This window comes from Streptomyces antnestii (assembly GCF_004005495.1).
Taxonomy (GTDB): domain Bacteria; phylum Actinomycetota; class Actinomycetes; order Streptomycetales; family Streptomycetaceae; genus Streptomyces; species Streptomyces antnestii.
In genome coordinates, this window is the sequence record NZ_RZYA01000002.1 from 111685 (window position 1) to 225610 (window position 113926).

Consider the following 113926-nt stretch of genomic DNA (forward strand, 5'->3'; position numbering starts at 1 on the left):
CGACGGTGGGGCGCGGCAGATAGGGCGCCAGGGCCTCCGTGACCCCGCACGCGCCGGCCGCAGGACCGCCGCACGCGTGGGGCGTCGAGAACGTCTTGTGCAGGTTGAAGTGGCACAGGTCGAAGCCCGCGTCCCGGGCCCGGGTGATGCCCAGGATGCCGTTCGCGTTGGCCTGGTCGTACGAGCACAGGCCACCCGCCTCGTGCACGATCCGCACGAACTCCTCGATGCGCGGGTTGTAGATGCCCGTGTCCTCGGGGTTGGTGATGAGGAGGGCGGCCGTGCGCGGGCCGACCGCCGCCTTGAGCGCCTCGATGTCGGGGTAGCCGTCGGCGTCCGGGTGGAGGGTGATGACCTTGAAGCCGGCCGTCTTCGCGCAGGCCGCGTTCGACGGGTGGGAGAAGATCGTCGTGATGACCTCGTCGCGCTGCTCCAGCTCACCGCGGGCGGCGAAGTAGGCGCGGATCATGGCGACGTTGGTGTAGATCGCGGCGGAGCCCGCGCCCGGCTGGAGCGAGACCCGGTCCATGCCGGAGATCTCCTTGAGGAGCTGCTCCAGGCCGTGGATGATGCCGAGGACGCCCTGCACGGTGTCCTCGTCCTGGAGCGGGTGCAGCGCGGCGATCCTGGGGTCGCGCACGAACTGGTCGTTGACCTTGGGGCTGTACTTCATGGTGCAGGTGCCCTGGCCGACGTCGATGTTGAGGTCGGCGCCGAGGTTCTCCTGCGACAGGCGCAAGTAGTGCCGCAGGACCTGCTGTTGGGACATCTCGGGGAGCGCGGGCGGGGTCGCACGGCGCAGTGCGGCGGGTATCTCGACCTGGCCGACCGATGGGTCCGCCGTTGGTACGAGGACGCCCCGCTCGCCGGGCGAACCCAGCTCGAAGATCAGCTTCTCGTCCCAGGACGCCTGCTGGAAACGGCGCAGGCGCGGCTTGTCGGCGACGCGTGCCTCCTCGGGGGAGACGGACACGGGCGTGTGCGGGGCGCTCACTTGACGATCTCCTGAAGGGTCTCGGCGAGCCGGTCGATGTCGGCCTTGGTGTGGACTTCGGTGACGCAGTACGCGGCCTCGTGCGTGCCGGTCGGTGTGCCGCCGAAGATGCCCCGTTCCTTGAGGTCGGCGCGGATCTCGGCGGCGGTCCTGCCGCCCGTGTAGCGGACCGTGAAGTCGGCGAAGTGCAGGGCGTCGCCGTACGGGACCTCGATGCCGGGCACCTCGGCGAGGCGGGTGCGGGCGTACGCGGTGAGGTTGAGGATCGTCTCGCCGATCTCGCGCATGCCCTGCGGGCCCATCAGGGCGAGGTAGACCCCGGCGCCGATGCCGTGCAGGGCGGCGGCGGTGCCGACCCACTCCTTGCCCTCCTCGCGCAGTGCGAACGAGGTCCGCTCGTAGGCGACGTCACCGAACCCGTACTCGCCCTCGACGCTCGTGGGCACGAGGCCGAACAGGCGCGACGGGTACTCGGCGACCAACGTCTCGTCGTCCCGCGTGGCGATGAAGCCCGCGTTGCCGCCGCCGAAGCTCTGGTGCAGGCCGAGCGGCTGGATGTCGCCGCACGCGATGTCCGCGCCGTACGAGGAGGGCGGGGCGAGGACGCCGAGCGTGAGCGGGTTGCAGCCCACGACGTACAACGCGCCCGCCTCGTGGGCGAGTTCGGCGAGCCGGGGCAGTGCCTCGTCGACGATGCCGAGAGCGGAGGGCGCGTCGGCGTACACGGCGGCCGTGTCACCGGCCGCCAGTGTTTCGCGGACCGCGTCGAGGTCGGCGCGTCCGGTGGCCGGGTCGACCGGGATGACGGTCACGTCGTGGTCGGGCCGCACGTAGTCGACGATCCGGGAGAGCTTGTCGGCGTCGATCGCGCTGGCGACGACCAGGCGGCGGCGTCCGGTGATGCGGCCGGCCATGCGCAGGGCGGTGCCGGAGGCCTGGAAGCCGTCGTACACCGGGACGTTGACGACCTCGACGTCGAGCAGCTCGGCCATCATCGACTGGTACTCCCACAGCGCCTGGAAGCGGCCGTGGTCCTCGTAGGGCTCGCCCGCGTACGCCGTGAGGAACTCGCTGCGGTTGACCACCTCGTCCACGACGGCGGGCACGTGGTGCTGGTAGCAGCCGGAGCCGAGGAAGCTGAGCGCCTGCCGTGTTGAAGTGTTGCGGCTGAGCAGCTGCTCCATATGGCGGGTGAGTTCGGCCTCCGAACGGAGCGGGGCCGGCAGGTCGAGCGGCCGGTGCAGCCGGACGGCGTCCGGGATGTCGGCGTAGAAGTCCTCGACGCTCGCCGCGCCGATCTCGTCGAGCATCGCCTGCCGCACGGCGGGGACCGCGTTCGGTATGTAGGGGTGGACGTAGGACGGGGCGGAGCCCTGGGGTGACGTCATGCCGCGCCTTTCGCGTGAGCCGACGGAAGTCTGAAGCAGCAAAAGTCTTTGTGTGTACACCTCTTGACGGCGAGCTCCGTCATTCAGTGTTCTGAATACAGCATTAGGCATTCAGGCTCCAGGAGGCAAGAGTGTCAACAAGACCCACCCGACGGGTTGTTCTGGCCACAGGTCTCGCGGCCGCGGCATCGTCCCTGGTCAGCGGATGCGCCATGGGAGGCGCGGGCGGCGGGGGCACCCGCGACATCGACGGCAACAAGGCTGACAAAAAGGGCAAGGTCAGCGGAAAGATCACCGTCTGGTCGTGGGACGTGGCCGCCAAGGCGATGAAACGCCTGGCCCGCACCTTCGAGCAGCGCCACCCCGGCACCACCGTCGACGTCGTCGACATCGGCTACGACAACGCCTACGACAAGCTCACCGTCGGCCTGCGCGCCGGCTCGGGCCTCGCCGACGTCCTCACCGTCGAGGGCGACCACATGCCGCGCTACACGGCCAACTTCCCGAGCGCCTTCTACGACCTGACGAACCTCGGCGGCCGCTACGGCGGCGACTTCGACCGCGCCGCATGGAGCACCGTCACCGGCAGGAAGAGCGCCGTACTCGCCCTGCCCTGGGACATCGGCCCCTGCGCGCTCTACTACCGCACGGACCACTTCCGCGCCGCCGGAGTCGACCCCAAGTCCCTGCTGACCTGGGACGACTACGTGACGGCCGGCGTACGGATCAAGAAGGCCACCGGCCACAGACTGCTCATCCAGGACTCCACCGACGCGGGCATCCTGCCGATGCTGCTCCAGCAGCAGGGCCAGTCCTACTTCAAGGGCGGCCGCGTCGCCGTCGACACCCCCGAGGCCGTACGGGCCATGACGCTGATGAAGACCCTGCACGACAAGGGACTCGTCGACTACGAGAACGGCTGGGACGGGTTCGTCACCGGCACCAAGGAGGGCAAGGCCGCCACCACACCCACCGCCGCCTGGTGGACGGGCACGCTCACCGACGAGATGCCCGAGCTGAAGGGGAGGTTCGGTGTGACACCCCTGCCGGGCTTCACCGCCGACGGCACCCGCACGTCGAACATCGGAGGCTCCACCCTCTGCGTCCCCGCACAGAGCAAGAACCCGCGCCTGGCCTGGGCGTTCATCGAGTTCCTGCTCACCAGCAAGGCGAACCAGGTCTCCATGCTCAAGCACGAGGGCCTGTTCCCGGCCTATCTGCCCGCGCTCGACGACCCGTATCTGAGCGCGAAACAGGAGTACTTCGGCGGACAGGCGGCCCTCGACGTGTTCGCCCGGCTCGCCCGCAACATCCCGCCCGTCGAGTACACCAAGGACGACGCCAAGGCCTCCGACATCATGATCTCGACCGTCAACGGCGTGATGCTGCGCGGCAAGGACCCGCGCACCGCACTCGACGCGGCGGCACGCCAGATCGCCGCGGCCACCGGACGCGAGCGGGTGAAGTAGCCCGATGGCCGTCGACACCACCTACGACCGCCCGGCCGCACCGGCCCGCGCCCCCGCCGCACCTCGCCGCCGGCGCAGCCCGCGCCGCGTCGCCTGGATCTTCGCGGGCCCCGCCGCCGCCCTCTTCGCGCTGTTCTTCGCCTATCCGCTCGGCGCGAGCCTCCTGCAGAGCTTCACCACCGAGGACGCGGGCGCCACCCGCTGGGTCGGCCTCGACCAGTACCGGCGCATGATCCACGACCCCGCCTTCGTCGAGTCCCTGGTCAACACCGGGATCATCCTCGTCGTCCAGGTCCCGGTGATGATCGGCCTCGCCCTCGTCCTCGCCGTCCTCCTCAACCAGTCCTGGCTGCGTCTGCGCGGCACCTGGCGCGCCGTCCACTTCCTGCCCGCCGTCACCACGCTCGTCGCCTACGCCGTCGTCTTCCAGGTCCTCCTCAAGACCGACGGCGGCCTCGTCAACCAGATCCTCGGCGCCGTCGGCATCGGACCCGTCGACTGGCTCAACAGCCCCACCTGGGCCCGCATTTCACTCATCGCGTCCCTCACCTGGCGCTGGACCGGCTACAACGCCGTCATCCTCCTCGCCGGACTCCAGGCCATCGGCAATGAGCAGTACGAGGCCGCCGCCATCGACGGCTCCGGCACCCTGTCCACCTACGCGCGCGTCATCCTGCCGCAACTGCGCCCCGTCGTCCTGTTCTGCGTGGTCACCTCCACCATCGGCACGCTCCAGCTCTTCGACGAGAACTACGTCCTCACGCGCGGCGGCCCCGACGACGCGACCCTCACCCCCGTCGTCTACCTCTACAAAGTCGGCTTCCAGCAGCTCGACTTCGGGTACGCCGCCGCGATCGCCTGGGTCGTCGTGGCCCTCATCGCCGCGATCTCCGCCCTCCAGTACGCCGCCTTCGGAAGGGAGCGCCGCCGGTGACCGCCGTCCAGCACGCCTCCGTACGCGCCCACCCGGCCCGGCGTCTCGGCCGCGTCGCCGTGTGGCTGTTCCTCGCGTGCGGCGCCGTCGTCAGCCTCGTCCCGTTCCTCTGGATGGCGATCGCCGCGACGCACTCCACGTCCGACCTGTTCCACTCGCCGCCGCCGTTCCTGCCCGGCGGCCGGCTCCTCGACAACCTCGCGCGGCTCCAGGACACCATCGGCTTCGGCCGCGTCCTCCTGAACAGCCTCGGCATCGCCGTCGTCCACACCGCGCTCAGCTCACTGATCTCCGCCATGTGCGGCTACGGACTCGCCAAGTACCGCTTCCGCGGCCGGGGTCTGCTGCTCGGCGCCGTGCTCGCCACGATGATGATCCCGTTCCAGGTGCTGCTCGTCCCGCTGTTCCAGATGATGGCGAGCGTCGGCTGGATCGACTCCTACCAAGCCGTCATCCTGCCGTTCCTCGCCAACTCCTTCGGCATCCTGCTGATGCGGCAGGGCTTCGTCGACTTCCCCGACGAGATCCTCGAATCGGCCCGCATCGACGGCTCCGGCGAGCTGCGCACCTTCTACCAGGTCGTCCTGCCGTGCGTACGCCCCCAGCTCGGCGCCCTCGTCATCTTCACGTTCATGACCCAGTGGAACAGCTTCATCTGGCCCCTGCTCATGCTCAACTCGGAGGACAAGTACACCGTGCCCGTCGCGCTCAACACCCTCACGGGGCTCTCCCGTGTCGACTACTCCGGCCTGATGCTCGGCTCGCTGCTCGCCACGCTGCCCCTCATGGCCCTCTTCCTGCTCTTCCAGCGGCAGTTCGTCGCCGGCCTGCTCGGCGGGGCGGTGAAGGGATGACGCCGGCGGAGCAGGGGACGAGCCGTCTGACGCGGGTTCCGGGCGTTCTCTACGGCGGCGACTACAACCCCGAGCAGTGGCCCGAGGACGTCTGGGCCGAGGACGCCAAGCTGATGCGCGAGGCCGGCGTCACCATGGTGACCGTCGGCGTCTTCTCCTGGGCCAGGCTCCAACCCGGCCCGGACACCTGGGACTTCCCCTGGTTCGACCGGCTCCTTGACCTGCTCCACGCCCACGGCGTCGCCGTCGACCTGGCCACCGCCACCGCGTCACCGCCGGCCTGGCTCGTGCGCGCCCACCCGGAGATCCTGCCGGTCACCGCGGACGGCGTACGCCTCGAATTCGGCTCCCGCCAGCACTACTGCCCGTCCTCGCCCGCATACCGCGCCGCCGCCCTGCGCCTGACCCGCACCCTCGCCGCACGCTACGCGGATCACCCCGCCCTCGCCCTGTGGCACATCCACAACGAGTACGGCGACCACGTCACCGAGTGCTTCTGCCCCCGTTCCGCCGACCACTTCCGCATCTGGCTCACCCACCGCTACGAGACGATCGACGCCCTCAACCACGCCTGGGGAACGGCCTTCTGGTCCCAGCGGTACGGGACGTACGACGAGATCGAACCCCCGCGCACCGTGCCCGGACCCGTCAACCCGACCCAGCTCCTCGACTGGCGGCGCTTCTGCTCCGACGTCCTCCTGGAGTGCCACCGCGCCGAACGAGAAGTGCTCAAGGAGCTGAGCCCGGACATCCCGGCCACCACCAACTTCATGTCGATGTTCAAGGCGCTCGACTACTGGAAGTGGGCGGAACACGAGGACCTGGTCTCCGACGACGCCTACCCCGACCCCGCCGACCCGCGGGCCCACGTCAACGCCGCCCTCAACTACGACCTGATGCGCTCCCTCAAGGGCGGGCGGCCCTGGCTGCTCCTCGAACAGGCGCCGTCCGCCGTGAGCTGGCGCCCGGTCAACGTCCCCAAGAAGCCCGGTGTGCAACGCCTTTGGTCCCTCCAGGCTCTGGCCCGCGGCGCCGACGGCATCATGTACTTCCAGTGGCGCGCCTCCCGCGCCGGCGCCGAGAAGTACCACAGCGCCCTGCTCCCGCACCGCGGCACCGCGTCCCGCGGCTGGCAGGAGACGGTCCGCTTCGGCGCCGAACTCGCCCGGCTCGGCGAGGTGACCGGCACCACCACCCCGGCCGACGTGGCGATCGTCCTCGACTGGGACTCCTGGTGGGCCCTCGAATCCGACGACCACCCCTCGGCCCGCATGCGCTGGCGCGACCTGCTGCACCCCTGGTACGCGGCGCTCCACGCCCGGGGCGTCACGACCGACTTCGTGCCCCCGCACGCCGACCTCACCGGCTACCGGGCCGTCCTCGCCCCGAACCTCCACCTCCTGCGCCCCGAACACGCCGCCCGCATCACCGCCTACGTCCAGGGCGGCGGTCACCTCGTGTGCGGCCCCTTCAGCGGCGTCGTCGACGGTCACGACCACATCCACGACGGGGGCGCGCCGGGGCCCCTGAGGGACGTACTCGGCGTCGGCGTCGACGAGTTCTGGCCGGTCCCCGACGGCCAGGCCGTCCGCCTCACCTCCGGCGCCGAGGCCACCCTGTGGACCGAGTGGACCGAGACGGAGGGCCCGGAGACCGAGATCGTCGACACGTACGCGAGCGGAGAGCTCACCGGCCGCCCCGCCGTCACCCGCCACCCCCACGGCACCGGCACCGCGTGGTACGTGAGCGCCCACCTCGGCGACGGCATCGGCCCGGTCCTCGACGACGCGCTGCGGGCGGCCGGCGTACGGCCCGTGCTCGACGTCCCCGAGGGCGTCGAGGCCACCGTCAGGACCGGCGAGCCCGGCACGTACCTCTTCGTCCTCAACCACAGCGACCACGACACGCGGACGCCCCTGACCGGCGCCTTCGCCGCGGGCGGCACCGATCTGCTCACCGGCGCCGCCGTCCACGGTCACCTCGCGCTCGGCCCGCTCGGCGCGGCCGTCCTGCGCATCGCCACCGACTCCCCGGGAGAGAACCAGAAGTGACCAGACACCGGCACCTGAGCGCACTCACCGCCCTCCTTCTCGCCGGCGGCGCACTCGCCGTACCGCAGACGGCCGCCGCACGCGAGCACCCGGCGCCGCCGGCCCCGTACGCCGACGTCCTCGACCTGCACGGCACCCCGGCCGCCGCCCTGCCCGGCGACGACGAGGACAACAACCCCGTCACCGTCTTCGCCGACCGGGGCGCCTGGCACGCGTACGCCCTGCCGAAGGCCGGTGACAAGGACGCGTACGGCGGATTCTCCGGGCCCCTCTACATCGCCCAGGAATACCCCTGGTGGCTCAGCAAGTCCTTCAGCCGCATCCGCCTCACCGAACACGGCCGCACCCTCGACCTCGCCGGCGGCGGCACACCGCGCTTCACGTCCCTGCCCGGTCGCCTCCTCCAGACGTACGACCTCGGTCGCGGACTGCGCCTCACCCTCGAACTCCGCTTCGCCACAGACCGCAGCGCCCTGGTGCGCGCCGAGGTCCGCAACACCGGCACGGTGCCCCGCACCCTCGGCGCCGACTGGACGGGCAGCCTGCTGCGGCCCGCCGACAAGCCGATGCGGGACGCGCCCTCGCTCACCGCGACACGGTCGGGCGTCGGCGTCGACTTCGCCAGGGTCCGCGAGACGTGGGACTACCTCACCGACGGTACGGAACGGTTCGAGGTCACCCACAAGGATCCCGTCCGCACCACGGTGGACGGCGACACGTACCGCACCGAGGCCGCTCAGCCGGTGACCCTAGCGCCCGGCGGCTCGCACAGCTTCGACTGGACCGAGTCCTACACCTTCACCGCCGCCGAGCGGACCCGTGAGCAGACGAGGACCCGGGACGTCCTCGCCCACCCCGCCTCCGCCGTCGCCTCGTCCGACGCCCGCTGGCGCGGCTACGTCGCCGGGGTGACCCGGGGCGTGCCCGCCGACCGGCGCCGAACCGCCGTGAAGTCCCTGGAGACCCTGGTCACCAACTGGCGTGGTGCGGCAGGGCAGATCAAGCACGACGGGATCACCCCGTCGATCTCCTACAAGTGGTTCACCGGCGGCATCTGGGCCTGGGACACCTGGAAGCAGGCCGTCGGCACCGCACGCTTCGCCCCCGGCCTGGCCGAGTCGCAGATCCGCTCCATGTTCGACTGGCAGATACGTCCTGGCTCCACGACCCGGCCGCAGGACGCCGGGATGATCCCCGACGTCATCTTCTACAACGACCCCGCGCGCGGCGGCGGCAACTGGAACGAGCGCAACTCCAAGCCCCCGCTGGCCGCCTGGGCCGTCTGGAAGGTGTACGAGAAGTCGGGCGACACGGCGTTCCTGCGCGAGCTGTACCCGAAGCTCGCCGCCTACCAGGCCTGGTGGTACCGCAACCGCGACCACGACCACAACGGCCTCGCCGAGTACGGCGCCACCGTCGACCCCGCCAACGACTCGCCCGAACAGCGGCGCCTCGCCGCGGCCTGGGAGAGCGGCATGGACAACGCGCCCCGCTTCGACGCCTCCCTCGGCACGGACGTCGTCGCCAATCGCGCGGCCGACGGGACCCTCCTCGGCTACTCGCTCAACCAGGAGTCCGTCGACCTCAACTCCTATCTCGCCGCCGACCAGGGCTACTTGGCGCGCATCGCGGACGCGCTCGGCCGCGGCGCCGACGCCAGGAAGTGGCAGCAACGCTCCGCCGCGACGTCCGCCGCCGTACGGAAGACCATGTACGACCCGGCGGACGGCTGGTTCCACGACACCGCGCTCGGGACCGGCGCGCCGCTCACCGCACGAGGGCGCGGGATCGAGGGCGCGGTCCCGCTGTGGACCGGCACGGCGTCGAAGGAGCAGGCCCGCGCCGTGCGGGACAAGCTGACGGATCCGGCGGAGTTCGCCACGACCGTGCCCTTCCCGACGGTCGCGAAGAGCTCCCCCTACTTCGCCCCGACGAAGTACTGGCGCGGCCCCGTCTGGTTCGACCAGGCCTACTTCGCCCTCGGCGGCCTGCGCCGCTACGGATACGACAAGGAGGCGAACGCCCTCACGGACCAGCTCCTCACCCACGCCTCGGGCCTCACCGGCGACGGCCCGATCATGGAGAACTACGACCCGACGACGGGTGCCCCGCTCAACTCGCCCCACTTCAGCTGGTCGGCGGCCCTGCTCCTGCCGATGCTGACGCGGGACGAGTAGCGCGTAGGGAGTTACCAGGTAGGGGTGTGCGGAGATCTGCCCGGCTTACCCGGTTTAGCCGGCTCACCCGAGGCAGGTCTCCGCCGACGTCAGGATCTCCGTGACCCGCAGCGCGAACCCGGCGTCGCAGGCATGCGGCCGGCCCGAGCGGACCGACTCCAGGAGCGCCCCTATCGCCCCGCCGTACGCGTCGACCGAGGCGCCGCCCGACGGGATCGACACGACGCCCGACGTGCCCCGCAGCTCCACGAAGATGCCCGCGGCCCGCGCGGGAGTGGTCAGGCTCAGCGTCGCCGTGGCGGACGCCCCCGACGCGTGCGAGAGGACCAGGTGCACGGTGTCCGCCGGGCCGCGCGCGGCCGTCACGGACGTGACGTCCCCGAGCACCGGGAGCAGCACCGACAACGCGTGCGGGCCGACGTCCCACAGCGCCCCGCGCCCGACCCGCCACGGTGACGTGACCTGCTCCGAGGCGTCGCCGGGGGAGTAGAGCGCCCCGTACCAGTCAGCACGGGCCGTGAACCAGCCCCCTTCGGCGGCCTGCCGGTCCAGCCAGTGGGACGTGGCGCCGGCGAAGCGCAGCGTGAAGAACACGACAGACGCAACCCCGGCCTTCCGCGTCGCCTCCACGACCTCGCGGGCCGCCTCCACCGACGTGGCCAGGGGCTTGTCGAGGAGCAGATGGCAGCCCGCGGCGGCGGCCCGCGCGGCGAGCGGAGCCTGCACGTCCGGCGGCACCGCGAACGCCACCGCGTCGCACGCGGCGAACAGCTCGTCCACGTCCTCGTACACCCGGGTCCCGTGCCGGCCGGCGATCTCGGCGGCGGCCTCGGGCCTGCGCCCCCAGACCCCCACGAGGTCCGTGCCGGGATGGGCGCACAGGGCGGCGGCGTGCGTGTCGGAGGCCCAGGCGCCGGTGCCGACGAGCCCGACGCGAAGGGTGGTGGCAGCAGAAGTCATGGTCGGCAGTATGGCCGGGGGACCGGCGCGGCGGCGATGGGACGACGCGGGTAGGTATGGCGTCATGTCGGCTATGTCGTCCGATGTGCTCTGGCCAGGCGTGCGGCCCGTGGTGAATACTGATTCACCACGTAGGTGAATAGAAATTCACCTCGCCTCCCGCCCTCGCCCTCGTGGCGTCCACCGGAGCGCCCATGGAGCCCGCGATACACCCCGACATACGCCCCGACGCGAACCCCCTGCCCGGCCTGCGCGGCCGGCTGACGATCCCGGTCCTCGCCTTCGGCGGCATCCTCATGGCCGTCATGCAGACCGTCGTGGTCCCGCTGCTGCCCGACCTGCCCCGGCTCACCGGGGCCTCGCCCGGCGCGGTCTCCTGGACGGTCACCGCCACCCTCCTCTCCGGCGCCGTGCTCACTCCCGTCCTCGGCAGGGCGGGCGACATGTACGGCAAGCGCCGCGTGCTGCTGCTCGCCCTCGGTCTGATGACCGGCGGCTCGGTGCTGTGCGCGCTCACCTCCGACATCCGCGTCCTCATCGCGGCCCGCGCGCTCCAGGGCGCCGCCGCAGCGGTCGTCCCGCTCTCCATCAGCATCCTGCGCGACGAACTCCCGCCCCGGCGCACGGGATCCGCGGTCGCCCTCATGAGCTCGACCGTCGGGATCGGGGCCGCGCTCGGCCTGCCCCTTGCGGCCCTGATCGTCCAGTACGCGAACTGGCACGTCATGTTCTGGGCGACCAGCGCCCTCGGCGCGGCCGGCCTCGCGCTCGCCTGGTGGGCCGTGCGCGAGTCGCCCGTCCGCGCACCGGGCAGGTTCGACACGCTCGGCGCGGCGGGACTGGCCGGCGGCCTCGTCTGTCTGCTGCTCGCCGTGTCGCAGGGCGGCCAGTGGGGCTGGGGCAGCGCCCGCGTCGTCGGCCTGTTCGCCGGGGCCGTGGTGATCCTGGCGCTGTGGTCGTGGCAGCAGTTGCGCGCCGACCGTCCGCTGGTGGACCTCCGGCTCGCCGCGGGCCGCCGCGTCGGCCTGCCGCACCTCGCCGCCCTCCTCGCCGGATTCGCCTTCTACGCCAACTCGCTCGTCACGGCGCAGCTCGTCCAGGCCCCCGAGGCGAGCGGCTACGGACTCGGCCTCACCATCGTGCAGACCGGCCTGTGCCTGCTGCCCAACGGCGTGATCATGCTCCTGCTCTCCCCGGTGTCGGCCCGGATCTCCACCGCCCGCGGCCCTCGCGTGAGTCTCGCGATCGGTGGAGCCGCGATGGCCCTCGGTTATGTCGTCCGCGTCGCCGACAGCCGTGACCTCTGGGCGATCGTCCTGGGTGCCGCCGTCGTGTCGACCGGCACGACCTTCGCGTACTCGGCGCTGCCCACCCTCATCCTGCGGGCCGTACCCGCGGGCCAGACCGCGTCCGCGAACGGCGTCAACGTCCTGATGCGGACCATCGGCCAGGCCGTCTCCAGCGCCGCCGTCGCCGCGGTCCTCGTCCACCACGCGACCGGCGCCGGATTCCCCTCGCTGCGCGGCTATCAGCTCGCGTTCGTCATGGCGGGTACCGTCGCCCTCGTGGTGATCGCGGCGGCGTTCGCCGTCCCCGCCGACGCGGCGAACAACGACGGGCGCAGGTCCCTCTCCGGCACGACCGGGCGGACGGGCAAGGCCCTCGAAGGAGCGTGACCCCGTGATGAGCCCGGCCCCGACCGCATCCGCGGCCCCCGACGAGGCGTCCGCCGCCTCGGACGACTCCCGGCCGGGGCGGGCGCGCCGCGACGCCGAGGCGACCAAGGCGGCGATCATCCGCGCCTGTCGTTACCTTCTCGCCCGGCACGCGCACACCGACATCACCCTCAAGGACGTCGCCGAGCGCGCCGGCGTCAGCGCCCCGCTGATCCTCAAGTACTTCGGCAACAAGGACGCCCTGTTCTCCCAGGTCATGAACTTCGAGGCGGACGTGGAGACCCTCCTCGACGCGCCCCTGGAGGACCTCGGCCGGCACATGGTGCGCCACCTCCTCACCGGCCAGTCCGAACGCGGCACCGACCCCATCCTGCGCATCGTGTTCGCCCCGCTCCACGGCGAACAGGGCGACATCCTGCGCGCCAACTTCCGTGCCCAGGTCAGCGACCGCCTCGCCGAACGCCTGCGGGGACCGGACTCCGGACTGCGCGCCGAGCTGGCCGTCTCACTGCTCCTCGGCCTCGGCGTCATGTACGGGATCGCGCGCGGCCCGCATGTGCGCTCCGCACCGGTCGAAGACGTCGTCGAACGCTACGGACCCGCCGTACAGGAGCAGTTGACCCCTGGCACACTGGCCGGATGACCACAGCCGAGAAACATCCGGCGGACACCTCCGACCTGCTGTGCGGCTTTCTGGCCGGGCTGCGCGAAGCGCTCACCGCGCCGTTCTCCCTGTGGGCGCATGGCTCGCTCGCCGGCGGGGACTACCAGGAGGGGCGCAGCGACCTCGACCTCATCGCCGTCGTGGCGCGCCCGCTGACATCCGACGACGAGGCACGGCTCACGGCGCTGCACGAAGGGCTCGACGCCGCGCTGCCGCTGGCCGCGCACCTGCACTGCAGCTATCTCGCGCTCGGCGACCTCGACGACCCGGCCCGCCCCCACTTCACCTGGGCCCACCGGGAGCCCTTCACCCGCACGGTCACCCCGATCACCCGGCGCGAACTGCACGCCTTCGGCCTCGTCCTCCACGGCGACCCGGTCGAGGGCACCCTGCCGCCGGTGGACGACCGCACCCTCAAGCAGTACATCCTCGCCGACCTGGCCGAGTACTGGCGGCCCGCGACGCAGCGCCGCGAGCTGTGGCTGGAGGACATCTGGGTCGATCTGGGCCTGATGGTGCTGGCCCGTTCCACGGTCACCCTGCGCGAAGGCACCCTGCCCAGCAAGGCCGAGGCCCTGACCGTCCTCGCGGAACTGGACGCACCCGCCGAGGTCGTCGCGGACGTCCGACGACGCCGGTACGACGCCGCCCCGGCCACCGTCGCCGATCCCGGGTGGCCCGAGCGCCGGGCCGCGCTGACGCTCGACTGGCTCGTCCCCGCCCTCGACCGCACGGTCGCCGGGCACTCGGCCGACGGGTGAGGGGCGACGGCTCCCCGGCCGGGGAGCCGCGCGTTGCCCGTGTGCGGGCGGACGCCCGCGGAGTCACCGGTTCACGACCACACGTGCCCCCACCGTTCCCTCCCGCGGGCACCCCCCCCACGATCACGTATGGACGCGGGACTCCGGCCCCATGTCGTACAGCTTCTCCAGCAGCCAGGCCTCGTTCCCCGCGAGTCCCGCGCGGGACAGGGCCTCGTCGGCCTCCGCGATCGGCAGGGCGAGCAGCGAGGCGGCGGTCGCGGGCTCGCATCCCGTCAGTGCGGCGCGTGCGGTGTGCAGCAGGCGATGGCAGGCCTGGGCCGCGGCGAGTTCGGCATTCCTGGTCGCGTTCATGTCGATGGACCCCTCAGCTCGGCTTCGTAGTAAAGACATGTGTCTCCACTCTTGCGCACGGGTCTGACAATTCGTCCGCGACGCGGGGACCGGGCGTGTTCAGTCCGCCGTGCGGACCCGCGCGCGGCGCCCCAGGTTGAGCCGCAGGCCCTCGGGCATCAGCGTGAGGCGTTCCACGACGCGCAGCCGGTAGCCGGGTTCGGGGTGCAGGTCGTAGCGGCGCAGCAGCAGACCGAGGACCAACGTCGCCTCGTGCAGGGCGAATTGGCGGCCGATGCAGGCACGCGCCCCGGTGCCGAACGGCTTGAACACGTGCGGGGCGCGCGAGCGGACCGCCGCCGGAGCGAAGCGGTCGGGGTCGAAGGCCTCCGGGTCCTCGCCCCACGCCTCGGGGTCGCGGTGCAGGAGCGAGGTGAGCACCAGCGCCCACGCGCCCCTGCGCATCGGGTGCGTCCCGCCGAGCGTCGTGTCGACCGTGGCCTCGCGGGCGAACGCCGGAGCCGTCGGCCAAAGGCGCAGCGCCTCGTCGAGAACGCGCCGCAGATAACGGAGCTTGGCGACCTGCTCGTACGCGGGCTCGTCCGTGTCGCCCCACACCCGCTCCACCTCCTCGCGCGCCTTCGCGAGGACGTCGGGGTGGTGTGCCAGATAGTGCAGCGCGAACGACAGCGCGCCCGACGTCGTCTCGTGCCCGGCCACCAGGAACGTGATGACCTGGCGCCGGATGTTCTCGGGGGACAGGCGCTCCCCGGTGTCGGGGTGGGCGACCTCCAGCATGCGGTCGAGCAGGTCGCCCTGCGCGCCGGTGGGCCGGCCGGCCCCGGCCCGGCGCGCCGCGACGACCTCGTCCACGGTCCGGTTGAGGTAGGCCATGTCCGCGGCGTTGCGCCGCTCCGCGCCCCGCAGCAGGAGGGGAGCGAGCGCCGGCGGCACGACGTTGCGGCGCTGCGCGAACGACAGCGTCCCGACCATCGCGCTCACGAAGGGATGCGGACGCTCCCGCTCGAACGACCCGAAGTCATGGCCGAACCCGGTCCTCGCGATCGTCTCCAGGGTCAGCTTCGTCATGTCGCCGGGCACGTCGACGGCCTCGCCCGCCGCCTCCCGGGCGTCCCACGCCGCCATGAGGCGCCCGGCCACGTCGAGCATCAGCGGGTGGTACCCGGCCATGGCGTCACGGCCGAAGCCGGGCGCGAGCACGTCGTGCGCCAGCTGCCAGTTGGGCTCGTGGTTGTACGCGGTGAACAGCCCGTCACCGGCGACCGGCCGCAGGTTGGCCACTCCCAGGCCGACGTGCTTGGCGAAGCGCGACTCGTCGGCCAGGTCGGCGGCGTACCGGGCACCCCACACGAAGACGATCTCGTTGCCGAACGCCTTGCGCCGGAAGACGGGACCGAGCTGCCTGCCGATCCTCATCGAGTCCTGGACCGGTGTGCGCACGTTCGCGCCGAGGACGTCGCCGATGAGGGGGAGGCGTCGCGGCGGGTGCGGGATCCGGTCGAGCTCCGGCCAGCCGAGCTCGGCGCTGCGAAACCCCTTCGCCGGTGTCGAGTCCGTCGCCGGCCGCGTCAACTGAGCCATGATCCCCACCTGTTGGACGTAGAGAGTGCCTGAACCGAGTGCCTGTACCGAGTGCCCGTACCCGACCGTTGTTATACGTGGGTTCAATACCGCTCCCAGTGTGGTCCCGCTATTGAATTCGCGTCAAGTAAGCCGGGAGAGGTCGCGTAGGGTGCTGCCATGTCCGCCAGGGAGCCTCGTCGGGGGCAGGAGCGCACGCGCCGTCGGCTGAGCACCGAGGAGCGCCGCGAACAGCTGCTCTGCGTGGGTGCGCGGCTCTTCGCGCAGAGCACGTACGACGACGTCTGGATCGAGCAGGTCGCCGAGATCGCCGGCGTCTCCCGGGGCCTGCTCTACCACTACTTCCCGACGAAACGGGACTTCTTCGCCGCCGTCGTGCGGCGCGAGAGCGAGCGGATGCTGCGCCTGACCGCGGCCGTTCCCGGCGTGCCGGTGCGGGAGCAGCTCGCGGTCGGCCTCGACACGTTCCTCGGCTATGTGGCGGACCATGCCGAGGGCTTCCGCGCCTTCCACCGGGCCGAGGCCGCGGGCGACCCGGTCGTACGGGAGGTGTACCGGCAGGGCCTGGCCGCGCAGGAACGCCAGATCGCCGCGGCCCTCGCCGCCGACCCCGGCAGCGCCCACATCGACGGCGACGCCCCGGCGCTCCGGCTCGCCGTCCGGGGCTGGCTGGCCTTCATGGTTGCCGTGTGCCTGGAGTGGCTCGACGAGCCGGAGTTGTCACGGGATCAGGTACGCGACCTGTGCGCACGGGCCCTGCTCGGGGCGATCACGCCGTAGGGCACCGCGCGGGCCGGGCTCGGCCTCCTGGAGTGGCCTGGCCGGATTGCGGCGGTGGACCGACGGTGTTGAGGGAACAGCCGTCAGGCAAGCACCTCGTACAGCGCCTTGATCAGGGTCATCTTGCGTGGATCGTCGGCGATGTGAGGGCCCATCCGGTTCATGACGTACCCCAGCGACACTCCCGCCTCGGGGTCGGCCAGTCCGCAGGAGCCGCCGAAGCCGTCGTGGCCGACCGCGCGCGGGTTCGGCCCGTACGAGCCGTTCGGTCCGCTCAGCCACAGGCCGAGGCCCAGCTCCGTATCGTGCGCGAACCCGGCGCCGAGGACCAGGTCGCGGCAGCTGCCCTGTCCCTCGCGGATCCGCTCGGCGCCCTGCGGGGAGAGGACCTGGCGGTCGCCGAACCGGCCGCGGCCCGCGACGATGCCGTAGAGCGCGGCGACGGCGCGCGCCGTGCCGTGGCCGTTGGCCGCCGGGATCTCGGCGGCGCGCCATGCCGCGGTGTTCGCCTCGGCCGCGCCCGCGAGCGGATTGGTGAGCGCGGCCAGGGCGGCGGGCGCCAACTGGGCGAAGACCGCGGCCTGTTCACTGGTGACCTCGGTCCGCGGATGCACCAGCTCGGCCGCGCGCCCCGCCTCCTTCTCCGGCAGCCCGATCGTGAAGTCGATGCCGAGCGGCCCGGTCACTTCCCGCTCCAGGAACGCGCCCGGGAGCAGCCCGCTGACGCGCCGGACGACCTCGCCGACCAGGAACCCGTACGTCAGCGCGTGATACCCGGAGACCGAACCGGGCTCCCACCAGGGCTCCTGCGCCGCGAGCCGGGAGGTGGTCAGCTCCCAGTCGTAGAGCTGGTCCAGGGAGTGCGGCTCGCGCAGCCCGGCGAGTCCGGCCCGGTGCGACAGCAGATGCCGTACGAGGACGCCTTCCTTGCCCGCGGCGGCGAACTCCGGCCAGTACGCGGCGACCGGCGCGTCCGGGTCGAGCAGACTGCGGTCGATGAGGATGTGGGCGCACAGGGCGGTCGGGCCCTTCGTCGTGGACCACACGTTGACGACGGTGTCGCGCTCCCACGCGCGCGTGCGGGCCGCATCGGCCCAGCCGCCCCACAGGTCGACCACGGGTGCGCCGTCGACCAGGACGGTGACGGCGGCGCCCAGCTCGCCGCGGTCGTCGAAGTTCTCCTCGAACGCGGCGCGGACGGCGCCGAAGCGCGCGTCGCAGTGTCCCTGGATGCCGGGCGCGTGCTGGGTCATGGCGTCTCCGTAGGCCGAGGCGATGAGTCCGGGGGAATCCGTAGGAGGAACATACCGACTGGTCGGAGTGGCGGGAAGGTGTCGGCGCCGGGGTGTTCGCCCATGGCGACTCGCCAGGGAAACTTGTAAGGTTACCTGTCTATCTCTACGGTGGAAGCATGCAGCGAGAACCCGCGGACGAGCAGCTCGCCGGACAGGTGGCCGCCGACCTCTCAGCCGTCGTCGGACGGCTCCTGAGGCGGCTGCGCAGCGCGTCGCCCGACAGCCTCCTCACCCCCACGCAGCGGACCGTGCTGGCCCGCCTCGACGGCGAGGGCCCCGCCACGACGGCCGCGCTCGCCCGCGCCGAGTACGTGCGGCCCCAGTCGATGCGGCTCACCCTCGGCGCCCTGGAGGAGCGGGGCTTCGTGGCGCGCACGCCCGACCCGGACGACGGCCGCCAGTCCGTCGTCGCCATCACGGACAGCGGCCGGAGCACCCTCGCCTCGGTCCGCGCCGCCAAGCACGGCTGGCTCGTCCAGGCCATGACCGGCGAACTCGACGACGCGGAACTGCGCACCCTCGCCGAGGCCACCAGGCTCATCGAGCGACTGGTGGAGAAGTGAGCCGCACGGAGACGGGACGCACCGGCGCGATATCCGGCGCCGGCCGCGGTGAACGGGGCTTCGCCGCCCGGCTCACCGCGCCGCTGCTCCTCGGCTCCGTGCTCAACCCCCTGAACACCACCATGATCTCCACCGGCCTGGTGGCGATCGGGCACCACTTCGGGATCGGCGCCGCCGACACCGTGTGGCTCATCTCCGTTCTCTACCTGGCCAGCGCCGTCGCCCAGCCCGTCCTGGGCAAGCTCGCCGACGCGCTCGGACCGCGCCGCGTCTTCCTCGCCGGACTCGTCGTCGTCCTCGCCTCAGGACTCGTCGGCACCCTCGCCCCGACGTTCGCCTGGCTCGTCGTCTCCCGCCTGCTGCTCGGCATCGGCACCTCGGCCGCCTACCCGGCGGCGATGGCCGTGCTGCGCGACGAGTCCCGCCGGGTGGGACGTGCCGTCCCGCGCCCCGTCCTCGCCCGCCTCTCCTTCGCCGCGCTCGGCAGCGCGGCCGTCGGACCCACGCTCGGCGGTTTCCTCGTCACGGTCGTCGGCTGGCGCGGCATCTTCGCGGTGAACGTCCCCGTGTCGGTGGTCGCCTTCGTGACCACCCTGCTCTGGATCCCCGCCGACCCCCGGCGCACCGCCACGGACACCCGCGGCAAGGCCCCCCGCCTCGCCCTCGACCCGCTCGGCATCGGCCTGTTCTCGACGGCCCTGACCGCCCTGGTCTTCTTCCTCCTCGACCTCACCCACCCGATGTGGTGGCTCCTCGCCCCGTTCGCCGCCCTGACCACCGCCCTCGTGTGGTGGCAACTGCGCTGCGCGACCCCGTTCATCGACCTGCGGATGCTCGCGGGCAACGGCCCCCTCGCCCGCACGTACCTGCGCCACGGACTCAGCTATCTGCTCATCTACTGCGTCATGTACGGCTACACGCAATGGCTCGAAGAGGGACGCGGATACTCCTCCGGACACACCGGACTCCTCATGCTGCCGATGTCCGTGGCCGCCCTCGTGTGCTCGCTCGTCGGAGCCCGCACCAAGGGAATCCGCGCCCCGCTGACCGTCGCCTGTCTCCTGCTCACCGCCGGCGCGGGCGTCCTGACCCTCGTCTCCGGTGACACGCCGCTCGCCGTACTGCTCCTGGCCGGCGCCTGCTTCGGCGTCCCGCAGGGCCTCATCGGCACCAGCAACCAGGCCGCCGTCGCCCGGCACGCCCCGGCCGACGGCATCGGCTCCGCCGCGGGCCTGCAGCGCACCGCCCAGTACATCGGCGCGATCACCGCATCCAGCCTCATCGCCGTGGCCTACGGGCAGCGGGCCGACGACGGCGGACTCCACGTGATGGCGAGTGCGTCCGTCGTCCTCGGCCTGCTCCTGATCGTCCTCACGGTCAGCGACAGGGCGCTGCGCGGGCGGGCGTGAGGGTCACTTGGAGGCGGCGGCGGAAACCGAGCGCGCCGACTCCGGTTCCTGCGCCGGTTCGGCGAGGTGGTCCACGGTGCCGTCCGGGTCGGCGAGCCGGTTCAGGCGGCCCGGCACGTCGAAGCAGACGAGCAGCACCACGATCACCGTTCCGGCGAAGGTCAGCACGGCCAGGGACCGCCCCAGGTCCATGCCCGCCGCGAGATGCGCCCCGAGCACCGGCGCGACGGCCCCGCCGAGCGCGCCCACGTTGTACGTGAAGCCCAGCGCCGCGGCCCGGCTCTCCGTCGGGAAATGCCCGCCGATGTAGCGCGGCAGCAGACCGGAGATGCCGAACTCGTCGCCTGGAGCACGAAGAGCAGGGTGCCGAGCAGCGGCAGGTTGTCCCGCACCGCGAACACCGGGAACACGAAGACCAGCGACGCGAGCAGCGTCAGCGCGTAGGCCTTCTTCGTGCCTGTCCAGTCCCCGGCGAAGCCCGCGAGCCAGCAGCCCGCCATCGTGCCGAAGCCCGCGAAGTACAGCGCGTCGGTCACCTGGCCCGGCGAGTAACCCAGCTCGGTCTTGAGGTACGTCGGCAGGAGGGCCTGGATCGGCCACGAGTACAGGAACGCGAAGAAGATCGTGACGATCATCGACACGTACAGCAGCCAGCTTCTGCGCCCGCCCAGCTGTACGGCGAACGCGACCAGTGCCAGCGCGGCCACGACCGAGAGGAGCGGCACGAGACCGTCGCCCACCGGCGTGAAGATGACGAACAGGGACACGGTGGCCGCCACGGCCAGGACGAGGTTCACCGTCGACCTGACGGGCGTGGCGAACAGCGGGCGGAACGGGTTCGGGCGTTCGGCCCGCGCCTGCCTGCCGACCGACGCGTTCCAGTCCGCTCCCCATCTCGTCACCACCTGGGCCCGCTGGCCGGGCCGCCCCTACGCCACCAAGGCGTCGGACATCAGATGTCCGGGGTGGGTAGGTCCAAAGAGGCCGGGCGGGCGGAGAGGTGCGTCAGGAGCGCGGTGGCGACGGCGCGCGGCTGCTCGTCCGCGAGATGTCCCGTGCGGACGGTCGTGAGCGTGGCGTGCGGAATGCCGGCCGCGAGCTCCTCGGCGTGGTCCAGGGGGGTGGCGAGATCCTGCGTGCCGCCGATCACGAGCGTGGGCGTGGTGATCTCGCGGAGCCGGGCCCGGACGTCGTACGAGGCGAGGGCGTCACAGCACGCGGCGTAGCCTTCCGGGTCGCACGTCGCGAGCCCGTCGAGGAGCCGGGCCTGTCGATCGGTCGCCGGGCCCCGGTCCGAGGCGAACCAGCGGCCCGGAGTGGCGGCGAGCAGCGGTCCCGTGCCCCCGTCCCGTACGAGCGCGGCCCGCTCCCACCACGGCCCCGGCCCGCCGAAGTGGGCCGAGGAGCACACGAGTGCCAGGGTGGCGACCCGTTCGGGCGCGGTCAGGGCGAGGTGCGCGCCGATCGCGCCGCCGAGCGAGATGCCCGCATAGTGGAAGCGGGAGAGCGAGAGGTCGCCCGCGAGGCGGAGGACGAGCGTCGCGAGGTCGTCGACGGTCGTCGCCCCGGCGGCGGCTCCCGGCAGCAGATGCGTGGGGGAGCCGCCGTGCCCGGGCAGGTCGAACCGGATCACTCTGAAGTGCCGTGAGAGTGACGCCAGTTGGGGATCCCAGACCACCGTCGACGTGCCGAGCGAGGGGCCGAGGAGCAGCGGTGGGGCATCGCTCGGACCGGTGACGACGTGGTGGAGCGACGGCGTCACGGCAGTGCGTCCGGGATCGTCCATGCCGGTCAGACCTCCTGGGCCGCGAGATCGGACGGGTGCTGGGCCAGGGGCGTCACGTCGATCCTCATGTACGGGAAGAGCGGCAGCCGCCACAGCACGTCGTGCAGCGCGTCGTTGCTCTCCACATCGAAGACGCTGAGGTTCGCGTACCGCCCCACATGACGCCAGATGTGCCGCCATACACCGGACTTCTGCAGCTCCTGGCAGTAGGCCTTCTCGCGCGCGACGAGGTCGGCGCGGACGTCGGGGTCGAGCCCCGCGGGGATGTCGACGTCCATCTTCACGGCGAACAGCATGGTTCTCCCTCAGATCCGCGGGTCGAGGACGAAGTCGTACGTGACCTCGTTGCCGTCCGCGCCGCCGGCGGCCGGGACCGGGGCGAGGATCAGCTCCGGCTTCACCGCGGAGGCGATGTCGTCCTCCACGTGGTTGCCGCCCTTGAAGTACAGCTGGGTGGTGACGAGCCGGTGGCCGGCCGCCGACACCTTGAGGTGCAGGTGCGCGGGCCGCCACGCGTGCCACCCCGCGGCCGAGATCAGCCGGCCGCAGGAGCCGTCCGTCGGGATCTGGTACGGCGCGGGCTGCACGGTGTGGATCCCGAAGCGCCCCTCGTCGTCGGCGACGACCGTGCCGCGCAGGTTCCACTCCGGGAGGCCGGGCGCGTACTGCGAGTAGAAGCCGTCGTCGTCCGCGTGCCACATCTCGATCTCGGCGCCCGCGAGCGGTGTGCCGTCGACCGAGGTGACCCGGCCCTGGAACAGCAGCGGTGTGCCGCCCTCGTCGTCGCGCATGGGGAGGGTCGCCTCGGCGGGCAGCTTCGGCGAGCCGGGCACGTAGTACGGGCCCTCGATCGTGCCCTTCGAACCGTCACGGTCCTCGTTGGCTACCTCCTCGACGACGTGCTCGATCCACACGTCGAGGAAGAGCGGCCACTCGCCGTCGAGGCCGACCTGGATCAGCCACGCCTTGAGCGCGTCGTACTCGGCGTACGTGACCTTGTGGCGGCGGATGACGTCGTGCACCGCGGTGATGAGTTCGGTGGCGAGCGTGTCGACCCGCTTCGTGCCGGCGGCTCCCGGGGTGGCTGCCGCGTCCTCGCGCTGCTTGCTACGGAAACGCTCGGTGGCGGCGGCGCCGGACGCGGCGGCGGTGGCGGTCTCCGCGATGGCCTCCGCGACAGCCTCTGTGGTGGCCTCTGTGGTGGTGATGTCCGTCATTTCGTGACTCCGATTCCAGAAGAAGGTATGCGTGTGCAACGCAGTGGTGCGTCAAAAGGGTTGGTCGGCTCAGCCGTCCTGGCGGTAGCGCGCCAGCTTGACCGGGTCGATCTCGATGCCCAGGCCCGCGCTCTCACGGACCCGGAGCATGCCCTGCTGGATGGTGAGCGGCTCGGCCAGCAGGTCGTCGCTCATGTCGAGGTAGTTGGAGAGTTCCGCCGCGCGGGCGGAGGTGGAGCGCTGCGAGGCGCCGAACACGGCCGTGCACAACGTGCCTATCTGGCCGTCGATCTGATTGCCCATCACGACCTCGACGCCAAGTCCCTCGCACAGGTGCGCCACGCGCTGCGAGTACGAGAAGCCCGTGCGGGCCGTCTTGATGCTGATGGCCGTCGCCGAACCCCCGAGGATCTCCCGGGTCACCTCGGCCGGCCGCGTCGCGGACTCGTCGGCGATGAACGGCACCCTGGACTGCGCCACGAGCCAGCGCCGCCCCAGCACGTCGTCGGCCGGACACAGCTCCTCGGCGAAGGTGATCCCGACGTCCTCCAACTCCCGTAGTGCACGGGCGGATTCGGAGGCGGTCCAGCCGCGGTTGCCGTCGACGTACAGCTCCACGTCGGGCCCGAGAGCCTGCCGCAGCGACCGGCAGGCCTCGACGTCGTCGCCGTAGGGGCGTCGGCCCACCTTCACCTTGAACGTCGTGATGCCGTAGGTGTCCCTGACCCGCTCGGCCTCCGTGACCATCTCGGCGGCCGGGGCGAAGCCCACCATGTGGCTGACGCGCAGCCGGTCGGTGAATCCGCCGAGCAGCTCGCCGACCGGCAGGCCCACGCTCTGCCCGATGATGTCCCAAAGGGCCATGTCGAGCGCCGACTTGGCGGTCGGATTGCCGACCGTGCGGTCGAGACGGGCGTGCACGGTCTCCCGGCGCGTGGGGGAGAGCCCGAGGAGCTGCGGGGCGAAGAGCTTGTCCACGACCGCGACGATCGACTCCTGCGTCTCGCCGTAGGTGAACGGGCGGGGCGGTGCCTCCGCCGTACCGACGAGCCCGTCGTCGGTGTGCACCCGCACGAGGACGTGCTCGGCGGTGTGCACCTCGCCGCTCGCGAACCGCAGCGGCTTCTTGTAGGGGATGGCGAAGGGGATCGCCTCGACCCTGGTGATCTTCAAGGGGTTTCCTCCAGGAGCTGTTCCCCGAATATCCGGTGGGCCGCCATGACGTCGAGGAAGGTCCTCAGGAGCGGGGAGGTGTCCCGCTCGCGCCAGGCAAGCGCGAGTTCGACGAACACCCCGTGCACGGGGGAGCCGGGGTGTTCGAGCGGCACGCACACGACGCCCTCGCGGGCCGCCGAGCGCACCGAGTCGGGCATCACGGTGATGCCGAGACCCGCCGAGACAAGCGCGAGCGCCGTCGACGTCTCGTGCACCTCGTGCGCTACGTGGGGATAGAACCCGGCCGTCAGGCAGGCCCGGGATACCGCGTCGTTGACGACGGAGCGCGACGACGCCGCGTACAGGACGAAGTCCTCACCGCGCAGGCACTCGACGGGTACGGCGTCGCGCTCGCCCAGCCAGTGGCCCTCGGGGACGACCACGACCAGGGGTTCACGCACGATGACGCGGTGGGCGATGCCCTCGGTGCGGGTCGGTGGCCGCAGCACACCGACGTCGAGCCGACCCTCGTCAAGGGCCGATTCCTGCGCCGGGGTGAGCAGTTCGGTGTGGATCTCCAGGTCCACGCCCGGCATCGTCTCCTTCACGAGGCGGGCCATCCGCGGGAGCTGGCGGTACGCGGCCGAGCCGGTGAGCCCGATCCGCAGCACGCCCTCGGCGCCCTGCGCGAACCGCCGCACCCGGGCGACCGACTCGTCGACCGAGGCGAGGATCCGCCGCACGTCGGCGTGGAACACGCTGCCCGCGTCGGTCAGGGCGACCTGCCGCGTGGTCCGGGTGAGGAGCTCCACGCCCAGCTCCGACTCCAGCTGCCGGATGGCCTGCGAGAGGGGGGGCTGCGCCATGTGCAGCTGCTCCGCGGCCCGGCCGAAATGGCAGGTGCCGGCCACGGCGGCGAAATAGCGAAGATGCCTGAGTTCCACGGAACCTCCCTCGGGCCGCGTCGGCTGCGCTCATCGTAGGGAGCGAATCTCAGACGCAACAAATATCCAATCCAGAGTGATTCATATGGGCTGGATATGAAAGAGACCCTGGGTCAACCCTGGGAAATGCCCTGGGGCCCCGAATTCACGCCCCTGTCACGGTGTCGCAAAGAAGCCGTCACCAGGGAGGTAGCCGATGGCCGAGGCCCGGAGCAATGCGCGCACCCTCGTAGAGGGGGCTCTCGAGGAGGACCCGGAGCGCGGTGTGTACCGCGTCCGCCGGTCCGTCTTCACCGACGAAGAGCTTTTCGAGCTGGAAATGAGGCACATTTTCGAGGGCAACTGGATCTATCTCGCCCACGAGAGCCAGATTCCGGAAACCGGCGATTACTTCACCACGTACATCGGTCGCCAGCCCGTCGTGATCTCCCGCGACAAACAGGGCGCACTGCACGCCCACATCAACGCGTGCTCCCACCGCGGCGCCATGCTCTGCCGCCGGAAGACCGACAACCGGACCACCTTCACGTGCCCCTTCCACGGCTGGACGTTCAGCAACACCGGGCGCCTGCTGAAGGTGAAGGACCCGCGCGGGGCGGGCTATCCGGAGCAGTTCAACACCGACGGCTCCCACGACCTGACCAGGGTCGCCCGCTTCGAGAGCTACCGCGGCTTCCTCTTCGGCAGCCTCAACGCCGGAGTCAAGCCGCTCACCGAGCACCTCGGCGACGCGGCCACCGTCATCGACATGGTCGTCGACCAGTCACCGCAGGGCCTCGAAGTGCTGCGCGGATCGTCGACGTACACCTTCGACGGCAACTGGAAGCTCCAGGCCGAGAACGGCGCGGACGGCTATCACGTCTCCGCGACCCACTGGAACTACGCGGCGACCACCGCGCGCCGCACCTCGGGCGAGTCCCGCAACGACACGAAGAACATGGACGCCGGCGGCTGGTCCAAGCAGCGCGGCGGCTTCTACTCCTTCGCCCACGGCCATCTGCTGCTGTGGACCAAGTGGCTCGACCCGGCCAACCGGCCCCTGAACGAGCGCCGCGACGAACTGGTCGCCGAGTTCGGCGAGGCCAAGGCCGACTGGATGATCGGCGTCTCCCGCAATCTGTGCCTCTACCCGAACGTCTACCTGATGGACCAGTTCAGCTCCCAGATACGGCACTTGAGGCCCGTGTCCGTCGACAAGACCGAGGTCACCATCTACTGCATCGCGCCCAAGGGCGAGTCGGCGCAGGCGCGTGCCCAGCGCATCCGCCAGTACGAGGACTTCTTCAACGCCACCGGCATGGCCACCCCCGACGACCTGGAGGAGTTCCGCTCCTGCCAGAAGACGTACCAGGCGGTCGCCGCGCCCTGGAACGACCTCAGCCGCGGCGCGGTGCACCAGATCACCGGGCCCGACGAGGACGCCAAGGCCATCGGCCTCGACCCGGTCGCCAGCGGCTCGCGCACCGAGGACGAAGGTCTCTACCCCATCCAGCACGGCTACTGGCTGGAGACCATGCGCCGCGCCCTCGACGCCGAGACGAACACCGGAGCCGCGTCATGAGCACCCCGACGAGCACCGAGACGCCCAGGACCGTCACCCTCGACCACGTCGTGCCGTTCCTGTACCGCGAGGCCCGCCACCTGGACGACCGCGAGTTCGAGCAGTGGCTCGACTGCTACCACCCCGACGTCGAGTACTGGATGCCGGCCTGGGCCGACGACGACGCGCTGACCCGCGACCCGCACAGCGAGATCTCGCTGATCTACTACGCCAACCGCGGCGGCCTGGAAGACCGCGTCTTCCGCATCCGCACCGACCGCTCCAGCGCCACGAGCCTGCCCGAGCCGCGCACCGGCCACAACATCACCAACGTGGAGATCACCGGCCAGCACGGCGCCGTGGCCGACGTCCGCTTCAACTGGTTCACGCTCTACTACCGCTACCAGACCGTCGACACGTACTTCGGCACCTCGTACTACCGCATCGACTTCACCGGTGAGACCCCCCTGATCACCCGCAAGAAGGTGGTCCTCAAGAACGACTACGTGCACCACGTCGTCGACATCTACCACGTGTGAGCCGGACCGGTCCCCGTTCACTCACTCACCGATCCCCTGTCCGAAATGAGCATCACCATGGCATTCCAGGTCGCCCTGAGCTTCGAGGACGGCATCACCCGGTTCGTCGACTGCGCCCCCGACGAGACCGTGGCCGACGCCTCGTACAAGGCCCGCATCAACATCCCCCTCGACTGCCGCGACGGCGCGTGCGGCACGTGCAAAGTCCTCTGCGAGTCCGGCAGTTACGACGGCGGTGACTACATCGACGAGGCGCTCACCGACGACGAGGCCGCGCTCGGCTACGCGCTGCCCTGCCAGATGACGCCACGCAGCGACCTCGTCCTGCGCCTGCCCACCACCTCCGCGACGGCCAAGACGGGCCCCGGCACCCACACCGCCACCGTCACCGCCGTCGAACGCCACTCGGCGACGACGGTCGGCTTCACCGTCGACGTCGACGACCGCGCGGCACTCGACTTCCTGCCGGGCCAGTACGTCAACATCACCGTGCCCGGTACGGAGTCGGTCCGCTCGTACTCGTTCAGCTCTGGGCCGAGCCGGCGGCAGGCCTCGTTCCTCGTGCGCCTCACCGACGGCGGCGCCATGTCGGAGTACCTGCGCGAACGGGCCGCCGTCGGCGACCGCCTCGACCTCACCGGCCCCATCGGCAGCTTCTTCCTGCGCGACGTGAAGCGCCCCGCCCTGCTCCTCGCCGGCGGCACCGGCCTCGCACCCCTGCTCTCCATGCTGGAGAAACTCGCCCAGGAACCGCCCGCACACCCCCTCCACCTCCTGTACGGCGTCACCACCGACGCCGACCTCGTCCACCTCGACACCCTCGACGACTACGCGCGCGTCATCCCCGGCTTCACCTACGACCACTGCGTGGCCGACCCCGCGAGCACCGCCCGCAACAAGGGATACGTCACCTCGCTCATCGACGCCGCGGCCCTCCACGACGGCGACGCCGACGTGTACCTGTGCGGTCCGCCCGCGATGGTCGAGGCCGTGCGCGCGCACATCGCCTCCCTCCGCGTGACCCCGGCGAGCTTCCACTACGAGAAGTTCGCGACGGCCGCCACCACGACTGTCGTGACGGCGGAGGCGGCGTGATGACCGTGCCGCCCCACCCCGACCGGTTCGGCGGCCGCACCGTCGTCGTCACCGGCGCCGCCCAGGGCATCGGCCACGCCGTCGCCCGCAGGCTCGCCGCCGAGGGAGCCACGCTCGCGCTCGTCGACCGCTCCGACCTCGTCCACGAAGTGGCCGCCGACCTCGCAGGCGCGCACGCCGTCACCGCCGACCTGGAGGAGTTCGCGGGCGCCGAGCACGCGATCACCGAGGCGCACCGCCTGCTCGGCGGCCGGATCGACGTACTGATCAACAACGTCGGCGGCACGATCTGGGCCAAGCCCTACGAGCACTACGCACCCGACGAGATCCTCGCCGAGGTGCGGCGTTCGCTCCTGCCGACGCTGTGGACCTGCCGCGCCGTCCTGCCCCTGCTCATCGCCCAGCGAGCGGGCACCATCGTGAACGTCTCGTCCGTGGCCACGCGCGGTGTCAACCGTGTCCCGTACGCGGCGGCCAAGGGCGGCGTCAACGCCGTCACGGCCTCGCTCGCGCTGGAGGCGGCCCCGTACGGCATCCGTGTCGTCGCCACCGCCCCCGGCGGCACCGACGCGCCCGCACGCCGCGTCCCGCGCGGCCCCGGCGCGGACAGCCCGCAGGAGAAGGCCTGGTACACGCAGATCGTCGACCAGACCGTCGACTCCTCCCTGATGAAGCGCTACGGGACCCTCGACGAACAGGCGGCCGCGATCACGTTCCTCGCCTCCGACGAGGCGTCCTACATCACCGGGACCGTCCTGCCCGTCGCGGGCGGTGACCTGGGATGACCTGGGGTTGCCGAGGCTCTTGGCGCCGTCATTAGGGTGGGGGCATGGACGACACGGCCGGGCGGGACAGCGGTGGCACGCTCGTCGGGCGCACCGCCGAGCTGGCCGCGCTGACCCGCCTCCTCGACGCGGCCGCCACCGGGCACCCCGCCCTGGCCGCCGTCACCGGGCCGTCCGGCATCGGCAAGACGGCCCTGATCGACCACGCGCTCACCCTCCGCGAGAACCTGGACGTCGTACGGGTACGCGGGGTGCGCTGGGAGTCGGAGATACCCCTCGGGGTCGCCCGGCAGCTCGACCCGCGGTGCGCCGGGGAACTTGACGCCACCGCGGTCGTCGCCGGCGAGCGGCTGCACGCCACCTGGGCGGCACGGTCCGCCCGCGACTCGCACCCGGTGGTCGTCGTCGTGGACGACGCCCACTGGGCCGACACCGAGTCGCTCCAGGCCCTGCGCACCGCCGTGCGCCGCATGACGGACGAACGCGTCCTCGTGCTGCTCGCGGCGGTCGACGACCGTCCCGGCGACCTCACGGCCGAGGCGCTGGACTTCTGGGAGAGCTGCCGCGACGACGTGCTGCCCGTCGGCCCGCTGAACGCCGAGGACCTCCGCGCGTTCGCGGCCCGGGCCCACGGCACCGCGCTCTCCCGGCCCGCCGCCCGTCACCTCGCCGCCCACACGGGCGGCAACCCGCTGCACACCGGCCGCCTCCTGCGGGAACTGCCCGCCAAGACCTGGCAGGACTGGCAGCCGGAACTCCCCGCGCCGGCCCGCTTCGCCGCCGCCGTACGCACCCGCCTCGACCGGTGCGGCCCCGAGGCCAGGACCCTCGTCGAGGCGAGCAGTGTCCTGGACGACGGCACATCGCTGGAGACGGCGTGGGCGCTGGCCTGCCCCTGCGCGGAGGCGGCCCCGGGCGAGGAAGACTCCCAGGCCCACCCCCACCCCCTGCCGCTCCCCGCCCTCGACGAGGCCTGCGCCGCCGGGCTGCTCGTCGTCAGCGCGGGGCCGGGGCGGGCCCTGCTGTCGTTCCCCGACCCCCTGACGCGGGCGGCCGTGCGCGACGCCGTGCCGCTCACCCGCCGCACCGACCTCCACCGCCGCGCGGCACACCTGGTCGCCGACCGGGGCCGCGCCCTGCGCCACCGGATCTTCGCCGCCTCCGTAGCGGACGCCCAACTCGCCGACGAACTGGAGGAGTTCGCCGCCGAAGAGGCGGCGGCCGGTGCCTGGTCGAGCGTGGCCGACACCCTCATCAAGGCGAGCCGCCTCACTCCCGAGTCCGCCCTGCGCCAGGACCGCATGCTGCGCGCCACGGACGCGCTCGTCGGCGCGGGCGAGGTCGCCCACGCCGCCACGTTCGCACCGGAACTGAGCAGCTTCCCGCCCCGCCCGCTGCGCGACGCCGTCCTCGGCTACCTCGCCATCATGCGCGGCCGTGCGGGGGAGGCCGAGACGCTCCTCGCCCAGGCCTGGGACCACTGCGACCCGGCCCGGGAGCCGGACCTCGCGGGCGTCATCTCCCAGCGGCGCGTCCTGCACGCCCTCGGCCGCTGGGACCCGGCCGACATCGTCACCTGGGCCCGCCGCGCCCTCGGCCTCGCCGCCGCCGACAGCCCCTCCGGCATCGAGGCGGAAGCCGTCCTCGGACTCGGGCTCGCCGCCATGGGCCGCACCGCGGAGGCCGTCGCCGTCTACGAGGCCGCCGCCGTCGAACTCCCCACCGGCGCCCAGATCCAGCGCTTCCAGCTGGGCCGGGGCTGGGTCGACCTCGCCGCGCTCGACGCCCCGGAGTCCGCCCTGCGGCGCCTGGAGGCGGCCGTGCCCACCGGGTTCCGCATGGGCTCCGTACGGATCTCCCTGTGGGCGCAGGGCTGGCTGGCCCGCACCCAGTTCACGATGGGCGCCTGGGACGACGCGCTGGAGACCGTCGAACGCGCGGCGGCCCAACTCGCCGAGGTCCGCATGGAGATCATGCGCCCGCTCGTCCACTGGACCGGCGCCCAGATCAACGCGCTGCGCGGTGACTGGCCCGCCGCCGAACGGCACCTCGGGCGCGCCGCGGGCCTGCACCACTACGAGGCGATGCGCATCCCCGCGTGCCTCGCCGCCGCCCAGGTCGCCGAGGCCCGCGGCGCCTACGACCGTGTCCTGGACGCACTCGCCCCCGTCGCCCGCGCCGACCGCCGCGAAGGCCTCGACGAACCCGGCTTCTGGCCCTGGCAGGACATCTACGCCAACGCCCTCGTCATGGTGGGCCGGGCCTCCGACGCCGACGCGTTCCTGCGCCCCCACGAGGAACTCGCCGCCGCCCGCGGCCACCGCTCCACCCAGGCCCGCCTCGGTCTCGCGCGCGGCCGCGTCGCCGGAACCGACGGTGACATCGGCGCGGCCCGCGCCCACTTCGAGGAAGCCCTCGCCCATCTCGCCCCGCTGCCTCTGCCCTACGACACGGCCCGCGTGAGCTACGCGTACGGGCAGACGCTGCGCAGGGCCGGGAAGCGGCGCGAGGCGGACGCCGTGCTGCGCAGGGCGCGCGACGGCTACGCGCAGCTCGGTGCCCACACGTACGTCGCCCGCTGCGACCGCGAGCTGCACGCCGGCGGCCTCAACTCCCGCAGGGCGGAACCCGGTTCACAGGACCGGCTCACGGCGCAGGAGCAGGCGGTGGCCCGGCTCGTCGCGGGCGGGCTCAGCAACCAGGAGACGGCGGCGGAGCTGTTCATCTCCGTGAAGACCGTCCAGTACCACCTGACGCACATCTACACGAAGCTCGGGATCCGCTCGCGCAGCGAACTGGCCGCGCTGTCCCGGGACTGACCCCGCGTCACCGGGTCACTCCCCGGTGTCGTCGTGCGTGCCCTCCTCGACGGCGGGCGGTGGTGGTGACGCAGGCGGGGTGGACGGCGGGCCGGCCTGCTGGGCCCGCTCCAGGAAGCGCAGGAGTTCCACCGGGAAGGGCAGGACGAGGGTGGAGTTCTTCTCGGCGGCGACGGCCACCACGGTCTGCAGAAGCCTCAGTTGGAGTGCCGCGGGCTGCTCCGACATCTGCTTGGCCGCCTCGGCGAGCTTCTTGGAGGCCTGGAGTTCGGCGTCCGCGTTGATGACGCGGGCGCGCCGCTCCCGGTCCGCCTCGGCCTGCCGCGCCATGGAGCGCTTCATGGTCTCGGGCAGGGACACGTCCTTGATCTCGACCCGGTCGATCTGCACACCCCAGCCGATGGCGGGGCTGTCGATCATCAGCTCCAGGCCCTGGTTGAGCTTCTCGCGGTTGGAGAGCAGGTCGTCGAGATCGCTCTTGCCGATGATGGACCGCAGCGACGTCTGCGCCATCTGCGAGACGGCGAAGCGGTAGTCCTCGACCTGCACGAGCGCGTTCACCGCGTCGACGACCTTGAAGTAGATGACGGCGTCGACCCGCACCGTCACGTTGTCCCGGGTGATGCCGTCCTGCGCGGGCACCGGCATCGTCACGATCTGCATGTTGACCTTGTACAGTCGGTCGATCATGGGGATGACGGTGGTGAACCCCGGCCCGCGGATGGTGCCGTACACCCGGCCCAGACGGAAGACCACGCCTCGCTCGTACTGCTTGACGACGCGGGCCGCCGCGGCGGCGTAGACGGCGCAGGCCGACGCGGCCGCGACCGCCGCCGTGACAAGTTCCGCCATCATGACGAACACCTCACGTCCGGTCGTCCAGCCAGTGTTCGTAATCCACGATATGCCCGAAATCTTGGCGATGAGGGGCCTGCAACCCAAAGTGATCCGGTTGTCACCACATGTCAAGAGGGGGTCGGAGGCGGGTGCGAGTGCGGTGTGCCGACCGGTCCCAACTACCCGCCGGAGGACGGCTTCGGGCTGAGGTAGTGTTACCGCTCCCAGCAGCGCTTCGGCCGAGGAGGTGAGACCCATTACCGCTGTGTCAGGTCGGGTGCTCCCCTCGCAGACCCGGGCGTTCCACCGGTCATAGGTGTGCCGCAGGTCGGGAGCCCCAGCGGCATCCCGAAAGGTCACGCTTCACCTATGTCGGTTCACCCGTCACCCTCGTCGCCCCCGTCCCACCCCGCCGTCGTCTCCACGCTGCGCGCCGCAGGCTGTGTCTTCGCCGAGGAAGAGGCGGACATCCTCGTCTCGACGGCCCGCACACCGGACGAACTCGCCGCGATGGTCGCGCGCCGCGTCGACGGACTGCCCCTCGAACACGTCGTCGGCTGGGCCGAGTTCTGCGGACTGCGCATCACGCTCGAACCCGGCGTCTTCGTCCCGAGACGCCGCACCGAGTTCCTCGCCCGGCAGGCCGTGGCGCTCGCCCCGCCGGCCGCCGTCGTCCTCGATCTGTGCTGCGGCAGCGGCGCGGTCGCCGCCGCGCTCGCCGGCCACGCCGACCCCGCCGAACTCCACGCCGCCGACCTCGACCCCGCGGCCGTGCGCTGCGCACGCCGCAACGTGTCACCGTTCGGCGGCCGGGTCCACGAGGGCGACCTGTACGCGCCCCTGCCCGCCACGCTCAGGGGCCGCGTCGACATCCTCGCCGCCAACGGCCCGTACGTCCCCACGGGCGACGTCGCCCTGCTCCCACCGGAGGCCCGAGACCACGAGCGGCGCATGGCCCTCGACGGGGGCGCCGACGGGCTCGACATCATGCGGCGCGTCGCCGCCGGGGCCGGCGAATGGCTCGCGCCCGGCGGGCACCTCTTCGTCGAGACCAGCGAACGCCAGGCCGACGAAGCCGTCGTGGCCGTCGTCCGCGGCGGCCTCGCGGCCCGGGTGGTGACGGACGACGACCTGTACGCCACCGTCGTCATCGGCACGAAGAAGGACGCTCGCCAGCTTCAAGACACCCGCTAGTTTCAGGGACACCCGCTGGCTTCAGGGGCGGGGCACTCGCCGGTTCCGGGTCCAGTCGAGGAGCGTGCCGGCCGACCAGGTGTTCACCACGCGGTCGGCCGGTACACCGCACTCCTCGGCGCGGGCGCAGCCGATGTCCTGCCAGTCGAGCTGGCCCGGCGCGTGCGCGTCCGTGTCCACGGCGAACAGCGTCCCCGCCGCCACCGCCTCGCGCAGCAGCCGGCGGGGCGGATCGCGCCGTTCGGGGCGGCTGTTGATCTCGACGGCGGTCCCCGACGCGGCACACGCCGCGAACACGGCTTCCGCGTCGAACTGCGACTCGGGGCGGCCCCGGCCCGGTCCCCCTCCCCGAGCCGTCAGGAGCCGTCCCGTGCAGTGCCCGAGGACATCGGCGAGCGGGTTGCTGACGGCGGCCACCATCCGCCGCGTCATCGCCGGCGCGTCCATGCGCAGTTTGGAGTGCACCGACACGACGACCAGGTCGAGCTCGTCGAGGAGTTCGGGCTCCTGGTCGAGCGACCCGTCGGCGAGGATGTCGCACTCGATGCCGGTGAGCAGCCGGAACGGGGCCCAGCGCGCGTTCAGTTCGGCCACCACCGCCAGTTGCTCGCGCAGCCGCTCCGGCGACAGGCCGCGGGCCACCGTGAGCCGGGGCGAGTGGTCGGTCAGCACCGCCCACTCATGGCCGAGGGCGATCGCCGCGCGGCCCATCTCCTCGACGGGACTGCCGCCGTCCGACCAGTCGGAGTGCAGATGGCAGTCACCGCGCAGCAGCGCGCGAAGGCGCTCACCGCCCTCGGCGAGCGGGGCCGCGGCGCCCTCGCTCTCCAGGTGTTCGAGATAGGCCGGCACCTCGCCCGCCAGCGCCTCGCGCACCACCTGAGCCGTCTTGGGCCCGACCCCCTTGAGGGATTCCAGCGTCCCGGCGGCGGCCCGCTCGGCCACCTCGCCGTCGGGCAGCGCGCCGAGAACCTGCGCGGCGGTACGGAAGGCACCTGCGCGGTACGGGGGCGCCAGCGTGCGCTCCAGCAGGAACGCGACCCGCTCCAGCGCCTCCACGGGTTCCATCGCCACCTTCTGAGCCACCTCCTGAGCCGCCTCCACAGCCGTGGCCCGCGCGACTTTCCCAGCCGGGCGCGGCTCCCCCCAGCGTCGCTCACCCGCGCGGACGCCGCGACATGCGGAAGCGCCGGCAGCATGCGTGGACGCCGACGGCACGCGGGAACGTCGACGGCCCGGGAGCGGTGTGAGCGCTCCCGGGCCGTCAGAGACTCCAGATTCCGTTGGGTGTGCCGACTCCTCGGGGACGGCCGTGTCTGTTACGTCGCCCGGCTGTTCTTCATCGACAGGCCCGCGCACAGGGCACCGAGCAGGACGGTGAGACCACCGAGGATCACGTTGTTGAGGATGACTCCCTTGTCGGGGCTGGACCCCACGATCCACGGCGCGATGATCAGCCAGACACCCATCGCGCACATGGCCCAGCTGAGGCCGTACATACGGGTCGGGGTGACGGCGAACCCGACGGCCAGGACGCCGATCGCGATGCCCATGATGAGGTTGTGGGTCGCGAGCTCGGGCTGGCTGGCGCTGAAGTGGACCGTCCAGGGAGAGATGGCGCAGTAGAGACCGATCAGGAAGACCGGTGCGTCCATGAGCGCCACATCGCGGCCACCGAGTACGCGCGCGTACCGGTCCCGCATTTCAGAGACATCGGGGTGACTGGCGAGGTCAGGCCCTTGGTGTGACACGTCGGCCATGAGAATCGACTCCTTAGGTTTCGAAGTCTGACCGCGTTGCGCGGCGCGCTGCCACGCACTCTCATTCTGCGCTTATTTAATCCTTATGTGTAGCTGTGGGGGCAATGAGGTGCCGATTGGGGCGAATCGCCTCGTCGGCGAGGTCCTCGATCTCCGCGACGGCCACTCCGGCGCCCTCCAGGATCCCGATGCCGTCGGCTCCCGCCACGAAGGTGTCGGGCTCGCGCCAGGCCGTCACCACGCGCCGTGCGCCGGAGTCGAGGATGAGCCGCGCGCAGGGCCTCGGGCGGGACGCACGGCGGGCACACGGTTCGAGGCTGCTGTAGACGGTGGCGGTCCGCAGCCGGGGATCCGCCGGGTCGATCTTCGCGAGCGCCGCCTCCTCCGCGTGCACCACGGGGTCGCCGCCCTCGCGGGAGTGGCCGCGGGCCAGCTCCGTACCGTCGCCCGCGACGATCACCGCGCCGACGCTGAACGCCGTGTCGGACGGCGGACAGTCCGCGGCGAGCGTGCAGGCCAGGGCGAGCCAGTGCCGGTCGGCGGCCGTGGGGGAGTCGTCCGTGCCGGGTGCGCGGGGCGCGTACCGCATGAGGACCACGTCGCCGACCGGTCGGGTCTCCAGGAGTCGCATCCGGTGCCGGACCCCGCCGGGGTACGCGCCGGGGCCGAAGAGCCGCGGGGCGTCCGGTTCGCCCACCACGAGGGGCGCCACCGCGAGCTGCAGCTCGTCGGCGAGCCCGCGCTGGAGCAGCTGCGTGTGCACCCGGGCGCCTCCCTCCACCATCAGCCGCCGCACGCCCCGCGCCGACGCGAGGTCGTGCAGTACGGACGTCCACTCGACCGCCGGTCCGAGCGCGACCACCTCGGCGAGCGGGCCGAGCCGTTCCCGGGCGAGCGCTGCGCCGGCGTCGGTCGTGTAGACGACTTTGTCGCCGCCCGTCGTCCAGAACGGGTCGCCCCCGTCCAGGTCCCCCGACGCGGTCACCGCCACCTTCAGCGGATCCGCGGACAGGCCGGCGGCGACCCGGTCGGCGCGCCGCTGCTCCGACCTGACGAGCAGTCGTGGCCGGTCGGCCCGCAGCGTGCCCGCGCCCACGAGGATCGCGTCGCACGAGGCGCGCACCACGTCGACCCGGTCGAAGTCCTCGGCGTTGGACAGGAGCAGCCGCTCGGGCCCCGTGTCGTCGAGGCAGCCGTCGAGCGAGACGGCCGCCGACAGGAGGACGTAGGGGCGGGACGGGCGGGACATGGCGGCTCCGGTCCGGGGGCGCGGGCAGTGGTTCGGTTCCGAATGAACCCTGGGTTCCGAATGAACCCTAGCCGCGACCGGCCGCCACATGATCCCGGGCAAGAGCCCTCGCAATCCCGGCAAGAGCTCTCACGCCTCCCCGGCACGGCATCCTCGCATTCCTTGACCGGCATATAACCCACGAGGCATATTGGACTCATGCCCGCCCCCGCCGTATGGACCGCGCTCGCCGATCCGCACCGCCGCGCCATCGTCGCGCTGCTGCTCGAGCGCCCGCGGCCCGTCGGTGAGATCGTCGACGCGTGCGGCCTGAGCCAGCCCGGCACGTCGAAGCATCTGCGGGTACTGCGCGAGGCGGGCCTGGTCCGCGTCGAACAGGAGGCCCAGCGCCGCGTGTACCGGCTCGACCCCGCACCCGTCGCCGAGCTCGACGCCTGGCTGGAGCCCTACCGGCGCCTGTGGAACGACCGCCTCGACGCACTCGGGCGCCGCCTGGACGCGCACGCCCGCGAGGACGACGAACCAGCGAAGGACTGAACGCCATGACCACCCCGCACGACGCAGCCACCGGCACCTACGCCCCGCTCGACGACGGCCGCCCCGCCGTCCGCTTCACCCGCACCTACGACCACCCGATCGAGCACGTCTGGCGGTACGTCACCGATCCCGGCGAACTCGCCCACTGGTTCCCCTCCAAGGTCGAGATCGACCTGCGGCCCGACGGCGCGATCCGCTTCTACAGCGACCCGAACACGCCGGAGTCGACGGGCCGGGTCATCGCCGTCGACGCCCCACGGCACCTCTCCTTCTCCTGGGGCGGCGACGAACTCCGCTTCGACCTGGAGGCGCTCGGCGAGGGCCGCACCCGCTTCACGCTGACCAACGTCCTGGAGGCCGCCGACACCGCTGCGCGCAACGCCGCGGGCTGGGAGGTCTGCCTCGACGCCCTGGACGCGGCCGACCGCGGCCGGCCCCTCACCGGCCCGGACACCGGGGCGTCCGATCGGTGGAAGACGCACTACGAGGCCTATCTCGCGGCAGGTGTCCCCTCGGGCGCCCGGGTCCCGGGCATGGATGAGGCCTGACGCAGGCCGGCGGTACGCAATGAGTCAATCCCCGGGTACGGCGACGCGCGGCGGCCACACCCCAGGCGCCAGCACGCCCGACGCGTAGGCGCGCGCGACCAGTTCCGTACGGTTCGTGGCGCCCCACCGGTGGGACAGGCGCCGGAGGTGGTAGTTGACGCCGTCCGTGGTCAGGCCCGTCTCCCGGGCCGCCTGCGCGGTGGTGGCACCGGCGGCGAGCAGCTCCAGGATGCGTGACTCGGCCGGGCCGGCCGTCGCCCGGGGGCCGTCGGGTGCCGTCGCCCGGTGCTCGCCCACGATCCGCAGCATGACCAGCAGATCCGGCGTCCGCTCGACGGTGTCACTGACCGGATCCACGGTCAGCTCGCCCTCGCGCAGCGCCCCGTCGGGCGTCCGCCAGGTCACCGAGACCTCGTAGCGGGAGCGGCGCCGCAGCCGCAGCGCCTCGGCGATCCGGTGGAGCTGCGACGCGTCCCCCGGGCGGAACAGGTCCATGATGTTCCGGCCCTTCAGACGGCCGGGGGTGGTGCCGCACTCGGCGGCCATCGCCGCGTTCGCCAGCATGATCGTCCCGCGCGGTCCGCACACCGCGACCGGCATCGGGATCCGGTCGAAGAGCAGCATCGCGCGGTTGCGCCACAGCACCCCGTCCATCAGGTCTCCCGTCCCCACGTCACGTCCGGCCGGCGAGCGCAAGCGAGGCGCGCCGCAGGTCACTACACAATCATGTAGTGCGATGGCCCGGCCCGGCGGGGCCACGGCACCAAGCTGGGGAGACAGCGAACTCCGTACCGCGAAAGGCAGTTGCCCCCCCATGCCCGACTCCGCGCTGCTCCCGCCGGCCCCCACCGACGGCCTTCCGCTCGTCGACATCTCCGCGACGGGTCCAGGACCCGCGCCCCTCCAGCAGGCCATGGAGCTGTCCCGCCGCCACGGCCCCGCGTTCGTGCGCAGGCTGCACGGCCGTGACGCCCTCTTCGTCAGCGACCTCGACCTCGTCACCGAACTCGCCGACGAGACCCGGTTCGCCAAGCACGTGGGGCCCGCCCTGGAGAACGTCCGCGCCTTCGCCGCCGACGGCCTCTTCACGGCCTACAACGACGAGCCCAACTGGGCCCGCGCCCACGACATCCTCATGCCCGCCTTCGCCCTGGGCTCCATGCGGACCTACCACCCCGTGATGTACCAGGTGTCCCGCCGCGTCATCGAGTCCTGGGACCGCGCCGCCCGCTCGGGCACCCCCGTGGACGTACCCGGCGACATGACGCGGATGACCCTCGACACCATCGGACTCGCCGGATTCGGCTACGACTTCGGGTCCTTCGAGCGCTCCGATCCGCACCCCTTCGTCGAGTCCATGGTGCGCTGCCTGGAATGGTCGATGAAGCGCATGGCGCGGACGCCCGGCGGTGACTACTCGGCCGCCGACGCCGCGTTCCGCGCCGACGCGGACTATCTCGCCCAGGTCGTCGACGACGTCGTCGCGGCGCGCGCCGACGCCCCCGGCGGCGACGACCTGCTCGGCCTCATGCTCACCGCCCGCCACCCCCAGGACGGCACCGCTCTCGACACGGCGAACATCCGCAACCAGGTCATCACCTTCCTCATCGCGGGCCACGAGACCACCTCCGGCGCGATGTCCTTCGCCCTGTACTACCTGGCCAAGCACCCGGCCGTCCTCGACCTCGTACGCCGCGAGGCCGACGCCCTCTTCGGGGACGCGGGCGACCCCGAGCCCACCTTCGACGAGGTCGGCCGGCTCACCTACACGCGGCAGGTCCTGAACGAGGCCCTGCGACTCTGGCCGACCGCGGCCGCGTTCAGCCGTCACCCCCGCGAGGACACGCTCCTCGGCGGACGCATCCCGCTGCGCGCCGGACAGGCCGTCACCGTCCTCGCGCCGATGCTGCACCGGCAGCCCGTGTGGGGCGACAACCCGGAACTCTTCGACCCCTCGCGGTTCACGCCCGAGGCGGAGGCCGCGCGCTCGCCGCACGCCTTCAAGCCGTTCGGCACCGGTGAACGCGCCTGTATCGGGCGGCAGTTCGCGCTCCACGAGGCCACGATGCTGCTCGCCCTCCTCGCACACCGCTACCGGCTCGTCGACCACGCCGACTACCAGCTGAACGTCAAGGAGACCCTGACCCTCAAGCCCGAGGGATTCACCCTCACCCTCGTCCCGCGCACCGCCGCGGACCGGAACCACCCCCCGCTGCCCGGCCATGTGCCCGCCACCCGGGAGCGGGCCACCGCCCCCGACACGCTGCCCACCCGGGTACGGCCCGGCACTGGCGTCCTGTTCCTGCACGGCAGCAACTACGGGACCTGCCGCGGCCTCGCCGAGCAGCTCGCCGACGACGCCGCCGCGCTCGGCTGCGACACGTCCGTCGCACCGCTCGACACCCAGGCCGGAGCCCTGCCCACCGACCGTCCCGTCGTCGTGGTCGCCGCCTCCTACAACGGCCGCCCCACCGACGACGCCGCCGAGTTCGCCGCCTGGCTCGACGGTGCACAGGAAGGCGCCGCGCACGACGTCACGTACGCGGTGCTCGGCGTCGGCGACCGCAACTGGGCCGCCACCTACCAGCACGTCCCGACCCGCATCGACGAACGGCTCGACGCCCTCGGCGGCAGCCGCCTGTGCGAGCGCGCCGCCGCCGACGCCTCCGGCGACCTCAACGCGACCGTCCGCACCTTCACGACCCGCCTGCGCGCCGCGCTCCTCACCCAGTACGGGGACCCCGACGCCGCTCCGGCCGGCGCGGCGGACGCCTCGGACGCCTCGGACGACGAAGACGCGTACGAGATCCGGGAGATCGCCGGCGGGCCCCTCGACGCGGCGGCCGCCCGGCACGGGCTCGTCCCGTTCACCGTCACCGAGGCCCGCTCCCTCACGGCGCCCGACCACCCCCGCATCAAGCGCTTCGTGCGTCTCGCGCTGCCCGACGGCGTCACCTACCGGACGGGCGACCACCTGACCGTCCTGCCCGCGCAGGACCCGGCGCTCGTCGCACGGGCGGCGGAGGCGTTCGGAGTCGACCCCGACGCCGTCCTCGACATCAGGGCACGGCGTCCGCGTCGCGACGGACTCGCCGTCGACCGGCCGCTGACGGTCCGTGAACTCCTCACGCAGCACGTCGAGTTGGGGCACGTTCCCACCCGCGAGCAGGTCGCCCTGCTCGCCGACGCGAACCCCTGCCCGCCCGAGCAGGCCGCGCTGCGAGCCCTCGCCGACGACCCGCGCACCCTCGTGGAACTGGTCGAGGACCACCCGGCGCTGCGCGGCGCCCTGACCTGGCCGCAGCTCCTGGACCTGCTGCCGCCCCTGCGGCCCCGCCACTACTCGATCTCGTCGAGCGCCGCGGGCAGCCCCGCGCACGCCGACCTCATGGTGTCCGTCCTCGACACCCCGGCCCGCTCCGGCCGCGGCCGTTTCCGCGGCACCGGCTCGGCACACCTCGCGGGCCTGCGACCCAGGGACACGGTGCTCGCACGCGTCCAGCCGTGCCGCGAGGTCTTCCGCGTCCCGCACGACACAAAGACCCCGGTCGTGATGATCGCCGCGGGGACGGGCCTCGCGCCGTTCCGTGGCGTCGTCGCCGACCGCACGGCTCTGCTCGCCGCGGGCACCCCGCTCGCCCCCGCCTTGTGCTACTTCGGCTGCGACCACCCCGAGCGCGACTTCCTGCACGCCGAGGAGCTGCGGGCCGCCGAGACCGCCGGCGCGGTCTCCCTGCGCCCCGTCTTCAGCGAGGCGCCCGACGCGGGCCACGCCTTCGTCCAGCACCGGGTGGCCGCCGAAGCCGACGAGCTGTGGGCCCTGCTCGCGGCCGGGGCGCGCGTGTACGTCTGCGGTGACGGGGCCCGGATGGCACCCGGCGTACGCGACGCGTTCCGCGCCCTGTTCCGTGACCGGACGCCAGGTGCGGGCGACGAGGAGGCGGAGGCCTGGCTGGCCGGCCTGGTCGCTGACGGGCGGTACGTGGAGGACGTCTACGCGGGCTGACCGCTGTGGTGACAGGGCCGCGCGCCGCCGGACGTTCCGCGGCGCGCGGCCCCTCTTCTCACGAGGGTGCTTCTCAGGCCGTCGCGGCCAGCGACTCGTCGAACGTGGCGGCGGCGAGGCCGAAGGAGAGCGTCATGCCGATGCCCGAGGTGACCGAGATCGCCCGGACGCCGGGCGCCATGTCACGGACCAGGAGCGGGCCGCGGGCACTGCTCGCGTAGACGCCCTGCCAGCGTTCCGTCACGTGCAGCTCGCCGGCGCCGAGGACGTCGGCCGTCGCGGCGAGGAGCAGCCGCGACGTCGGTTCGTCCACGAAGGGGGTCTCGGTCCGGCCGTAGAAGTGGGAGTCGCCGACGAGGACCGTGCCGTCGGGCAGGCGGGTGAACATGACGTTCGCCACGACGTCGAGCAACTCGGGGCTGTGGCCGGTCACTTCCTCGCGCAGACGGGTCGCCGCGGGCGTGGCCGTGAAGGCGTCGTAGCGCAGCATGGACGTCGCGGTGAGGATCGCCGCGTCGGTGCGGAAGGCGTCCGGCGCCGTGACGCGGGCCATCGTCAGCCGACAGCGCTCGATGCCGTGTTCGTCCGCCGCCGTGGGGTACAGGCGGTCCAGGTCGTGGCCCACGCAGACGAGGATCCGGTCGCCGTGGACCGGGCCCCGGCTGGTGTGGACGGTGCCTTCCTCGACGCCGGTCACGTTCGTGCCCCACACCACGGTGACGCCAGGTTGTATGGACAGCCACGCGGCCAGGTCCGGGGCGGCCTCGCGCGGGTTGACGCGGAGATCATCGGGGAGGAACGCGCCGCCCACGATGTCGCCGCCGTCGGCGTCCCGGCCGAGTGTGCCAGCGACCTCCTCGCGGGTCCGCAGCTGGACCGTGTCGGCCCCGCGCTCCTCACGCAGCTCCTCGAGGACCGCCAGCTCGGTGGCCGACCTGGCCACCACGAGGGCGCCGGCCTCCCGGGCCCACAGTCCCGAGCTCTTCGCGGCCTCGAGCCATCCCGCCCGCGAACGGTAGGCGAGTTCCAGCAGGTCGTCGCGCTGTGCCGTGATGCAGCAGTGGCCGAAGTTGCGGACCGAGGCCCCCACGGGCTGCCAGTCACGCTCGACGACCGTCACGGTCAGGCCGCGCCGGGCGGCCTCGAAGGCGTGGGCGAGGCCGACGATCCCGGCACCGACGATCACCAGGTCGCTGCGGCCGCCGGGCAGGACGGCGGCGGGCGAGGGAGCGGAGGAAGGTGCTGTAGAGAAGCTCATGGTGTGCAGCGTGCGAGGCGCCGAGCGCCAGGGCAAGACTTGTGTGTACAAGTTTCCCGTCTGTTTACCTTCCGTGCCCCTGAACGGCCCCGAACAGCCCCCGACGACCCCGAACGACCCCGGATGGTCACCCGCACGTCGCCTCGCCGGGCTTGAGAAAAGGGCGCCTGAGCTGCGATAGTCGTCTTGTGAAGACAAGTAAGGGTGCGCCGCTCCACGAGCAGCTCGGCGCCGAGTTCCTTCGACGCATCGAGTCCGGTGAGTGGCCGGAGGGTGAGCCGGTACCGAGCGAGGCCCAGCTCTGCGAGGAGTTCGGGACCTCCCGCGGTCCGGTCAGGCAGGCCCTGTCGATCCTGCGGTCGGAGGGGCATCTCGTGGGCGGGCGCGGCAAGCCGCCCGTCGCCCGCAGGGCCGCCCCGTCGCAGCCCTTCGAGTCCCTGATGTCGTTCACCCAGTGGGCCAGGTCCATCGGCCGTGAACCGGGGCAGCTCACTGTCGAGGTGGCCCGCCGCCGGGCCTCGCCCGAGGCCGCCGCCCGGCTCGGCCTCGACGAGGGCGAACCGGTGGTCGACCTGATCCGGCTGCGCCATCTGGACGGCGTGCCGGTCATGGTCGAGCGCTCCACCTTCGTGCTCCACGTCGGCCGCCACCTCTTCGACATCGACCCGGACGCGGGCTCGATATACGAGGCCCTGTGCGCCCGCGACGTCGACCTGCACCACGCCCGCCACACCATCGACGCCATCGCCGCCGACCCCCAGGACTCCGCGCTCCTCGGCGTCGAACCCGGCGAACCGCTGCTGCGCGTAAGGCGGTTGGCGTTCTCGCGGGACAACGTGCCGCTGGAGTACGCCGACGACCGCTATCTGCCCACGCTCGCCAACTTCACCATCGAGAACACCGCCGAGGGACGCACCGTCGTCGGCCGGTACCGCACGGACATGGAGCACCACAGTGATTGAACTCGCCGTCTTCGACATGGCCGGCACCACCATCGACGAACACGGCGCCGTGTACGAGGCGCTGCGCCACGCCGTCGAGTCGACCGGGGCGACCGTCGACCCGCACGACCTGCAGACCTGGATGGGCACGGACAAGCGCGAGGCCATCGACGCCCTGGTGCGCCTCGGCGGCGGCACCCCCGACGCCGACCTCGTCGAGCGCCAGTACGGCGAGTTCCGCGCGTTCCTGAAGAAGCGCTACGAGGAGGTCCCGCCCGAGCCGATCGCCGAGGCGGACAAGGCCCTCGCCGTGCTGCGCGCCCGGGGCATCAAGGTCGCCCTCACCACCGGCTTCAGCGACGACGTCGCCCTGCCGCTGCTCGCCTCGCTCGGCTGGTCCACGGGCGAGGGCGGGAACCTCGACGCGGTCGTCACCTCCGACGAGGTGGTGCGCGGCCGCCCCGCCCCGTACATGATCCACCGGGCCATGGAGAAGGCCGGCGTCGTGGACGTCCGCAAGGTGCTCGTCGCCGGTGACACCGCGGTCGACCTCCAGGCGGGACACCACGCGGGCGCGGGGGTCGTGGTGGGCGTCCTCACGGGCCAGCTCCCGCGCACGGCGCTCGAAGGGGAGCCGCACACCTACGTGCTGGACAGCGTCGCCCAGGTGCCGGACCTCGCGGAGACCGCGACCGCCGAGTAGGCGGGGGTATCTGCTGAGAGGCTGAGAGGCTGAGAGGCGGTGTGTGGGGCCGAGACCCCACGCACCGCCTCTCACTTGATCACGTGATCCTCAGTCCTCCGCCAGCGCCGCGTCCACGATCGACTGTGCCTCGGTCTGCACCCGGGCGAGATGGTCGGGGCCGCGGAACGACTCGGCGTAGATCTTGTACACGTCCTCCGTGCCGCTCGGCCGTGCCGCGAACCAGGCGTTCTCCGCCGTGACCTTCACACCGCCGATCGCCGCGCCGTTGCCCGGCGCGTGGCTCAGCCGCCCCGTGATGAATTCGCCCGCGAGGGTCTCCGCGGTGATCGCGTCCCCGCCGAGCTGCGCAAGGCGCGCCTTCTGCGCCTTGGTCGCCTTCGCGTCCACGCGCGCGTACGACGACGAGCCGTGCTCCGCGGCGAGTTCGGCGTAGTACACCGACGGGGTCTTCCCGGTCACCGCCGTGATCTCGGCCGCGAGCAGGGCGAGCAGGATGCCGTCCTTGTCGGTCGTCCACACGCCGCCGTCCTTGCGGACGAAGCTCGCCCCCGCGCTCTCCTCGCCGCCGAACGCGACCGATCCGTCGACGAGTCCCGGCACGAACCACTTGAACCCGACGGGGACTTCGAGCAGCTCGCGGCCGAGCGAGGCGACGACACGGTCGATGACGGCGCTCGACACCAGCGTCTTGCCGATCGCGGCGTCGGACCGCCAGCCGGTGCGGTGCGTGCACAGGTAGTGGATCGCGACGGCGAGATAGTGGTTCGGGTTCATGAGCCCGGCGTCCGGTGTGACGATGCCGTGCCGGTCGGCGTCCGCGTCGTTCCCGGTGAGCAGGTCGAAGTCGTGCCGCTTCGCGAGCACGGACGCCATCGCGGGCGCCGACGAGGGATCCATCCGGATCTTGCCGTCCCAGTCGAGCGTCATGAACCGCCAGGTCGGATCGACCTCCGGATTGACCACGGTCAGATCGAGCCCGTACACCTCGGCGATCCGCGCCCAGTAGTGCACACTCGCCCCGCCGAGCGGGTCGGCACCGATGCGCAGGCCCGACTCCCTGATGGCGTCGGTGTCGATGACACTGCTCAGCTCCTCCACGTACCGCTCGAGGAAGTCGTACGTCTCCGGAGCCACGTCCTTCGTGGTGCGCACCCCCCGGTTCCCGTCCGCGAGCAGTTCGTTGGCACGGCGGGCGATCCAGGAGGTCGCCGTGGAGTCGGCGGGGCCGCCGTGCGGCGGGTTGTACTTGAAGCCGCCGTCGCGAGGCGGGTTGTGGCTCGGCGTGATGACGATGCCGTCCGCCTGGCCCTGCCCGTCGGACACGGTGCTGTTCCAGCGCAGGATGGCGTGGCTGAGCGCCGGGGTCGGAACGTAGCTGTCGTGGACGTCGGCGAGAACACGTACACCGTTCGCCGTGAGGACGCCGAGTGCCGTGTCGAGCGCGGGGCGCGAGAGGGCGTGGGTGTCGGGCCCGATGAACAGCGGGCCCGTGATGCCCTCCGCCGTGCGGTACTCGACGATGGCCTGCGTGATGGCCGCGATGTGCCGCTCGTTGAACGCGCCGTCCAGGCTGGAGCCCCGGTGCCCGCTCGTACCGAACACGACGCGTTGCTCGGGGCGGTCCATATCGGGGACCTTGGTGAAGTACGCGTCGACGAGTGCGTCGACGTCGACGAGATCCTCCGGCCGGGCCTGGGTTCCTGCGCGCTCAGTCATGGGGGCAGTCTCCCATCCGGGCCCCGCGCGACGCAGGACCGCGGTGGTGTCCCGAGGGCCGGCCGGGGGAATCGTCCCGTACCCCCGGCCGGCCGACGCGACGTCAGGACGGGTTCTTCGCCTGCTCCTTGATGATCGCGGCCAGTGTGTCCGCGATGTACGCCTCGGTCGCCTCCTTGTCGATGCCGAGCTCCGCCAGCACACCCGTCCCGTTCTCCTGCTCCAGGAGCGCCAGCAGGATGTGCTCGGTGCCGATGTAGTTGTGGCCGAGCCGCAGGGCCTCGCGGAACGTGAGCTCCAGGGTCTTCTTCGCCGCCGCGTCGAACGGCACCAGGGCCGGCATGTCCTCGGCCGCGGGCGGCAGACCCGACATCGCGGCCTGGCGGACGGCGTCGAGCGACACGTGCTGCGCGAGGATCGCTTTGGCGGCGAGGCCCTCCGGCTCGTGCAGCAGGCCGAGCACCAGATGGACGGTGCCGATCTGCGCGCTGTTCGCGGAGCGGGCCTCGTTCTGCGACGCCACCACCACGTTGCGGGCGCGGGGCGTGTAGCGGCTGAAGCCCTGGCTCGGGTCGATGTCGCTCTCGGCGCCCTTGGCGACGAACCGCTTCTGGGCGGCCTGGCGGGTGACCCCCATGCTGGAGCCGATCTCGGTCCAGGAGGCGCCCGAGCGGCGGGCCTGGTCGACGAAGTGACCGATCAGATGGTCGGCGATGTCACCGAGGTGATCCGCCGCGATCACGGCGTCCTGCAACTGCTCCAGGGGCTGGGTGTGGGCCTTCTTGATGCCTGCGATGAGGTCGTCGAGACGTACGGGCAGGGTCAGGCCTGCCGGTTCCGTGGATTCCGTCATGTGACAACCCTAGGTTGACAGTGGGAGGGTGTCAACTGTCGGTTGACAGTAATGTTTCCCGGCGCGGAGCGAGGCCGTCCGCCCGTCGTAGGGTGAGGAGTTGCCGAGGAGTTCATGACGGACTTCGCGACGCACCGACCGCTGAAGGGGACAGACATGCCGGCCGCCCGAGTGTCACTGGAGGCCGTACTGCGTACGGCGGAAGCGTCCCGGACGGGAGCCCTCTGGAAGCTCGACGGAGCGGCGCGGCAGCTCGACGCGAACCTCGTCAGACTGCCCTCGGGCGCCGGTGTCACCGAGCACGTCGAGCCCGATCTGGACGTCCTGCTCGTCGTCGTGGAGGGAAGCGGGACGCTCCACCACGCCGGCGACGAGGAGGAACTGGCGCCCGGAGCGCTCGTCTTCGTGCCCCGCGGCGAGCGGCGCTCCGTGACGGCAGGCCCCGGCGGCCTTGCCTACCTCACCGCCCACCGCAGGCGCCCCGGCCTCACCATCGGACGCACCCAGGCCCGCGAGGGCGGCGAACCGGCCTGCCTGCTCGGCCGGATCTGCCCCGCCTGCGACCGGGTCTCCGAGGATCCGTCGGCGTCCTTCTGCGGCCGCTGCGGCGGACGGCTGCCCACCGCCTGACGGGGCACTCCCCGACGCGACCGAGCGGGCGTTCGTCCCCGCCGGACGGTCGGGCCTGCGCCGCCCCGCACCTCCGCGCCCGTACGGTGCCGGGGATGAGCAGGACCGGGGACGAGCAGGACCGGGCGACCGCAGCGAGGGAGAACCACCCGACATGGCCGAATACCGCATCGAGACCGTCCGCAACGGCTTCCGCGACTGGACCGCGCGCAACGACCGCGGCGCCGAGGTCCGGATCGGCGCTGCCGAAGACCCCGACGTGCAGCCGTCGTTCACGCCCGTCGAGCTGCTCCTCGCCGCCGTCGGCGGCTGCGGCGGCCTCGTCACCGACCGCACGGCCCGCACCGTCGAGCACGACGGACTGCGCATCGTCGTGGAGTCCGTGTCGCGCCCCGAGGACGACGGCCGTGTCGGCGCGATCCGCGTCAGCTACGAACTGGAGCTGCCCGAGGGCGACGAACACGCCGCCGACGCGTTCGCCCGCGGAGTGCGCCTGACCCACGAGAAGTACTGCACCGTCAGCCGGACCGTGGAGCACGGCGCCCGCATCGAGGCGAGGCTCCCCGACGGCACGCTCGTCTTCATGGCGGGCTGACCGTCATGGCGGGCTGAGCGGTTCATGCTGGGCGGTTCATGGCGGCTGAGCGGCACGCGCTGGAGGAGCGCGCGCCGCCAGAGGCCCCCTACGGGAGGTTGTGCACCTTGGGTCCGACGGCGTTCGACCAGGAGTTGCCCGCCGTGGCGTCCCAGTTCGTGGACCAGGTCATCGCGCCGCGCAGCCCCGGATAGGTCTTGCCCGGCTTGAAGGAACCGCAGCCGGTGCCGCGGGTCAGGCAGTCGAGGGCGTTGCCGACCACCGACGGGTCCACATAGCCGCTGCCCGCGCCGCGCGTCGAGGCGGGGACACCGAGGCCGACCTGGGACGGGTCGAGGCCGCCCTCCAGCTGGATGCAGGCGAGCGCGGTCAGGAAGTCGACCGAGCCCTGCGCGTACACCTTGCCGTCGCAGCCCAGCATCGAACCGCTGTTGTAGAACTGGGTGTTGACGACGGTGAGGATGTCCTTCACGTTCAGTGCCGTCTTGAAGTACTCACCGGACGTCGACTGCATGTCGATGGTCTGCGGCGCCATCGTGAGCACCAGCTTCGGACCCGCCTTCGCGGCGAGCTGGTGCAACGCCTTCGACATGTACGTCGAGTTGAGGCCGTTCTCCAGGTCGATGTCGACGCCGTCGAACCCGTAACTCTGCATCAGGGCGTAGGCGCTGTCGGCGAACGCCGTGGCCGACGCGTCGCTGTTGACGGAGATGCTGCCCTTCTCGCCGCCGACCGAGAGGATCACGGACTTGCCCGCGGCCTGCTTGGCGGCGATGTCGGCCTTGAAGTCGGCGGCCGACGCGTACCCGACGGCCGGGTCCAGGGTGAAGGAGATCTGCCCGGGTGTGGCGGTCGCGTCGGCGAAGGACACCGCGATGATGTCGTACTGCGAGGGGACGTCCCGCAGCTTCTGGACGGTCGCGCCGTTGTCGAAGTTCTGCCAGTAGCCGGTCACCGCGTGCCTGGGCACGGTGCCGCCTCCGCCGCCTCCCGATGCCTTCGTCGTCGCGGTCACGGCCGCCGACTTCGCGGACTCACCGGCCGAGTTGGTCGCGCTGACCTGGAAGCTGTACGAGGTGCCGGCGGTGAGCCCGGTGACGGTGGCCGAGGCGCCGCTCACGGACGCGACCTTGGAGCCGTCCCGGTACACGTTGTAGCCGGTGGCGCCGGTGACCGGGTTCCAGGAGAGGTCGGCCGAGGACGTGGTGGTGGCGCCGGCGGAGAGCCCGGCCGGCACGGCGGGTACGACGACGGGATCGCCACCGCCCCCGCCGCCGTCGGGACCGAGCACGCTCACGTCGTCCGCGTAGTACGCGCCCTGCCCGTACCAGCCGTGCGTGTAGACGGTCACGGACGTGGTGTTCGCGCCGGTGGTGAAGGTGGTGCTCAGCTGCTGCCAGCCGGAGGAGCCGGGCGTCCACGTGGACACGTCGGTGGTGCCGGTGCCGCTCGCACCGAGGTACACATAGCTGCCCTGGACCCAGGAACTCAGCGTGTACGTCGAGTTGGGCCTGACGGCCACGGCCTGGGAGCACTGGGCGGTGTCCTGCGCGGTCGGGGTGCCCTTGAGCGCCTTGGCGCCGCCGTGCACGGGGGAGCCGACCACGGAACCGGTGCCGGCCGAGCAGGTCCAGTTGCTCAGGTCCGACTCGAACCCGGCGTTCCTCGCGACGTTGACGTCGGCGGCCTGCGCCGTGGTCGCCAGGGCGGTGACGCCGAGCGCGGTGGCCGCGGTGACGGCCAGCGCGCCCTCGATCCATCTGCGTGGACGGTTCACGTGCTGCCTCCGGTGGGGGAGTGGAAGGGGGGCGGGAGTGAACGGTGGCCACCGCTGTAGAGCCCAAAGCTGGTCCAGACCAATGGAGTTGTCAAGACCTCGACCGCGCCGGGATCGCTGCGAGAAGCGATGAGTTCCGTGGGCGTCGACGGTCCTAGAAGTGACGGAAGATGCCGAGGAGGCAGAGATGAGCACGTCCAGCAATCTGAACGAGGAGTTCAGCGCCGTCCTGGAGAAGAGCCCGACGGAAGGCGGCTGGACCTATGTCGTCTGGCCCGAATCGGCCGCCTTCTTCGGCACACGCGGCCTGGTCAAGGTCAGGGGCACGGTCGACGGCCATCCGTTCCGGAGCTCGTTCATGGCTCTCGGGGACGGCCGGCACAAGCTGCCCGTCAAGGCCGATGTGCGCAAGGCGATCGGCAAGGAGGCGGGGGACCGCGTCACCGTACGTCTTGAGGAGCGGCTCGGCGCATGAGGCCGGCCCGCTCCGGGGTGAGGGGGAGCGGGCCGGGGGGTGGGTGAGGTGGAGCGAGACGGGGCCGCCGGCCTGGGCGTGGGTAGGGAGTGGCCGGCGGCCCCTCCGCGCAGGAGCCGTCATCCTGTGCGGGGTTCCACTCGTTAGTGGACTGCGTCGTTCCGATGGCTGGAAGCGTGCGAACACTCTCGCTAGGTGTGCCTGATTCACACGGGGCGCGCGCGGACTTCAGAGGCGTTCGAGAACGCCGCGCACGAAGGCGGCCTGCCCCGAGTGCTGGAGATCGTCGGCAATCACACTCACCAGCCGCACGCCCAGCGTCACCGGCGGCGACCAGGTGTCGTCGATCACCTGGTCCAGGTCCTCGTCGGTGAGTCCTGCCACGTAGGCGAGGGTGCGCTCGTGCACGGCGTCGAAGTAACCGAGCAGCAGATCGGCCGACGGCACCCGCACCTTGGCCACCTGTCCGCCGCTGTGGCCGTACCCCGTGTCCGAGGGTGGCAGGCCCAGATCGAGGCGCTCGGCCCAGCCGTCGCCGAGCCATACCTGATCGGAACGGGACGCGTCCGCGATGTGATCGTCCTGCACGCGCGAGAGATGCCAAATCAGCCACGCGATCGAGTTCGAGTCGTCATTGAGCCGGGTGTTGAGTTCCTCGGCGGAAAGATCTTCCACGGCGGAGTGAACCGTTTCGTGGATCCGGCCGAACGCGTCGGTGAGAACGTCCTTGGAGTGCATGACGTGCTGCTTCCTCGGCGGCGGGGATTTCACACCCGGACACCCGTTCCATTCCGGCCATTCGGACCCCTGAATATGCCAGGAGGCTGGCCGGAAAGGCGTGGTGACAGCGCGTCGGAAGTGTCGATACTCGTCATCTGGGGCAGTTGAACGGCGCAGTTGCCGGTCGGCGGTGAATGGATCACTTCGGATGAAAGCGAGGCCCGCAGGGCGGCGGACGACGCGACGGGGGAGAACATGCACGACGAATTCCTGTGCCATGTCACCGCGTACGGAATCTGCGGTGGTCAGCGCGTCGGTGTACCGCTCGGAACGTATCGCGCGCCCACCCTGCCGCTCGCGATGTGGTGGCTTCGCGACCGCGCTTCCTGGATAGCCGAACGGCTCGATCCGCGCCCCGGAAATCCGCATTTCCCCGAACACGCCATTACCCCCGTCGCGGACACCGTGCCCGATGTCCCCGGCGCGCTGCGCGCCTGGTGCGGAGATATCGAGCGGCAGGAACGCGTGGCCGAGGAACTCGCCACCGGAAAGCTCGTCCGGCTGATCACACGCGACGACACCACGGAATACGAGTTCCTCGCCGAGTCGGTCGACGCCCTGCGGATGCAGCGCACCCGCGCCGCCATGCCCGCGCTCGTTCCCCGCCCCTGAGCAGCGCCCCTCACCGGCGCCATTGATCGCCCCGGTATCCATATGACAAGTAGCCGGTACGGGTGGAGCCGCGCTTACCTGCGGAAATGCGGGGGGATTGTCGTCATGCACGGCATCGCCCCCACATTTTCGGAGCCGCACGAATGCACCGTGGAACAACACTGCTCACCACCGCCCTCGCCACCGTCGCCGCCGCGCTGACCCTCGCAGCGCCGACCGCGGGAGCCACCGCCCCGACCGGATCCGCCCGCGCCGCCGCCCCCGGACAGGTCTGCTTCTGGACCGAGCCGGGAATGCACGGCAACGCCTGGTGTTACGCGCCACCCGGCTACGCCGAAGCCGAGAACGGCACCCAGCGCCACGCCTACTCCTTCGACTCCCGCGTCGACGGCACCATCTACGCGATCAGCTACGGACCGGGAAGCGGCTGCCTCTACCGCGAGATCCGCAAGGACGACTACGACGAGAACTGGGAGGCGTGGGCCACCAAGTTCGACGGCGTCAGCGACAACACGATGGGTTGCGAAGTGGGCTGATCCGCCGATGACCCACCGACCGCCGCCCCGGGCGCGCCGGCTCCTGGCGCGCACCTTCCTCGGCCCCCTCTCCCTGAGCGGCCTGCTCCTGACCGGCTGCGCGGCCCCGGCCTCCGGGCCCCCGCTCTCCCCGGACGACACCGTCAGGGCCGCCACCCGACTCCTGACCGACCACTGCCTCACCGCGCGCGGGCTCACCCCGCCACGGCCCGGCAGGCACCCCGGCACGGACGCCCAGGAAGAACGCCTGACCGACGCCCTCTTCGGCGCCGGCCCCGCGGAACTCTCCCTGAAGCTGCCGACCGGCTACTCCGTGCGCGCCCACACCGACGGCTGCCTGGCCTCGGCGCAGCGCACCCTCTACGGCGACCAGCGCCGCTGGTTCCAGGTCTCGACCGTCGTCAACAACCTCAAGCCGGAAGCGGCGTACCGCGAGACCAGCCTCGCCTCGGTCCGCGCCAGGCACCGCACCGAAGTCGCCGACTGGCGGCGCCTGCGGGAGCACGCCCTGGTCCGCGCGACCGACCTCCTCACCCACCAGCGACAGCAGCAACAGAAAGAGACCCAGTGATCATCAAGCACTCCGCCGCGCTCGTCGCGGCCGTCGGCCTCGCCCTCGGCGGCACCGTCGCCACCTCGTCCGCGGCCTTCGGCGCCTCGTGCCCCAGCGGCCAGTTCTGCGCCTGGACGGACGCGGACTTCGGCGGCCAGCGCACCAACTGGTCCGGCGACGACGAGGACTGGGAGGACCCCATCCAGGACCAGGACTCGTCCTGGGCGAACCATGGCATTTCGGGCCCCGGCATCAAGGACCACGTGCAGGTCTACGAGAACCCGGGCCTCATCGGCCTCGGCACCGTCTGCCTCGGTCCGGGCCAGGAGATCGCCTCCGACAGCTGGGGCAACGACAGCGGCGACTCCCATACGTGGAAAATGGAGTGCTGACCTCGCACCCGGGATGACCGGAACGGAACGGACGGCGGCCTCCGCCGTCCGTTCCGCCGGTTATGACTGCCGCACGCGCCACTGGGTATCAGGATGGCTGCAGGGGAGTTACTGTGCCGACCGACCCAAGAGAGAACCGCATGACCGAGTACCTGGACGGAGCCTTGATCCCGACCGGTGCTGCCGACCCCGTCGAGCCGCTGCGCCGGGCGACCCAGTACACCGGAGAGCCGGGCTGCATCGCCGACGCACGCGCCTTCGCCGAGGTGTTCCTCGAGCAGCTGCGGTCGGAATGGTGCGCCGTCATCGACGCCAGGTCGCGCGGTGACCTGCTGCTCCTGGTCAGCGAGCTCGTCACCAACGCGGACCGCCACAGCCACGGCCCGTACGTCCTCGACCTCGAAGGATCACGGGACGCCGTGGCCGTCACCGTTTACGACAGCAGCGTCGCCGTACCTCGCCGCTTCGTCAGGGATCCCGGCCGTGTCGGCGGCCACGGTCTCGAGATAGTGCACGCCCTCGCCACCGAGGTCATCGTCGAGCGGGTACCCGTCGGAAAGTGGATCAAGGCCGTCTTCAGCCTGCGCCCCTGATCGAACGGGTTCTCGCCTGAGGGGCCGCCGGCCGCTCTGCCCGCCCCTCCGTCGGCCGCCCCGTCCCGCCCTCTCCGCCGGCCGCCACGCTCCGACCCGCCGCCGACTGCTCCGCGCCCGGCCCCGGCCGCCGCCGTCTGCTCCGCCCACGGCCCCCCACCCCCGCCGCCGCATGGTCAGCACTTTGCCCGCCGCGCCGCCCTAAATGAGCAATTTGTCTGCTTATCCGACTTACGGTGCGTGTGTTGCCAGGGGGGTCGCGCAACGCGTCCCCAGTGGACGCGGGTTGGGATGCCGATGAGTGAGATCAGCCGCAGAAGCGCCGTGGGCCTGGGACTCGGGATCGGACTGGGCGCCGCCGCCGCGGGGCTCGCCGGATGCGGGGCGGACCAGAAGTCCGCCCGGCCGCCCGCAGGCCCCGGACGCCAGCCCGACCGGGTCGCCCACCCGGGCACGAAGACGGCGCCCCGGCTGATCGGCGACGGTTCGACCGCGTTCACCGGCAGGCAGCCGAAGCAGCCCGAGGCGGCCACCCCGCTCGAACCGGGCCAGACGCCACCGCAGTTCGTGATCTTCTCCTGGGACGGCGCGGGCGAGGTCGGCAACGGACTCTTCCCGCGCTTCCTCGAACTGGCCCGTAACCACGACGCCCACATGACCTTCTTCCTGTCGGGCGTGTACCTCCTGCCCGAGTCGAAGAAGCGGCTCTACGACCCGCCGAACAACCCCGTCGGCGCCTCTGACATCGGGTACCTCACCGACGCCCACCTCAAGGAGACGCTGAAGTACACCCGCCAGGCCTGGCTCGACGGCCATGAGATCGGCACCCACTTCAACGGCCACTTCTGCGCCGGCTCCGGCTCCGTGGCCCACTGGACGCCCGCACAGTGGCGCAGCGAGATCGAACAGGCCCGCTCGTTCATCAAGTCCTGGCGTACGAACACGGGTTGGCACGACCACGACCCCCTGCCGTTCGACTACGACAAGGAACTCATCGGCGGCCGCACGCCCTGTCTGCTCGGCCAGGACAACCTGCTGCCCGCCGCCCGCGAGCTCGGCTGGCGCTACGACGCCTCCTCGCCCGGCGGCGTCCAGCGCTGGCCCGGCAAGCGCCACGGACTGTGGGACCTGCCGCTCCAGGGCATCCCGTTCCCCGGCCACCGCTTCGAAGTCCTCTCGATGGACTACAACATCCTCGCCAACCAGTCGAAGAACTCCACCCGGGCGCCGTCCTACAACTACGACGGCTGGCGTCAGCAGGCCACCGAGTCGTATCTCGCGGGCTTCAACAGGGCGTACGAGACGAACCGGGCGCCGTTCTTCATCGGCAACCACTTCGAGGACTGGAACGGCGGTATCTACATGGACGCCGTCGAGTCCGCCCTCAAGCAGATCGCCGGCAAGAAGGACGTACGCCTCGTGTCCTTCCGGCAGTTCGTCGACTGGCTGGACGTCCAGGACCCGAACGTCCTCGACCGGCTGCGCTCGCTCGAGGTGGGACAGGCGCCCGCGGGCGGCTGGGCGCGGTTCCTCGGCGGGGCGGTCGCGACGTCGGCGGGCACGGCGCGCACCCGCGCCTGAGCCCGTTCGCCGACACGATGTCAGCCCGCCGACGCACACTGGAAGGGACATGATCAGCGACAGAGGGGCAGGCGCATGACCGGTCGGATCACCGTGGGAGTGGACGGGTCGCCGGAGAGCGCGGCCGCGGCGGCCTGGGCGGCGCGCGAAGCGGTCCGCCGCGGATCCGCGCTGCACCTGCTGCACGCCTGGACGCCGCTGCCGGACGTGGCGGCGTCCGCGCCCGACGCGGCGGCGCAGGCCGAGTGGGCCAGGAGCGTCGCCGAGGAGGCCGGGCGGGTCGTGGCGGGCGCCCACCCCGGACTCTCCGTGTCGACCGGATCCCCGTCCGGCGACGCCGTGCCCGCGCTTCTCGCCGCCGCCGAGGACGCGGATCTCCTCGTCCTCGGCTCCCGGGGGCACGGCGCGTTCGTCGGCTTCCTGGTCGGGTCGGTCGGCCAGCAGGTCGTCGCCGGGTCCGGCCGCCCCGTCGTCCTGGTCAGAGCCGACGACCGTGCCGAACCCGAGGCGGCCGGCCGCGAGATCGTCGTGGGCCAGGAAGGCGAACCCGAGGACAGCAGGGCGGCCCTCGAATTCGCCTTCGCCACGGCCGCCGCCCGCGGCGCGACCGTGCGCGCCGTCCGCGCCTGGACGCTCCCGCCCCTCTACGCCTACAGCCCCGCCTCGCTGCAGCTGCTCGACGACGCGGGCGGCATGGAACCGTACGAGGGGAAGGCGCTCGGTGAGGCGCTCGGCCCGCTGCGGGAGCGGTATCCCGAAGTGCCGGTCGTCGAGCACGTCGAGATCGGCAGCGCGGGACAGGTGCTTCTCGCGTCGGCCGCGGGGGCCCAGCTGGTGGTCGTGGGCCGTCGCGCCCGACGCTCGGCGGTCGGGTCCCGGATCGGGTCCGTCGCGCACGCCGTGATGCATCACGCGCCCTGCCCGGTCGCCGTGGTCCCGCCCGTCTGAGCGTCCCGGTCAGGCGTCGGCGACGGTGATGGCCCGCACCGGACAGGCGCGGGCCGCCTCCCGCACCAGCGGGTCACCGGCGCCGTCGTCGCGGCCCTCGATGAGCTCACTGAAGCCGTCGTCGTCCTGCGTGAACACGCTCGGCGCGGTGAGCGCACACATGCCCGCCCCCACGCACCTGTCCTTGTCGATCCGGATCCGCACGGTCTGCGCCTCTCTCACGGCTGCTCGGGTTCGGTTCTGGGGTTCGGGCGGTCACCAGGTGACCGGGAGTTCGAGCATCCCCTGGATCGTGTCGCCCGGCTTGAAAGGGATCTCCTCGGGGGGCGCCGCCAGACGCAGCCCCGGGAACCGCGCGAACAGCGAGCGCAGGGCGATCTCCATCTCGGCCCGGGCGAGGTTCTGCCCCAGGCACTGGTGGACCCCGTAGCCGAACGCGAGATGGTGGCGTGAGGGGCGGTGCCAGTCGAGGGAGTCGGGGGCGGTGTAGGTGTCGCCGTCGCGGTTGAGGATCGACGTGGAGAAGATGACCCCGTCGTCCGCCAGGATGGTCTCGCCGGCGACCTCGATGTCCTCGGTGGCGACGCGCAGGATGCCGTCGGCGATGGACAGGAAGCGCAGCAGCTCCTCCACGGCGGAAGGCAGCAGCGCGTCCGCGGAGCGCAGCTCGGCCAGCCGGTCCGGGTGCCGCAGCAGCGTGAACGTACCGAGCGAGATCATGTTCGCCGTCGTCTCGTGCCCCGCGACGAGCAGCACTGTGGCGAGGCTGATCAGCTCCTCACGGTCCGGTGCCCGTACGGAGCCGTCGCCCTGCCCGCGCCGGATGAGCTCGTCGAGGAGCCCGTCACCCGGGTCGCGACGCTTGCGGTCGATCAACTCTCCGAAGTACGAGTCCAGTTGAACGCGCGCCTCCTCCGTGTCCACCACGGCCGGCCCGCGCAGCAGCCGCCGTGACTGCTCCTCGAAGAAGTCGTGGTCGGCGTAGGGCACCCCGAGCAGGGCGCAGATCACCATGGACGGCACGGGCAGCGCGAAGGCGCTCACCAGCTCGGCCGGCGGACCCTGCTCGGCCATCGCGTCCAGCAGCCGGTCGACGGTCTCCTGGATGCGGGGCCGCAGCGCCGTGATCCGCTTGAGGGTGAAGCTCGGGATCAGCATGCGGCGCTGGGCGTTGTGCTCGGGGTCGTCGACGCCGAGGAGGGCGATGCGGCGGTTGCGCACGCTCGCGATGCGTTCGGTGGGCATCGGGAAGGCGCGGTTCTGCCGGTCGGTGGACAGGCGCGGGTCGACGAGCAGGTCGCGCGCGGTCGACTGTCCGGTGACCACCCACACGGTCCGCCCGTCGAAGAGCGAGACACGGGAGAGCGGGCGCGCCGAGCGCAGCGGGTCGTAGGAGGCGGGCGGGTGGTAGGGACACGTGCGGTCCTGGGGGTAGGCGACGGTGTCCGGCGTGGGGGGTGTCACGGTCATGGCTGACCTCGCAGGCGGTATGTCTTCCTCGTGGCTTGCCAGGAACTTCCCTGGGTGACTTCCTAGGAGCTTCCCTGGAGCTTCCCTGGAGCTTCCTTCGTGATCTTCATTAGATGCCTCGGGCATCCATTCGTCCACGGGCAGACCGGCCAGTCCGGCCCCGGTGGACATCTGGCCGAACCCCGCCGTTGTGGTGCGGCCGGGGGGGCGTCGTGTCAGGTCGGGGCGTGCCCGTGGACCGGCGCGGTGGTCGCGGCGGGCGCCCGGCGGCCGGAGCCGATGGGGTGCCGTCGGGCGTGGCGCGGCTTGTTCCCGCCCCGCGGGCGTGTCACGCTCGCGCGCCCCGGGGAAATCCGGATGCCCGTGCGAGAAGCGGTGGGTATCGTCGCCGCACGTGGAACCACTGAACGAGAAACAGATCCGGGAATCCTTCGTGAACTGCACGAAGGGCGAGGCCGCCCGGATGAAGCTCCCCCTCGACTTCGCCGAGCTCCCCTGGGACGACCTGGACTTCCTCGGCTGGATCGACCCGGGAGCGCCCCTGCGGGCCCACCTCGTGCGCCCCCGCCCCGACGGACCGCTCGGCATCACGCTGCGGGTCCCCTCGGTGGGCCGGACCAGCGCCGTGAAGTCCAGCCTGTGCCAGGTGTGCCTGACCGGGCACGCCTCCTCCGGTGTCGCCCTCCTGGCGGCGCCCCTGGCCGGAGTGCGCGGACGGGAGGGCAACACCGTCGGCATCTACCTCTGCGCGGACCTCGCCTGCTCCCTCTACCTGCGCGGCAAGCGCCAGCCCAGGCTGCGGGCCGGCCGCTACGAGGAGTCGCTCTCGCTCGACGAGCGGATCGACCGCACCATGACCAACCTCGACGCCTTCACCGCCAAGGTCACCGGGGCGGCGTGATGCCGCCCCGGTGACCTTGGGTGCTACCGGCCCTTCTGCCAGCCCTTCTGCCGGGCCCTCTACCTCTTCTGCCGGGCCCTCTACTGGACCTTGGCCTGGATCGCCGAGATGCAGGAGGCGATGGCCTGCTGGAGGTCTTCGAGGCGCTTGAGCATGTCGTCCTCGAAGACGTCGTCCTCGGCGTCGTCGAGCGTCAGCTCCTCGAACACCTTCGTCGCCTTCTGCAGGCTGTTGTAGAACTTCGCCCTGCGCTCCTTCACCCGCAGCTCGGGGTCGCTCTCGACGGTCCTGGTGACGAGCTCGCGGACGCTGTCGTAGGCCTCACGCGCCCACTCGCCCGCCTCCTCGTCGCCGTCCAGCTCGTCGATGAGCGAGAGGTGCCGCTCGGCCTCCTCGCGCAGCTCGCGCGGCGCCTCGATCTTCTGCCCGGCCGGCGTCCTGATCTGGCCGACCTCCGCGATCTGGCGGACGTACTCGACCCGGTCCCCGGTCTTCGCCTCGGCGGCGACGGCCTTCTTCAGGTCGTCGGCGCGCACGATGTCCTTGACCAGCTCGGTGCGCAGCGCGGGGTCCTCCTCCAGGCGGTCCATCAGGGCCTTCCTGGCGGCCTCGGCGGTGCCGGGGTCGGCGAGGATCGCGGCGCGCAGGGCGGTCGGGTTCTCGGCGACCTCCAGGGCCTTGGTCGGGCGGATGCCCTCGGCCTCGGCGGCCGCGGAGATCGCGTGGCCGCGCGGCGAGGCGGCGCTGGAGCGGGAGGAGTAGTACGCCAACCAGACGTCGGCGTCCGGGAGTTCGACCTCCTGACCCGGGGCCAGAGCCTCGAACTGCGGGACGAGCCCGTCGTCGGCGGCGCTGTCCCAGGCCTTGTAGAAGCGCATGACGCGCTCGGCGGAGCAGCCGGCCAGCTCGCTGAACCGCCGGGCCGAGACCTTCGGCGTCCCGCCCACGGCCTGTCCGCCGGGACGCACACTGCGCGCGACCATGAGGGCGAAGGCCCAGCCGCCGGTCCGGGCGTAGACGCCGAAGGCGCGCGCGTCCTCGGCGACCAGCTCGGAGACCTCCGACGTGTCGTCAGCCGTGTCCTCCGCGGCGTCGTCGTCCGCGGCGTCGTCGTCCGTGACGGGGCCGGGCGCCTCGTCCGTGGCCCCGCCCGGAATCCAGATGTTCGCCTCGTCCGGCGCCTGAGCCGTTCCCGAGCCGGTCCCGGCTCCCGCCTCCGTCCCGGCTCCCGCGCCGGGGTCGGCGGACCCGGCCTGCGCCGGGACGGCCTCCTCGGACGCGACGCCGGTCACGGCGGATTCGGTCGCTTCGGTCGGGGCGATCGCTGCGGTCACGTAAGTTCTCCTGAGGCGTCACGAGCGGACGAAGGTTGACGCGCTACTTTATCCCTCCTAATCAACCGTTTTGCACTCGGCGGCCCGCATGACGGCCTACGCGCGGTGCTCGACCTTGCCGCCCACCACGACCGTCTCGGCCACCGTGCCCGGGATGTCCTCGGGCGCGGCGCGCAGGATGTCGCGGGACAGGACCACGAAGTCCGCCGCCTTGCCGATGCTCAGCGAACCCCGCTCGTGCTCAATGAAGTTGGCGTAGGCGGAGCCCATCGTGTACCCGTGCACCGCGGTCTCCACGTCCACGGTCTCGCCGGGCATCCAAGCCTCGCCGCCGTCCAGCGGGCGCCGCGTGACCGCCGTGTAGATGCCGACCATCGGGTCCATCTCGGCCACGTTCCAGTCGCTGGAGAAGGCCAGGACGGCACCGGACTCGTGCAGGCTGCGCATCGGCCAGGCCTTGTGCCAGCGGTCGGTGCCCACGTTCTCCGCCCAGTCCTTGCCGGGCCCGGCGACCTCGGGCGCGCAGTGCCGCGGCTGCATGCAGGCGACGACGCCGAGCGCGGCGAAGCGCGCGGTGTCGGCGGGGTCGAGGCACTCGACGTGGACGACCTGGTGGCGGGCGTCCCGCTCGCCGTTGGCCGTACGGGCGTGCTCGACGGCGTCGAGGACCGTACGGATGCCGCGGTCGCCCGTCGCGTGGACGAAGCACTGGAAGCCGCGCGCGTCGAGCTTGGCGAGCAGGTCCGCGAACTCCTCCGGCGGGTAGAAGGTCTCCCCGCGGTGGTGGCCGCAGCCCGCGTACGGCTCCAGGAGCGCGGCGGTGCGCGGCTCGACGACGTCGTCGATGTAGAGCTTCAGCGGTCCCACGCGCAGCCGGTCGTCCGCGTGGCGCTCCGCCGCCGCGGCGAAGTCGTCGAGGTCGGCGTCGGTGGTGCCGCGCGGGTGGAAGAGCGCGGCGACGATGCGCGAGCGGAGCCGGCCCTCGGAGCGGGCACGCTCGTACAGGGCGAGGTCGTCGAGCGAGTTCTGCGGCTCGACGACGGTCGTGATGCCGAAGCGGATCGCGTCGTCGAGGGACTTGGCGAGACGCCCGTACTGCCGGTCGGCCGAGGCCCACGGCACACCCAGCTGCTGCAGTGCGCGGTGCCCGTCGCGCGACAGGCCCTTCACGGCGAAGTCCTTGACGAATCCGGTGGGTTCACCGGTCCCGGGGTCGGTCGCGGCCTCGCCGAACGGCAGGCTCGTGCGGTCCTTGTCGATGCCGAGGCGGCGCAGCGCGGCCGTGTTCAGCCAGGCGGTGTGCACGTCGTAGCTGAGGACGAACGCGGGCGTGTCGCCGGTCACCGGGTCGAGGTCGGCGGCGGTGGGCATGCGGCCGCCGGGGATCGCCGAGTAGTCGAACGCCTCCGCCTCGATCCACGCGGCGCCCGGGTGCGCGCCCCGCCACGCGCGGATCCGGTCGTGGATCTCGTCGAGGGTGTCCGCGCCGGCCAGCTGCACGCACGCGTCGTCGGAGCCGAGGCGTACGTGGTTGTGGGCGTCGATGAAGCCGGGCAGGACCAGCTTGCCGCCGGCGTCGAGGACCTCGGTGCCGGGCCCCGTCCAGGCGTCGGCGTCCGCGTCGGCCCCGAGCCAGACGATCTTCCCGTCGCGCACGGCCAGTGCCTGCGCCTCGGGCAGGGCCGGGTCGACGGTGTGGACGCGCGCGCCGCGCAGGACGAGGTCGGCGGGGGCGGGGGAGTGGGACATCAGCGGAAACTCCTGGGAAGTCGCACCGGAACGACATCTTGAATGCCGTTCTAGCTTCTTGAACGGCATTCAAGATGCGCCTCCGCGTCGCATACGTCAAGACCCCCCAGGGAAATCGCCGGATAGGGTCAGGGCCTCGGGAGCACGGATCGGTCGGGACCACGGATCAGGGAGGCGCGGCGGTGGCGGCTACGGCGCGACGGCGCGACGGACAGGTCGCCCAGGAGCGGATGCTGGAGGAGGCGATGACGGCCATCGCCGAGGACGGCCTCGCGTCGCTCACGATGTCGGCGCTCGGCAAGCGCCTCGGCACCAGCGGCGGCCACATCCTGTACTACTTCGGCAGCAAGGACCGGCTGCTCCTCGAAGCCCTGCGCTGGAGCGAGAGCGGCCTCGCCGACGAGCGCAGGGCGCTCCTGAACAGGCGCGTCACCGCCGACCGCAAACTCGACCAGTTCATGGAGCTGTACCTGCCGCGCGGACCGCGCGACCCGCGATGGACGCTGTGGATCGAACTGTGGGCCCGCACCTCCGCCGACGAGGCGCTGCGGCAGGCCCAGGACGAGCTGGACCGGGGCTGGCAGGAAGACCTCGTCTCGCTCCTGGACAAGGGGGTCCGGCAGGGGCGGTTCGCCCCTCTCGACGCCGCCGAGTGCGCCTCCCAACTCCTCGCCCTGCTGGACGGGTTGAGTACCCGCATCGTGCTCGGCCAGCGCGGGTCCGAGCGGTCCGCCGTGCTGGCCACGGCCCGGTCCGCGGCGCGGCGGCTTGTGGCGCGGACCTAGGGCGTGTTTCGAAAGTCCCGCCTGCCCCGCGGCGTCTGGCACGCACTCCCCCACTCTCGGCTTCGCTCGAGCGGGGGGACCCCCATGCGGCGTTGCCGAAACGTCCGAGTGGCTCCGCCACTAGGACGCTCCGGCGCCTTGCGATCGCACGCACCAGACGCCGCGGGGCCCGCCCTCCGGGCGGACGACGCTACTTTCGAAACACGCCCTGACGGCCGGGCCCCGGCGAGGGGTGTGGTGCCCGCCGCGCGTGGGCACTGGCATGATCGGTGTCATGGCAGAACGCGTAATCGCCGCGTGTGACGGGGCGTCGAAAGGAAACCCCGGGCCCGCCGGCTGGGCCTGGGTCGTCGCCGATGCGGGGGAGACCCCGGTCCGCTGGGAGGCCGGCGCCCTGGGCACGGCGACGAACAACGTCGCGGAGCTCACCGCCCTGGAACGCCTCCTCGCCGCCACCGACCCGGGCGAGCCGCTCGAAGTGCGGATGGACTCCCAGTACGCGATGAAGGCCGTCACGACCTGGCTGCCCGGCTGGAAGCGCAACGGCTGGAAGACCTCCGCGGGCAAGCCGGTAGCCAACCAGGAACTCGTCACCCGCATCGACGCGCTCCTCGAAGGCCGCGCCGTCGAGTTCCGCTACGTCCCCGCCCACCAGGTCGACGGCGACCGGCTCAACGACTTCGCCGACCGGGCCGCGAGCCAGGCCGCCGTCGTGCAGGCCCCGGCCGGCAGCGACCACGGCTCCCCGGAACCCCCGCCGTCACCCGACACCGTCCCCTCCCGCGGCCCGTCGAAGAAGCGGCCCGCTCGTACGAAGACGGCCTCGGCCCGCACGCTCAACGCCAAGTTCCCCGGCCGCTGCGCCTGCGGCCGCTCCTACGCGGCCGGCGAGCCCATCGCCAAGAACCCCAAGGGCTGGGGACACCCGGAGTGCCGCTCGGGCGCGGGCGCGGCGGAATGACCACGGTGACCTGGGGTGCGGCGTGCCCGCAGCACCCCGACTCCCCGCGCGAGTACGGCGTACAGGGTCCGGGCTCCGGATCCCGCGCGACCGGCGCCCCGGGGTCCGCGTGACCGCCGCGCCCCCCGACACAGCCGTGGAACCCGGCGAGCCGGCGCTGCCCGGCCCGTGGAGCGGCGGTCCGTCCCTCTGGCTGCTCAGGGCCCCGGCCCTGGGAGAGCGGCCCGTCCTGGACGCATCCTGCCTCGACACGGACGAGCGGGCCAGGGCCGCCGCCTTCGTACGGGACCAGGACCGCGCCCTCTACCTGACCGCACACATCGCGCTGCGCCGGCTCCTCGGCGCCGGACTGGGGATCGCGCCCGGCGACGTCCGGTTCACCCGCGAGCCGTGCCCCGAGTGCGACGGCCCGCACGGGCGCCCGGCGCTGCCCGGCCCCCGCCCCCCGTTCCACTTCTCCCTCTCGCACTGCGAAGGCCTCGTCCTGATCGGCACGGCGGCGGGCCCGCTGGGCGTCGACGTCGAGCGGGTACCGGACCCCGGATCCGTGGACGGCCTGGTGAAGGAACTGCATCCGGGTGAGCGGGCGGACCTGGCGGCGCTGGCGGACGCGTCACGTGCCGAGGCGTTCTGCCGGGTGTGGTCGCGCAAGGAGGCCTACCTCAAGGGCGTCGGCGTGGGCCTCGCCCGCGCCCTGGACGCCGACTACGTGGGGGAACGTCCACGTCATGACGCGGTCCACCCCTCCGGGTGGCACCTGCGCTCGCTCGACCTCGGCCCGCACCGCGCCACCCACGCCGCCGCGGCCGCCCTGCGCGAGGCCGCGCCGCCCGTCCTGCGCCTCCTGCCCGACACCTACGCGCACGCTCCTCGGCCGCACGCCCCGCGACAGGTGCCGCCGCCCGGCAGCGGACGAACCCACTAGGGTTTCCGGTATACCGGAAACTTCAGGGGAGTTGTGTTGACCAGACTGCGCTGCGCCGTGCTCGACGACTACCAAGGCGTGGCCTTGTCCATGGCGGACTGGACCAGTGTCGGGACGGACGTCGAGGTCCGCTCCCTCCAGCGCCACCTGCCGACCGAGGACGCCGTCGTCGCGGCGACGGCCGACTGCGAGATCGTGGTGGCGATGCGGGAACGCACCCCCTTCACCGACTCCCTCTTCGCCCGCCTTCCCCAGCTGCGCCTCCTCATCACCTCGGGGATGCGCAACGCCTCCATCGACCTCGCCGCCGCGGCCCGGCACGGGGTCACCGTGTGCGGCACGGCCAGCAACTCCGAGCCGCCCGTCGAACTGACCTGGGCCCTCATCCTCGGCCTCGCCCGCAACGTGGTGCGCGAGGCCAACGCCCTGCGCGACGCCGGCCCCTGGCAGAGCACGCTCGGCGCGGACCTGTACGGGCGCCGGCTCGGCGTCCTCGGGCTCGGGAAGATCGGCACAAAGGTCGCCAGGGTCGCCCAGGCCTTCGGCATGGAGGTGGCCGCGTGGAGCGAGCACCTCACCGCAGAACGCGCCGCGGCAGCCGGTGTCTCCCTCGCCTCCTCCAAGGAAGAGCTCCTGGAGACCAGCGACTTCGTCTCCGTCCATCTCGTGCTCAGCGACCGCACGCGCGGCCTCATCGGCGAGGACGACCTCAAGCGCATGCGCCCCACCGCCTACCTCGTCAATACCTCGCGCGCTGCGATCGTCGACCAGGACGCCCTGGTGCGCGCCCTGCACGACGGCTGGATCGCGGGCGCCGGCGCCGACGTCTTCGACATGGAGCCGCTCCCGGCCGGCCACCCCCTGCGCACCGCCCCGAACTTCCTCGGCCTGCCGCACCTCGGCTACGTCACCCGCCGCAACTACGAGGGCTACTTCGAGGGGGCGGTCGAGGACATCGAGGCTTTCCTCGCGGGGACCCCGGTCCGCGTCCTCACCGCGTGAGCGACCTGTCGCCGGATTCCCGCCCGTCTGCCCGGCGTAACCGAGAAATCGCTCGGCAAACCCGCAGCTCAGCGGTTTTCGCAGGTCACGATGGGTGGCGTAACGTCGGCGTAACGCGAGCGAGGCGGGTGGTGGGGTAGTTTCGGGCCTTCGAGAGGAGGTGACGACGCACCCCATGTCCGACCAACAGGGACCGCAGCCCCGTGCCGAGAGGGCGCGGCGGGTCGCCGACACGCTCCGGCAGCAGATCACCTCCGGCGCCTACGAACAAGGGAAGCTGCCCGACGAGCGCGTGCTCGGCCACGCGCTCGGCGCCACCCGCAATGTGGTCAGGGAAGCGCTCGCGCTGCTCGGCGACGAGGGACTGGTCATCCGCAGGCGCGGCATCGGCACCCAGGTCGTGACGGCGAAGTACGGGCACGGCCTGGAACGCCTCACCGGCCTCGCGGAGACGCTCGTCGACCACGGCACGGTGACGAACGAGGTGCGCACCGCACGGGTCGTGCCGCACGCCCCGAAGGCGGTCACCGAACGGCTCCGGCTCCCCGACGGCAGCGAGGCCGTCCACCTCGAACGGCTGAGGAGCCTCGACGGCCGGCCCCTCTCCGTCGACTCGACCTGGCTGGCCCCGGACATCGGACGCCCCCTCCTCGACCTCGACCTCGCCCACCGGGACGTCTTCGACCTCATCGAGGAGTCCACGGGACACCGGCTCGGCAGCGCGGAGGTCACCGTGCACGCCGTCACCGCCGAACCGGACACCGCCCGGCTCCTCGAAATCCCCGCGGGCGCCGCCCTGTTCGCGATCGACCGCCTCACGTGTCTGGCCGACGGCCGCCCCGTGGACGCGGAGTCCCTGCGGGTGCGCGCCGACCGGTTCACCCTGCACGCCCTGGTCCACCGGGGCCCCGTACCGCCCCGCGACTGACCGCGGTACGCCCCTCCCAAGCCGCCCTCGGAGGCACCCCCATGCCCATGGACCTCGACGTCCTCACCCTGGTACTTCTCGCTCTGTTCGGGCTCGCGGGAGGCATCGGGATCACCGCGGTGGGGCCCGGCGGTGTGCTGCCCACGATCGGGATGTTCCTGCTGACCGGGCTCTCCCCGGCCGGGGTCGCGGGCACCGCCATCGCCACGCATGTGGCGACCGGCGCGCTCGGCACGGCCGCCTACACCCGCTCGGGACAGCTGCGGGACGCCGTCACGCGGCGCACGGCGACGGTCCTGGCCATGGCCGCTCTCCTCGGCACACCTCTCGGTGTCCTCCTCAACACCCTTGTATCGGGGAGGGGGTTCGGGATGCTGCTGGCGTGTGCCGTCACGGTGACCGGCGTCCTGGTGTGGGTGCGGGAGCGCCGCGCCGGGGCCGTGGGGAGTGAGCCGGTGAGCGTGCCGCTCACGCGAATCTCCGTGGTGGGCTTCGGAGTTGCGGTCGCGGCAGGGCTCTTCGGTCTGGGCGGGCCGATGCTGAGCGTGCCCCTTCTGGTCGTCTGCGGGCTGCCCGTGCTGTCCGCGCTGGCCGCGGCGCAGGCGCAGTCCGTGGTGATCGCGGCGATCGGCACGGTCGGGTACGTGCTGCACGGCTCGGTCGACTGGGGGCTCGCCGCGCTGGTGGGTGTGCCCGAGCTGGCCGGCGTGATCGTGGGGTGGCGGATCGCCCACTCGGTCCCGGCGCGCCGCCTCAAGTACGCCCTCGTGGGAACACTCCTGGCGCTGGCCCCGTACCTCGCCTTCCACTCCTGACGCCGTCCGGGGCCCGTCGGCCGCCGGGTGTCAGAGACCGAACCGGCGCGCGGAGTGCTCCTCCTGGGCGAGCCGGTGCAGCATGAGCAGGACCGGCTCGTACAGGATCGCCGCGGCGACCGCGATCTCGACCTTCTCCACCTCTTCGGGGATCGTGTCGAGACGGTCGATGTCGTGTTCCGCGACCCGCTCCATGTGCCGGGCGTACGGGGTGAGTTCGGGTGTTCCGCACGGGTAACCGAGACGGTTGAGCGTGGCCACCGTCGTGACGAGCGTGCGGTACGACGGGGAGAGGCTGCCGATCTCGCGCGCGGTGTCCCAGCCGAGCTCGTCGAGAAGCCGGTCGACGGTCGACGCCGCCTCGGCCGTGGCCGGGTCGTCCTCGGGGGCCTCGGGCGGCTGCGGCAGCGCCCACAGCGCCGCGCCCAGGCGGATCGTGCGGCCGAGCGAGTCGTCGTCCACGGCCGCGAGCACCTCGCGCGCGGTCGCCACGGGCACCCGGCCGACCTGGATCAGCGCCCGGACGAGCCGCAGCCGGCGCAGGTGGGAGTCGTCGTACTCGGCCTGCGTGGCCGTGATCCGCCGCCCCGGGGGCAGGAGTTGCTCCCGCAGGTAGTACTTGATGGTGGGGATGGGGACCCCGCTCGATTCGCTGAGTTCCGCGAGCCGCATCTCTTGCACCCCTCGTTGGACAGTGTCACTATCCAATCACGGGTGCCTGGGTAGTGGCACTCTCCAAGGACGCCGAATCGGGGGTCACATGAGTACGAAGACACATATGGGACGGACGACCGCGGGAGCGCAGGGAGACGTGGTGGTCTTCCTCATCGGGATGCGGGTCAACCACTTCTGGGCGGTCCACCGGTGGTTGCCGGTGTTTTTCGCGATGCCCATGATGCTCAGGGAGCTGAACGCGGACCGCTCCCTCGGACTCCTGCACCACATCCTCCTCACGAGCTCGCCGAGGAACTACGTGGTCGTCCAGTACTGGGAGTCGAAGGAGAAGCTGCTCGCCTACGCCGCCTCGCCGCAGCGCCGCCACCACCCGTGGTGGGCGCGGGTCAACCGGTACGTCCGCAAGAGCGGGGGACACGTCGGGCTCTGGCACGAGACGTACGTCGTCCCGGAGGGCTCCTACGAGACGATCTACGGCGACATGCCGGCCCAGGGCCTCGGCAAGGCCTACGGCATCGCGGGCCTCAAGGACGGGGTGCAGGCGCAGGACCGGCTGAAGGTCTGACCCGGGCCCGGCCGACGGCGGGCGCCGGGGCTCCCTAGGGCGTGCCCTAGCCCCGGCGCCGCTCAAGTGGATTGTCAGTGCCACCAGGCACGATGGCACCATGACAACGACTTCTGGTGAGTTCGTCCTGGCCGATGCCGCTGCCTACGCCCAGGCCGTCACCGACGCGTCCGAGGCGGCGGGTGCCTACTACACGGGCGGGACGTCCGCCCTCGACGACGACGCGTACGACCGGCTCGTGAGGGCCGTCGCGGCCTACGAGGCGGACCACCCCGACGAGGTCCTTGCGCACTCGCCGACCGGCAAGGTCGCGGGCGGCGCCGTCGAGGGGGACGTGCCGCACACGGTGCCGATGCTCAGCCTCGACAACGTCTTCGACGGTGAGCAGTTCACCACCTGGACCGCCTCGGTGGCCCGCCGGATCGGCCACGAGGTGACCCGGTGGAACGTCCAGCCCAAGCTGGACGGCCTCGCCATCGCCGCGCGTTACCACGAGGGCCGCCTCACGCGCCTGATCACCCGGGGCGACGGGATGGCCGGGGAGGACGTCTCGCACGCCATCGGCACCATCGAGGGCCTGCCCGACCGGCTCACCGAACCGCACACCGTCGAGGTGCGGGGCGAAGTCCTCATGACCATCAGCCAGTTCGAGCACGCGAACGAGGTGCGGACGGCGCACGGCGGCGCCCCCTTCGCGAACCCGAGGAACGCCGCGGCGGGCACCCTCAGGGCCAAGGAGCGCTCGTACACGGTGCCGATGACGTTCTTCGCGTACGGCCTGCTGCCGCTGCCGGGCACCTCTGCCGAGCACACCGAGGAGCTGCGCACCCTGGCCCACGGCGAGCTGATGGACCGCGCGGCCGGACTCGGCGTCAACACCCCCGCCACGACGGACGTTTCGGGCCTCACCGTCGACACCGTCGAGCAGGTCCTGGAGCGGGTCGGGCACATCGCGGGCCTGCGCGCCGAGCTGCCGTTCGGCATCGACGGGATCGTCGTCAAGGCGGATCTCGCGGCCGACCAGGAGGCCGCGGGCACGGGCACGCGCGCCCCGCGCTGGGCCATCGCGTTCAAGCTCCCCGCCGTGGAGAAGATCACCCGCCTCCTGGACGTCGAGTGGAACGTGGGCCGTACGGGCATCATCGCCCCGCGCGCCGTCCTCACCCCCGTCGACATCGACGGCAGCACGGTCGCGTACGCCACGCTGCACAACCCCGCCGACATCACCCGGCGCGACCTGCGGATCGGCGACCACGTGATGGTCTACAAGGCGGGCGACATCATCCCCCGCATCGAGGCGCCCGTCGCCCACCTGCGCACCGGCGACGAACAGCCGATCGTGTTCCCCGAGGTCTGCCCGCAGTGCGGCTCCGGCATCGACACGAGCGAGCAGCGCTGGCGTTGCGAGCGCGGCCGGAACTGCCACGTGGTGGCCTCGCTCTCGTACGCGGCGGGCCGCGACCAGCTCGACATCGAAGGCCTCGGCGGCACGCGCGTCGTCCAGCTCGTCGACGCGGGCCTCGTCGCCGATCTCGCCGACCTGTTCGCCCTCACCCGCGACGGGCTGCTCGCCCTCGACCGGATGGGCGAGACCAGCACGGACAACCTCCTCGCCGCGATCGAGGCCGCCAAGGCCCAGCCGCTGTCCCGGGTGCTGTGCGCGCTCGGGGTGCGCGGCACCGGACGGTCCATGTCCCGCCGTATAGCCCGCCACTTCGCCACGATGGACCACATCCGCGCGGCGGACGCCGAGGCCATGCAGCGCGTCGAGGGCATCGGCGCGGAGAAGGCCCCGGTCATCGTCTCCGAACTGGCCGAACTGGCCCCGCTCATCGACCGGTTGGCCGCGGCAGGGGTCAACATGACCGAACCCGGCGCCACCCCGCCCGCCCCCGAGGGCGAGACCGAGGACGGCGCGTCGGGCGAACAGGCCGCCGCGGGCCCGCTCGACGGGATGACGGTGGTCGTCACGGGAGCCATGACGGGCCCTCTGGAGAAGCTCAGCCGCAATCAGATGAACGAGCTGATCGAGCGCGCCGGCGGCAAGTCGTCCTCCAGCGTCTCCAAGCGCACCGGGCTCGTCGTCGCCGGTGAGGGCGCCGGATCGAAGCGGACCAAGGCCGAGGACCTGGGCATCCGCCTTGCCACGCCGGACGAGTTCGCCGAACTCGTCGCGGACCTCCTGGACTGACGGGAGGTGGCGCCGGGGGATCGGGGGCCCGGGATGGGGGAGAGGCGGTGAAGGCGACCGGCCTGAAGTGACCGGTGGCCTAGAATGCTCGGCCGACGAGGGGCTCCATCGTGCGCCCCACTGGAACGGACGGCCCTCGACGGCCGGGCGCGGAGGACACATGGCAACGGGGGGATGGGGACCGGGATACGGGCCCCAGAACAACGGAGGACAGCCACCGGCGGGTCCGGGCCCGGGCAATCCGTACGGCCCACCACCCGCAGGCCCCTACGGCCCGCAGCCCGGCGCCGGGCCGTACGGACCTCCGCAGCCGATCCCGCCGCAGGTCGGGCCGTACCCCTACGGCCCGACCCGGCCGCCCCGCCGCCGCAACCCGCTGCGTCGCGTCCCGTTCCTCAACATCATCTCCGGGATCATCCACTCGGCACACCACGCGGCGGACCGGCTCTTCGTGCAGGACGGCGGCGTCCGCATCAACGACCCCGTGGTGGAGCGCGTCCAGCTCTTCCGTTCGGTGCTCGGCCTCCTCGCCACGCTCGCCATCGCCTTCTTCTACGGCAAGGGCGACGAGGTGTGGAGCGGAGCGGCGGGCTCCGGCGTCGGCAACCTCATCATCACGCCCGTCCTGCTGATCGTCACGGGCCCGCTCGTCGTCCTGGGCTTCATCCTGTACGCCCCTCCCCACGTGCGGCCGGCCCTGCGCTCCCGGCTCAGGGCACCGCTCAGGACGGTGGCCTGGTACGTGCTGTCCGTGTCCGTCTTCGTCGGCGCGATGGTGGCCACGGCCAAGAGCGCCTACCTGTTCACGCTCCCTCACTGGGCCGCGGGCACGCTGGCGCTCATCCTCCTGGCCATGATCGTCTGGGGTATCCCCTTCCTCTTCTTCGCCTCCCTCTACTCCGCGAAGACGTCCTTCAACACAGCCCATGTGCACCCGATGCTGCCCGGCGTGCTCACCGCCGTACTGGTCTGGGCGGTGGCGGTCGTCAACGTGTTCGTGGACGGCATGCCGGAAGGCCCGGTCGCCGTACGGCTCTGCTCGCTGCTGGGCGGCCCGCTGTCGGTCACGGCCGTCGCCCTGTGGGAGCTGCGGAGGATGCGAACCCGCCACGGAGTCTTCCTGCGTGGCTGAAGTCGGGCGCAACGCGTTGCCCCGCAAGGGAGTTGACCCTGCGTGACCCAGTCGCACGGACAGCAGATCCCCCTCGACCCCGGTGGCCCGCACCGCGGCCGGTATCCGCCCCGGGCGGAGCGCCGGCCCCGGGCCTGGCGCGAGTACGGCACGCTCGTGATGGCGATCGTCGGGCTCACCCTGTCGCTCAGCACCTTCCTGGCCGCGGCCCTGCGCTGACAGCCCCTCCGGCGCGGACAGCCTTGCTCGGCGCTGACGGTCCTGGTCCGGCGCGGCACCGCAGGAAGAGCGCAGACTCCAGAAGCGCCGAAGGCGTCGGTGCTTCTGGAGTCTCCTGGCCCTGCGCGCCCCGATCTGGATGCCACGAGGAGGCGCGCGGCGTGATCATCGTGGCGGGCCCGGGCGCGGAGGCGCGCGCGGATCGCCCGGATGCGGAGAAAGCTTTCACCTTCTTCACAATTTGTTGCACCGTTCACACCCGGAGTGGCCGCCCGACGGGGGTCCGGCGGGGGTCCGGCACGGCGCCGTAGACTCGACTCATGGATGTCACGCGGCTCGCGCGGCTCGGCGCAGGGAAGTATCTGCTGGTCACCAGCTTCCGGAAGAACGGCAGCCCGGTGGCGACCCCCGTCTGGGTGGTCAGGGACGGGTCCTCGCTCGGGGTGTGGACCGTCGCCGACTCGTGGAAGGTGAAGCGGATCCGGCAGCGCGGCGACGTGCTCGTGGGACCCTGCGACGCCCGCGGAAACCCGACCGGTGAGCAGACTCCCGCCACGGCCGAGATCTGCACCCCCGAGGTCACCGCCCGCTACCGCACCCTGATCCGCCGGAAATACGGCCTGCTCGGCACGTTGACGCTGCTGGGCAGCCGGCTGCGGCGTGGCCTGCGCGGCACGGTCGGCATCCGCATCACCCTCGGGGAGTGAAGGCCCGGCCCGCCTGATTTCGGCCACGAGGCACGTCGATTCAGGGCGTCAACTCGGGTGACAGCGGGCGGAATTGGTGCGGAACACACCGTACCGCCCGCGAAGCTGATTGTTTGTGCAAGGATTTGCCATACATGTTGCAGGAACGAGCTCTGCTCGGCACGGTGTTCCCGTTGTGTCCCTTCGGTGCACGCACGTAGACGGGAGACCCCTTGTCCGGGAGAGCTCACAGAGAGCACAGAACCGCAACGGTCCGCACCTCCCCGAACCCCACGCGCCACGGCCCGTCCCGTGCCCTGCGCGCCCTGTCCGTGGCCGGCGCCGCCACGGCCCTCGCGTTCGGCGGCCTCGCGGGACCGTCCGCCGCGCCCGCCGCCGCGGCCACCCCGTACCCCAACCTCACCCCGACCCCGCCCATGGGCTGGAACAACTGGTCCTACTACGGCTGCGACATCAGCGAGGAGACCGTCCTCGCCAACGCCCGCGCCCTCGTCTCCTCCGGCCTGGCCGCCAAGGGATACGACACCGTCACCACCGACGACTGCTGGATGACGCACACCCGCGCCGCCGACGGCAACCTCGTCCCCGACCCCACCCGCTTCCCGCACGGCATGGCCTACGTCGGTGAACAACTGCACGCCATGGGCCTGAAGTTCGGCATCTACGAGGACGCCGGAACGTCGACCTGCGGCGGCTACCCCGGCAGTTACGGCCACATCAAGCAGGACGCCGACCTCTTCGCCAAGTGGAAGGTCGACTACCTGAAACTGGACGGCTGCAACGTGCCCGTCCCCGCCGGCCAGAGCGCCGACGACGCTTACCACAAGCTCTACGGCGACATGAGCCAGGCGCTCCTCGACACCGGCCGCCCCATCGTCTACTCCGTGTCCGCGCCCGCCTACTTCGAGGGCGAGAAGGACTGGCACCACGTCATCTCCTGGTCCGCCGAGGTCGGCAACCTGTGGCGGGAGGGCGCCGACGTCGCCATGGAGTCGTCGTCCGCGCGCGGCAAGTGGTCCTCCATCAAGTACAACTACACCTACAACGTGCCGCTGGCCGACCTGCAGAGCCCGGGCCGCTGGAACGACCCCGACTTCCTCCTGGCCGGCCAGTCCCGGCTCACCGGCGACGAGATCCGCAGCCAGATGTCGCTCTGGTCCGTGATGGCGGCCCCGCTCATCTCCAGCACCGACCTGACCAAGGCCTCACCCGACGCGCTCTCCGTACTCGGCAACAAGGACGTCATCGCCGTCGACCAGGACGCCAAGGGCCTCCAGGGCCGCATCGTGCGGCACGGCGACGGATACGACGTCCTGTCCAAGCCCCTCGCGAACGGCGACCGGGCCGTGGCCCTGTTCAACTCGTCCGACGAGGCGCGGACCATCACCACGACGGCCGCCGAGGCCGGGCTGCCCGACGGGAACTCGTACCTCCTGAAGGACCTGTGGTCGAAGGAGACCACGCGGACCACCGGGACCATCGCGGCCGACGTTCCCGCGCACGCGACCGTCCTGTACCGCGTCCACGCCGGAAGCGCGCCCCGCGTGCAGCCCGCCACCGCGATCACCTGGACCCGGACCGGCGGCGAGGGCACCACCTCGACCTGGAAGGTGGCTCTGGCCGACCACGGTCCGACCGGACTCACCGGCGCGCGGCTGAAGCTCGGCGCGCCCGACGGCTGGAACCTCAGCGACTCCGACGTGTCCCTCGGCAACGTCAGGCCCGGCGGCTCGGCCACCGCGACCGTGACGGCCAAGGGCCCCGACGCCAAGCCCGGCACCACCGTCACGCCCCTGACCGCGACGGCCCGCTACCGTGCAGGCGGCGCCGGTGAAGGATCCGTGACGGGACAGGCCTCGGTCGTCACCGAGGTGCCGTACCCGAGCCTGGAAGCCGCCTTCAACAACGTGGGCGTGACCAACGACGCGGCGCCGCCGGCCGAGGGCAACTACACGACCGGCAACTTCGACGGCGGCGGCGACAGTTACTCCGCCCAGGCCCTCGCGGCGGCCGGCGTCACACCCGGAGCCGAGCTCGCCAAGGACGGAGTGACCTGGACCTTCCCGGCCGCCAAGCCGGGCACCCCGGACAACGTCGCCCTCGCCGGCCAGTCGATCACTCTCACGGGCAGCGGCTCGAAGCTCTGGTTCCTCGGCGCGGAGGCCGGATTCGTCTCGGGCCAGGTCAAGGTCACCTACACCGACGGCACCACGAGCACGGGCAGCCTCGGCTTCCCCAACTGGTGCTGCACGGCGGGCACGGAGTACGGCGCGACGACCGTCGCCACGTCCGGCCACCGCAACACCCCGAACGGCCCCGCCAACTTCGGCATCGGCTACAAACTGTTCGGCAACTCCGTCCCGCTCACCGCGGGCAAGACGATCCGCACGGTCACCCTGCCGGACGCGGACGCGATCCACGTGTTCGCGGTCACGGTCCAGTAGGAGCCGGCCGCGCAGGCGCCCGCCGTGAACGCCTCAGTCCCGGTGTTCGCACGGCCCGTGCGGGTCGCCTGCCGGCCGTCGCCACTGCCGATCGAGTGGACGCGGAGCCCCCGCGGCGTGCGAAAGCCGGGCCGAGGAGCGCGCGGGCCATGGGGAATGCGAGGATGGCGTCATGGCAATCAAGGCATATTTCGACATCACCATCGACGACCAGCCCGCCGGGCGCATCACCTTCAACCTCTTCGACGACGTCGTCCCGAAGACGGTGGAGAACTTCCGCGCCCTGGCCACGGGCGAGAAGGGCTACGGCTACAAGGGGTCGTCGTTCCACCGCATCATCCCGGCGTTCATGCTCCAGGGCGGTGACTTCACCGCCGGTAACGGCACGGGCGGCAAGAGCATCTACGGCGAGAAGTTCGCCGACGAGAACTTCAAGCTCAAGCACACCAAGCCGGGCCTGCTCTCCATGGCCAACGCGGGCCCGAACACCAACGGCTCGCAGTTCTTCATCACCACGATCGTGACCGACTGGCTCGACGGCAAGCACGTCGTGTTCGGCGAGGTCGCCGACGAGGACAGCATGAAGCTCGTCAAGAAGATCGAGGCCCTCGGCTCCGGCAGCGGCACCCCCTCGGCCAAGGTCACCATCTCCGAGTCCGGCGTTCTCTGAGCCACCCGTGGCGCACGCCTGACCGGTGACGGACAGGCACAGCGACAGGAACAGTGACGGGCCGGGGCCCCATCAGGGCGCCCCGGCCCGCTCCATGTCCAGGTACAGGCCCGCCGCACGGCCCCGCCGCACGTCAGCGGCGGCGGCGCCCCGCGACCGGTACGTCCAGGGGCCTCGCGAGACCCACGACGCCCTCGTCGAGGCGCTGCAGATGCCGCAGCACACGGAAGGTGACCGTGCCGGAGCGCAGTGCCCCGGTCCCGTCCGCCTCCAGCATGGACGCGATGCTCGCGCCCGCCTCGACCTCCCCGCCCGTCTTCTCGTCCCGCACATGGGCGTCGATCACGTCGATGTTGTGCGCGATGCGCAGCCCGGCCCGCCCGAGCCGCGGGTCGGCCGCGATGGTCTTGCTGTAGGGCACCAGCTCGGCCGTCGCCGCCAGGGAGCGGGCGTGATACGCGCACGTCTCCAGGAGCGCCACCAGATAGCGGGCCGTCTGCCGCCGCACCCTCAGGGGTGTGATCGGGTGCGTCAGCGGCTTCGTGGAGGCGCGCAGATCGTCCAGAGCCGTGTCCAGGTCCCGCGCCTTGTCGAGCAGGTCGACCGCGGGCCCGCCGCTCAGCTGCTCCACGGCGGCGGACACGACGTCCCCGAGCCTGACCAGGACCGTGCTGAGGAGCTCGTCCGTACGGCGGTCCGTGTGCACCGGCAGCACGACCACCGCGGCGATGATGCCGCACGCGGCGCCCAGCGCGGTCTCTTCGATCCGCAGGACGAGCACGTCCAGGCTGTACGTGTTCAGCAGGGTGTACAGCATGCCCAGCATCGCGGTGACGAAGAAGGACATCAGGGCGTAGGACAGCGGGGCGGTGAAGAACATCGCGAAGATGAAGACCAGGACGAGCACGAACGCTGTCCAGGTGTGGTTCCCGACGATGCCCGCGAGCAGCACACCGGCGACCACGCCGAACACCGTTCCGACGAGCCGGCGGTAGCCCTTCACCAGGATCTCGCCCGTGGACGCGGTGTTGAGGAAGACCACCCAGCACGTCAGGACCGCCCAGTACCAGCGCTGGCTGGACAGGAACTCGCCGCCGACGATGGCCAGGGCCGAGCCGACCGCGACCTGGAACGCGGCCCGGGTCGTGGGCCGCTGGAGCCCCGAGCGGTCGTCCTCGTCGTCCTCCTCCTTCTCGGACCCGGTGATCGCCAGGTCCTCGGCGTCGATCTCCTCGCGCGAACGCGTCGTGGCCGGGCTGTCGTCGGACTCGTCCTGCGGTCCGTCCAGGGCGAGCCGCAGACCCAGGACGGCGCGCGCCGCCTCACCGATCCCACGGAAGACGTCCTGTACGGCGGCGGACCCGCGCGGCAGGTTGTCCTCGTCGCGGTAGCCGAGCAGCCGGTTGCGGACATGAGAGAGCGCGGTGCCGCGGTCGACCGGCGCGGGGCGGGCGACCAGCAGTTGCAGGGCGCCCAGGTCGCGGCGCAGGGTCCGGGTCGCGTCGTCGTCGCCGTACGGACGCTTCGACGGCTCGGGCAGGGGTGCGTGCGGCAGGTGCAGGGTGAGGGTGTCGGCGCGTTCGGCGCTGCGGGCGTTGAGCAGCAGGACGCCGAGCCGTTCGGCGGCGATCTCGGCGTCGGCGACCCTGCGCTGCACGAGGGAGGCGGTGGCGGAGTCCCGGGTGCCCTCCTCGAGGCGGCCCTGGATCATGAGCGCCGTCTCGTGCAGCCGTGCCGTGCCGCGCCGCAGGTCGTCGATGACCTTCTCCAGTTGGTCCGGGTCGGCGTCGAGCAGCTCCGTCTGGGTGCCCACGAGCTGCGCGAGCCGCGCCCGGAACGCGTCGCGCAGCCGGCCGAGGACCCGCTCGGGCGTCTCCGGTACGACGGCGAAGCGCACGACCGCGCTGCACGCGAAGGCGATGGCGAGCGTCGCGTACAGCTTCGGGAGGGTCGGGACCGTCGCGCTCACGAACAGCGAGACGAAGTAGATCTGAAAGCCGATCAGGCCCAGCGCCGTGCCGCGGTCCCCGAACCGGCGGCTGTACACGGCACCGAAGATCAGCGCGATGAAGAAGAGGTCACCCCCGACGACCTGGTTGTGCAGCAGCGCGGCCAGCGACACCGCCGCGAGCGCCACGGGCAGCCCCAGGGCGAGCGTGACCGCCTGGCCGCGTACGTCCTTCTCCCGGATCGCGAACGTGGCCACCATCGCCGCCATGGCGCCCGCCACCATGTGCGTCACATCCGTGTGGAGCGCGGCCAGGACGCCCAGCGTGAGCGCGATCGCGCCGACCGTCCGCAGTCCCGCCATCAGCCGCAAAAGCCCCGGATCGGACGCCACGAACCGGTCCCACGCGCCGCCCCTCCCCGTCAGGCGTGTCCTTTCCCTCACCGTGCCGCACTCTCCCGATCCAGCCATGATCCACGGACGCCTCAGCATCCCATGCGCGTCAACACCGGTCAGCGGCCGGTCAGTGGCCGGTCACGGGAGGCGGGAGGGCGGGGCGCGGTCAGGACAGGGAGCGCACCGTGCGCCGCACCTGGGCCGCGATCGGGCCCGGCAGGGGCGCGTAGTGCATCCGGGACAGCACCCGCTGGCCCTCGTCACCGGCGGTATAGGTGAGGAAGGACCTGAGCGCGGGGAGCGTGGCGGCCCGATTGCCCTTGTCGCACACGATCTCGTACGTGACCTGGACGATCGGGTACGCCCCCGCCGCCGGACGGCCGTAGCGGAACGTGAGCGACATGTCCTTGCCCTCGCCCGTGAGACGCGCCCCGGCGATCCCGGCGGACGCGGACTCCGGGGAGGGGGCGACCGGCCGCCCCGTGCCCGTGTCGACGCGGACGGCCGGAATCCGGCTGCTCGCCGCGAAGGACAGCTCGAAGTAACCGATCGACCCGTACGAGGAGTTGATCTCGGCGGCGACTCCGCTGGAGCCGTTCGCCGAGCCGCCGCCCCTGCCCTGCCAGGACTTCTCCGCCGGGTACGGCCAGGCGGCGGGGGCCGCGCCCGCGAGGTATGCCTGGAGGTTCTGCGTCGTGCCCGAGTCGTCCGAGCGGTGCACGGTGAGGATGCGGGCCGACGGGAGTTTCACGCCCGGGTTGAGCCTGCGGATCTCCGGGGCGTCCCAGGTGGTGATCCGGGTGTCGAAGATTCCGGCGAGGGTGGCGGCGTCGAGGACCAGGCCGTCGACGCCGGGCAGGTTGTAGCCGACCGCGATGGGGCCTCCCGCCATGGGCAGGTCGATGGCCCGGCCGCCGGTGCAGGTCTGCCGGGACAGGGCGACCTCCGCCGGCTTCAGCGCGCTGTCGGAGCCGCCGAACGCGGTCGCGCCCCGCAGGAACTGGGCCGCTCCGGCGCCCGACCCGAGCGGGTTGTAGGCGATCTGTACGTCCGGGCAGGCGCGTTGGTACTGCTGGATCCAGTACTTCATCACGTTCTGCTGGGCGGTCGACCCGGATCCGGGCAGCTGGCTCTTCGCCGCGCAGTCGATGCGGGCGGCGGGGGAGGCGGCGGCCGCCCGTGCCTGATCGCCGGTGGCGCCCGCGCCGCCCGCTCCGCACCCCGCGAGCAGCTGCGCGGCCGCGACAGCGGCGGCGACCGGAACGCTCCGCCGGATCACACGATGGGCACGGGCGCTCTTCACTTGTTCCCCCTGGACATACTGCTGTCGGAAGCAAGATGGTCACCGACCAGGGCGGTCGCGGGGTGACGTGAAGGTGAACTCCAGGCGAAGCACCACCGTACGAAGGGCGAGCGGGGCCCGACACGGACCCCGCTCACCTCGACGGCCCCCGGGGCCGGATCAGTCCTTGTAGTCCGGCGCGATCCGGTCGAGCAGCCGCAGCATCGCCGCCCACGCCAGGTCGTACGCGTCCTCGTCCTGGAGGTCGGAGTCGGCCTCGGCCTCGCCCGCGAGCTGGCGGGCGGTGTACTCGCAGACCTCCGCGGGCGGAACGGTCAGCGGGACGCCGCCGGCCTGCGCGGTGACCTGGATCTCGCAGGCCTTCTCCAGGTAGTACATGCGCAGGAACGCCTGGGCCGCCGAGCCGCCGACGGTGAGCAGGCCGTGGTTGCGCAGGATCAGCGCGGGGTGGCCGCCGATGTCCTCGACCAGCCGCTTCTGCTCGTCCAGGTTGAGGGCCACGCCCTCGTAGTCGTGGTAGCCGACGCGGTCGTGGAACTCCATCGACATCTGGTTCAGCGGCAGCAGCCCGCCCTGCTGCGCGGCGACGGCGCAGCCCGCCTTCGTGTGCGTGTGCAGCACGCACTGGGCGTCCTCGCGGGCGGCGTGGATCGCGCTGTGGATGACGAAACCGGCCGGGTTGACCGGGTACGGGCTCGGCTCGACCGGGTTCCCGGACAGGTCGATCTTGACGAGGTTCGAGGCGGTGATCTCCTCGAAGAGAAGGCCGTACGGGTTGATCAGGAAGTGGTGGTCGGGACCCGGCAGGCGCAGCGAGATGTGCGTGAAGATCAGGTCGGTCATGCGGAAGTGCGCCACGAGCCGGTAGACGGCGGCGAGTTCGCGGCGGAGCCGCAGCTCCACCTGTGCGGCGTCCTCGTCGGTCGCGGGGGTCAGCAGGTCGGTCACGAGACGGCTCCTTCGAGGGTCGGGTCGACCACGGGGGTGAGCGGGCGGCCGGTGCGGTGCCAGGCGATCACGTTCTCCGCGGGTGCGCACACGTAGGCGCGCTGCGAGGCGTCGGTCAGGAACGCGCTGTGCGGGGAGAGCCGGATGCGCGGGTGGGTGCGCAACGGGTCGTCGGCGGGCGGCGGTTCGACCGGGAACACGTCGAGCGCGGCCCCGGCGAGATGCCCGCTGTCCAGCGCGCGCACGAGCGCGTCGGCGTCGACGAGCTCACCGCGCGAGACGTTGACGAGGAACGAGCCCGGCCGCATCCGGGCGAGCAGATCGCCGTCGGCGAGGCCGTGGGTCTGCGGGGTGAGCGGGGTGTGCAGGGACAGTACGTCGGAGGCGCCCACCAGCTCGTCCAGGCCGAGCCGGTCGACCTCGGGCGGCCAGCCGGCCGGGTCGGCGTGCGGGTCGAAGGCCGCCACCCGGCCGAAGACGGGCCCCGCCATGCGTGCGAGGGCGCGCGCGATCCGGCCGAACCCGACCAGGCCGAGCGTCAACTCGCTCGCCCTGCACGGAAGTTCACCGAACTCGGTGTTCCACCCGCCGCCGCGCACGGTGGCGTCGGCCCGCGGCAGGTGCCGTACGAGCGAGAGGGTGGCGGCGAGGGCGTGCACGGCGACGTCCTCGGTGGCCGCGTGCGGCAGGTTGCTCACCCACAGGCCGCGCCGGCGGGCCTCGGCGGTGTCCACCATGTCGTACCCGGCGGACATCGTGGCCAGCATGCGTACGGCGGGCAGCCGGTCCAGGAGTGCGGCGTCCACGGGCGCGTAGCCGACGATCAGAGCCTCGGCGTCGTGGGCGGCCGCCGCGATCTCCCCCGGGTCGCGGCTTCCGACGACGCGGACCTCGAAGCCCGCGTCGCGCAGCAGGCGCGCGCCCGGTTCGACGTCCAGCTCCTCGGGGTCGATGAAGACCACCACGGGCTGACCCATCCAAATTCTCCCCACACACGGATCGGCGAACGATTCCCGATCAACGGCTCATGACCGGCGAACGATTCCCCGTCGGCGAATGATTCGTCGGCCTCTTCGGCCTTGAACTTACGTTTCGTCTTCTGTGATTGTCCAGTCTGAACGAGACGGGCGCCCGTGACGCATGTCACGACCGTCCGCCGCCCGCGCCCCCGTGGCCGACAATGGGCGCCGACCCCGGGTGCGGCCGCGCCCGGGCAGCCGAGCTGAGGGGAAGCCCCGGTGGACCTGGACCACATCGACCTCGCCGTCGTCCGCGAGCTGCAGGAGGACGGCCGTCTGACGTACGAGACGCTGGCGCAGCGCGTCGGGCTCTCCCGGCCCGCGACCCGGGCCCGCGTCCAGCGGCTCCTGGAGGGCGGCGGCGTGCAGGTCGTGGCGGTGGTGCACCCCGCCGTCCGGGGTCTCACCGCGTCGGCACACCTGTCGATCGGCGTCCGGGGTCCGGCCGGACCGGTGGCCCGCGCCATCGCCGCCATGCCCGAGGCGCCCTTCGTCACGCTGACGGCCGGCGGCTACGCGGTCATGGCCGAGCTGCGCACCAAGGGGATCGCCGACCTCGACCGGGCGATCGAACGCGTCCGCTCCGTGCCGGGGGTCGACGTCGTGGACCCGCTGATCGCCACGCGCCACCTCAAGGATCCGTATCTGCTCGCGGGGGAACCGGCCGTCACCGAGCTCGACGAGACCGACCTGGCCGTGCTGCGCGAGCTGGAGGCCGACGGCCGGCTGCCGTTCGCCGAGCTCGCCGAGCGGGTGGGCCTGTCGGCGGGCGCGGCCCGCGCGCGCACGCTGCGGCTCCTCGACGGCGGCGTCGCGAAGGTCCTCGCCCTGGTCCGGCCCGAACTGCTCGGCCTCGGCATCCTGTGCGGATTCGCCGTGCGCGTCGAAGCGGAACGGGACGAGGTCGCCGAACGGCTCGCGGCCCTGGGGCAGGTCTCGTTCCTGTCGTCCTGCATGGGGCGGGCGGATCTCGTCGGCACGATCACGGTGGAATCCCTCGCGGCGATCCGCGCGGCCGTTGAGGACATGCGGGCCGTGCGGGGTGTACGCGCGGTGGAGAGCTGGGTGCACCTGGAGCTCATCAAGGAGCGCTACGAGGATCCCGCCGGATGATACGTAGGTGATGCCTCGCCTGAACTTACGAAAAGTTTCCCGGCGATACATCTGGTCAAGTCAACGTCTGCTGTTTATCGTCCATGCGAACGAATCAGTCGCCGCGACCCTTGTGTGCGCGGTGTTCCTCATGGTCGTCCCATGGTCGAAAGCAGGCCCCCTTCATGCACCACGCCCTCGATGACGCCGACCGCACGCTCCTGGTGACCGGCGCGGCGGTGGCCGTCGCCGGAACCTCCGTGCGCGCCGAGGCGCTCGCCGTCCGCGGCGGCCGCGTCGTCCACGCCGGCACCGCGGACCAGGCACGCGCCGCGCTCGGCGGCCGGATCGACGAGCGCCTCGAACTCGACGGCGGCCTCGTCCACCCCGGCTTCGTCGACGCCCACTGCCACCCCGTCATGTACGGGCAGGCCCTCGCCTGGGTCGACTGCCGGCCCGAACGCGTCCCCGACATCGAGACCCTCGTCGCCGTCCTCACCGACGCCGCCCGCGAACTCCCCGCCGGAGTCCCCGTACGCGGCTTCGGCTACGAGCACCGAAGGCTCGCCGAACGCCGCCACCCCACCCGCTACGACCTCGACCGCGTCGCCACCGACCGCGAGGTGTACGTCATGAACGCCTCCGGACACGGCGGCGTCGTCAACTCCCACACCCTGCGCACCTGCGGCGTCACCGCCGGCACCCCCGACCCCGAGGGCGGCAGCATCGGCCGCCTGCCCTCCGGTGAACCCGACGGACAGCTCTGGGACGCGGCCTGCGACCTGCTCACCGGGCCCGGCGGCGTGAAGATCGGCAACCACGGCCCGAACTTCCACCTCTCCGAACCCGACGCGGTCATGGCCGACCACCTCCGGCGCGCCCAGGAGGTCTTCCTCGCCGCCGGAGTCACCACCGTCGGCGACGCCCAGGCCTCCCGCCGCGAGATGGAGACCTATCTGCGCGCCCGCCAGGACGGCTCCCTGAGCCTGCGCGTCTCCGCCTACCTCACCTCCGCGCTCCTCGACACCGCACTCGACCTGGGCGTCGTGAACGGCTTCGGCGACGACCACTTCCGCGTCCAGGGCGTGAAGTTCTACGCCGACGGCACCCTCGGCGGCTGGACCGCCTACTTTCCCGACGGCTACGCGGCCGACTGCTGCCACCACGGCCAGCTCTACCACTCGGCCGAGGAGTACGCCGAGCTCGTCGCCCGTGCCCACGGTGCAGGGCTGCAGACCGCCACCCACGCGCAGTCCCCGTACGCCATCGGCATGGTGCTCGACGCCGTCGAGAAGGCGCAGGCAGGCCGCGAGCGACCCGACATGCGGCACCGCATCGAGCACTCCGGGCTGCCCACCGACGAACAGATCGTCCGCATGGGCGAGTTGGGCGTCGTACCCGTCATGCAGCCCCAGCACCACCTGCGGACCGGGGACGGCACGCTCACCGCCGTCGGCGAACTCGGCCACCGCTACAACCCCGCCGGCGTCTGCCGCGCCGCCGGAGTGCCCGTCGTCTTCAGCTCCGACGCGCCCGTCGCGCCGCCCGCCCCGCTCGAAGCCGTCTCCGCGGCCGCCACCCGGCGCACCGTCCTCGGCACCGTCCTCGGCGACGCGTCCCTGCGCATGCCCGTCGCGGACGGCCTGCACGCGCACACCGCGGCGGCGGCCCGCGCCCTGCACCGCGAACACGCCGTCGGCGCGCTCGCCCCCGGAATGCTCGCCGACTTCGCCGTCCTCGACAGCGACCCGCTCACCGCCGACCCGGCCGAACTCGCCTCCATCGGCGTACGCGAGACCTGGATCGGCGGAACCCGCGCCTGGGCCGCCCCCGGCCGCTGACCGCTCCGCTCTCCTTCTCTTCCCGTCCCTCCCCGCCTCTCCTGTCCCCGGAGGCTTCATGCCGACACAGCCCGCCGCCACCCGACAGAGCCCGTACAGAGCCGCCTTCGCGGCCCTCGCCGGCACCTCGATCGAGTGGTACGACTTCTACGCCTTCGCCACCGCGGCGGCGATCGTCTTCGACGACGTGTTCTTCCCGCCGGACATGTCGCCCTACCTCAAGACCCTCTCCGCGTTCGCCACCTTCGCCGTCGGCTTCCTGCTGCGCCCGCTCGGCGGCATCGTCTTCGGGCACATCGGCGACCGCGTGGGCCGCAAGAAGACCCTCGTCATCACGCTCGTGATGATGGGCGTCGCGTCCTTCGGGATCGGCCTGCTCCCCACCTATTCCCAGGTCGGCGGGCTCGCCCCGGTGCTCCTGATCGCGCTCCGCCTGATCCAGGGCATCGCGATCGGCGGCGAGTGGGGCGGTGCCGTGCTGATCGCGGTGGAGAACGCCCCGCGCGGAAAGGCCGCGTTCTTCGGGTCCTTCGCCCAACTCGGCTCATCCGTCGGCGCGTTGCTGTCGACGGGCGCCTTCAGCCTCATGAACCTCTTCGGCAGCGACGCGTTCATGAGCTGGGGCTGGCGCGTGCCGTTCCTCGCGTCCGCGGTCCTCGTGGTCGTCGGCCTCGTCGTACGGGTGAAGCTCGAGGAGTCGCCCGTCATGTCCGAGGTGCGCGACGAGCAGGCCGCCGCCGAGCGGAGGCTGCCCGTCGTGGAGGTGTTCCAGAAGGCGTGGCGCACGGTCCTCATCGGCGTCTTCGCCCTGGCCACCGCCACCGGCGGCTACTACGTGGTGACCAGCTTCCTGCTCTCGTACGGCACCGGTGACCTCCACCTGTCCGAGTCGATGCTCCTCAACGGCCTCACGCTGGCGGCCTTCCTGGAACTCCTGGTCACGCCGGGACTGTCCTGGCTGGCGGACCGCGTGGGCCCGCACAAGGTCGTCATCACGGGCCTGGCCGGCGTGATCGTCCTCGCGGTCCCGCAGTTCATGGTCCTCGGCACCGGCAGCGTCTTCCTCATCTGGCTGATGATGCTGGCGATGCGCCTGGTGATGTCCGCGCTGTACGGGCCCATCGCGTCCATCCTCGCGGAGGGCTTCGCCCCGCATGTCCGCTACACCGGCATCTCGCTGTCCTACCAGGTCTGCAACATGGTCTTCGGTGGCCTCGCCCCCCTCGCCGCTGTCTCCCTCGCCGCGGCGGCGGGCGGACACTACTGGCCGCCGGCCCTGATGCTCATGACCATCTCGGCGGTCGGCATCTGGTGCACGGCACGGCTGCGCGCGCTGCGGGCGGCGCAGCCGGGGGAGGACACGGCGTCCGCGGCGGGCCGGGAGGTGGCGAGCGGCGTCTGAGCGCGGCCTGCCCGGCCGGCTCCGGGTCGTGCCTCTGCCCGCCGACGCGAGGTGTGCGTCGGCGGGCAGAGGCACGACCGGATCAGAGCGGCTGGGGCCGGTGGGTGACGTATTCCTCCATGAGCCTGGCGCGCGTCGCCCCGAGCCGGTAGGCGAGGATCTCGGCGACGGTGCGGACGAGTGTCACGCCCAGCGCGGTGTCGAGGTCGCACAGGTTGAGCACCGCCTGCGCGTCGAACTCATAGGCGCGTACGGGGCTGAACGCCTCGGCGCCGAAGTCCCACCGGTGCGGTGGGAACAGCCATGACCAGCCGAGCAGGTCGCCCGCGCCGAGCGAGGCGACGGTCACGCGCCGGTGCTCGGTGACCTGCTGGTCGAGTGAGACGGCACCCGAGCGTATGACCCAGAACCGGTCGGCGACGCCGCCCTCCTCGAAGATCCGCTGGTCCTCGTCGAACGACACCTCCTTGGCCAGCTTCATGAGCCGCTCACGGTGATCGCGAGGAAGGGCGGTCAGCAGTCGTGTCGCGTTCGTCATGGCACAGGCCTCCTCGCCCGAGGTCCCCCCACCCTCCATTGGAGCCGCCGCACGGCGATTGAGCACCCCGGGGACGACCTCGAATCGTCGACGGTACGCAGAGCCCATGGTCCGTCGCAATGGGTGCACGTCGGCCCCCCAGGGTGGTGGCTACGCGGCGTGGTGGGCGAGCGGGGCGTGCGGGTCCGGCACTCCGGGGGCCGGCGCGGGGTCCGCGTGCACCAACGCGGCGGTGAGCTTGGGGACGGCGTGCAGCAGGGCGTGCTCCGCGGCGACCGCGACCTCGTGCGCGGCCCGTACGGAGAGCGCTCCGTCGACGACGATGGCGACCTCGGCGCGCAGCCGGTGCCCGATCCACCGCATCCGCAGCTCCCCGACGGTCAGCACGCCCGGCACGTGCCGCAGGGCGTGCTCGGCGGCGTCGACGACGGCCGGGTCCACGGCGTCCATCACCCGCCGGAAGACCTCCCGGCAAGCGTCGCGCAGCACGAGCGCGATCGCGGCGGTGATGGCGAGCCCCACGATCGGGTCCGCGAGCCGCCAGCCCAGGGCGGCGCCACCCGCCCCGATGAGCACGGCGAGCGAGGTGAAACCGTCCGTCCGCGCGTGGAGCCCGTCGGCGACGAGAGCGGCGGAGCCGATGTCACGGCCGACGCGGATGCGGTAGCGGGCCACCCATTCGTTGCCGAGGAACCCGATCACGGCGGCGACCGCGACCGCCGGCAGATATTCGACGTCGCGCGGGTTGACCAGCCGGTCTATCGCGGTCCACGCGGCGAAGGCGGCGGAGGCGGCGATCGTGAGGACGATGACGAGCCCGGCGATGTCCTCGGCGCGCCCGTAGCCGTAGGTGAAGCGGCGGTTGGCGGCCCGCCGTCCCAGCACGAAGGCGACGGCGAGAGGGAGCGCGGTGAGCGCGTCCGCGGCGTTGTGGACCGTGTCACCGAGCAGCGCGACGGAACCGGAGAGCACGACGACGACCGCCTGCGCGACGGCCGTCACTCCCAGCACGGCCAACGAGACCCACAGGGCACGCAACCCCCGAGCCGACGCCTCCAGCGCCGGGTCCGTCTTGTCGGCGGTCTCATGGGAGTGCGGGGTGAGGAGATGGGCGAGCCGATGCCGGAGGCGGGAGGCTCCGGAGGGTGGGGTGTCGTGTCTGTGGGGGTGGCCGTGGGTTCCGTGGTGGTCGTGTCGCTGCTGATGCTCATGGGTATGGCCGTGGTTCGCGTGAGGGCCTGCGCCATGGTCGTGTGTGCCGTCGTGCGAGGTGTGTCCGTGCTGAGCGCTCACGGGTCGGGCCTTCCTGGGCGGCGGAACGGGTGGACATCGGGAGGTGACCGCTCCATTATGTGCGTATGAGCGCACGCATGCACCTATTACCTGCGCATCGTGCGCACCCGCGAGACCCGAGCGACGCACAGCTGGTCTACGCGGCCGACCTGCTCGGGCTCCTGGCCGACCGGACCCGGCTCGTCCTGCTGCACACGCTCGGCGGCGGCGAGGCGGACGTCACGACACTCACCGAGGCGTGCGGTGCGGCCCGCCCCGCGGTGAGCCAGCACCTGGCGAAACTCCGCCTCGCCGGTCTGGTCACCGTCCGCAAGGACGGACGCCGCATGATCTACGCACTGCCCGACGGCCATCTACGACGCCTGGTCGCCGAGGCCCTGAACCTCGCGGACCACCACCTCGGCGCGGCTGCCGCGACGCCGGAGGAGGAGAGCTGAGTGACGGCCACGTCCAGGCCCTCACCTGTGCCTTCGCACCTGCCCCCGCGCGGCCGCCGTGCATTGATCATGGAACCGGTCCTGGAGGTTTTCGACGCCACCGGATTCCGCGCATGGCCGGTAGCCGATCTCCCCGCCGGGCATCTCCTGCCGCTGTCGGGCGATCTGTCGATGCCGGAAACCGGCACCGCGGTGGCGACGCTCGCCGAGTACGCGTCGCGGCCCACCGGCGACGGGGTCCTGGCGGCGGATCCGGCGGCCTGTCTGCGCGGACTGACCGACGCCGAACTCCTGCTCCCGCCGGGCGGGTTGAGGGTCCGGGACCCCGGCACCGGTGCGGAGATCCGGCCCGGCTGCTGCTGCGGTGTCGAGGACTGGCGTGAGTGGTGGGTTCTCGTCGACGGCGGCGAGCCGTGGCTCGGTCACGATGCGGCGCGCATCGAGTTCGCCGGGGCGGACGTGCGGCTGTGGCCCGTCGTCGGAGTCGCTCAGGCTGCCCCGCGGCTCCCCGTCGAGATCCCGCTCGCCGAGCTCCCCGCCATGCTGCGGGCCACGCAGGAACTGCTCGTGGGGTTCCTCGACCGTGTCGAACAGTGGGCCCTTTCCTACGCTCCCGAGCCGGCCGCTCGTACGCGGGACAAGGTGGACCGTGACCTGGGGATCACGGCGTCGGGGCGTTGAGGCTCGATGTCTGGGCGCGGAGCCAGGTGAGGAGGCGGGCGACCTGGGGGTCCTCGGCGGGTGGCCGGTGGCTGAGCAGGTGGTAGCTCGTGCCGTCCGCCACGAAGCCGAAGGGTGCGGCGAGGCGGCCCTGGGTCACCTCGTCGTGGACCAGCGCGTACGGGCCGATGGCCACCCCGACCCCGGCCGCGGCGGCCTGGAGCGTCAAGTAGAAGTGCTCGAAGGTCTGTTGCGGCGACGCGTCCGACGCGTCCGGCGTCGGGCCGGTGCCCGTCAGGCGGCGCCAGTCCTCCCATGCCCCCGGCCTGGTGCGGGTGTGCAGGAGCGTGGCTCCCGCGAAGGGGGCCTCACCCAAGAGCTCCCCGGCCAGGTCCGGTCGGCAGACCGGGCCGATGCGTTCACCGAAGAGGCGCGTCCCGCTCACCCGCCCGGGGAAGGCGAAGTCGTCGCGTCGGATGGCGACGTCCACGTCGTCCAGCGCGTCGGGCCCGCCGCCCGCGGACAGATGTACGGTCAGGTCCGGAACGTTCGCCGCCAGGTGCGGCAGGCGCGGAATGAGCCAGCGCATGAGCAGGGTCGGCTCGCACGACAGGGTCAGGGGGCGGCCGGGGTGCGGTCGGCGTGCGGCCAGGCGCGCGGCCGTGTCGATCCGGTCGAGCGATTCGCTGATGACGGCGGCCAGTTGGCGGGCTTCGGGCGTGGGGCGCAGGGAGCGCGGCGCTCGCTCGAACAGCGTGGTGCCGAGGGCCCGTTCCAGGTTCTGGATCTGGCGGCTCACCGCGCCGTGCGTCACGTGGAGTTCCTGGGCCGCCGCCGTCATGCTTCCGTGCCGCACCGTCGCCTCGAACGGCAGCAGCGTGTTGGGCGGGGGTAGATCGGGCCACGGCATGCGTGAGATTTTCGCACAGGGGCTGTGAGAACGAATCGTTTGTACCGGGGCTTCGCGTGCTCCACCGTTGACGACGTCACCGAATCGACGACACCGTCCGCCCCGCGGCCGGGCCTTCAGACGAGGACACGCACATCGATGGATCACCGCAACGACTCCAGCCCGAGCGTCGCCGTCCTGGCCGACGATCTCACCAGCGCGGCGGACGGCGCCGCGCCCTTCCGCCGCACCGGCCACCGCGCCCGCATCCTGCTGCGCGACGACGCGTCGGAACGTGACGAGTCCGCCGCAGGCGTCACCGCACTCGATCTGGCCGGCCGTCTCCTCGACGTGGCCGAGGCCGCCGCCCGCACACGCCGGGCGGCACGCACCCACGCGGGCAGCGACCTCCTGCTCAAAACCGTCGACTCCACCCTCCGCGGCCACATCGCCGCCGAGATCCGGGCCGCGTACGAAGGGTCCGGCCGACGCGCCGCGCTCATCGCGCCCGCGTTCCCCGCCGAGGGGAGGACCACGGTACGGGGAGTGCAACGCGTACGCGGAGTCCCGGTGCACGCAAGTGAGTTCGGGCGCGATCCGGTCCACCCCGCGCACTGCTCGGACCTGGCGGAACTGCTGCCGGAGGCCGTCCTGGTCGACGCCGGGCGCGCGGACGAGCTGCCTGCCGCGATCGACAAGGGAGGCCTGATCGTCTGCTCCGCCGTGACGGACGGGGACCTCGATCGAATCGTCGACGCCGTCGACGCCGTGGACGATGTGCTCTGGATCGGCTCGCCCGGCCTGGCCGCCGCGCTCGCCGCGCGATACGCACGGCCTGAGGCCATGCCCGTACCCGAACTCGTCCCGGCCACGCGCCCGCTCGTCGTGGTCGGCAGCGCGAACCCCGCTACCCGTCGCCAACTGGGCAACCTGCGCGCCGAGTTGGGATCGGCCGGCGTGACGGTCGCCACCGGGGACCCCGGTGCGAGCGTGGCCGAGCTGAGTGCCGCCGACGCTCGGATCCTTACGCTGCGCACCCCCGACGAACGACACACCACCGCCACCGCGAACACGCTCACCCGGCATCTCGCCGAGGTGACCCGCACGCTCGTGGCGGCCGGGACGGTCGACGCGCTCGTCCTCACCGGCGGCGAGACCGCCGCCCACGTCCTCGGCCAACTCGACGTCGCCGGAATCGAATTGACCGACGAGCCGGAACCGGGCGTCGCCCGCGGCGTGCTGCTCGGCTCGCGGAACATCCCCGTGCTGATCAAGGCGGGCGGGTTCGGCGACGACGACCTGCTGCTCCGCCTCTGCGCCCTCGCCGCCGGCGCGGGTCGTTCGCAAGGGGAGGGATGATGACTACGCTCCCGATCGCCGTCACCATGGGTGACCCGTGCGGAATCGGCCCCGAGATCACGTCAAGGCGTACGCCGACCCGCGCCGCCTCGCCCCCGTCGTCGTGATCGGTGACCCGGGCGCCCTCGCCCGGGCCTGCCGCACCACCGGGGCGCCGCTCACCGTCCAGGTGATCGAGTCCGTGGACCGGGCCGCGTACGAGCCCGGCGTCATCGACGTCGTCGCGGCGTGCGACCTGCCGGACGAGCTTCCCGTGGGCGCCGTGGACGCCCGGGCCGGCGCCGCCGCCTTCGCCTGCGTACGCCTCGGTGTCGAACTCGCCCTGGGCGGCGAGGTGCGCGCGCTGACGACGGCGCCGGTCAACAAGGAAGCGCTGAGGCTGGCCGGTGTCCCGTACCCCGGGCACACGGAAATGCTCGCCGACCTGTCGGACACCTCCGACTACGCGATGATGATGGCCGACGACGAACTGCGCGTCGTCCTGGTGACGGTCCATCAGTCCCTCCGCACCGCCCTCGACGCGATCACGACCGAGCGCGAACTGGACGTCATCCGGCTCACCCACCGCACCCTGCGGCGCGGCGGGATCACCGCCCCACGCATCGCCGTCGCCGCCCTCAATCCGCACGCCGGCGAGAACGGCCTCTTCGGCCGTGAGGATCTCGATGTGATCGAGCCGGCGGTGCGGGCCGCGGTGGCGGAGGGGATCGGGGCGAGTGGGCCATGGCCCGCCGACACCGTCTTCATGCGGGCCCGCAACGGGGAGTTCGACGCCGTCGTCGCGCAGTACCACGACCAGGGCCTGATCCCTGTCAAATACCTCGGGCTCGAACATGGTGTGAACATCACCGTCGGGCTGCCGTTCGTCCGCACCAGCGTGGACCACGGCACGGCCTTCGACATCGCGGGCCTCGGCACGGCCGACCACGCGGCCCTCCTCACCGCCCTGCGGCACGCCGACGCGCTCGCGTCGCCACCCGTCGACCGCCCCCGAGCCAACTCCCGTACCACCTGAGGAACAGGACAGGACTCCGTGGACTTCATCTTCATGCTCACCCGCGACGACCGGACCGTCACCGACTGCCTGGACGTCCTCGGCCAGGTCGAAGGTCTCGGCATCCGCCACATCGGCTTCAAGGACATCGGCGTCGACCGCGACACACTCTCCCAACTCCACGCACGCGTACGGGACATGGGTGCCACCACGTATCTCGAAGTGGTCAGCACGGACCGCACTCAGGCTCTCGCCTCCGTACGGACCGCTGTCGACCTGGGCGTCGACCGGCTCATGGGCGGCACCTGGATCGACGACACGCTCGGCCTGCTGCACGGCACGTCCATCGGCTATCTGCCGTTCGCCGGGCGGCCGTCGGGGCATCCGACCACCCTCGGCGGAACCCCGGAGAGCGTCGCCGAGGACTGCCGGCGCGCGCAGGAGGCGGGCTGCGCGGGCGTGGACCTGCTGGCGCACCGCGCCACCGAGGCCGACCCGCTCGATCTCGTACGGGCCGCCCGCGCCGCCACGACCGGCCGCCTCGTCGTGGCGGGCAGTGTCACCACCGAGCGGATCGGGCCGCTCGCCCGGGCCGGGGCCGACGCGGTCACCATCGGCTCCGCGGCGTTCGACGGCTCCCTCGCCCCGCGCTCCGGAACGCTCCGAGCCCAGCTCGCCACCGCGATCGAGGCGTGCGCCGCCGCCGGCGAGGCCGCGTAGCGACAGGGAAGGTGGCGCCGTGTCAGGCGTCGTCCTCCGGCGGGGCGTCCTGGTCGAGTACGTACAGTTCCGGCAGGTTCACCACGATCGCCTCCTGCGTGCTGCGGGCGATCACCACCACCGCCTCCTCGTCCGCGCTCGGGTTCTCCTCGCGGTGCGGTACGAACGGCGGAACGAAGATGTAGTCGCCGGGTCCGGTGCGCAGCCGGACCTCCTCGGGGGTGCCGGTGGAGTCGTCCAGGAACACGAACTCCGGGTGGCCCTTCACCACATGGATCGCCGTCTCCGAGGCCCCGTGGTGGTGGTTGGAGGAGGCGGTCTCCGGGGCCACGTGCGTCTGGCCCATCCAGATGCGCTCCGAGCCGACGGAGCTCCCGCTGATCGCGGCGAACCGCCGCATGCCGCCGGTCTGCGCGGTGTCGCCGTCCAGTTCACCCGCGCGGATGTGGTGGAGCCTGGCCCGGAGGGGTGCCGGGGCGTCGTGGTCGGGGAGATCGGGGTGGAACGCGTCGCGCTCGGGGGAGTCGCCGACGGGGGAGGGTGAGGGCATGGCGGTCCTGCTCGTCGCGGGCGGGCCGTCGGCGGGGAACGCGGCGGGCGCGCCGGACTCGGTGCCGAGGGCAACGGGGGGCCAGGGCACTGCCGGCTCGCTCGCTGCCATCAATGCGCAAGATCCACCGCCGACCGTAGGGAGCGCGCCGAAGGGCTGTCAAGGTGGGCCCTTGCCGCCCCATTGCTTCCCGTTGGTTCACGTGCCACGCACGATCACTGCACCCCGTTCGGCCGGAACTGGACGCTGATGCGGCCGCCCGTCGCCCGTGTCGTCTTCGGGACGGCGTGCTCCCAGGTCCGCTGGCAGGAACCGCCCATGACGACGAGGTCTCCGTGCCCCAGTGGCCGCCGGACCACGTCGCCCCCGCCGCGCGGGCGCAGCAGCAGGTCGCGTGGAGTGCCCACCGAGAGGATGGCGACCATGGTGTCCTCGCGGGCGCCCCGGCCGATGCGGTCACCGTGCCAGGCGACACTGTCCCGCCCGTCGCGGTAGTGGCAGAGGCCGGCCGTGGTGAAGGGTTCGCCGAGCTCGGCGGCGTAGTGCGCCGACAGGGCCTGTCGCGCCTCGTCGAGGACGGGGTGCGGCAGGGGTTCGCCCGCGCGGTAGAAGGCGAGCAGCCGCGGTACGTCCACGACCCGCTCGTACATCTGCCGCCGCTCGGCCTTCCACGGGACGTCGGCGGCCAGCTGTTCGTACAGCGTGTCCGCGCCGCTCAGCCAGCCCGGGAGCAGGTCGATCCAGGCGCCGTCGCCGAGCACGGTCCTGCGGACCCCGGCCGCACCGTCGAGGGGGCGCAGTCGCACGTCGTCACTCTGGTCGAACAGGGACCCCTGGAGCATGTGCGTTGCCATGCGGACAGCGTACCCCTTTATTCGAACGTGTGAGCTAATCGGCTGGACGTGAACACACCACGTCCTGCGAGACTGGGCTTGTGGACGAGATGAGGCGTTTCCGTCGGGCGGCCGGGGTATGGGCGGCGCGTGGAGGGGAGAACGGGCCCGCGGCCGGCGAGGCCCGGGAGCTGGCGGCCGCAGCCGGTGTGCGCACGGCCGTCCTGGTCGAGGGGGAGAGCGACCTGGTCGCCGTCGAGGCACTGGCCCGGCGCCGCGGACGTGGACTCGACGCGGAGGGCGTCGCGGTGCTGCCGCTGGGCGGGGCGATGAGCATCGGGAGGTTCCTCGCCGTGTGCGGGCCGGACGGGCTCGACGTCCCGGTCGCCGGACTGTGCGACGCGGGGGAGGAGCACTACTTCCGGAGCGTCCTGGAACGGACCGGGCCACGCTCCCACCTCACCCACGCGGACATGGAGGAGCTCGGCTTCTATGTGTGTGTCGCGGACCTGGAGGACGAGCTGATCCGCTGCCTCGGCGTGGACACCGTGCAGGAAGTCCTCGACGTGGAGGGCGACTTGAGGTCCTTCCGCACGTTCCAGAAGCAGCCGGCGCAGCGGGACCGGGGCGTGGACCGGCAGCTGCACAGGTTCATGGGCACCCACAAGGGCCGCAAGGCGCAGTACGCCCGCGCCCTCGTCGGGCGGCTCGACCTCGACCGGGTGCCGCTCCCCCTGGACAAGCTCCTGGCGCACGTCTGAGGCCCTGCCCGGCCCCGCTGTGACGTGATCGCCCACGTCATGACCGCCCGCTCACACGGGCAGCAGCCGCGCGATCAGCGCGCTCAGCTGCTGGGCGTTGCGGCATTCATGCATCTCGACGATCTCCGCGTACGTGTCGGCCGCCGAGTCGCCGGTGTCCCACAGCGCGCGCCGCTCGGGGTTGAGCCAGTACACCTTGCGCGCGCGGGCCGCGATGTCCCGCAGCGCCCCCGTGTTGGGGTCGCTCATGTTCGTACGGGCGTCGCCCAGGACGAACACCGTGCTGCGCGGGCCGACCGCGTCCGCGTACCGCTCGGCGAACTCGCCCAGTGACGTGCCGTAGTCGCTGCTTCCGTGCCAGCCGGTCACGGCCGCCGCCGAGAGGATGCGCGCGCTGAGTCCCTCCGGCCCGGCCGCGTCGCGGCCGATGAGGTCGGTCACCTCGTCGACGCGGTTGACGAAGGCGAACACCCGCACCTTGCTGAACTGGTCGTGCAGCGCCTGCACCAGCAGCATCGTGAAGTTGGCGAACCCCGCGACCGAGCCGGACACATCGCACAGGAGGACCAGTTCGGGACGGGCGGGACGGCGACGGCGCAGGACGGGGCGCATCGGGACGCCGCCCGTCGACAGGGAGCCGCGGAGCGTGCGGCGCAGGTCGATCCGTCCGCGCGCGGCCCGGCGCCGGCGGGAGGCGAGGCGGGTGGCCAGCTTGCGGGCCAGGGGCTGAACCGCCCGGCGCAGCTCGTCCAGCTGGGCGCGCCCCGCGATGAGGAAGTCCACACGGTCGGCGGTCGGTGCGATCGCACGGCGGGCGATCTCGTCGGTGCCGCGACGCTCGGCGACGCGACGCCGCGCCTCGGTCGCCACGCGCTCGCGGAACGCCTGGATGCGGCGGCGGATCTCGTCCGCCTGGAGCCGGTCGGTGAACTCGTCGTCAACGGTGGCCCCGGCCCGGATCCCGGCCAGGATCCGGGCGAGCAGGGTCTCCGGCCGCAGCCGGGCGAGCGTCTGGTGCGAGGACCAGCCGTCCGAGCGGTCCGACGGACCCGATCCTCCGGACCCTCCCGAGCCGCCGGCCCCGTTCGCCGTGCCGTAGCCGCCGAGGCCGTCCACCGCCTCGGCCGCCAACTGGTCCAGCAGTTCCTGGTCGTTGGCGGCGAGGGCCGCGGCGAGCCGCTCGCGCAGGTCGGCCGTGTCGGAGTCCCGCCACGCACGCCGGGCGCCCGGCTCGTGCCGGGTGTCCTGCGGGGCGCCGACACTCCGGGGAAAGTACAGCTCGAAGACGGGGTCGAAGACCGCCCGCTGCCCCTCGCTGTGCAGCAGAGCCGCCGCCAGTCCCTCCCGCAGGTGCTCGCGGTCGGTCAGGCCGAGCGCCTCGACGGCGAGCCCCGCGTCGACGGTCTCGCCGGTGCCGATCCGCACGCCGTGCGAGCGCAGCGCCTGTACGAGGGCGGTGAGCCGCTCCGGAACACCCGCCGCGGGCGCGGTCACACGGCGTCCAGGTCCAGCTTGGCCGCCGCCTTCAGCACGTCCTCCTGATGCTTGAGGACGACGCCGAGGGTGTCGCGAACGACCTCCTCGTCGAGGGTTCCGGCGCCGAGGGCGAGGAGCGTGCGGGCCCAGTCGATGGTCTCCGCGACCGACGGCACCTTCCGCAGGTCCATCGCACGCAGCGCGCCGACCACCCGCACCACGGCCTGCGCCAGCGCCTCGTCGAGACCCGGCACCTTGAGCCGTACGATCCGGCGCTCCAACTCCTCCTCGGGGAAGCCGATATGGAGGAACAGGCAGCGGCGGCGCAGCGCCTCGGACAGCTCGCGGCTCGCGTTGGAGGTGAGGACGGTGAACGGGCGGCGCGTCGCGCTGATCGTGCCGAGCTCGGGCACCGTGACCTGGAAGTCGCTGAGCACCTCCAGAAGCAGGCCCTCCACCTCGACGTCGGCCTTGTCGGTCTCGTCGATGAGCAGCACCTTCGGGTCACTGCCACGGATCGCCGTCAGCAGCGGGCGCGGCAGCAGGAACTCCTCGCTGAAGATGTCCGTACGGGTCTCGTCCCACGACTCGTCGCGGCCCGCCGTGATGCGCAGGAGCTGCTTGGCGTGGTTCCACTCGTACAGCGCGCGGGACTCGTCCACGCCCTCGTAGCACTGGAGCCGCACGAGGGTGGCGCCCGCGACCTCGGCGACCGCCTTGGCCAGTTCGGTCTTGCCGACGCCCGCGGGGCCCTCGACGAGGAGCGGCTTGCCGAGGCGGTCGGCGAGGAAGACGGTGGTGGCCACCGCGGGGGACGCCAGGTAGCCCGTCGCGGCGAGCCGCGCGGACACATCGTCGACGGACGTGAAGTACCCGGACGTCATGCGTGAACCCCCTCCTCGTGCGGCGCTGCGCGCCGACTGTCCCGGCCACTGGACCAGTTCCGTGACGGGCTCCACAACAGGGACGCGGAGTTTGCGTCGTAGGTCACGTGCCACAGCCGTACGGAACGCCCGAACCGGCCTCTCCTCGTGGGCCCGAACTGCTGGGTCTCAATGCGAGACCCTCGTATGCTGTCGGTATGAGGCGGACCTCCTTTGCCAACTGGCCCTGCTCCATCGCCCGCACCATGGACCTGCTCGGCGACTGGTGGACGCCGCTCGTCCTGCGTGAGGCGTTCTACGGGATCAAGCGGTTCGACGTGTTCCAGGAGGAGCTCGGCATCGCGCGCAACACCCTGGCTGACCGGCTCCGGCGCCTCGTGGACGAGGGGCTCATGGAGAAGCGGGCCTATCAGCAGGAACCCGTCCGCTACGACTACGTCCTCACGGACATGGGACGCGACTTCTTCGGCGTGCTCGCCGCCATGAACAGGTGGGGCGACCGCTGGCTCGCGGAGGAGGCCGGACCGCCCGTCGTGTTCCACCACGACCGGTGCGGCCAGGAGGGCCACGCCGAGGTCGTGTGCAGCGAGTGCAAGGAGCCGATGACGGCCGAGAACACGCGGCCCCGTCTCGGCCCGGGTTATCCGCCCCGGCTGGCCGAACGCCCTGACATCAAGGCGCGTTTCGCCGGCTGACCTCCCGTGGTCCGGCCCCTGTCGACCCTCTTGACGAGTGAGTCTATCTACGCAACTCTCATGGTCAGGGCCGCTTTCTACGGACCCGGCACAGTGAACTTCCGCAGACGGAGAGGTAACCGGCAATGGAGTGGACGGGCGCGCGCTACGCCGACAAACCGACGGTCGAGGTCCGCAGAAGGGTCCTGGCGTCGCCGGACCGGGTGTGGGAGTTCGTCTCCGACATCAATCTGATGCCCACGCTCAGCGCCGAACTCCAGTCGGTCGACTGGCTGGACGGGGCGGCGGGCCCCACGCTCGGCGCGCGGTTCGCCGGACGCAGCAAGCACGAGTCGCTGGGGGAGTGGCAGACCACCTCGTACGTCGTCCGGTGCGAGGCGCCCCGCGTGTTCGCCTGGGCGGTCGAGGACCCCGAACATCCGAGCTCCCTATGGAAGTTCACCCTGACACCGCTCGACGACGGCGGCACCGAGCTTGCCCAGTGGATGCAGCTGGGCCCCGGCCGCTCCGGGCTCTCGTACGCGATCGACCGGATGCCGGAGAAGGAGCAGAAGATCGTGTTCGTGCGGTTGAGGGAGTTCGAGCGGAGCATCACCGCCACGCTCGACGCGATCAAGGACCTGGCCGAGGGCGGGCCCGCTCCGGAAGGGCGGGGCGAGTGATGCGTACCTCCACGACGATCGAGGCCTCGGGCGGCAGTTGGCGCGAGACGGTCGACTTCGTGACCGAGGCCGAACGGCTCGGGATGGACATCTGCTGGGTGGCCGAGGCATGGGGCTCGGAGGCCCCCTCGCCGCTCGGATACCTGGCGGCGCGCACGGAGAGGATGCTGCTCGGCTCCGGGATCATCCAGCTGGCCACCCGCACCCCGGCCGCGATCGCCCGCGCGGCGATCACCCTCTCCAACATCTCCGAAGGCCGCTTCCTGCTCGGACTCGGCCCGTCGGGACCCCAGGTGATCGAGGGGCTGCACGGGGTACCCTTCGCGCGGCCCCTGACCCGTATGCGCGAGACCGTCGAGATCGTCCGGCAGGCGGTGGCGGGAGAGAAACTCGCTTACGAGGGAGGGGAGTTCACCCTCCCGCTTCCCGGCGGCGAGGCGAAGCCGATGCGCCTGTCGATGCGCGCCGAGTACGACCTGCCCATCTATCTGGCCACGCTCTCGCCCAAGATGCTGCGGCTGACCGGCGAGATCGCGGACGGCTGGCTCGGCACGAGCTTCGTGCCCGAGGGCGCGCAGGGGGCCTACTTCGACCATCTGGACGCCGGGCTCGCCGCGGCCGGCCGTAAGCGGTCCGACCTGGACGTCTGCCAGGGCGCCGAGGTGGCGTTCGCCGACGACGAGGACGCGCTGCGCGCGATGGTCGCGGGCCGCAAGAAGGAACTGGCCTTCAGCCTGGGCGGCATGGGATCCGCGACCACCAACTACTACAACAACGCCTACAGCAGGCAGGGCTGGGCCGACACGGCGGCCGAGGTCCGCGCCCGCTGGCAGGCGGGCGACCGCGACGGCGCCGCGGAACTGGTCACCGACGACATGGTCCTGGCCACCACCCTCATCGGCACCGAACCCGTGATCCGCGAACGCCTGCGGGTCTGGAGCGCCGCGGGCGTCGACACGGTCCGCCTCTACCCGGCCGGCGACACACTGGAGGCCCGCCTCACCACGCTGGGCAGGGCGCTGGACCTCGTACGGGACGTGGGGCGCGGGGTGTGAGGACGCGCGGGGCGTGGGGATGCGCGGGGCGTGGGGATGCGCGGGGCGTGGGGATGCGCGGGGCGGTCAGGCGGGGGTCAGGACGGCCTTTCCCGTCAACTCGCGGCGCTCCAGGGCGCGGTGGACATCCGCCGCTTCCGTCAGGGGGCGGACGGCGCCCACCGCCGTGTCGATCGACCCGTCGGCCGCCATGGCCAGCAGACGCCGCAGGCTCTCGCGGTACCAGGTGTGGTCCGCGCTCAGCTCGTTGGGAACCATGCTCAGTGCCGCGCGCCGCCCGGGCCGCAGGTTCATCAACTTGACCCGGGCCGCGCCCCGTACGGTGTCCGCGACCATCCGGCCCGGCCTGCCCGAGAACGCGTAGCTCACCAGCACGCCCCCAGGGGCGCGAAGCCGGTACCCACGGCCGACGCTGGTGGTCAAGGGCCGTACGGTGGCCCTCCACACGGCCGGGCGCATGGACTGATCCTGGACGGGGCAGGGCCGGGCGGTCCGTCGCGTATCGCCCGGCCCCGCCGTCCGTGTGACCGGCTACCCGAGCACCCTCCCCAGCGCGGCGAGCGCCGACTCCAGCTCTTCGCGGGTGATCGTCAGGGGCGGGGCCAGGCGGATCGTCGAGCCATGCGTGTCCTTGACCAACACGCCTTCGGCCAGGAGGAGTTCGCTGATCCGGCGGCCCGTGCCGATGGCCGGGTCGATGTCGACGCCCGCCCACAGCCCCCGGGCCCGGAAGCCCGTGACACCCTTGCCGGTGAGGGCTTCGAGGCCGTTGCGCAGCACCTCGCCCAGGTCCGCCGCCCGGCGCTGGAACTCGCCGGTGGCCAGCAGGTCGACGACGGCGGAGCCGACCGCCGCGGACAGCGGGTTCCCGCCGAACGTGGAGCCATGCTCGCCGGGCCGCAGCACCCCGAGGACGTCCCGGCCCGCGACGACCGCGGACACCGGCACGATGCCGCCGCCGAGCGCCTTGCCGAGCAGCAGCATGTCGGGGCGTACGGACTCGTGGTCGACGGCGAGGGTACGGCCCGTGCGGCCGAGGCCCGACTGGATCTCGTCGGCGATGAACAGGCAGCCCGCCCGCCGGGTCAGGTCACGCACGCCGGTGAGATAGCCGTCGTCCGGGATGACGACCCCGGCCTCGCCCTGGATGGGTTCGAGCAGGACGGCGGCCGTCGTCTCGTCGATCGCCGCTTCCAGCGCCGCCAGGTCGTTGTACGGGACGACGCGGAAGCCCGGCGTGAAGGGCCCGAACCCGGCGCGGGCCGACTCGTCGGTGGAGAAGCTGACGATGGTGGTCGTGCGGCCGTGGAAGTTGCCGTCGGCCACGACGATCGTCGCCCGGTCCGCCGGGACGCCCTTGACCTCGTACGCCCACTTGCGGGCGACCTTGACGGCGCTCTCCACGGCCTCGGCGCCCGTGTTCATCGGGAGCACCATGTCGAGGCCGGTCAGCTCCGCGAGGCCCTCGGCGAAGCCGGCCAGGCGGTCGTTGTGGAAGGCACGCGACGTGAGCGTGAGCTGGTCGAGCTGACGGTGGGCGGCCTCGATCAGGGCCGGGTGGCGGTGGCCGAAGTTGAGCGCCGAGTAGCCGGCGAGGAGGTCGAGGTAGCGGCGGCCCTCGACGTCCTCGACCCAGGTGCCCTCGGCACGGGCGACGACCACGGGCAGGGGGTGGTAGTTGTGCGCGAGCACCGGCGCCTCGGCGCTGATCAGCTCGGCCGACGAACGGGCGGTCCGGACGGGGGCGACGGTCATGAACGGATCTCCTGGGTGCAGCACTTGATGCCTCCGCCGGCCTTGTGGAACTCGGACAGGTCGACGGGGACGGGGACGTAACCACGCTCTTCGAGCTGGGCGACGAGGCCGGTCGCCTGCGGGGCCACGAAGACGTGGCGCCCGTCGGAGACGGAGTTGAGGCCGAAGGCCATGGCGTCGTCGCGGGTGGCGAGGACGGCGTTCGGGAAGAGGTGCGCCAGTACCTCGCGGCTCCCTGCGGAGAAGGCGTCGGGGTAGTAGGCGATGTTCCCGTCGTTCCCGTCGTCCGCGGGGTCGTTGAGGGCGAACAGGGCGGTGTCCAGGTGATAGAAGTACGGGTCCACCAGGCGCAGTCCGACGACGGGTACGCCGAAGAACTCCTGCGCCTCGTCGTGCGCGGCCCGCGACGTGCGGAACCCGGTGCCCGCGAGGACGTAGCGCCCCACGGGGACGAGATCGCCCTCGCCCTCGCAGACCGACTCAGGGCGGTGCACGTCGTAGCCCGCGGCCTTGAACCACGTCTCGTACTCGGCGGACTCCGGGCGCCGCTGCTCGGCGTGGAAGTTCGAGCCGAGCACGCGGCCGCCCACGACGAGCGCCGAGTTCGCGGCGAAGACCATGTCCGGCAGGCCCGGGACCGGCTCCACGGTCTCGACCGTGTGGCCGTGCTCGCGGTAGGTCCCGATCAGGTTCCGCCACTGCGCGAGGGCCAGCGCGGTGTCGACCCGCACGTCTTCCCGCATCCACGGGTTGATCGCGTAGCGAACGTCGAAGTATCGGGGTTCGCAGACCAGATAGCGCCTGGACACAGACGGGTACCTCCGCTTCCTTGCGGGACGACGACCAGGGGTGTCCCCCAACGGTAAGAAGCGGCGGTCGCGCTCGACAAGGACATTTAGTTGCGTGCCCCCGCAGGAATGCTGCGTAGATCGCCTGGTCAGTGAAGGTTCGCTGCGTCGTCGGGGGCCGCCTCACGGGCGCCGGCCTCCGCGCTGTCCGGCAGCAGGTGGGACAGGACCATGTAACTGATCGTCTTGCGGATGAACGGCTCGGCCCTGATCCGCTCCAGGACTTCCTCGAAGTGGCCCACGTCCGTGGCCCTGACGTGCAGCAACGCGTCGGCGCCACCCGTCACGGTCATCGCCGAGGTGATCTCCGGATGGTTGCGCACGACCTCCGCGAGCCGGCGGGGCGGCGCCGCGCCGTCGCAGTACACCTCGACGAACGCCTCGGTGCTCCAGCCGAGCGCGGCCGGCCGGACCGTCGCCGTGTAGCCGGTGATCACGTCGTTCTCCCGCAGCCGGTCGGCGCGCCGCTTGACCGCCGTGGCGGACAGGCCGATGGCCGCGCCGATCTCCGCGAAACTCGTCCTGGCGTTCGCGATGAGCGCCGCGACGATCTTGCGGTCGAGATCGTCGAACGCCACGTGCTTGCTGTTCATGGCCGGTGGTCCTTCTCGTGCTGGTCGTGGAGGCGCAGGGCGGCGCCACGGCTACGGCGCTCCCGGGCGCCGCTGCGACGCGCGCCCGGTCAGCCGTACGGTATCCAGCGGCTTCCACCCTCCTGCTCGGCCGGGGGGCTATTTGATCAGGGCGTTGGCGACCACGACGATCAGGCCGAGCAGTGAGTCACCGACCCCGAGCAGGAGCGATCTCGCCCAGGTGCGGCCACTGACGCGCGCCGCCGTGAGGCCCCAGGCGAAGAGCAGGGCGACGTTGAAGCCGAGGGCCACGTACTCGATGCCCGCGTAGTTCCACCAGCCGAGGCCGGCTCCGAAGAGCATCACGAGCGTGGGCACGGTGGCGAGGAGGAGCGGCCACTCCTCGGCGAGCGCGCGCACCGCGGCGACCGCCCCGTGGTGGGTCTCGTCGCCGCGCCGGGCGATGAGGTGCGCGTAGCCGTGGGCCAGGGCCGAGGCGGCCGCGGTGATCAGGAGCCACTGGGCGTCGTACATGCGGTCCGCGCGCGACGCCCGGCCGTACTGGGTGAGCGCCGCGACCATCGAACTCGCGAGGACGGCGCCGTAGACGCCGCCGAACAGCACGTTGGGCCGGGCGGCGACGCGGCTCAGGCCGCGGAGGGGGTGGCGGGTGGTCATGGCGCGTTCCTCGGGTGGCGTCCGGGGCCGGTGGTGCGGCCACTGTCACCCCCGTCCGCACGCTGGACCGAGGCGACACGCGTGGCATGTCCCGGTTTCGCCCGCGCTCTGGAGCGTGAAGCTACGCGGTGGAGTGGGGCGGCGCTTTATTGAAGTTGAGTCCAGGTTCAGGTACGTTGCGGATGCTTCCCGAACCAGCCACCGTTCCGGCGTCCCGCCGACGGGGTTCCCACCACGCGCGCCGGATCCCAGAGATGCGGCGCCGGCAGGAGGCCGTGTCTTGAGCACCCGAATCAGCGCCGTCCTCTTCGACTTCGGGGGAGTGCTGACCACCAGCGTGTACGAGGCGTTCGAAGCCTTCGGCGCCGCGCTCGGCGTCGACCCACGGCTGCCCCTCCGCCTGCTCGCCAAGGACGAACAGTCCGGCGCGCTGCTCGTCGCGCACGAGGAGGGACGGCTCGGCCAGCGGGAGTTCGAGGACGGCTTCGCCGAGCGGCTGCGGGCACACGGCGCCGACATCCAGGGGGCCGGACTCCTGTCCCGTATGCAGCAGGAACTGCGCCCGGACCAGGCGATGCTCGACCTCGTCGCCGAGGTGCGCGGCGCGGGGCGTCCCGTGGGGCTGCTCTCGAACTCCCTGGGCGACGATTGCTACGCCGGCTTCGATCTGGAGTCCATGTTCGACGCCGTGGTGATCTCCGGCGACATCGGCGTACGCAAACCGTCCCGGCGGGCCTACGCCGTCGCGTGCGAGCGACTCGGCACCCGGCCCGAGGAGACGGTCATGGTCGACGACCTCGAACACAACATCGTCGCGGCACGACGGGCCGGCCTCGCCGGGATCGTCCACCGTGAGGCGGCCACGACCGCCGAGGAACTGCGGAACCTGCTGCGCGTGTGACATGCCGCCGGGCACGCGCGACGAGCCCGGCTCCCTGTCGCGCCGGCTCACCGCCCCCGAAAATCCAACCCCCGTGAGGAGAACCCGCGTGTTCGAACTGACCGACAGGGCCAAGGAGTACCAGGAGAAGCTGCTCGCCTTCATGGACGAGCGCGTCTACCCGGCGGAGGCGGTCTACGAGGCGCAGATGGCCGCGTCCGGCGATCCGCACTTCCACCCGCCCGTCCTCGAAGACCTCAAGGCCGACGCGAAGAAGCGCGGGCTGTGGAACCTCTTCCACCCGCACCCCGAGTGGGGTCCGGGCCTCACCAACCTCGAGTACGCCCCACTCGCCGAAATCATGGGCCGCAGCGCCCACTTGGCCCCCGAGGCCACCAACTGCAACGCGCCGGACACCGGCAACATGGAGGTTCTCACCCTCTTCGGCACCGAGGAGCACAAGGAGAAGTGGCTGCGGCCGCTCCTCGACGGCGAGATAGCGTCCGCCTTCGCCATGACCGAACCCGCCGTGGCCAGCTCCGACGCCACCAACATCCAGCTCCGGATGGAGCGCGACGGCGACGACTACGTCCTCAACGGACGCAAGTGGTGGACCTCGAACGCCCTGCACGCGAACTGCAAGGTGCTCATCGTGATGGGCAAGACCGAACCCGAGGCCGCGACGCACCGTCAGCAGAGCATGATGGTGGTGCCCGTCGACACCCCCGGCGTCACGGTCCTGCGCAACCTCCCGGTCTTCGGCTACCAGGACCGGGAGGGTCACGCCGAGGTCGTCTTCGAGGACGTCAGGGTGCCGGTGACCGCGCTGCTCGCCGGAGAGGGCGACGGCTTCATGATCAGCCAGGCACGTCTCGGCCCCGGCCGCATCCATCACTGCATGCGCGCGATCGGCATGGCAGAGCGCGCCCTCGACCTGATGATCGACCGCGCGCAGTCGCGTACGACGTTCGGTGAGCCCGTCGCGAACCGGGCCAACATCCAGGACTGGATCGCCGAGTCCCGCATCGAGATCGACATGGCCCGGCTGCTCACCCTCAAGGCCGCCCACCTCATGGACACCGTCGGGAACCGGCACGCGCGCACAGAGATCGCGGCCATCAAGGTCGCCGCGCCGCAGGTCGCCCTGAAGGTCGTCGACCGCGCCATCCAGGTGCACGGCGGAGGCGGGGTCAGCAACGACTTTCCGCTCGCCAGCATGTACGCGCACCTGCGCACCCTCCGTCTCGCCGACGGCCCCGACGAGGTGCACAAGCGCACCATCGCGATGCGGGAACTGCGCCGCAGGGAACCGCAGTGGGGCCGCACCCGCTGACGGTCCGGCACCGGAGCGGCGGTGCGGGGGCGCGCGGGGGGCAAGGGGCCGAGGCGGTCGCCGTGCACCGACGGTGTGCGAAGATCGCCTCGCTCCCGTAGGGGTGAGCAGCGCAGGCAAGCTTTTTCGTACCGATGAGCAGTGCAGGCGAGCAGAGGAAGGACCCACGCCATGACCACCCGCGGCCACGCACCGGACGGCGAGGACATCCCCTCGCTCGCCGACACCTCCGCGCTGCGCGAACCCCCCGCCACCGCGCGCGGCGCCCGCACTCGCGCCGCGCTGGTGGCCGCCGCCCGCGTCGTGTTCGAACGCGACGGCTACCTGGACTCGCGCCTCACCGACATCACCGCCGAGGCCGCCTGCTCGACCGGCACGTTCTACACGTACTTCGCCGGCAAGGAGGAGATCTTCCAGGCGGTGCTCGAAGTCGCCCAGGACGACATGCTGCACCCGGGCATGCCGCGCCTCGACCCCGAGGACAGTTCGCCGGTCGACGTGATCGAGGCGAGCAACAGGGCCTACTTCGAGGCGTACAAGCGCAACGCGAAACTCATGCTGATCCTCGATCAGGTCGCCGCCGGCGACCCCGGGTTCCGGGAGGTGCGCAGGCGCCGCAGCCGCGCCTTCGCCGACCGCAACGCGCGCGCCATCAAGGACCTCCAGGACCGCGGCCTCGCGGACCGCACTCTCGACCCCCTGATGGCGGCGCGGGCGCTCTCGGGCATGGTGAGCCGCATGGCCTACTACGCGTACGCCCTCGGCGAGGACCACCCGCTCGACGAGCTCGTCGAGACGTCCACGACGCTCTGGGCCAACGCGCTCAAGCTCGACCGGAACGCCCGGTAGGGACCGCTTCGGGGTTCGCGGCCGCGTGCGGGCGAGCGCCGCGTACACGCCGATGGCCAGGGCCTCCTCCGCGACCCAGCCGGCGCCCAGCGTCTCCACTTTCTCCGCCGTCGCCTCGCCGCAGCGCCCCGCGCCGGAACCGGCACGCCTGTCAGTCCCGCTTGCCCTTCTTGTGCTTGCCCTCGCCATCCCCCGGGTTCTCCCGCTGAGGGGCGGGCTGCGGGTCGACCGTCTGTGACGGGGCGACGCCGGTGTCCGCGGGCTGGGCGTCCGACGACGGCTCGGTGACCGTGGAGTCCTGCGCGGACGAGGTGGGTGACGGGTCCGTCGGGGTGGTCGCGGTGCTGTCGTCGGGCGCGAACCACGCCATGCCGATCAGAAGGGACGCGACGAAGAGCGCGGCCGCGGCGACGGCCCCGATGGTTCTCGGCCGGCGTCTCGCCGCCGCCGCGACGCCACGCCGGGTGCCCCGGCGCGCCGCCCGGCCGGACGACGGCAGCTGGTACGTCGTGGCGGTCGTACGGATGTCCGGGGCGGACGGCAGGTGGCCGGGGTGCGGCGGCGCGGGCGCCACCGGCACGGTCTCCGGGAGCGGTTCGGGACGGCCCCGCCAGGCCCCCGAGCGGAACCAGTCCGTCACCTCCTGGGCGGTCGGCCGGTCCTCGGGCTGCTTGGCCAGCAGGCCGAGCAGATAGTTCTCGAACGACGGAGGCAGCCGGATCCCGAGCCGGCCCGGAGGCACGGGCGCCGCGTCGACGTGCTGGTAGAGCAGGCCTGTCGCGGTGTCGGCCCGGAACGGCGGGTTCCCGGTGAGGAGTTGATAGAGGACACAGCCCAGCGAGTACACGTCGGACGGCGGGCCCGCGTTCTTGCCGAGGGCGCGCTCGGGCGCCAGGTACAGGCCGGTGCCGACGATCTGGCCGGTGGTGGTGAGCCCGGCGGCCGGGTCGTCCAGGAAGCGGGCTATGCCGAAGTCGCCCAGCTTGACCGTGCCGTCCGCGGTGACCAGCAGATTGCCCGGCTTGATGTCCCGGTGCACGACACCCTGGCGGTGGGCCGCCGCGAGCCCCGCCGCCGCACCGGCCGCGATGTCCGCCACCCGCTCCGGGGCGAGACGCGCGCCGCCGGAGGTCTCCTGGGCCAGACTGCCGCCCTCGACGAGCTCCATGACGAGATAGAAGCGGTGCTCCCACGAACCGAAGTCGTAGACACCGACCACGTGCGGATGGCTGAGCGAGGACGAAGTCTGCGCCTCCATACGGAACCTGGCGGCGGCGGACGGATCCGAGTCCTGGGCGATGAGCAGCTTCACGGCCACGGGCCGGCCCAGCATCTCGTCGGTGGCCTCCCACACCTCGCCCATACCGCCGCGGCCGACGGTTCTGTGCAACCGGTACCGATCCGCCAGCAACACTCTGCGCACCACCCTTGATCGACGGCCCCGTCAAATTGGTTGCCACGGAACGAACTTCGCCCCGCGCGAACGCGAGGACGAGCGGGAGGGGTGTGGCGGGAACAAGGATAAGGCGCGCCGGGAGCAGTTGATCACACCGAGCCGGGCGCCGGCCCGGTGTGCGGGTGTGGGATGCCGTACGCGAGTGCTCACACCGGCGCCCTTCGCCGTGTCACGGGCCGGTCCGGAAGTTGCCGGCGCCGACCCGGGTGCGGGCCAGGGGGCCGTGGCGCAGGAGTTCGGCCAGGCCCTGACGGGTGGCGGCGAGCACCACGCGGTCCTCGGGACGCAGCACGTAACCGGGGTGGAGGTCCCACACAAGCCCCGTGGGGCGGTCGGGATCGTCGTCGTCGGGAGACGCCGCGAGGTCGGGCCGCCGCTCGCCGGGCGCGGTGGCGTCGAGGGCGATCACGCGCCAGGAACCGGCCCGGAACGAGTCGGCGACGGTGAGGCCGTCGAGATGCGGGTGCCCGGCCACGTCGAGGGCGGCGAAGAGAAGGACGCTGCGCTCCACGGGGATGGCGCCCAGGATCTGGCGGCCCATCATGGCGCCCGCGAACGCGGGAGCGGCCAGGGCGGAGACGCTGCGGCTGCGGGTCAGGGCGAGGGGATACGCGGAGCGGAGCGTGCGGTAGACGGCCGTCGCGAACGCGTCGTCGAACAGGCGCAGCGCCACCCGCAGGTCGGGCTTGACCGAGCGCGCGTGCAGGGCCGCTTCGAGGTTGGTGATGTCGCTGCTGGTGAGGGCGAGCAGGGCGTGGGCGCGATGCACCTTGGCGGCTTCCAGGACGCCTTCCTGGGTGACGTCGCCGATGACGGTCGGCACGCGCAGGCGGCGGGCCAGGGCGACGCCGCGCGCCTCGGGGTCCTCCTCCACGCAGACGACGGGGATGCCGAGTTCCCGCAGGCGGGCCAGGACGCGGGTGCCGATCTTGCCCAGGCCGAGGAGCACGACGTGCCCGGACAGGCCGCGTGGCGGACGGCGCAGCGCGGACGCCGTACGGAACGTGCCCAGGGCTTCGAGGACCGCCGCGAGCAGCACGGGCAGGAGCAGCAACCCCGCGAGACCCGTGAGGAGTTGGAGGAGCTGGCGGGCGAGGGGTTCACCGATGGCGGGGTCGTCGATGGCGAACAGGTCGAGGAGCGTGAGGTATCCGGCGTGCAGCGGATGGTCGTCCGTGGTGGCCCAGGAGGCGACGGCGAGGCCGAGGACGCTCGTGACGAGGCCGGCGACCGACCAGCGAAGGCGCCGCGAGAACAGCGAGCCGAGCGGCATACGGCGGCTGCCCAGGCTTCCGTTCGGGGCGGCCACGTCCGTGGGCGAGACGGTCTCCAGGACCACCGTGCCCCGGCCGGTGGCCGCCGCCACAGTACGTTCGTCGGGCAGCAGCAGCGGGCCCTCCGCGCCGCCGGCGTCCGAACCCTCGGCGCCGGCGGGGTCGTTGGCGGTCGCGGACAGCAGGGCGAGGGTGCACAGGCCGGGGTCGGCGACGGCGCCCGGGCCCGGCGGCGTGCGCTCCACGGCGCGCAGGAGGAGACCGTCGGCCTGGACGACCTTGCTGGTGCCCGCGACGGCGGTGGCCGCGAGCGCGGGAGCCGCGGTGTCGGCGTCGGACAGGACGGTGGTGGTCGTGTCCAGGGCCTCGGGGTCGAGCCCGGGGGAGGAGAGGACGGCGGCCTGGTCGAGCAGGTTCTCCAGCTGCTGGCCGAGCTTGCGGTTGTAGAGCCGGATGACCAGGCGGAGCTGGGGGTTGAGGCGGCGGGCGGCGAGCGCGGCCCGGATGTTCGTCTCGTCGTCGCCGTGCACGAGGGCCAGGGCCGCCGCGCCGGCCACGCCCGCCTCGGCCAGCGCCTCCTCGTCGAGTACGGGTGCCTCCATCACGCGGGGCGGCGGGACACCGTCGTCGTCCGGGGCGGACGCCGTGCGGCTCACGGCGGCCTGGATGCGGGTGAGCAGAGCGGCCGCCCGCACCCGTCCGGCCGGGCCCGCGCCCTGTCGCGTGACGCGGACGGAGGGCACGACGACGGTGACGCGCTCGCCGTACACGGCGCGTAGTTCGGCGGCGAGCCGCTCGGCGAGTGCGTCGCCGCCGCACACGATCATGTGGCCGGACGGCGGGTCCTGTGGGGGCTGGCGGGGCACGGTGGTCATGGCCACAGTCAAGTGGACGCAGCGGCGGGAAGGCGCGCCGGGCCCTGTTTGTGCGCAGGTGGGCGTGTTGCCGCCCGGGGCGGCGGGTCTGCACGGGTGCGGTCGGACGGGGGTGAGAGTCCTGACGCGCACGCATACGAGGGGCCACGCATACCCGGGCCCACGCATATTTGGGGCGCGGCCCCGGCCGGTGTCAGCCCGTCACGCCGTCGCCCGGCCGGTGTCAGCCCGTCGCGCGGTCGCCCGGCAGGCGCCACCCGTGGTCGACCGGGCCGATGCCCGACCCGAGCGCGAACCCGGCGGCGATCGCCCCGGTCACGTACTCCTTCGCCCGGCGCACGGCGTCCGGCACGGGCAGGCCCTGCGCGAGACCCACGGCGACGGCGGAGGCGAGCGTGCAGCCCGTGCCGTGCGTGTGCCGGTTGTCGTGGCGCGGGGCGCGCAGCCAGTGCTCCTCCGTGCCGTCGGTGAGCAGGTCCACGGCAGCCCCGGGCAGATGGCCGCCCTTGACGACCACCCAGCGCGGCCCGAACGACAGAAGCCGTGCCGCGGCCCGGCGCATGCCGTCGTCGTCCGTGACGCTGAGCCCGGTCAGCTGCGCCACCTCGTCCAGGTTCGGCGTGGCCACCGTCGCGACCGGCAGCAGCTTCGTCCGCACCGCGTCGAGCGCGTCCTCGGCGAGCAGCGGATCACCGTGCTTGGACACGCTCACCGGGTCGACGACCACGGGGGCGTCCGTGCCGGCGAGCAGTTCGGCGACGGTCTCGACGAGCGCCGGCGAGGACAGCATGCCGGTCTTGACGGCCTGGACGCCGATGTCGTCCACGACGCTGCGGTACTGCGTGCGCACCGCCTCGACGGGGAGTTCCCAGGCACCCTGGACGCCGAGGGAGTTCTGCGCGGTGACGGCCGTCAGGACGCTCATGCCGTGGGCGCCGAGTGCCAGCATCGTCTTGAGGTCGGCCTGGATCCCGGCGCCGCCGCCCGAGTCCGATCCGGCGACGGTCAGGACGCGGGGCGGCGCGACGCCCGCGGCGCGCGTGGGGACGGTCATGCCGGGTTCTCCTCAAGAACGGCAGCGGCGGTCGCGCGGCGCAGCCTCAGCGGCGCGTACACGGCGAGTGCGACGACGAAGGCGACGTAGTACGCGAGGTCGGCGCCGTGCAGCGCGTCCGCGACCGGGCCCACGTACAGGCCGCTGTCCATGAACGGAACCGCCGCGGCGAAGGCGGCGACGAAGGCGACGAGACCGGGCCACCACGGCTGCGGCCGGGCGCTCTCGGCGGCGAGGTCGACCGGCGCCCCGCCGCGCTCCCTGCCGCGCGCGAACCAGTCGACGGCCACGACCGCGACGAAACCGGGGATCCAGTAGCCGACGAACAGCAGCACGTTCTGGAAGCGGGCCGCGGTGTCGGCGGCGTGCATCCACAGCACCAGCGGGAAGCCGAGCACCGCCGCGAGAGCCGCGGCGACCGGCCGCGGGACACGGACGCCGATCGTCTGCAGCGCCAGCGATCCGCTGTAGTCGTTCATGGCGTTGCTGCACAGGGCGGCGAGCGCCACGGCCAGCAGCCCGAACGAGCCGAGCACGCCCCCGCCGAGCAGCTTGTCGACGCCCTGGGCGGTCTGGTCGGTGAAGACGGAGGCACCCCAGAGCCCGAGCGCCTGGACGGCGACGAAGGAGACGGTGACCCCGAGGAGCGTGTACCAGAACATCCGCTTACGGGAGGTGGCGGCCGGAAGATACCGGCTGAAGTCGCTCGCGTACGGGGCCCAGGACAGGGACAGGCTGAGCGCGATCGTGCTGGTGAGGACGAACGCGCCGGCGCGGTCGGCGCCCTGCGCGGCCCCGGTGGCGGCGGGGTGCACACCGTCGAGGAGCTTGACGGCCAGGACCGCGAAGGCGGCGGCCAGGACGAACGTCATCAGCTTCTGGAGGCGGTGGATGGCCTCGTAGCCGAGCACGCCGAGCGCGCCCTGCGCCGCCATCATCACCAGGACCCCCAGCCAGAACGGCCAGCCGCACAGCCGGGCGAGCGCGTCCCCGCCGAACAGGCCGATCAGCGCGTCCCAGGCGACCGACGACAGCCACTGCAGGGCGCCGGGCACCGCGACGGCCCGGCCGAACGCGAGCCGGGCGAGCGGGAGCTGGCCCGCGCCGGTCACGCTGCCCCACGTACCGAGATACGCGGTGGGGACGGCGCCCACGAGGGTGCCGACGACGACGGCGGCGAGCGCGGTGGCGAAGTCCAGGCCGAGGACGATCCCGACGGTGCCGGTGAAGACACCCGTCATGGTCAGGTTCGGGGCGAACCACACGGTGAAGAGACGTCCGGCGCCGCCGTAGCGGTGGCTCTCGGGGACCGGCGTGATCCCGCGCGCCTCGACGCGCAGGTCACCGGGCGCGGCGGGCATCCGCCCGTCGAAGACGGAGCGCGGTCCGGCGGCGCCGGTGCTGCTCGGGGCATGGGGCAATGACATTGGCTGACATCCCTCCGCCAGTGCTAACTGGTTCAGGTTCGACGGGTGTGATCTCAGCCCTCGTTCGGGGCACCCCGTGTCCGGTACGTCGGCAAGGGTAACCGCCCCGCTCCGGAGCCCGCACCAAGGGTCCCCCGGAGCCCCACGGCCCCCTGAAAATCGTTCGAGCCCCGCGGCGCACCCTCGTACGGTGATCGTTTCGACGACCACGGAGGACGGGACACGATGGGGCAGCATCACGGATGGGCCGACGAACGCTTCGGGGCGGTCGCCGACGTGTTCGCGCGGAACTTCGACGAGTTCGCCGAACTGGGCGCCGCAGTCACGGTGTTCGTGGGCGGCCGCAAGGTCGTCGACCTGTGGGGCGGGACCGCGGACGGGCCGAGCGGGCGTGCCTGGGAACAGGACACCGTCGTCCCGGTCTTCTCCTGCGCCAAGGGCCTGGTGAGCCTCGCCGCCCATCTCCTCGCGCAGGAGGGGAGGCTCGACCTCGACGCGCCCGTGGGCCGCTACTGGCCGGAGTTCGCCCGGCACGGCAAGGAGGACATCACCTGCCGCATGGTCCTCGGCCACCGCGCGGGAATACCCGCACTCGACCGGCGGCTCGGCTTCGAGGAGATCGCCGCGTGGACGCCCGTGATCCGGGCGATCGAGGAGCAGCAGCCGCTGTGGGAGCCCGGCACCGCGTACGAGTACCACGGGCATGTCTTCGGCTTCGCCGTCGGTGAGGTGATCCGGCGCATCACCGGCCTCACACCGGGGGCGTACTTCCGGCACACCGTCGGTGACCCACTGGGGGTGCGGGCCTGGATCGGGCTGCCCGCCGGAGA

General features: G+C 72.1%; 108 protein-coding genes, 1 pseudogene and 1 riboswitch (2 of these 110 running past the window's edge). Of the genes and pseudogenes, 62 read left to right on the forward strand and 47 right to left on the reverse strand.

The features are described from left to right. Together gcvPB and gcvPA are read right to left on the reverse strand one after the other, a co-directional pair. On the reverse strand, positions 1–994 hold the 5' portion of the coding sequence (gene gcvPB / locus EOT10_RS05260; protein ID WP_223280814.1) for an aminomethyl-transferring glycine dehydrogenase subunit GcvPB. Its footprint begins 608 nt before the window's first position; 994 of the gene's 1602 nt are visible here — the first part of the coding sequence; it begins with the start codon at positions 992–994; the stop codon falls past the left edge of the window. Beyond that, on the reverse strand, positions 991–2382 hold the full coding sequence (gene gcvPA / locus EOT10_RS05265; RefSeq protein ID WP_127826872.1) for an aminomethyl-transferring glycine dehydrogenase subunit GcvPA: 1392 nt from the start codon (positions 2380–2382) through the stop codon (positions 991–993). The genes gcvPB and gcvPA overlap by 4 nt, the downstream gene beginning before the upstream one ends. Positions 2383–2513: 131 nt before the next feature. On the opposite strand from gcvPA, the gene EOT10_RS05270 reads away from it, so the two are divergent. Genes EOT10_RS05270 through EOT10_RS05290 form a run of 5 tightly spaced genes read left to right on the forward strand, consistent with a single transcriptional unit; the run spans position 2514 to position 9867 of the window. After that, positions 2514–3851 carry an ABC transporter substrate-binding protein gene (locus tag EOT10_RS05270; RefSeq protein WP_127826873.1) on the forward strand — a complete coding sequence of 446 codons (1338 nt, stop codon included), beginning with the start codon at positions 2514–2516 and terminating at the stop codon, positions 3849–3851. A gap of 4 nt (positions 3852–3855) precedes the next feature. After that, positions 3856–4785, forward strand: a complete 930-nt coding sequence (locus EOT10_RS05275; protein WP_127826874.1) for a carbohydrate ABC transporter permease — start codon at positions 3856–3858, stop codon at positions 4783–4785. Then, positions 4782–5639: a carbohydrate ABC transporter permease gene (locus EOT10_RS05280; protein WP_223280815.1), complete on the forward strand. Its 858-nt coding sequence runs from the start codon at positions 4782–4784 to the stop codon at positions 5637–5639. Before EOT10_RS05275 ends, EOT10_RS05280 begins: the two co-directional genes overlap by 4 nt. Beyond that, a complete protein-coding gene (locus EOT10_RS05285; protein ID WP_127826875.1) occupies positions 5636–7690 on the forward strand; it encodes a beta-galactosidase in 2055 nt (684 codons plus the stop codon). Before EOT10_RS05280 ends, EOT10_RS05285 begins: the two co-directional genes overlap by 4 nt. Further along, the gene (locus tag EOT10_RS05290) at positions 7687–9867 is read left to right on the forward strand and encodes an MGH1-like glycoside hydrolase domain-containing protein (protein WP_223280816.1); all 2181 of its coding nucleotides are present in this window, start codon (positions 7687–7689) and stop codon (positions 9865–9867) included. The genes EOT10_RS05285 and EOT10_RS05290 overlap by 4 nt, the downstream gene beginning before the upstream one ends. Positions 9868–9930: 63 nt before the next feature. Here the strand turns inward: EOT10_RS05290 and EOT10_RS05295 are convergent, their stop codons facing one another. Beyond that, entirely contained in the window at positions 9931–10827 is an 897-nt protein-coding gene (locus EOT10_RS05295) for a Gfo/Idh/MocA family protein (RefSeq protein ID WP_127826876.1), read from the reverse strand. 194 nt (positions 10828–11021) lie between these two features. On the opposite strand from EOT10_RS05295, the gene EOT10_RS05300 reads away from it, so the two are divergent. The 3 genes from EOT10_RS05300 to EOT10_RS05310 are packed head-to-tail and all read left to right on the forward strand — an operon-like array spanning position 11022 to position 13928. Continuing rightward, positions 11022–12503, forward strand: a complete 1482-nt coding sequence (locus EOT10_RS05300) for an MFS transporter (RefSeq protein ID WP_127826877.1) — start codon at positions 11022–11024, stop codon at positions 12501–12503. A gap of 7 nt (positions 12504–12510) precedes the next feature. Then, the gene (locus EOT10_RS05305; protein ID WP_127826878.1) at positions 12511–13146 is read left to right on the forward strand and encodes a TetR/AcrR family transcriptional regulator; all 636 of its coding nucleotides are present in this window, start codon (positions 12511–12513) and stop codon (positions 13144–13146) included. Continuing rightward, entirely contained in the window at positions 13143–13928 is a 786-nt protein-coding gene (locus EOT10_RS05310; protein WP_223280817.1) for a nucleotidyltransferase, read from the forward strand. Before EOT10_RS05305 ends, EOT10_RS05310 begins: the two co-directional genes overlap by 4 nt. Before the next feature lie 123 nt (positions 13929–14051). Here the strand turns inward: EOT10_RS05310 and EOT10_RS05315 are convergent, their stop codons facing one another. Both EOT10_RS05315 and EOT10_RS05320 read right to left on the reverse strand, forming a co-directional pair. Continuing rightward, positions 14052–14282, reverse strand: a complete 231-nt coding sequence (locus EOT10_RS05315; protein ID WP_127826879.1) for a hypothetical protein — start codon at positions 14280–14282, stop codon at positions 14052–14054. A 99-nt stretch (positions 14283–14381) separates the two neighbouring features. After that, a complete protein-coding gene (locus tag EOT10_RS05320) occupies positions 14382–15863 on the reverse strand; it encodes a cytochrome P450 (protein WP_127826880.1) in 1482 nt (493 codons plus the stop codon). 159 nt (positions 15864–16022) lie between these two features. Between EOT10_RS05320 and EOT10_RS05325 the strand changes: the two genes are divergently transcribed. Then, complete coding sequence (locus EOT10_RS05325) at positions 16023–16643, forward strand: TetR/AcrR family transcriptional regulator (protein WP_127826881.1); 621 nt, start codon at positions 16023–16025, stop codon at positions 16641–16643. A gap of 83 nt (positions 16644–16726) precedes the next feature. On the opposite strand, the gene EOT10_RS05330 is transcribed toward EOT10_RS05325, so the two are convergent. After that, positions 16727–17896, reverse strand: a complete 1170-nt coding sequence (locus tag EOT10_RS05330; RefSeq protein ID WP_127826882.1) for a serine hydrolase domain-containing protein — start codon at positions 17894–17896, stop codon at positions 16727–16729. A 158-nt stretch (positions 17897–18054) separates the two neighbouring features. Here EOT10_RS05330 and EOT10_RS05335 point away from each other — a divergent pair, with 158 nt between their 5' ends. Next, positions 18055–18501 carry a MarR family winged helix-turn-helix transcriptional regulator gene (locus EOT10_RS05335; protein WP_127826883.1) on the forward strand — a complete coding sequence of 149 codons (447 nt, stop codon included), beginning with the start codon at positions 18055–18057 and terminating at the stop codon, positions 18499–18501. Then, entirely contained in the window at positions 18498–19910 is a 1413-nt protein-coding gene (locus EOT10_RS05340) for an MFS transporter (protein WP_127826884.1), read from the forward strand. The genes EOT10_RS05335 and EOT10_RS05340 overlap by 4 nt, the downstream gene beginning before the upstream one ends. A gap of 3 nt (positions 19911–19913) precedes the next feature. Here EOT10_RS05340 and EOT10_RS05345 read toward each other — a convergent pair. From EOT10_RS05345 to EOT10_RS05370, 6 genes and pseudogenes are all read right to left on the reverse strand, one after another. Then, positions 19914–20761: pseudogene (locus EOT10_RS05345) on the reverse strand (MFS transporter); the annotation flags it as partial. 101 nt (positions 20762–20862) lie between these two features. Next, positions 20863–21696, reverse strand: a complete 834-nt coding sequence (locus tag EOT10_RS05350; protein ID WP_127826885.1) for an alpha/beta fold hydrolase — start codon at positions 21694–21696, stop codon at positions 20863–20865. Positions 21697–21701: 5 nt separating this feature from the next. After that, positions 21702–21992 carry a muconolactone Delta-isomerase gene (catC, locus tag EOT10_RS05355; protein WP_127826886.1) on the reverse strand — a complete coding sequence of 97 codons (291 nt, stop codon included), beginning with the start codon at positions 21990–21992 and terminating at the stop codon, positions 21702–21704. A gap of 9 nt (positions 21993–22001) precedes the next feature. Next, positions 22002–22913 (reverse strand): catechol 1,2-dioxygenase, encoded by a 912-nt coding sequence (catA, locus tag EOT10_RS05360; protein WP_127826887.1) that lies wholly within the window; start codon positions 22911–22913, stop codon positions 22002–22004. 69 nt (positions 22914–22982) lie between these two features. Then, complete coding sequence (locus tag EOT10_RS05365) at positions 22983–24086, reverse strand: mandelate racemase/muconate lactonizing enzyme family protein (protein ID WP_127826888.1); 1104 nt, start codon at positions 24084–24086, stop codon at positions 22983–22985. Next, positions 24083–25012 carry a LysR substrate-binding domain-containing protein gene (locus tag EOT10_RS05370; RefSeq protein ID WP_127826889.1) on the reverse strand — a complete coding sequence of 310 codons (930 nt, stop codon included), beginning with the start codon at positions 25010–25012 and terminating at the stop codon, positions 24083–24085. The genes EOT10_RS05365 and EOT10_RS05370 overlap by 4 nt, the downstream gene beginning before the upstream one ends. Positions 25013–25208: 196 nt before the next feature. On the opposite strand from EOT10_RS05370, the gene benA reads away from it, so the two are divergent. Genes benA through EOT10_RS05395 form a run of 5 tightly spaced genes read left to right on the forward strand, consistent with a single transcriptional unit; the run spans position 25209 to position 31790 of the window. Beyond that, positions 25209–26573 (forward strand): benzoate 1,2-dioxygenase large subunit, encoded by a 1365-nt coding sequence (benA, locus tag EOT10_RS05375; RefSeq protein WP_127826890.1) that lies wholly within the window; start codon positions 25209–25211, stop codon positions 26571–26573. Further along, entirely contained in the window at positions 26570–27091 is a 522-nt protein-coding gene (gene benB, locus EOT10_RS05380; protein ID WP_127826891.1) for a benzoate 1,2-dioxygenase small subunit, read from the forward strand. Before benA ends, benB begins: the two co-directional genes overlap by 4 nt. A gap of 45 nt (positions 27092–27136) precedes the next feature. Next, positions 27137–28186 carry a benzoate 1,2-dioxygenase electron transfer component BenC gene (gene benC / locus EOT10_RS05385; protein ID WP_223280818.1) on the forward strand — a complete coding sequence of 350 codons (1050 nt, stop codon included), beginning with the start codon at positions 27137–27139 and terminating at the stop codon, positions 28184–28186. Beyond that, complete coding sequence (locus tag EOT10_RS05390) at positions 28186–28971, forward strand: 1,6-dihydroxycyclohexa-2,4-diene-1-carboxylate dehydrogenase (RefSeq protein ID WP_127826892.1); 786 nt, start codon at positions 28186–28188, stop codon at positions 28969–28971. Before benC ends, EOT10_RS05390 begins: the two co-directional genes overlap by 1 nt. A gap of 44 nt (positions 28972–29015) precedes the next feature. Next, positions 29016–31790: a helix-turn-helix transcriptional regulator gene (locus EOT10_RS05395; protein WP_127826893.1), complete on the forward strand. Its 2775-nt coding sequence runs from the start codon at positions 29016–29018 to the stop codon at positions 31788–31790. A gap of 15 nt (positions 31791–31805) precedes the next feature. Here EOT10_RS05395 and EOT10_RS05400 read toward each other — a convergent pair whose 3' ends face one another. Next, positions 31806–32645 carry a slipin family protein gene (locus EOT10_RS05400; RefSeq protein WP_127826894.1) on the reverse strand — a complete coding sequence of 280 codons (840 nt, stop codon included), beginning with the start codon at positions 32643–32645 and terminating at the stop codon, positions 31806–31808. 351 nt (positions 32646–32996) lie between these two features. Between EOT10_RS05400 and EOT10_RS05405 the strand changes: the two genes are divergently transcribed. Then, the gene (locus EOT10_RS05405) at positions 32997–33821 is read left to right on the forward strand and encodes a putative protein N(5)-glutamine methyltransferase (protein ID WP_127826895.1); all 825 of its coding nucleotides are present in this window, start codon (positions 32997–32999) and stop codon (positions 33819–33821) included. A 21-nt stretch (positions 33822–33842) separates the two neighbouring features. Here the strand turns inward: EOT10_RS05405 and EOT10_RS05410 are convergent, their stop codons facing one another. The 3 genes from EOT10_RS05410 to EOT10_RS05420 all read right to left on the reverse strand — a co-directional run bounded on the left by EOT10_RS05410 (position 33843) and on the right by EOT10_RS05420 (position 36830). Beyond that, positions 33843–34889 (reverse strand): PHP domain-containing protein, encoded by a 1047-nt coding sequence (locus EOT10_RS05410; protein ID WP_127827320.1) that lies wholly within the window; start codon positions 34887–34889, stop codon positions 33843–33845. 251 nt (positions 34890–35140) lie between these two features. After that, positions 35141–35581 carry an SPW repeat protein gene (locus EOT10_RS05415; protein WP_127826896.1) on the reverse strand — a complete coding sequence of 147 codons (441 nt, stop codon included), beginning with the start codon at positions 35579–35581 and terminating at the stop codon, positions 35141–35143. A 76-nt stretch (positions 35582–35657) separates the two neighbouring features. Further along, entirely contained in the window at positions 35658–36830 is a 1173-nt protein-coding gene (locus EOT10_RS05420) for a dihydrofolate reductase family protein (protein WP_127826897.1), read from the reverse strand. A 198-nt stretch (positions 36831–37028) separates the two neighbouring features. Between EOT10_RS05420 and EOT10_RS05425 the strand changes: the two genes are divergently transcribed. Next, positions 37029–37367, forward strand: a complete 339-nt coding sequence (locus EOT10_RS05425) for an ArsR/SmtB family transcription factor (RefSeq protein WP_127826898.1) — start codon at positions 37029–37031, stop codon at positions 37365–37367. Positions 37368–37372: 5 nt separating this feature from the next. Further along, positions 37373–37915, forward strand: a complete 543-nt coding sequence (locus EOT10_RS05430; RefSeq protein WP_127826899.1) for an SRPBCC family protein — start codon at positions 37373–37375, stop codon at positions 37913–37915. A gap of 24 nt (positions 37916–37939) precedes the next feature. Here EOT10_RS05430 and EOT10_RS05435 read toward each other — a convergent pair whose 3' ends face one another. Then, entirely contained in the window at positions 37940–38569 is a 630-nt protein-coding gene (locus tag EOT10_RS05435) for a PAS domain-containing protein (protein ID WP_127826900.1), read from the reverse strand. Between the two features lie 160 nt (positions 38570–38729). Here EOT10_RS05435 and EOT10_RS05440 point away from each other — a divergent pair, with 160 nt between their 5' ends. Beyond that, the gene (locus EOT10_RS05440) at positions 38730–41921 is read left to right on the forward strand and encodes a bifunctional cytochrome P450/NADPH--P450 reductase (RefSeq protein ID WP_127826901.1); all 3192 of its coding nucleotides are present in this window, start codon (positions 38730–38732) and stop codon (positions 41919–41921) included. Positions 41922–41994: 73 nt separating this feature from the next. Here EOT10_RS05440 and EOT10_RS05445 read toward each other — a convergent pair whose 3' ends face one another. Beyond that, a complete protein-coding gene (locus tag EOT10_RS05445) occupies positions 41995–43179 on the reverse strand; it encodes a TIGR03364 family FAD-dependent oxidoreductase (protein ID WP_127826902.1) in 1185 nt (394 codons plus the stop codon). 188 nt (positions 43180–43367) lie between these two features. Here EOT10_RS05445 and EOT10_RS05450 point away from each other — a divergent pair, with 188 nt between their 5' ends. Further along, positions 43368–44141, forward strand: coding sequence for a GntR family transcriptional regulator (locus EOT10_RS05450; protein ID WP_127826903.1), 774 nt, complete (start codon positions 43368–43370; stop codon positions 44139–44141). Further along, on the forward strand, positions 44134–44823 hold the full coding sequence (locus EOT10_RS05455; RefSeq protein ID WP_127826904.1) for a phosphonatase-like hydrolase: 690 nt from the start codon (positions 44134–44136) through the stop codon (positions 44821–44823). The genes EOT10_RS05450 and EOT10_RS05455 overlap by 8 nt, the downstream gene beginning before the upstream one ends. Positions 44824–44913: 90 nt before the next feature. Here the strand turns inward: EOT10_RS05455 and pgm are convergent, their stop codons facing one another. Both pgm and EOT10_RS05465 read right to left on the reverse strand, forming a co-directional pair. Continuing rightward, complete coding sequence (pgm, locus tag EOT10_RS05460; RefSeq protein WP_127826905.1) at positions 44914–46542, reverse strand: phosphoglucomutase (alpha-D-glucose-1,6-bisphosphate-dependent); 1629 nt, start codon at positions 46540–46542, stop codon at positions 44914–44916. Between the two features lie 103 nt (positions 46543–46645). After that, positions 46646–47395 (reverse strand): Clp protease N-terminal domain-containing protein, encoded by a 750-nt coding sequence (locus EOT10_RS05465; protein WP_127826906.1) that lies wholly within the window; start codon positions 47393–47395, stop codon positions 46646–46648. A gap of 156 nt (positions 47396–47551) precedes the next feature. Between EOT10_RS05465 and EOT10_RS05470 the strand changes: the two genes are divergently transcribed. Both EOT10_RS05470 and EOT10_RS05475 read left to right on the forward strand, forming a co-directional pair. Further along, positions 47552–48025 carry a cupin domain-containing protein gene (locus EOT10_RS05470; protein WP_127826907.1) on the forward strand — a complete coding sequence of 158 codons (474 nt, stop codon included), beginning with the start codon at positions 47552–47554 and terminating at the stop codon, positions 48023–48025. 154 nt (positions 48026–48179) lie between these two features. Further along, positions 48180–48620, forward strand: coding sequence for an OsmC family protein (locus tag EOT10_RS05475; protein WP_127826908.1), 441 nt, complete (start codon positions 48180–48182; stop codon positions 48618–48620). 88 nt (positions 48621–48708) lie between these two features. Here the strand turns inward: EOT10_RS05475 and EOT10_RS05480 are convergent, their stop codons facing one another. After that, a complete protein-coding gene (locus EOT10_RS05480) occupies positions 48709–50397 on the reverse strand; it encodes a chitinase (protein ID WP_127826909.1) in 1689 nt (562 codons plus the stop codon). Positions 50398–50584: 187 nt separating this feature from the next. Between EOT10_RS05480 and EOT10_RS05485 the strand changes: the two genes are divergently transcribed. Continuing rightward, on the forward strand, positions 50585–50872 hold the full coding sequence (locus EOT10_RS05485) for a DUF1905 domain-containing protein (RefSeq protein ID WP_127826910.1): 288 nt from the start codon (positions 50585–50587) through the stop codon (positions 50870–50872). Positions 50873–51100: 228 nt separating this feature from the next. On the opposite strand, the gene EOT10_RS05490 is transcribed toward EOT10_RS05485, so the two are convergent. Further along, positions 51101–51610: a mycothiol transferase gene (locus tag EOT10_RS05490; protein ID WP_127826911.1), complete on the reverse strand. Its 510-nt coding sequence runs from the start codon at positions 51608–51610 to the stop codon at positions 51101–51103. 237 nt (positions 51611–51847) lie between these two features. Between EOT10_RS05490 and EOT10_RS05495 the strand changes: the two genes are divergently transcribed. From EOT10_RS05495 to EOT10_RS05525, 7 genes are all read left to right on the forward strand, one after another. Further along, a complete protein-coding gene (locus EOT10_RS05495) occupies positions 51848–52264 on the forward strand; it encodes a hypothetical protein (RefSeq protein WP_127827321.1) in 417 nt (138 codons plus the stop codon). Between the two features lie 143 nt (positions 52265–52407). Further along, the gene (locus EOT10_RS05500) at positions 52408–52800 is read left to right on the forward strand and encodes a hypothetical protein (RefSeq protein ID WP_127826912.1); all 393 of its coding nucleotides are present in this window, start codon (positions 52408–52410) and stop codon (positions 52798–52800) included. 7 nt (positions 52801–52807) lie between these two features. Continuing rightward, positions 52808–53371 carry a hypothetical protein gene (locus tag EOT10_RS05505; RefSeq protein WP_223280869.1) on the forward strand — a complete coding sequence of 188 codons (564 nt, stop codon included), beginning with the start codon at positions 52808–52810 and terminating at the stop codon, positions 53369–53371. Between the two features lie 2 nt (positions 53372–53373). Beyond that, positions 53374–53745: a peptidase inhibitor family I36 protein gene (locus tag EOT10_RS05510; protein WP_127827323.1), complete on the forward strand. Its 372-nt coding sequence runs from the start codon at positions 53374–53376 to the stop codon at positions 53743–53745. Between the two features lie 140 nt (positions 53746–53885). Continuing rightward, the gene (locus EOT10_RS05515) at positions 53886–54338 is read left to right on the forward strand and encodes an ATP-binding protein (RefSeq protein ID WP_127826913.1); all 453 of its coding nucleotides are present in this window, start codon (positions 53886–53888) and stop codon (positions 54336–54338) included. 297 nt (positions 54339–54635) lie between these two features. Further along, positions 54636–55919, forward strand: coding sequence for a polysaccharide deacetylase family protein (locus EOT10_RS05520; protein ID WP_127826914.1), 1284 nt, complete (start codon positions 54636–54638; stop codon positions 55917–55919). A gap of 75 nt (positions 55920–55994) precedes the next feature. Further along, positions 55995–56867: a universal stress protein gene (locus EOT10_RS05525; RefSeq protein WP_127826915.1), complete on the forward strand. Its 873-nt coding sequence runs from the start codon at positions 55995–55997 to the stop codon at positions 56865–56867. A gap of 9 nt (positions 56868–56876) precedes the next feature. On the opposite strand, the gene EOT10_RS05530 is transcribed toward EOT10_RS05525, so the two are convergent. Both EOT10_RS05530 and EOT10_RS05535 read right to left on the reverse strand, forming a co-directional pair. Then, positions 56877–57071 carry a ferredoxin gene (locus EOT10_RS05530; RefSeq protein WP_127827324.1) on the reverse strand — a complete coding sequence of 65 codons (195 nt, stop codon included), beginning with the start codon at positions 57069–57071 and terminating at the stop codon, positions 56877–56879. Positions 57072–57122: 51 nt separating this feature from the next. Further along, entirely contained in the window at positions 57123–58337 is a 1215-nt protein-coding gene (locus EOT10_RS05535; protein ID WP_127826916.1) for a cytochrome P450, read from the reverse strand. 394 nt (positions 58338–58731) lie between these two features. Here EOT10_RS05535 and EOT10_RS05540 point away from each other — a divergent pair, with 394 nt between their 5' ends. Next, positions 58732–59238, forward strand: coding sequence for an FBP domain-containing protein (locus EOT10_RS05540; RefSeq protein WP_127826917.1), 507 nt, complete (start codon positions 58732–58734; stop codon positions 59236–59238). Positions 59239–59318: 80 nt separating this feature from the next. On the opposite strand, the gene EOT10_RS05545 is transcribed toward EOT10_RS05540, so the two are convergent. Beyond that, entirely contained in the window at positions 59319–60572 is a 1254-nt protein-coding gene (locus EOT10_RS05545) for a hypothetical protein (protein ID WP_431313258.1), read from the reverse strand. A gap of 96 nt (positions 60573–60668) precedes the next feature. Then, the gene (locus tag EOT10_RS05550) at positions 60669–62321 is read right to left on the reverse strand and encodes an amidohydrolase (RefSeq protein ID WP_127826918.1); all 1653 of its coding nucleotides are present in this window, start codon (positions 62319–62321) and stop codon (positions 60669–60671) included. A gap of 182 nt (positions 62322–62503) precedes the next feature. Here EOT10_RS05550 and EOT10_RS05555 point away from each other — a divergent pair, with 182 nt between their 5' ends. The 6 genes from EOT10_RS05555 (at position 62504) to EOT10_RS05585 (ending at position 67737) form a co-directional block, all read left to right on the forward strand. Then, positions 62504–63106 carry a TetR/AcrR family transcriptional regulator gene (locus EOT10_RS05555; protein WP_127826919.1) on the forward strand — a complete coding sequence of 201 codons (603 nt, stop codon included), beginning with the start codon at positions 62504–62506 and terminating at the stop codon, positions 63104–63106. A 262-nt stretch (positions 63107–63368) separates the two neighbouring features. Continuing rightward, positions 63369–64067: a ribonuclease H family protein gene (locus EOT10_RS05565; protein ID WP_127826920.1), complete on the forward strand. Its 699-nt coding sequence runs from the start codon at positions 63369–63371 to the stop codon at positions 64065–64067. Positions 64068–64176: 109 nt separating this feature from the next. Continuing rightward, positions 64177–64992, forward strand: coding sequence for a 4'-phosphopantetheinyl transferase family protein (locus EOT10_RS05570; RefSeq protein ID WP_223280819.1), 816 nt, complete (start codon positions 64177–64179; stop codon positions 64990–64992). 90 nt (positions 64993–65082) lie between these two features. After that, on the forward strand, positions 65083–65994 hold the full coding sequence (locus EOT10_RS05575; RefSeq protein WP_127827326.1) for a D-2-hydroxyacid dehydrogenase family protein: 912 nt from the start codon (positions 65083–65085) through the stop codon (positions 65992–65994). Between the two features lie 175 nt (positions 65995–66169). Further along, positions 66170–66922: a GntR family transcriptional regulator gene (locus EOT10_RS05580; protein WP_127826921.1), complete on the forward strand. Its 753-nt coding sequence runs from the start codon at positions 66170–66172 to the stop codon at positions 66920–66922. Positions 66923–66963: 41 nt separating this feature from the next. Next, positions 66964–67737, forward strand: a complete 774-nt coding sequence (locus tag EOT10_RS05585) for a sulfite exporter TauE/SafE family protein (RefSeq protein WP_127826922.1) — start codon at positions 66964–66966, stop codon at positions 67735–67737. Between the two features lie 30 nt (positions 67738–67767). On the opposite strand, the gene EOT10_RS05590 is transcribed toward EOT10_RS05585, so the two are convergent. Continuing rightward, the gene (locus EOT10_RS05590) at positions 67768–68409 is read right to left on the reverse strand and encodes a MerR family transcriptional regulator (protein WP_127826923.1); all 642 of its coding nucleotides are present in this window, start codon (positions 68407–68409) and stop codon (positions 67768–67770) included. Positions 68410–68515: 106 nt separating this feature from the next. Here EOT10_RS05590 and EOT10_RS05595 point away from each other — a divergent pair, with 106 nt between their 5' ends. The 7 genes from EOT10_RS05595 (at position 68516) to EOT10_RS05620 (ending at position 76340) form a co-directional block, all read left to right on the forward strand. Next, positions 68516–68977 carry a DUF4188 domain-containing protein gene (locus tag EOT10_RS05595; protein WP_127826924.1) on the forward strand — a complete coding sequence of 154 codons (462 nt, stop codon included), beginning with the start codon at positions 68516–68518 and terminating at the stop codon, positions 68975–68977. A gap of 100 nt (positions 68978–69077) precedes the next feature. Then, positions 69078–71168, forward strand: a complete 2091-nt coding sequence (gene ligA, locus EOT10_RS05600; RefSeq protein WP_127826925.1) for an NAD-dependent DNA ligase LigA — start codon at positions 69078–69080, stop codon at positions 71166–71168. 160 nt (positions 71169–71328) lie between these two features. Continuing rightward, positions 71329–72300, forward strand: a complete 972-nt coding sequence (locus EOT10_RS05605) for a hypothetical protein (protein WP_127826926.1) — start codon at positions 71329–71331, stop codon at positions 72298–72300. A gap of 42 nt (positions 72301–72342) precedes the next feature. Next, positions 72343–72519 (forward strand): hypothetical protein, encoded by a 177-nt coding sequence (locus EOT10_RS41155; RefSeq protein ID WP_189491214.1) that lies wholly within the window; start codon positions 72343–72345, stop codon positions 72517–72519. A gap of 320 nt (positions 72520–72839) precedes the next feature. After that, entirely contained in the window at positions 72840–73226 is a 387-nt protein-coding gene (locus EOT10_RS05610; protein WP_127826927.1) for a PPOX class F420-dependent oxidoreductase, read from the forward strand. A gap of 311 nt (positions 73227–73537) precedes the next feature. Further along, positions 73538–75670: an NEW3 domain-containing protein gene (locus EOT10_RS41160; protein ID WP_189491217.1), complete on the forward strand. Its 2133-nt coding sequence runs from the start codon at positions 73538–73540 to the stop codon at positions 75668–75670. A 172-nt stretch (positions 75671–75842) separates the two neighbouring features. Then, positions 75843–76340 (forward strand): peptidylprolyl isomerase, encoded by a 498-nt coding sequence (locus EOT10_RS05620; protein WP_127826928.1) that lies wholly within the window; start codon positions 75843–75845, stop codon positions 76338–76340. A gap of 133 nt (positions 76341–76473) precedes the next feature. Here EOT10_RS05620 and EOT10_RS05625 read toward each other — a convergent pair whose 3' ends face one another. The 4 genes from EOT10_RS05625 to EOT10_RS05640 all read right to left on the reverse strand — a co-directional run bounded on the left by EOT10_RS05625 (position 76474) and on the right by EOT10_RS05640 (position 81912). After that, complete coding sequence (locus EOT10_RS05625; protein ID WP_223280870.1) at positions 76474–78651, reverse strand: FUSC family protein; 2178 nt, start codon at positions 78649–78651, stop codon at positions 76474–76476. A gap of 199 nt (positions 78652–78850) precedes the next feature. After that, the gene (pstS, locus tag EOT10_RS05630; protein ID WP_127826930.1) at positions 78851–79987 is read right to left on the reverse strand and encodes a phosphate ABC transporter substrate-binding protein PstS; all 1137 of its coding nucleotides are present in this window, start codon (positions 79985–79987) and stop codon (positions 78851–78853) included. Positions 79988–80146: 159 nt separating this feature from the next. Next, the gene (locus EOT10_RS05635; RefSeq protein WP_127826931.1) at positions 80147–80935 is read right to left on the reverse strand and encodes a class II aldolase/adducin family protein; all 789 of its coding nucleotides are present in this window, start codon (positions 80933–80935) and stop codon (positions 80147–80149) included. Beyond that, on the reverse strand, positions 80932–81912 hold the full coding sequence (locus EOT10_RS05640; protein ID WP_127826932.1) for a C-terminal binding protein: 981 nt from the start codon (positions 81910–81912) through the stop codon (positions 80932–80934). Before EOT10_RS05640 ends, EOT10_RS05635 begins: the two co-directional genes overlap by 4 nt. 261 nt (positions 81913–82173) lie before the next feature. Between EOT10_RS05640 and EOT10_RS05645 the strand changes: the two genes are divergently transcribed. From EOT10_RS05645 to EOT10_RS05655, 3 genes are all read left to right on the forward strand, one after another. Beyond that, complete coding sequence (locus EOT10_RS05645) at positions 82174–83067, forward strand: Lrp/AsnC family transcriptional regulator (protein ID WP_127826933.1); 894 nt, start codon at positions 82174–82176, stop codon at positions 83065–83067. 164 nt (positions 83068–83231) lie between these two features. Further along, a complete protein-coding gene (locus EOT10_RS05650; RefSeq protein ID WP_127826934.1) occupies positions 83232–84887 on the forward strand; it encodes an amidohydrolase in 1656 nt (551 codons plus the stop codon). Between the two features lie 58 nt (positions 84888–84945). Then, positions 84946–86289, forward strand: coding sequence for an MFS transporter (locus EOT10_RS05655; RefSeq protein WP_127826935.1), 1344 nt, complete (start codon positions 84946–84948; stop codon positions 86287–86289). A gap of 82 nt (positions 86290–86371) precedes the next feature. On the opposite strand, the gene EOT10_RS05660 is transcribed toward EOT10_RS05655, so the two are convergent. Further along, positions 86372–86827 carry a cyclic nucleotide-binding domain-containing protein gene (locus EOT10_RS05660; protein ID WP_127826936.1) on the reverse strand — a complete coding sequence of 152 codons (456 nt, stop codon included), beginning with the start codon at positions 86825–86827 and terminating at the stop codon, positions 86372–86374. Between the two features lie 150 nt (positions 86828–86977). Beyond that, positions 86978–88120 (reverse strand): cation diffusion facilitator family transporter, encoded by a 1143-nt coding sequence (locus tag EOT10_RS05665; protein ID WP_127826937.1) that lies wholly within the window; start codon positions 88118–88120, stop codon positions 86978–86980. Positions 88121–88185: 65 nt separating this feature from the next. Between EOT10_RS05665 and EOT10_RS05670 the strand changes: the two genes are divergently transcribed. Both EOT10_RS05670 and EOT10_RS05675 read left to right on the forward strand, forming a co-directional pair. Then, positions 88186–88557 (forward strand): ArsR/SmtB family transcription factor, encoded by a 372-nt coding sequence (locus EOT10_RS05670; RefSeq protein WP_189491220.1) that lies wholly within the window; start codon positions 88186–88188, stop codon positions 88555–88557. Between the two features lie 69 nt (positions 88558–88626). Continuing rightward, entirely contained in the window at positions 88627–89238 is a 612-nt protein-coding gene (locus EOT10_RS05675) for a hypothetical protein (protein WP_127826938.1), read from the forward strand. Here EOT10_RS05675 and EOT10_RS05680 read toward each other — a convergent pair. After that, complete coding sequence (locus tag EOT10_RS05680) at positions 89219–90127, reverse strand: LysR substrate-binding domain-containing protein (protein ID WP_127826939.1); 909 nt, start codon at positions 90125–90127, stop codon at positions 89219–89221. The two genes, EOT10_RS05675 and EOT10_RS05680, sit on opposite strands and share 20 nt — an antisense overlap. Before the next feature lie 138 nt (positions 90128–90265). Between EOT10_RS05680 and EOT10_RS05685 the strand changes: the two genes are divergently transcribed. Genes EOT10_RS05685 through EOT10_RS05695 form a run of 3 tightly spaced genes read left to right on the forward strand, consistent with a single transcriptional unit; the run spans position 90266 to position 93179 of the window. Beyond that, positions 90266–91465, forward strand: a complete 1200-nt coding sequence (locus EOT10_RS05685; RefSeq protein ID WP_127826940.1) for a four-carbon acid sugar kinase family protein — start codon at positions 90266–90268, stop codon at positions 91463–91465. A gap of 37 nt (positions 91466–91502) precedes the next feature. After that, a complete protein-coding gene (gene pdxA, locus EOT10_RS05690; RefSeq protein WP_223280820.1) occupies positions 91503–92480 on the forward strand; it encodes a 4-hydroxythreonine-4-phosphate dehydrogenase PdxA in 978 nt (325 codons plus the stop codon). 18 nt (positions 92481–92498) lie between these two features. After that, a complete protein-coding gene (locus EOT10_RS05695) occupies positions 92499–93179 on the forward strand; it encodes a hypothetical protein (protein ID WP_127826941.1) in 681 nt (226 codons plus the stop codon). A 22-nt stretch (positions 93180–93201) separates the two neighbouring features. On the opposite strand, the gene EOT10_RS05700 is transcribed toward EOT10_RS05695, so the two are convergent. Beyond that, positions 93202–93729, reverse strand: coding sequence for a cupin domain-containing protein (locus EOT10_RS05700; RefSeq protein WP_127827328.1), 528 nt, complete (start codon positions 93727–93729; stop codon positions 93202–93204). A 215-nt stretch (positions 93730–93944) separates the two neighbouring features. Continuing rightward, a complete protein-coding gene (locus EOT10_RS05705; protein ID WP_127826942.1) occupies positions 93945–94583 on the reverse strand; it encodes an alpha-ketoglutarate-dependent dioxygenase AlkB in 639 nt (212 codons plus the stop codon). A gap of 80 nt (positions 94584–94663) precedes the next feature. Here EOT10_RS05705 and EOT10_RS05710 point away from each other — a divergent pair, with 80 nt between their 5' ends. Continuing rightward, entirely contained in the window at positions 94664–95323 is a 660-nt protein-coding gene (locus EOT10_RS05710; protein ID WP_431313259.1) for a TOPRIM nucleotidyl transferase/hydrolase domain-containing protein, read from the forward strand. Positions 95324–95374: 51 nt separating this feature from the next. Here EOT10_RS05710 and EOT10_RS05715 read toward each other — a convergent pair whose 3' ends face one another. Further along, positions 95375–96817, reverse strand: a complete 1443-nt coding sequence (locus EOT10_RS05715; protein WP_127826943.1) for a VWA domain-containing protein — start codon at positions 96815–96817, stop codon at positions 95375–95377. Further along, the gene (locus EOT10_RS05720; RefSeq protein WP_127826944.1) at positions 96814–97683 is read right to left on the reverse strand and encodes an AAA family ATPase; all 870 of its coding nucleotides are present in this window, start codon (positions 97681–97683) and stop codon (positions 96814–96816) included. The genes EOT10_RS05715 and EOT10_RS05720 overlap by 4 nt, the downstream gene beginning before the upstream one ends. Positions 97684–97880: 197 nt before the next feature. Here EOT10_RS05720 and EOT10_RS05725 point away from each other — a divergent pair, with 197 nt between their 5' ends. The 3 genes from EOT10_RS05725 (at position 97881) to EOT10_RS05735 (ending at position 100095) form a co-directional block, all read left to right on the forward strand. Continuing rightward, positions 97881–98378 (forward strand): winged helix-turn-helix transcriptional regulator, encoded by a 498-nt coding sequence (locus EOT10_RS05725; RefSeq protein WP_127826945.1) that lies wholly within the window; start codon positions 97881–97883, stop codon positions 98376–98378. A gap of 125 nt (positions 98379–98503) precedes the next feature. Beyond that, the gene (locus tag EOT10_RS05730; RefSeq protein WP_127826946.1) at positions 98504–99040 is read left to right on the forward strand and encodes an SRPBCC family protein; all 537 of its coding nucleotides are present in this window, start codon (positions 98504–98506) and stop codon (positions 99038–99040) included. Then, a complete protein-coding gene (locus EOT10_RS05735; protein WP_127826947.1) occupies positions 99040–100095 on the forward strand; it encodes an LLM class flavin-dependent oxidoreductase in 1056 nt (351 codons plus the stop codon). The genes EOT10_RS05730 and EOT10_RS05735 overlap by 1 nt, the downstream gene beginning before the upstream one ends. A 66-nt stretch (positions 100096–100161) precedes the next feature. Here the strand turns inward: EOT10_RS05735 and EOT10_RS05740 are convergent, their stop codons facing one another. From EOT10_RS05740 to EOT10_RS05760, 5 genes are all read right to left on the reverse strand, one after another. Further along, positions 100162–100518: a zinc-binding dehydrogenase gene (locus EOT10_RS05740; RefSeq protein WP_223280821.1), complete on the reverse strand. Its 357-nt coding sequence runs from the start codon at positions 100516–100518 to the stop codon at positions 100162–100164. 108 nt (positions 100519–100626) lie between these two features. Beyond that, positions 100627–101850: an ornithine--oxo-acid transaminase gene (gene rocD / locus EOT10_RS05745; RefSeq protein ID WP_127826949.1), complete on the reverse strand. Its 1224-nt coding sequence runs from the start codon at positions 101848–101850 to the stop codon at positions 100627–100629. Further along, positions 101847–102659 (reverse strand): dimethylargininase, encoded by an 813-nt coding sequence (gene ddaH, locus EOT10_RS05750; RefSeq protein WP_223280822.1) that lies wholly within the window; start codon positions 102657–102659, stop codon positions 101847–101849. Before ddaH ends, rocD begins: the two co-directional genes overlap by 4 nt. Positions 102660–102787: 128 nt before the next feature. Further along, positions 102788–103291: an Lrp/AsnC family transcriptional regulator gene (locus tag EOT10_RS05755; protein WP_127826950.1), complete on the reverse strand. Its 504-nt coding sequence runs from the start codon at positions 103289–103291 to the stop codon at positions 102788–102790. A gap of 138 nt (positions 103292–103429) precedes the next feature. Beyond that, on the reverse strand, positions 103430–103948 hold the full coding sequence (locus EOT10_RS05760) for a hypothetical protein (protein WP_127826951.1): 519 nt from the start codon (positions 103946–103948) through the stop codon (positions 103430–103432). 280 nt (positions 103949–104228) lie between these two features. On the opposite strand from EOT10_RS05760, the gene EOT10_RS05765 reads away from it, so the two are divergent. The 3 genes from EOT10_RS05765 to EOT10_RS05775 all read left to right on the forward strand — a co-directional run bounded on the left by EOT10_RS05765 (position 104229) and on the right by EOT10_RS05775 (position 107010). Continuing rightward, entirely contained in the window at positions 104229–104849 is a 621-nt protein-coding gene (locus EOT10_RS05765) for an HAD family hydrolase (RefSeq protein ID WP_223280823.1), read from the forward strand. An 88-nt stretch (positions 104850–104937) separates the two neighbouring features. Beyond that, a complete protein-coding gene (locus EOT10_RS05770) occupies positions 104938–106161 on the forward strand; it encodes an acyl-CoA dehydrogenase family protein (RefSeq protein WP_223280824.1) in 1224 nt (407 codons plus the stop codon). 171 nt (positions 106162–106332) lie between these two features. After that, entirely contained in the window at positions 106333–107010 is a 678-nt protein-coding gene (locus EOT10_RS05775) for a TetR/AcrR family transcriptional regulator (RefSeq protein WP_127826954.1), read from the forward strand. A gap of 151 nt (positions 107011–107161) precedes the next feature. On the opposite strand, the gene EOT10_RS05780 is transcribed toward EOT10_RS05775, so the two are convergent. From EOT10_RS05780 to EOT10_RS05795, 4 genes are all read right to left on the reverse strand, one after another. Next, the gene (locus EOT10_RS05780) at positions 107162–108400 is read right to left on the reverse strand and encodes a serine/threonine-protein kinase (RefSeq protein WP_488803546.1); all 1239 of its coding nucleotides are present in this window, start codon (positions 108398–108400) and stop codon (positions 107162–107164) included. Positions 108401–108635: 235 nt separating this feature from the next. Then, positions 108636–110615 carry a potassium channel family protein gene (locus tag EOT10_RS05785; RefSeq protein ID WP_223280825.1) on the reverse strand — a complete coding sequence of 660 codons (1980 nt, stop codon included), beginning with the start codon at positions 110613–110615 and terminating at the stop codon, positions 108636–108638. Positions 110616–110838: 223 nt separating this feature from the next. Continuing rightward, the gene (gene thiD, locus EOT10_RS05790; protein WP_127826957.1) at positions 110839–111669 is read right to left on the reverse strand and encodes a bifunctional hydroxymethylpyrimidine kinase/phosphomethylpyrimidine kinase; all 831 of its coding nucleotides are present in this window, start codon (positions 111667–111669) and stop codon (positions 110839–110841) included. Beyond that, on the reverse strand, positions 111666–113096 hold the full coding sequence (locus EOT10_RS05795) for a purine-cytosine permease family protein (protein WP_127826958.1): 1431 nt from the start codon (positions 113094–113096) through the stop codon (positions 111666–111668). The genes thiD and EOT10_RS05795 overlap by 4 nt, the downstream gene beginning before the upstream one ends. Beyond that, a riboswitch (TPP riboswitch) is annotated at positions 113089–113183 on the reverse strand. Its footprint overlaps the gene before it by 8 nt. A 138-nt stretch (positions 113184–113321) precedes the next feature. On the opposite strand from EOT10_RS05795, the gene EOT10_RS05800 reads away from it, so the two are divergent. Further along, a protein-coding gene (locus tag EOT10_RS05800) for a serine hydrolase domain-containing protein (RefSeq protein WP_127826959.1) crosses the window boundary here: on the forward strand, positions 113322–113926 show its 5' portion. The gene runs 541 nt beyond the window's last position; only the first 605 of its 1146 coding nucleotides appear in the window; it begins with the start codon at positions 113322–113324; its stop codon lies off the right edge, out of view.

Coding starts and splice junctions, on each gene's coding strand:
- gcvPA (WP_127826872.1), bottom strand. CDS start 2,382: ATGACGTCACCCCAGGGCTCCGCCCCGTCCTACGTCCACCCCTACATA.
- EOT10_RS05275 (WP_127826874.1), top strand. CDS start 3,856: ATGGCCGTCGACACCACCTACGACCGCCCGGCCGCACCGGCCCGCGCC.
- EOT10_RS05285 (WP_127826875.1), top strand. CDS start 5,636: ATGACGCCGGCGGAGCAGGGGACGAGCCGTCTGACGCGGGTTCCGGGC.
- EOT10_RS05295 (WP_127826876.1), bottom strand. CDS start 10,827: ATGACTTCTGCTGCCACCACCCTTCGCGTCGGGCTCGTCGGCACCGGC.
- EOT10_RS05300 (WP_127826877.1), top strand. CDS start 11,022: ATGGAGCCCGCGATACACCCCGACATACGCCCCGACGCGAACCCCCTG.
- EOT10_RS05305 (WP_127826878.1), top strand. CDS start 12,511: ATGAGCCCGGCCCCGACCGCATCCGCGGCCCCCGACGAGGCGTCCGCC.
- EOT10_RS05310 (WP_223280817.1), top strand. CDS start 13,143: ATGACCACAGCCGAGAAACATCCGGCGGACACCTCCGACCTGCTGTGC.
- EOT10_RS05315 (WP_127826879.1), bottom strand. CDS start 14,282: ATGAACGCGACCAGGAATGCCGAACTCGCCGCGGCCCAGGCCTGCCAT.
- EOT10_RS05320 (WP_127826880.1), bottom strand. CDS start 15,863: ATGGCTCAGTTGACGCGGCCGGCGACGGACTCGACACCGGCGAAGGGG.
- EOT10_RS05325 (WP_127826881.1), top strand. CDS start 16,023: ATGTCCGCCAGGGAGCCTCGTCGGGGGCAGGAGCGCACGCGCCGTCGG.
- EOT10_RS05330 (WP_127826882.1), bottom strand. CDS start 17,896: ATGACCCAGCACGCGCCCGGCATCCAGGGACACTGCGACGCGCGCTTC.
- EOT10_RS05335 (WP_127826883.1), top strand. CDS start 18,055: ATGCAGCGAGAACCCGCGGACGAGCAGCTCGCCGGACAGGTGGCCGCC.
- EOT10_RS05350 (WP_127826885.1), bottom strand. CDS start 21,696: ATGGACGATCCCGGACGCACTGCCGTGACGCCGTCGCTCCACCACGTC.
- catC (WP_127826886.1), bottom strand. CDS start 21,992: ATGCTGTTCGCCGTGAAGATGGACGTCGACATCCCCGCGGGGCTCGAC.
- catA (WP_127826887.1), bottom strand. CDS start 22,913: ATGACGGACATCACCACCACAGAGGCCACCACAGAGGCTGTCGCGGAG.
- benA (WP_127826890.1), top strand. CDS start 25,209: ATGGCCGAGGCCCGGAGCAATGCGCGCACCCTCGTAGAGGGGGCTCTC.
- benB (WP_127826891.1), top strand. CDS start 26,570: ATGAGCACCCCGACGAGCACCGAGACGCCCAGGACCGTCACCCTCGAC.
- benC (WP_223280818.1), top strand. CDS start 27,137: ATGAGCATCACCATGGCATTCCAGGTCGCCCTGAGCTTCGAGGACGGC.
- EOT10_RS05390 (WP_127826892.1), top strand. CDS start 28,186: ATGACCGTGCCGCCCCACCCCGACCGGTTCGGCGGCCGCACCGTCGTC.
- EOT10_RS05395 (WP_127826893.1), top strand. CDS start 29,016: ATGGACGACACGGCCGGGCGGGACAGCGGTGGCACGCTCGTCGGGCGC.
- EOT10_RS05400 (WP_127826894.1), bottom strand. CDS start 32,645: ATGATGGCGGAACTTGTCACGGCGGCGGTCGCGGCCGCGTCGGCCTGC.
- EOT10_RS05405 (WP_127826895.1), top strand. CDS start 32,997: ATGTCGGTTCACCCGTCACCCTCGTCGCCCCCGTCCCACCCCGCCGTC.
- EOT10_RS05410 (WP_127827320.1), bottom strand. CDS start 34,889: ATGGAACCCGTGGAGGCGCTGGAGCGGGTCGCGTTCCTGCTGGAGCGC.
- EOT10_RS05415 (WP_127826896.1), bottom strand. CDS start 35,581: ATGGCCGACGTGTCACACCAAGGGCCTGACCTCGCCAGTCACCCCGAT.
- EOT10_RS05420 (WP_127826897.1), bottom strand. CDS start 36,830: ATGTCCCGCCCGTCCCGCCCCTACGTCCTCCTGTCGGCGGCCGTCTCG.
- EOT10_RS05425 (WP_127826898.1), top strand. CDS start 37,029: ATGCCCGCCCCCGCCGTATGGACCGCGCTCGCCGATCCGCACCGCCGC.
- EOT10_RS05430 (WP_127826899.1), top strand. CDS start 37,373: ATGACCACCCCGCACGACGCAGCCACCGGCACCTACGCCCCGCTCGAC.
- EOT10_RS05435 (WP_127826900.1), bottom strand. CDS start 38,569: ATGGACGGGGTGCTGTGGCGCAACCGCGCGATGCTGCTCTTCGACCGG.
- EOT10_RS05440 (WP_127826901.1), top strand. CDS start 38,730: ATGCCCGACTCCGCGCTGCTCCCGCCGGCCCCCACCGACGGCCTTCCG.
- EOT10_RS05445 (WP_127826902.1), bottom strand. CDS start 43,179: ATGAGCTTCTCTACAGCACCTTCCTCCGCTCCCTCGCCCGCCGCCGTC.
- pgm (WP_127826905.1), bottom strand. CDS start 46,542: ATGACTGAGCGCGCAGGAACCCAGGCCCGGCCGGAGGATCTCGTCGAC.
- EOT10_RS05465 (WP_127826906.1), bottom strand. CDS start 47,395: ATGACGGAATCCACGGAACCGGCAGGCCTGACCCTGCCCGTACGTCTC.
- EOT10_RS05470 (WP_127826907.1), top strand. CDS start 47,552: ATGCCGGCCGCCCGAGTGTCACTGGAGGCCGTACTGCGTACGGCGGAA.
- EOT10_RS05475 (WP_127826908.1), top strand. CDS start 48,180: ATGGCCGAATACCGCATCGAGACCGTCCGCAACGGCTTCCGCGACTGG.
- EOT10_RS05485 (WP_127826910.1), top strand. CDS start 50,585: ATGAGCACGTCCAGCAATCTGAACGAGGAGTTCAGCGCCGTCCTGGAG.
- EOT10_RS05490 (WP_127826911.1), bottom strand. CDS start 51,610: ATGCACTCCAAGGACGTTCTCACCGACGCGTTCGGCCGGATCCACGAA.
- EOT10_RS05495 (WP_127827321.1), top strand. CDS start 51,848: ATGCACGACGAATTCCTGTGCCATGTCACCGCGTACGGAATCTGCGGT.
- EOT10_RS05500 (WP_127826912.1), top strand. CDS start 52,408: ATGCACCGTGGAACAACACTGCTCACCACCGCCCTCGCCACCGTCGCC.
- EOT10_RS05505 (WP_223280869.1), top strand. CDS start 52,808: ATGACCCACCGACCGCCGCCCCGGGCGCGCCGGCTCCTGGCGCGCACC.
- EOT10_RS05515 (WP_127826913.1), top strand. CDS start 53,886: ATGACCGAGTACCTGGACGGAGCCTTGATCCCGACCGGTGCTGCCGAC.
- EOT10_RS05520 (WP_127826914.1), top strand. CDS start 54,636: ATGAGTGAGATCAGCCGCAGAAGCGCCGTGGGCCTGGGACTCGGGATC.
- EOT10_RS05525 (WP_127826915.1), top strand. CDS start 55,995: ATGACCGGTCGGATCACCGTGGGAGTGGACGGGTCGCCGGAGAGCGCG.
- EOT10_RS05535 (WP_127826916.1), bottom strand. CDS start 58,337: ATGACCGTGACACCCCCCACGCCGGACACCGTCGCCTACCCCCAGGAC.
- EOT10_RS05550 (WP_127826918.1), bottom strand. CDS start 62,321: ATGTCCCACTCCCCCGCCCCCGCCGACCTCGTCCTGCGCGGCGCGCGC.
- EOT10_RS05565 (WP_127826920.1), top strand. CDS start 63,369: ATGATCGGTGTCATGGCAGAACGCGTAATCGCCGCGTGTGACGGGGCG.
- EOT10_RS05575 (WP_127827326.1), top strand. CDS start 65,083: ATGGCGGACTGGACCAGTGTCGGGACGGACGTCGAGGTCCGCTCCCTC.
- EOT10_RS05580 (WP_127826921.1), top strand. CDS start 66,170: ATGTCCGACCAACAGGGACCGCAGCCCCGTGCCGAGAGGGCGCGGCGG.
- EOT10_RS05585 (WP_127826922.1), top strand. CDS start 66,964: ATGCCCATGGACCTCGACGTCCTCACCCTGGTACTTCTCGCTCTGTTC.
- EOT10_RS05590 (WP_127826923.1), bottom strand. CDS start 68,409: ATGCGGCTCGCGGAACTCAGCGAATCGAGCGGGGTCCCCATCCCCACC.
- EOT10_RS05595 (WP_127826924.1), top strand. CDS start 68,516: ATGGGACGGACGACCGCGGGAGCGCAGGGAGACGTGGTGGTCTTCCTC.
- ligA (WP_127826925.1), top strand. CDS start 69,078: ATGACAACGACTTCTGGTGAGTTCGTCCTGGCCGATGCCGCTGCCTAC.
- EOT10_RS05605 (WP_127826926.1), top strand. CDS start 71,329: ATGGCAACGGGGGGATGGGGACCGGGATACGGGCCCCAGAACAACGGA.
- EOT10_RS05610 (WP_127826927.1), top strand. CDS start 72,840: ATGGATGTCACGCGGCTCGCGCGGCTCGGCGCAGGGAAGTATCTGCTG.
- EOT10_RS05620 (WP_127826928.1), top strand. CDS start 75,843: ATGGCAATCAAGGCATATTTCGACATCACCATCGACGACCAGCCCGCC.
- EOT10_RS05625 (WP_223280870.1), bottom strand. CDS start 78,651: ATGGCGGGACTGCGGACGGTCGGCGCGATCGCGCTCACGCTGGGCGTC.
- EOT10_RS05640 (WP_127826932.1), bottom strand. CDS start 81,912: ATGGGTCAGCCCGTGGTGGTCTTCATCGACCCCGAGGAGCTGGACGTC.
- EOT10_RS05650 (WP_127826934.1), top strand. CDS start 83,232: ATGCACCACGCCCTCGATGACGCCGACCGCACGCTCCTGGTGACCGGC.
- EOT10_RS05655 (WP_127826935.1), top strand. CDS start 84,946: ATGCCGACACAGCCCGCCGCCACCCGACAGAGCCCGTACAGAGCCGCC.
- EOT10_RS05660 (WP_127826936.1), bottom strand. CDS start 86,827: ATGACGAACGCGACACGACTGCTGACCGCCCTTCCTCGCGATCACCGT.
- EOT10_RS05670 (WP_189491220.1), top strand. CDS start 88,186: ATGAGCGCACGCATGCACCTATTACCTGCGCATCGTGCGCACCCGCGA.
- EOT10_RS05675 (WP_127826938.1), top strand. CDS start 88,627: ATGGAACCGGTCCTGGAGGTTTTCGACGCCACCGGATTCCGCGCATGG.
- EOT10_RS05680 (WP_127826939.1), bottom strand. CDS start 90,127: ATGCCGTGGCCCGATCTACCCCCGCCCAACACGCTGCTGCCGTTCGAG.
- EOT10_RS05685 (WP_127826940.1), top strand. CDS start 90,266: ATGGATCACCGCAACGACTCCAGCCCGAGCGTCGCCGTCCTGGCCGAC.
- EOT10_RS05700 (WP_127827328.1), bottom strand. CDS start 93,729: ATGCCCTCACCCTCCCCCGTCGGCGACTCCCCCGAGCGCGACGCGTTC.
- EOT10_RS05705 (WP_127826942.1), bottom strand. CDS start 94,583: ATGGCAACGCACATGCTCCAGGGGTCCCTGTTCGACCAGAGTGACGAC.
- EOT10_RS05720 (WP_127826944.1), bottom strand. CDS start 97,683: ATGACGTCCGGGTACTTCACGTCCGTCGACGATGTGTCCGCGCGGCTC.
- EOT10_RS05725 (WP_127826945.1), top strand. CDS start 97,881: ATGAGGCGGACCTCCTTTGCCAACTGGCCCTGCTCCATCGCCCGCACC.
- EOT10_RS05730 (WP_127826946.1), top strand. CDS start 98,504: ATGGAGTGGACGGGCGCGCGCTACGCCGACAAACCGACGGTCGAGGTC.
- EOT10_RS05735 (WP_127826947.1), top strand. CDS start 99,040: ATGCGTACCTCCACGACGATCGAGGCCTCGGGCGGCAGTTGGCGCGAG.
- rocD (WP_127826949.1), bottom strand. CDS start 101,850: ATGACCGTCGCCCCCGTCCGGACCGCCCGTTCGTCGGCCGAGCTGATC.
- EOT10_RS05755 (WP_127826950.1), bottom strand. CDS start 103,291: ATGAACAGCAAGCACGTGGCGTTCGACGATCTCGACCGCAAGATCGTC.
- EOT10_RS05760 (WP_127826951.1), bottom strand. CDS start 103,948: ATGACCACCCGCCACCCCCTCCGCGGCCTGAGCCGCGTCGCCGCCCGG.
- EOT10_RS05775 (WP_127826954.1), top strand. CDS start 106,333: ATGACCACCCGCGGCCACGCACCGGACGGCGAGGACATCCCCTCGCTC.
- EOT10_RS05785 (WP_223280825.1), bottom strand. CDS start 110,615: ATGACCACCGTGCCCCGCCAGCCCCCACAGGACCCGCCGTCCGGCCAC.
- thiD (WP_127826957.1), bottom strand. CDS start 111,669: ATGACCGTCCCCACGCGCGCCGCGGGCGTCGCGCCGCCCCGCGTCCTG.
- EOT10_RS05795 (WP_127826958.1), bottom strand. CDS start 113,096: ATGTCATTGCCCCATGCCCCGAGCAGCACCGGCGCCGCCGGACCGCGC.